This is a genomic window from Pelagimonas sp., assembly GCF_050633425.1.
Taxonomy (GTDB): Bacteria; Pseudomonadota; Alphaproteobacteria; order Rhodobacterales; family Rhodobacteraceae; genus Pelagimonas.
Map to the genome: position 1 here is coordinate 113892 of NZ_JBOEGM010000016.1, position 115343 is coordinate 229234.

Annotated in this window: 98 protein-coding genes, 1 tRNA gene and 1 pseudogene (2 of these 100 cut by a window edge); 59 read left to right on the forward strand and 41 right to left on the reverse strand. The window is 55.2% G+C overall.

The genetic code is table 11. The features are described 5' to 3' along the window. The 3 genes in view from ACRBB0_RS13735 to ACRBB0_RS13745 are tightly spaced (each overlapping or abutting the next) and all read left to right on the forward strand, a layout consistent with a single transcriptional unit that may run on beyond the window. Nucleotides 1-433, forward strand: the 3' portion of a protein-coding gene (locus ACRBB0_RS13735) for a hypothetical protein (protein ID WP_431375006.1). It extends 62 nt beyond the left edge of the window; only the last 433 of its 495 coding nucleotides appear in the window; its start codon lies off the left edge, out of view; its stop codon occupies nucleotides 431-433. Continuing rightward, nucleotides 433-1659: an MFS transporter gene (locus tag ACRBB0_RS13740; protein ID WP_431375007.1), complete on the forward strand. Its 1227-nt coding sequence runs from the start codon at nucleotides 433-435 to the stop codon at nucleotides 1657-1659. The genes ACRBB0_RS13735 and ACRBB0_RS13740 overlap by 1 nt, the downstream gene beginning before the upstream one ends. Further along, nucleotides 1656-2207 (forward strand): DUF3833 family protein, encoded by a 552-nt coding sequence (locus ACRBB0_RS13745; RefSeq protein WP_431375008.1) that lies wholly within the window; start codon nucleotides 1656-1658, stop codon nucleotides 2205-2207. Before ACRBB0_RS13740 ends, ACRBB0_RS13745 begins: the two co-directional genes overlap by 4 nt. A 74-nt stretch (nucleotides 2208-2281) precedes the next feature. On the opposite strand, the gene ACRBB0_RS13750 is transcribed toward ACRBB0_RS13745, so the two are convergent. After that, the gene (locus ACRBB0_RS13750; RefSeq protein WP_431375009.1) at nucleotides 2282-3463 is read right to left on the reverse strand and encodes a phytanoyl-CoA dioxygenase family protein; all 1182 of its coding nucleotides are present in this window, start codon (nucleotides 3461-3463) and stop codon (nucleotides 2282-2284) included. A gap of 81 nt (nucleotides 3464-3544) precedes the next feature. On the opposite strand from ACRBB0_RS13750, the gene ACRBB0_RS13755 reads away from it, so the two are divergent. Further along, nucleotides 3545-4579: a LacI family DNA-binding transcriptional regulator gene (locus tag ACRBB0_RS13755; RefSeq protein WP_431375010.1), complete on the forward strand. Its 1035-nt coding sequence runs from the start codon at nucleotides 3545-3547 to the stop codon at nucleotides 4577-4579. Between the two features lie 227 nt (nucleotides 4580-4806). On the opposite strand, the gene rhaI is transcribed toward ACRBB0_RS13755, so the two are convergent. Together rhaI and ACRBB0_RS13765 are read right to left on the reverse strand one after the other, a co-directional pair. After that, a complete protein-coding gene (gene rhaI, locus ACRBB0_RS13760) occupies nucleotides 4807-6081 on the reverse strand; it encodes an L-rhamnose catabolism isomerase (protein ID WP_431375011.1) in 1275 nt (424 codons plus the stop codon). Between the two features lie 11 nt (nucleotides 6082-6092). Further along, a complete protein-coding gene (locus ACRBB0_RS13765) occupies nucleotides 6093-8195 on the reverse strand; it encodes a bifunctional rhamnulose-1-phosphate aldolase/short-chain dehydrogenase (protein WP_431375012.1) in 2103 nt (700 codons plus the stop codon). A gap of 186 nt (nucleotides 8196-8381) precedes the next feature. On the opposite strand from ACRBB0_RS13765, the gene ACRBB0_RS13770 reads away from it, so the two are divergent. From ACRBB0_RS13770 to ACRBB0_RS13805, 8 genes are all read left to right on the forward strand, one after another. After that, nucleotides 8382-9194, forward strand: coding sequence for a DeoR/GlpR family DNA-binding transcription regulator (locus ACRBB0_RS13770; RefSeq protein ID WP_431375013.1), 813 nt, complete (start codon nucleotides 8382-8384; stop codon nucleotides 9192-9194). Between the two features lie 25 nt (nucleotides 9195-9219). Beyond that, a complete protein-coding gene (gene rhaS, locus ACRBB0_RS13775) occupies nucleotides 9220-10215 on the forward strand; it encodes a rhamnose ABC transporter substrate-binding protein (RefSeq protein WP_431375014.1) in 996 nt (331 codons plus the stop codon). Between the two features lie 76 nt (nucleotides 10216-10291). Continuing rightward, nucleotides 10292-11833 carry a sugar ABC transporter ATP-binding protein gene (locus ACRBB0_RS13780; RefSeq protein WP_431375015.1) on the forward strand — a complete coding sequence of 514 codons (1542 nt, stop codon included), beginning with the start codon at nucleotides 10292-10294 and terminating at the stop codon, nucleotides 11831-11833. After that, nucleotides 11830-12810, forward strand: a complete 981-nt coding sequence (locus ACRBB0_RS13785) for an ABC transporter permease (RefSeq protein ID WP_431375016.1) — start codon at nucleotides 11830-11832, stop codon at nucleotides 12808-12810. The genes ACRBB0_RS13780 and ACRBB0_RS13785 overlap by 4 nt, the downstream gene beginning before the upstream one ends. Beyond that, nucleotides 12807-13808: an ABC transporter permease gene (locus tag ACRBB0_RS13790; RefSeq protein WP_431375017.1), complete on the forward strand. Its 1002-nt coding sequence runs from the start codon at nucleotides 12807-12809 to the stop codon at nucleotides 13806-13808. Before ACRBB0_RS13785 ends, ACRBB0_RS13790 begins: the two co-directional genes overlap by 4 nt. Continuing rightward, complete coding sequence (locus ACRBB0_RS13795; protein WP_431375018.1) at nucleotides 13805-14122, forward strand: L-rhamnose mutarotase; 318 nt, start codon at nucleotides 13805-13807, stop codon at nucleotides 14120-14122. The genes ACRBB0_RS13790 and ACRBB0_RS13795 overlap by 4 nt, the downstream gene beginning before the upstream one ends. Continuing rightward, nucleotides 14119-15498 carry an FGGY-family carbohydrate kinase gene (locus ACRBB0_RS13800; RefSeq protein WP_431375019.1) on the forward strand — a complete coding sequence of 460 codons (1380 nt, stop codon included), beginning with the start codon at nucleotides 14119-14121 and terminating at the stop codon, nucleotides 15496-15498. Before ACRBB0_RS13795 ends, ACRBB0_RS13800 begins: the two co-directional genes overlap by 4 nt. Nucleotides 15499-15828: 330 nt before the next feature. Beyond that, nucleotides 15829-16779, forward strand: a complete 951-nt coding sequence (locus ACRBB0_RS13805; RefSeq protein ID WP_431375020.1) for an NAD(P)H-dependent flavin oxidoreductase — start codon at nucleotides 15829-15831, stop codon at nucleotides 16777-16779. Nucleotides 16780-16888: 109 nt separating this feature from the next. Here the strand turns inward: ACRBB0_RS13805 and ACRBB0_RS13810 are convergent, their stop codons facing one another. Together ACRBB0_RS13810 and ACRBB0_RS13815 are read right to left on the reverse strand one after the other, a co-directional pair. Then, nucleotides 16889-18430 carry an alanine/glycine:cation symporter family protein gene (locus ACRBB0_RS13810; RefSeq protein ID WP_431375021.1) on the reverse strand — a complete coding sequence of 514 codons (1542 nt, stop codon included), beginning with the start codon at nucleotides 18428-18430 and terminating at the stop codon, nucleotides 16889-16891. Between the two features lie 9 nt (nucleotides 18431-18439). Further along, nucleotides 18440-18877, reverse strand: coding sequence for a universal stress protein (locus ACRBB0_RS13815; RefSeq protein ID WP_431375022.1), 438 nt, complete (start codon nucleotides 18875-18877; stop codon nucleotides 18440-18442). Between the two features lie 172 nt (nucleotides 18878-19049). Between ACRBB0_RS13815 and ACRBB0_RS13820 the strand changes: the two genes are divergently transcribed. Then, entirely contained in the window at nucleotides 19050-19499 is a 450-nt protein-coding gene (locus tag ACRBB0_RS13820) for an Lrp/AsnC family transcriptional regulator (RefSeq protein ID WP_431375023.1), read from the forward strand. Nucleotides 19500-19900: 401 nt separating this feature from the next. Here the strand turns inward: ACRBB0_RS13820 and ACRBB0_RS13825 are convergent, their stop codons facing one another. The 6 genes from ACRBB0_RS13825 to ACRBB0_RS13850 all read right to left on the reverse strand — a co-directional run bounded on the left by ACRBB0_RS13825 (nucleotide 19901) and on the right by ACRBB0_RS13850 (nucleotide 25807). Beyond that, entirely contained in the window at nucleotides 19901-20317 is a 417-nt protein-coding gene (locus ACRBB0_RS13825) for a VOC family protein (protein WP_431375024.1), read from the reverse strand. 182 nt (nucleotides 20318-20499) lie between these two features. Then, the gene (locus tag ACRBB0_RS13830; RefSeq protein WP_431375025.1) at nucleotides 20500-21444 is read right to left on the reverse strand and encodes a hypothetical protein; all 945 of its coding nucleotides are present in this window, start codon (nucleotides 21442-21444) and stop codon (nucleotides 20500-20502) included. Between the two features lie 6 nt (nucleotides 21445-21450). Continuing rightward, nucleotides 21451-22764, reverse strand: coding sequence for a TRAP transporter large permease (locus ACRBB0_RS13835; protein WP_431375026.1), 1314 nt, complete (start codon nucleotides 22762-22764; stop codon nucleotides 21451-21453). Next, nucleotides 22761-23474, reverse strand: coding sequence for a TRAP transporter small permease (locus ACRBB0_RS13840; protein ID WP_431375027.1), 714 nt, complete (start codon nucleotides 23472-23474; stop codon nucleotides 22761-22763). The genes ACRBB0_RS13835 and ACRBB0_RS13840 overlap by 4 nt, the downstream gene beginning before the upstream one ends. A 64-nt stretch (nucleotides 23475-23538) precedes the next feature. After that, entirely contained in the window at nucleotides 23539-24522 is a 984-nt protein-coding gene (locus ACRBB0_RS13845; RefSeq protein ID WP_431375028.1) for a TRAP transporter substrate-binding protein, read from the reverse strand. 34 nt (nucleotides 24523-24556) lie between these two features. Further along, nucleotides 24557-25807: an NAD(P)/FAD-dependent oxidoreductase gene (locus tag ACRBB0_RS13850; RefSeq protein ID WP_431375029.1), complete on the reverse strand. Its 1251-nt coding sequence runs from the start codon at nucleotides 25805-25807 to the stop codon at nucleotides 24557-24559. A gap of 104 nt (nucleotides 25808-25911) precedes the next feature. On the opposite strand from ACRBB0_RS13850, the gene ACRBB0_RS13855 reads away from it, so the two are divergent. Then, nucleotides 25912-26832 carry a LysR family transcriptional regulator gene (locus tag ACRBB0_RS13855; RefSeq protein WP_431375030.1) on the forward strand — a complete coding sequence of 307 codons (921 nt, stop codon included), beginning with the start codon at nucleotides 25912-25914 and terminating at the stop codon, nucleotides 26830-26832. Between the two features lie 8 nt (nucleotides 26833-26840). Next, nucleotides 26841-27527, forward strand: a complete 687-nt coding sequence (locus ACRBB0_RS13860; RefSeq protein WP_431375031.1) for an aspartate/glutamate racemase family protein — start codon at nucleotides 26841-26843, stop codon at nucleotides 27525-27527. A gap of 432 nt (nucleotides 27528-27959) precedes the next feature. Here the strand turns inward: ACRBB0_RS13860 and ACRBB0_RS13865 are convergent, their stop codons facing one another. From ACRBB0_RS13865 to ACRBB0_RS13880, 4 genes are all read right to left on the reverse strand, one after another. After that, nucleotides 27960-28142 (reverse strand): hypothetical protein, encoded by a 183-nt coding sequence (locus ACRBB0_RS13865; RefSeq protein ID WP_431375032.1) that lies wholly within the window; start codon nucleotides 28140-28142, stop codon nucleotides 27960-27962. Nucleotides 28143-28318: 176 nt separating this feature from the next. Continuing rightward, nucleotides 28319-29530 carry a helix-turn-helix domain-containing protein gene (locus tag ACRBB0_RS13870; protein WP_431375033.1) on the reverse strand — a complete coding sequence of 404 codons (1212 nt, stop codon included), beginning with the start codon at nucleotides 29528-29530 and terminating at the stop codon, nucleotides 28319-28321. A gap of 80 nt (nucleotides 29531-29610) precedes the next feature. After that, nucleotides 29611-30621: a serine hydrolase domain-containing protein gene (locus ACRBB0_RS13875; RefSeq protein ID WP_431375034.1), complete on the reverse strand. Its 1011-nt coding sequence runs from the start codon at nucleotides 30619-30621 to the stop codon at nucleotides 29611-29613. A 206-nt stretch (nucleotides 30622-30827) separates the two neighbouring features. Continuing rightward, complete coding sequence (locus ACRBB0_RS13880) at nucleotides 30828-32714, reverse strand: serine hydrolase (protein WP_431375035.1); 1887 nt, start codon at nucleotides 32712-32714, stop codon at nucleotides 30828-30830. A 1670-nt stretch (nucleotides 32715-34384) separates the two neighbouring features. Here ACRBB0_RS13880 and ACRBB0_RS13885 point away from each other — a divergent pair. Then, nucleotides 34385-43063: a hypothetical protein gene (locus ACRBB0_RS13885; RefSeq protein ID WP_431375036.1), complete on the forward strand. Its 8679-nt coding sequence runs from the start codon at nucleotides 34385-34387 to the stop codon at nucleotides 43061-43063. Nucleotides 43064-43624: 561 nt separating this feature from the next. On the opposite strand, the gene ACRBB0_RS13890 is transcribed toward ACRBB0_RS13885, so the two are convergent. Next, nucleotides 43625-44173, reverse strand: a complete 549-nt coding sequence (locus tag ACRBB0_RS13890; RefSeq protein ID WP_431375037.1) for a winged helix-turn-helix transcriptional regulator — start codon at nucleotides 44171-44173, stop codon at nucleotides 43625-43627. Between the two features lie 39 nt (nucleotides 44174-44212). Here ACRBB0_RS13890 and ACRBB0_RS13895 point away from each other — a divergent pair, with 39 nt between their 5' ends. After that, nucleotides 44213-44590 carry a VOC family protein gene (locus ACRBB0_RS13895; RefSeq protein ID WP_431375038.1) on the forward strand — a complete coding sequence of 126 codons (378 nt, stop codon included), beginning with the start codon at nucleotides 44213-44215 and terminating at the stop codon, nucleotides 44588-44590. A 566-nt stretch (nucleotides 44591-45156) separates the two neighbouring features. On the opposite strand, the gene ACRBB0_RS13900 is transcribed toward ACRBB0_RS13895, so the two are convergent. After that, entirely contained in the window at nucleotides 45157-46449 is a 1293-nt protein-coding gene (locus tag ACRBB0_RS13900) for an MFS transporter (RefSeq protein ID WP_431375039.1), read from the reverse strand. A 695-nt stretch (nucleotides 46450-47144) separates the two neighbouring features. Here ACRBB0_RS13900 and ACRBB0_RS13905 point away from each other — a divergent pair. From ACRBB0_RS13905 to ACRBB0_RS13935, 7 genes and pseudogenes are all read left to right on the forward strand, one after another. Next, entirely contained in the window at nucleotides 47145-47282 is a 138-nt protein-coding gene (locus ACRBB0_RS13905; protein WP_431375040.1) for a hypothetical protein, read from the forward strand. A gap of 275 nt (nucleotides 47283-47557) precedes the next feature. Next, nucleotides 47558-47917 (forward strand): hypothetical protein, encoded by a 360-nt coding sequence (locus tag ACRBB0_RS13910; protein ID WP_431375041.1) that lies wholly within the window; start codon nucleotides 47558-47560, stop codon nucleotides 47915-47917. A 55-nt stretch (nucleotides 47918-47972) separates the two neighbouring features. Next, nucleotides 47973-48125, forward strand: a complete 153-nt coding sequence (locus ACRBB0_RS13915) for a hypothetical protein (RefSeq protein ID WP_431375042.1) — start codon at nucleotides 47973-47975, stop codon at nucleotides 48123-48125. Between the two features lie 205 nt (nucleotides 48126-48330). Continuing rightward, nucleotides 48331-49500 (forward strand): calcium-binding protein, encoded by a 1170-nt coding sequence (locus ACRBB0_RS13920; RefSeq protein WP_431375043.1) that lies wholly within the window; start codon nucleotides 48331-48333, stop codon nucleotides 49498-49500. A 129-nt stretch (nucleotides 49501-49629) separates the two neighbouring features. Continuing rightward, nucleotides 49630-53517, forward strand: a complete 3888-nt coding sequence (locus ACRBB0_RS13925; protein WP_431375044.1) for a PAS-domain containing protein — start codon at nucleotides 49630-49632, stop codon at nucleotides 53515-53517. After that, nucleotides 53514-54026, forward strand: a complete 513-nt coding sequence (locus ACRBB0_RS13930; protein WP_431375045.1) for a response regulator transcription factor — start codon at nucleotides 53514-53516, stop codon at nucleotides 54024-54026. The genes ACRBB0_RS13925 and ACRBB0_RS13930 overlap by 4 nt, the downstream gene beginning before the upstream one ends. A gap of 15 nt (nucleotides 54027-54041) precedes the next feature. Then, nucleotides 54042-54218, forward strand: a pseudogene (locus tag ACRBB0_RS13935) (winged helix-turn-helix domain-containing protein); the annotation flags it as partial. Between the two features lie 181 nt (nucleotides 54219-54399). On the opposite strand, the gene ACRBB0_RS13940 reads toward ACRBB0_RS13935, so the two are convergent. The 3 genes from ACRBB0_RS13940 to ACRBB0_RS13950 all read right to left on the reverse strand — a co-directional run bounded on the left by ACRBB0_RS13940 (nucleotide 54400) and on the right by ACRBB0_RS13950 (nucleotide 59414). Next, entirely contained in the window at nucleotides 54400-54681 is a 282-nt protein-coding gene (locus ACRBB0_RS13940) for a hypothetical protein (RefSeq protein WP_431375046.1), read from the reverse strand. A gap of 721 nt (nucleotides 54682-55402) precedes the next feature. Further along, on the reverse strand, nucleotides 55403-58090 hold the full coding sequence (locus tag ACRBB0_RS13945) for a DUF6493 family protein (protein ID WP_431375047.1): 2688 nt from the start codon (nucleotides 58088-58090) through the stop codon (nucleotides 55403-55405). After that, nucleotides 58083-59414, reverse strand: coding sequence for an SWIM zinc finger family protein (locus ACRBB0_RS13950; RefSeq protein WP_431375048.1), 1332 nt, complete (start codon nucleotides 59412-59414; stop codon nucleotides 58083-58085). Before ACRBB0_RS13950 ends, ACRBB0_RS13945 begins: the two co-directional genes overlap by 8 nt. A gap of 256 nt (nucleotides 59415-59670) precedes the next feature. On the opposite strand from ACRBB0_RS13950, the gene ACRBB0_RS13955 reads away from it, so the two are divergent. Next, nucleotides 59671-59820, forward strand: a complete 150-nt coding sequence (locus tag ACRBB0_RS13955) for a hypothetical protein (protein ID WP_431375049.1) — start codon at nucleotides 59671-59673, stop codon at nucleotides 59818-59820. Between the two features lie 470 nt (nucleotides 59821-60290). On the opposite strand, the gene ACRBB0_RS13960 is transcribed toward ACRBB0_RS13955, so the two are convergent. Next, nucleotides 60291-60380: transfer RNA gene (locus ACRBB0_RS13960), tRNA-Ser, on the reverse strand. A 148-nt stretch (nucleotides 60381-60528) separates the two neighbouring features. Between ACRBB0_RS13960 and ACRBB0_RS13965 the strand changes: the two genes are divergently transcribed. From ACRBB0_RS13965 to ACRBB0_RS14000, 8 genes are all read left to right on the forward strand, one after another. Then, a complete protein-coding gene (locus tag ACRBB0_RS13965; RefSeq protein WP_431375050.1) occupies nucleotides 60529-61329 on the forward strand; it encodes a DUF2059 domain-containing protein in 801 nt (266 codons plus the stop codon). Between the two features lie 254 nt (nucleotides 61330-61583). Then, on the forward strand, nucleotides 61584-62183 hold the full coding sequence (locus tag ACRBB0_RS13970; RefSeq protein WP_431375051.1) for a 50S ribosomal protein L21: 600 nt from the start codon (nucleotides 61584-61586) through the stop codon (nucleotides 62181-62183). 18 nt (nucleotides 62184-62201) lie between these two features. After that, complete coding sequence (gene rpmA, locus ACRBB0_RS13975; RefSeq protein WP_431375052.1) at nucleotides 62202-62471, forward strand: 50S ribosomal protein L27; 270 nt, start codon at nucleotides 62202-62204, stop codon at nucleotides 62469-62471. Between the two features lie 167 nt (nucleotides 62472-62638). Next, nucleotides 62639-63178, forward strand: coding sequence for a GNAT family N-acetyltransferase (locus tag ACRBB0_RS13980; protein WP_431375053.1), 540 nt, complete (start codon nucleotides 62639-62641; stop codon nucleotides 63176-63178). 1 nt (nucleotide 63179) lies between these two features. Continuing rightward, entirely contained in the window at nucleotides 63180-63725 is a 546-nt protein-coding gene (locus ACRBB0_RS13985) for a GNAT family N-acetyltransferase (RefSeq protein ID WP_431375054.1), read from the forward strand. A gap of 55 nt (nucleotides 63726-63780) precedes the next feature. Continuing rightward, nucleotides 63781-64827, forward strand: coding sequence for a GTPase ObgE (gene obgE / locus ACRBB0_RS13990; protein WP_431375055.1), 1047 nt, complete (start codon nucleotides 63781-63783; stop codon nucleotides 64825-64827). After that, on the forward strand, nucleotides 64815-65921 hold the full coding sequence (gene proB, locus ACRBB0_RS13995; RefSeq protein WP_431375056.1) for a glutamate 5-kinase: 1107 nt from the start codon (nucleotides 64815-64817) through the stop codon (nucleotides 65919-65921). The genes obgE and proB overlap by 13 nt, the downstream gene beginning before the upstream one ends. A 71-nt stretch (nucleotides 65922-65992) precedes the next feature. Next, nucleotides 65993-67258, forward strand: coding sequence for a glutamate-5-semialdehyde dehydrogenase (locus tag ACRBB0_RS14000; RefSeq protein ID WP_431375057.1), 1266 nt, complete (start codon nucleotides 65993-65995; stop codon nucleotides 67256-67258). Between the two features lie 16 nt (nucleotides 67259-67274). Here the strand turns inward: ACRBB0_RS14000 and ACRBB0_RS14005 are convergent, their stop codons facing one another. Beyond that, nucleotides 67275-67880 (reverse strand): histidine phosphotransferase family protein, encoded by a 606-nt coding sequence (locus ACRBB0_RS14005; RefSeq protein WP_431375058.1) that lies wholly within the window; start codon nucleotides 67878-67880, stop codon nucleotides 67275-67277. Between the two features lie 48 nt (nucleotides 67881-67928). Here ACRBB0_RS14005 and ACRBB0_RS14010 point away from each other — a divergent pair, with 48 nt between their 5' ends. The 3 genes from ACRBB0_RS14010 (at nucleotide 67929) to ACRBB0_RS14020 (ending at nucleotide 69807) form a co-directional block, all read left to right on the forward strand. After that, nucleotides 67929-68111, forward strand: a complete 183-nt coding sequence (locus ACRBB0_RS14010; protein WP_431375059.1) for a DUF3553 domain-containing protein — start codon at nucleotides 67929-67931, stop codon at nucleotides 68109-68111. Nucleotides 68112-68215: 104 nt separating this feature from the next. Next, complete coding sequence (locus tag ACRBB0_RS14015) at nucleotides 68216-68977, forward strand: GNAT family N-acetyltransferase (protein WP_431375060.1); 762 nt, start codon at nucleotides 68216-68218, stop codon at nucleotides 68975-68977. Next, on the forward strand, nucleotides 68974-69807 hold the full coding sequence (locus tag ACRBB0_RS14020) for a lysophospholipid acyltransferase family protein (RefSeq protein WP_431375061.1): 834 nt from the start codon (nucleotides 68974-68976) through the stop codon (nucleotides 69805-69807). The genes ACRBB0_RS14015 and ACRBB0_RS14020 overlap by 4 nt, the downstream gene beginning before the upstream one ends. A gap of 10 nt (nucleotides 69808-69817) precedes the next feature. On the opposite strand, the gene ACRBB0_RS14025 is transcribed toward ACRBB0_RS14020, so the two are convergent. Together ACRBB0_RS14025 and ACRBB0_RS14030 are read right to left on the reverse strand one after the other, a co-directional pair. Continuing rightward, on the reverse strand, nucleotides 69818-70435 hold the full coding sequence (locus ACRBB0_RS14025) for a thiamine phosphate synthase (protein ID WP_431375062.1): 618 nt from the start codon (nucleotides 70433-70435) through the stop codon (nucleotides 69818-69820). 75 nt (nucleotides 70436-70510) lie between these two features. Continuing rightward, the gene (locus ACRBB0_RS14030; protein ID WP_431375063.1) at nucleotides 70511-70915 is read right to left on the reverse strand and encodes a TfoX/Sxy family protein; all 405 of its coding nucleotides are present in this window, start codon (nucleotides 70913-70915) and stop codon (nucleotides 70511-70513) included. 158 nt (nucleotides 70916-71073) lie between these two features. Here ACRBB0_RS14030 and ACRBB0_RS14035 point away from each other — a divergent pair, with 158 nt between their 5' ends. Beyond that, nucleotides 71074-71823, forward strand: a complete 750-nt coding sequence (locus ACRBB0_RS14035; RefSeq protein ID WP_431375064.1) for an RNA methyltransferase — start codon at nucleotides 71074-71076, stop codon at nucleotides 71821-71823. 83 nt (nucleotides 71824-71906) lie between these two features. Here the strand turns inward: ACRBB0_RS14035 and ACRBB0_RS14040 are convergent, their stop codons facing one another. After that, nucleotides 71907-72215, reverse strand: coding sequence for an SH3 domain-containing protein (locus ACRBB0_RS14040; RefSeq protein WP_431375065.1), 309 nt, complete (start codon nucleotides 72213-72215; stop codon nucleotides 71907-71909). Between the two features lie 189 nt (nucleotides 72216-72404). Between ACRBB0_RS14040 and ctaA the strand changes: the two genes are divergently transcribed. Both ctaA and ACRBB0_RS14050 read left to right on the forward strand, forming a co-directional pair. After that, nucleotides 72405-73550, forward strand: coding sequence for a heme A synthase (gene ctaA / locus ACRBB0_RS14045; protein ID WP_431375066.1), 1146 nt, complete (start codon nucleotides 72405-72407; stop codon nucleotides 73548-73550). Then, a complete protein-coding gene (locus tag ACRBB0_RS14050) occupies nucleotides 73551-75026 on the forward strand; it encodes a carboxypeptidase M32 (RefSeq protein ID WP_431375067.1) in 1476 nt (491 codons plus the stop codon). It abuts the gene before it with no gap. 32 nt (nucleotides 75027-75058) lie between these two features. Here ACRBB0_RS14050 and ACRBB0_RS14055 read toward each other — a convergent pair whose 3' ends face one another. Both ACRBB0_RS14055 and gyrA read right to left on the reverse strand, forming a co-directional pair. Further along, the gene (locus ACRBB0_RS14055) at nucleotides 75059-75409 is read right to left on the reverse strand and encodes a DUF6614 family protein (RefSeq protein ID WP_431375068.1); all 351 of its coding nucleotides are present in this window, start codon (nucleotides 75407-75409) and stop codon (nucleotides 75059-75061) included. Between the two features lie 117 nt (nucleotides 75410-75526). Then, complete coding sequence (gene gyrA, locus ACRBB0_RS14060; RefSeq protein ID WP_431375069.1) at nucleotides 75527-78298, reverse strand: DNA gyrase subunit A; 2772 nt, start codon at nucleotides 78296-78298, stop codon at nucleotides 75527-75529. A 192-nt stretch (nucleotides 78299-78490) separates the two neighbouring features. On the opposite strand from gyrA, the gene ACRBB0_RS14065 reads away from it, so the two are divergent. Continuing rightward, nucleotides 78491-78760 carry an usg protein gene (locus tag ACRBB0_RS14065; protein ID WP_431375070.1) on the forward strand — a complete coding sequence of 90 codons (270 nt, stop codon included), beginning with the start codon at nucleotides 78491-78493 and terminating at the stop codon, nucleotides 78758-78760. Nucleotides 78761-78833: 73 nt separating this feature from the next. On the opposite strand, the gene ACRBB0_RS14070 is transcribed toward ACRBB0_RS14065, so the two are convergent. Beyond that, entirely contained in the window at nucleotides 78834-79388 is a 555-nt protein-coding gene (locus tag ACRBB0_RS14070; protein ID WP_431375071.1) for a YSC84-related protein, read from the reverse strand. A 123-nt stretch (nucleotides 79389-79511) separates the two neighbouring features. Beyond that, nucleotides 79512-80510, reverse strand: coding sequence for a porphobilinogen synthase (hemB, locus tag ACRBB0_RS14075; protein WP_431375072.1), 999 nt, complete (start codon nucleotides 80508-80510; stop codon nucleotides 79512-79514). Between the two features lie 169 nt (nucleotides 80511-80679). Between hemB and ACRBB0_RS14080 the strand changes: the two genes are divergently transcribed. Together ACRBB0_RS14080 and mfd are read left to right on the forward strand one after the other, a co-directional pair. Beyond that, complete coding sequence (locus tag ACRBB0_RS14080) at nucleotides 80680-81201, forward strand: component of SufBCD complex (protein WP_431375073.1); 522 nt, start codon at nucleotides 80680-80682, stop codon at nucleotides 81199-81201. Nucleotides 81202-81308: 107 nt separating this feature from the next. Continuing rightward, nucleotides 81309-84770 (forward strand): transcription-repair coupling factor, encoded by a 3462-nt coding sequence (gene mfd, locus ACRBB0_RS14085; protein WP_431375074.1) that lies wholly within the window; start codon nucleotides 81309-81311, stop codon nucleotides 84768-84770. 6 nt (nucleotides 84771-84776) lie between these two features. Here the strand turns inward: mfd and ACRBB0_RS14090 are convergent, their stop codons facing one another. After that, a complete protein-coding gene (locus ACRBB0_RS14090) occupies nucleotides 84777-85559 on the reverse strand; it encodes a helix-turn-helix domain-containing protein (RefSeq protein ID WP_431375075.1) in 783 nt (260 codons plus the stop codon). Nucleotides 85560-85672: 113 nt separating this feature from the next. Between ACRBB0_RS14090 and ACRBB0_RS14095 the strand changes: the two genes are divergently transcribed. Next, nucleotides 85673-86104, forward strand: a complete 432-nt coding sequence (locus ACRBB0_RS14095; protein WP_431375076.1) for a hypothetical protein — start codon at nucleotides 85673-85675, stop codon at nucleotides 86102-86104. 49 nt (nucleotides 86105-86153) lie between these two features. On the opposite strand, the gene ACRBB0_RS14100 is transcribed toward ACRBB0_RS14095, so the two are convergent. The 3 genes from ACRBB0_RS14100 to ACRBB0_RS14110 are packed head-to-tail and all read right to left on the reverse strand — an operon-like array spanning nucleotide 86154 to nucleotide 88488. After that, complete coding sequence (locus ACRBB0_RS14100; RefSeq protein WP_431375077.1) at nucleotides 86154-87221, reverse strand: dihydropteroate synthase; 1068 nt, start codon at nucleotides 87219-87221, stop codon at nucleotides 86154-86156. 8 nt (nucleotides 87222-87229) lie between these two features. Next, nucleotides 87230-88162, reverse strand: coding sequence for a methylenetetrahydrofolate reductase (locus tag ACRBB0_RS14105; protein WP_431375078.1), 933 nt, complete (start codon nucleotides 88160-88162; stop codon nucleotides 87230-87232). Between the two features lie 29 nt (nucleotides 88163-88191). After that, a complete protein-coding gene (locus ACRBB0_RS14110) occupies nucleotides 88192-88488 on the reverse strand; it encodes a virulence factor (RefSeq protein WP_431375079.1) in 297 nt (98 codons plus the stop codon). A gap of 239 nt (nucleotides 88489-88727) precedes the next feature. Here ACRBB0_RS14110 and ACRBB0_RS14115 point away from each other — a divergent pair, with 239 nt between their 5' ends. From ACRBB0_RS14115 to ACRBB0_RS14135, 5 genes are all read left to right on the forward strand, one after another. Then, on the forward strand, nucleotides 88728-89435 hold the full coding sequence (locus ACRBB0_RS14115) for a sulfotransferase family 2 domain-containing protein (protein ID WP_431375080.1): 708 nt from the start codon (nucleotides 88728-88730) through the stop codon (nucleotides 89433-89435). A 28-nt stretch (nucleotides 89436-89463) separates the two neighbouring features. Continuing rightward, a complete protein-coding gene (locus ACRBB0_RS14120) occupies nucleotides 89464-90576 on the forward strand; it encodes a Ppx/GppA phosphatase family protein (protein WP_431375081.1) in 1113 nt (370 codons plus the stop codon). Between the two features lie 58 nt (nucleotides 90577-90634). Beyond that, nucleotides 90635-91345, forward strand: a complete 711-nt coding sequence (locus ACRBB0_RS14125; RefSeq protein WP_431375082.1) for an RlmE family RNA methyltransferase — start codon at nucleotides 90635-90637, stop codon at nucleotides 91343-91345. A 441-nt stretch (nucleotides 91346-91786) separates the two neighbouring features. Then, a complete protein-coding gene (locus ACRBB0_RS14130) occupies nucleotides 91787-92182 on the forward strand; it encodes a lipocalin (protein ID WP_431375083.1) in 396 nt (131 codons plus the stop codon). A gap of 30 nt (nucleotides 92183-92212) precedes the next feature. Further along, nucleotides 92213-93634 carry a carnitine 3-dehydrogenase gene (locus ACRBB0_RS14135; RefSeq protein WP_431375084.1) on the forward strand — a complete coding sequence of 474 codons (1422 nt, stop codon included), beginning with the start codon at nucleotides 92213-92215 and terminating at the stop codon, nucleotides 93632-93634. Here ACRBB0_RS14135 and ACRBB0_RS14140 read toward each other — a convergent pair. Next, complete coding sequence (locus tag ACRBB0_RS14140) at nucleotides 93631-94275, reverse strand: hypothetical protein (RefSeq protein WP_431375085.1); 645 nt, start codon at nucleotides 94273-94275, stop codon at nucleotides 93631-93633. The two genes, ACRBB0_RS14135 and ACRBB0_RS14140, sit on opposite strands and share 4 nt — an antisense overlap. A 227-nt stretch (nucleotides 94276-94502) precedes the next feature. On the opposite strand from ACRBB0_RS14140, the gene ACRBB0_RS14145 reads away from it, so the two are divergent. Beyond that, a complete protein-coding gene (locus ACRBB0_RS14145) occupies nucleotides 94503-95378 on the forward strand; it encodes a glycosyltransferase family 2 protein (protein ID WP_431375086.1) in 876 nt (291 codons plus the stop codon). 15 nt (nucleotides 95379-95393) lie between these two features. On the opposite strand, the gene ACRBB0_RS14150 is transcribed toward ACRBB0_RS14145, so the two are convergent. Both ACRBB0_RS14150 and ACRBB0_RS14155 read right to left on the reverse strand, forming a co-directional pair. Further along, entirely contained in the window at nucleotides 95394-95870 is a 477-nt protein-coding gene (locus ACRBB0_RS14150; protein ID WP_431375087.1) for a hypothetical protein, read from the reverse strand. A 302-nt stretch (nucleotides 95871-96172) separates the two neighbouring features. After that, complete coding sequence (locus tag ACRBB0_RS14155) at nucleotides 96173-97555, reverse strand: M20/M25/M40 family metallo-hydrolase (RefSeq protein WP_431375088.1); 1383 nt, start codon at nucleotides 97553-97555, stop codon at nucleotides 96173-96175. A 290-nt stretch (nucleotides 97556-97845) separates the two neighbouring features. Between ACRBB0_RS14155 and hemA the strand changes: the two genes are divergently transcribed. The 3 genes from hemA (at nucleotide 97846) to ispG (ending at nucleotide 102083) form a co-directional block, all read left to right on the forward strand. Continuing rightward, the gene (gene hemA / locus ACRBB0_RS14160) at nucleotides 97846-99069 is read left to right on the forward strand and encodes a 5-aminolevulinate synthase (RefSeq protein ID WP_431375089.1); all 1224 of its coding nucleotides are present in this window, start codon (nucleotides 97846-97848) and stop codon (nucleotides 99067-99069) included. Nucleotides 99070-99192: 123 nt separating this feature from the next. Further along, the gene (locus ACRBB0_RS14165; protein ID WP_431375090.1) at nucleotides 99193-100851 is read left to right on the forward strand and encodes a helix-turn-helix domain-containing protein; all 1659 of its coding nucleotides are present in this window, start codon (nucleotides 99193-99195) and stop codon (nucleotides 100849-100851) included. A 104-nt stretch (nucleotides 100852-100955) separates the two neighbouring features. Beyond that, nucleotides 100956-102083 carry a flavodoxin-dependent (E)-4-hydroxy-3-methylbut-2-enyl-diphosphate synthase gene (ispG, locus tag ACRBB0_RS14170; protein WP_431375091.1) on the forward strand — a complete coding sequence of 376 codons (1128 nt, stop codon included), beginning with the start codon at nucleotides 100956-100958 and terminating at the stop codon, nucleotides 102081-102083. An 81-nt stretch (nucleotides 102084-102164) separates the two neighbouring features. Here the strand turns inward: ispG and ACRBB0_RS14175 are convergent, their stop codons facing one another. Together ACRBB0_RS14175 and ACRBB0_RS14180 are read right to left on the reverse strand one after the other, a co-directional pair. Beyond that, entirely contained in the window at nucleotides 102165-102938 is a 774-nt protein-coding gene (locus ACRBB0_RS14175; RefSeq protein ID WP_431375092.1) for a DsbA family protein, read from the reverse strand. Nucleotides 102939-102957: 19 nt separating this feature from the next. Beyond that, complete coding sequence (locus ACRBB0_RS14180; protein WP_431375093.1) at nucleotides 102958-104283, reverse strand: M48 family metalloprotease; 1326 nt, start codon at nucleotides 104281-104283, stop codon at nucleotides 102958-102960. A 57-nt stretch (nucleotides 104284-104340) separates the two neighbouring features. On the opposite strand from ACRBB0_RS14180, the gene ACRBB0_RS14185 reads away from it, so the two are divergent. The 3 genes from ACRBB0_RS14185 to ACRBB0_RS14195 all read left to right on the forward strand — a co-directional run bounded on the left by ACRBB0_RS14185 (nucleotide 104341) and on the right by ACRBB0_RS14195 (nucleotide 109486). Beyond that, nucleotides 104341-105498, forward strand: coding sequence for a pyridoxal phosphate-dependent aminotransferase (locus tag ACRBB0_RS14185; protein WP_431375094.1), 1158 nt, complete (start codon nucleotides 104341-104343; stop codon nucleotides 105496-105498). Nucleotides 105499-105607: 109 nt separating this feature from the next. Then, nucleotides 105608-106819 (forward strand): N-acetylmuramoyl-L-alanine amidase, encoded by a 1212-nt coding sequence (locus ACRBB0_RS14190; protein WP_431375095.1) that lies wholly within the window; start codon nucleotides 105608-105610, stop codon nucleotides 106817-106819. A gap of 117 nt (nucleotides 106820-106936) precedes the next feature. Continuing rightward, the gene (locus tag ACRBB0_RS14195; protein WP_431375096.1) at nucleotides 106937-109486 is read left to right on the forward strand and encodes a penicillin-binding protein 1A; all 2550 of its coding nucleotides are present in this window, start codon (nucleotides 106937-106939) and stop codon (nucleotides 109484-109486) included. On the opposite strand, the gene ACRBB0_RS14200 is transcribed toward ACRBB0_RS14195, so the two are convergent. Continuing rightward, nucleotides 109483-110331 carry an aminoglycoside phosphotransferase family protein gene (locus tag ACRBB0_RS14200; protein ID WP_431375097.1) on the reverse strand — a complete coding sequence of 283 codons (849 nt, stop codon included), beginning with the start codon at nucleotides 110329-110331 and terminating at the stop codon, nucleotides 109483-109485. The two genes, ACRBB0_RS14195 and ACRBB0_RS14200, sit on opposite strands and share 4 nt — an antisense overlap. 91 nt (nucleotides 110332-110422) lie before the next feature. Between ACRBB0_RS14200 and prfB the strand changes: the two genes are divergently transcribed. Together prfB and ACRBB0_RS14210 are read left to right on the forward strand one after the other, a co-directional pair. Beyond that, nucleotides 110423-111550 (forward strand): peptide chain release factor 2, encoded by a 1128-nt coding sequence (gene prfB / locus ACRBB0_RS14205; RefSeq protein WP_431375098.1) that lies wholly within the window; start codon nucleotides 110423-110425, stop codon nucleotides 111548-111550. A gap of 201 nt (nucleotides 111551-111751) precedes the next feature. Further along, a complete protein-coding gene (locus tag ACRBB0_RS14210) occupies nucleotides 111752-112549 on the forward strand; it encodes a DUF2189 domain-containing protein (RefSeq protein ID WP_431375099.1) in 798 nt (265 codons plus the stop codon). 78 nt (nucleotides 112550-112627) lie between these two features. On the opposite strand, the gene ACRBB0_RS14215 is transcribed toward ACRBB0_RS14210, so the two are convergent. Continuing rightward, complete coding sequence (locus tag ACRBB0_RS14215; RefSeq protein WP_431375100.1) at nucleotides 112628-113449, reverse strand: helix-turn-helix domain-containing protein; 822 nt, start codon at nucleotides 113447-113449, stop codon at nucleotides 112628-112630. A 101-nt stretch (nucleotides 113450-113550) separates the two neighbouring features. Between ACRBB0_RS14215 and ACRBB0_RS14220 the strand changes: the two genes are divergently transcribed. Continuing rightward, nucleotides 113551-113979, forward strand: coding sequence for a hypothetical protein (locus ACRBB0_RS14220; protein ID WP_431375101.1), 429 nt, complete (start codon nucleotides 113551-113553; stop codon nucleotides 113977-113979). 59 nt (nucleotides 113980-114038) lie between these two features. Here ACRBB0_RS14220 and ilvN read toward each other — a convergent pair whose 3' ends face one another. Continuing rightward, nucleotides 114039-114599 carry an acetolactate synthase small subunit gene (ilvN, locus tag ACRBB0_RS14225; RefSeq protein WP_431375102.1) on the reverse strand — a complete coding sequence of 187 codons (561 nt, stop codon included), beginning with the start codon at nucleotides 114597-114599 and terminating at the stop codon, nucleotides 114039-114041. 112 nt (nucleotides 114600-114711) lie between these two features. Here ilvN and ACRBB0_RS14230 point away from each other — a divergent pair, with 112 nt between their 5' ends. Beyond that, on the forward strand, nucleotides 114712-115343 hold the 5' end (the start) of the coding sequence (locus tag ACRBB0_RS14230; protein WP_431375103.1) for an ATP-binding protein. Its footprint extends 1429 nt past the window's final position; the window shows 632 of its 2061 coding nt (coding positions 1-632); its start codon is at nucleotides 114712-114714; the stop codon falls past the right edge of the window.

Below are 115343 nucleotides of genomic sequence, written 5' to 3' on the forward strand. Positions count from 1 at the left end.
GCTTTCAAAGGTTTTGCCAGGGGCCGAACTGCGCGGTGAAGCGACTTTTCGTTACGTGGGGTTCAACATATACGACGCGCGGCTCTTTACGATAGGGGCCGCGCCTTTGAATTGGTCCCAGGATTTTGCACTTGAGCTGACCTATCGACGCAAATTGAGCCAATACGACCTGGTCGAAGCAACCTTGCGGGAAATGAACCGTATGGGAAAGGCCCTACCAATCCGCGCCAAGCTTGAGAGCTGCTACCAAGCGGTTGGGCGGGGGGATACCTATTTGGCGGTGACGCAGGGGCCCGATGTCATCACCTTTTGGCGCAATGATCGTCCAGCCTGCACACTTCGCTTTGCAGGTATAAAGGCCCGTTTCATGTCGGTATTCTTGGGTGACAACACCCAGTCTCCCCGGTTTACACGCGACCTGCGAGGCAAGTGATGCTTTATCCTCGTGTCAGCCTATACGCTCTGATGCTCGCGGCGGCGGGGATCCCGTTGTACATCCATTTACCACAATTTGCGTCGGTCAATCTCGGGATTGGGCTTGGGGCTTTGGGTGGCATACTTTTGGCGATCCGGATGTTTGATTTGATCCAAGATCCTGTGATCGGCTGGATCGTTGGCAAGTGGCCCCGTGCGCAAGCTGCATTTGCCGTGCTTGCCTGTGGCGGGCTGGCGATCGGGTTTCCGCTTCTTTTCAACCTCCAAGACGGCCCTGCAGCGACCACCAACCTTATTCTTATCTTGCTGCTGCTGTTTTCGGCCTACAGTCTTGGCATGATCCTTTTGTATGGGCGCAGCGCCACTTTGGCCAAGCGAACTGCACCCTCGGAATTGCTCACACTCGCGGCATTTCGAGAGTTGGGGATGTTATGTGGTGTTATTCTGGCCGCCATCGCGCCCTCGGTTTTTGTGGCGTTCGGAGCTGCGAATCAAGGCTACCCTGTCTTTGGTCTGACATTGGGCGCTGTTGCGATTTGCGTTGCAATCGCGACCTATGGGATGTGGACGCGGCCCGTGGTTGCCAGCCGGGCATTGACTATCGCTGGCTTGACTGACTCTGGCGCGCTGAGGCTATTGGGCCTCGCGGTGCTCAACAGTTTGCCCGTCGCGCTCACCTCAACGCTCTTTTTGTTTTTTGTTCAAGACTACTTGGACCTCCCGACTTTGGCAGGCCCGTTGCTTGTCTTATTCTTCCTCTGCGCGGCGCTGAGCGTCCCGCTTTGGACCCGTGTAAGCCAGCGGATCGGACCAAAACAAACCTTATTGATTGCCATGCCCTTGGCGATTGCCAGCTTTGCAGGGACGTTCTTTCTTGGTCCCGGCGATGTCTTGGCGTTTGCCTTGATCTGTGTCGCATCGGGGGCTGCGCTTGGGGCGGATATGACGTTGTTGCCCGCAATGTTCAGTATTTCCCTGACCAATGCCGGTCTCGATGCATCGACGGCATTCGGCATTTGGTCGTTCTCTGGAAAACTGGCGCTTGCTCTGGCTGCGGCATTTGCTTTGCCGGTGCTGGATTACAGCGGTTTTCGTCCCGGCGGTGACAACACGAACACTGCGTCAATGACCTTGCTCTACGCCTATGCGGTGCTTCCCTGCTTTTTAAAAATCACAGCCTTTGGCTTTGCCACGACGCTGCCATCAGAAAGAACCACACCATGAAAATCATAACAGCCTGTCTCGTGATCGTGCTGATTGTCATGATCGCCAAAACCTATATCTTTAGTTTTCGCACGCAATCCCCGGCTGACTACACAAACACTGGTCCGCAATTCGATTTGACCAAGCATTTGTCCGGCGAAATCCTATCCGAAGGATTGATCTTTGGCCCTAACGGCAAGATGACCAATAGTTTTGTCGCAAAAATGGTGGGCGAATGGGATGGGGATACGGGCACTTTGACGGAAGAGTTCACCTATTCCAATGGCAAGACGCAAAACCGAAAGTGGTTTCTTACCTTGGGGCCTGGCAATACGTTTTTCGCCACGGCGGACGATTTGGTCGGTAGGGCAGAGGGGGTTGTCTCGGGATCGACGGTGCAGCTCACCTATAATATCATCCTGCCCGAGGAAGCCGGTGGACATGTTTTGCAAGCCACGGATTGGATGTATTTGACCGCGGACGGGGCCATCATGAACAAGTCCGAAATGCGAAAATTTGGTGTGAAGGTCGCCGAGTTGATTGCAACAATGCGGCCCGTTCAACCCTAGACTTTGGTCCCTGCAAACATGCAATCCGCCCGCATAAACGGGGCGAATTGCAGCGTTTTGCTAGGGGCAGGCCCCTAAGCCAGTCGGACCGCTTTCATATCGTCCAAGTGCTGACAGAAGTCGTCTTGGCTTAGTCCTTCTGACAAGGCGCGCTCAAAGAAGGCCAATTGTGTCTCTGGTGCCAGGCCGTTTTTGGGAGGGTCACGATCAAGGTTCGTTGGAAATGAATAACCTTCCGCTGTCGCCTTGATGGCGGCGGCAAGCTCGGCCTTGGTGACCCTGTTTTCGGCCTGGGCGCGCATCGCATGGGGAAATAGCAACTTGCATAATTTGTCACGATCAATGGTTTCCATTGCGCGCCCAAAGGCCGATGACACCTGTAGCAGGTTGGCAAAACGATGGATGTCATCGCTGGTATTTGCCCCAGCGGCATGAAACAACGCGGGATTAAAGAAGAGCGTATCACCCTTTGACAGCGGCAATTGCACGTGCCGTTCTTCGAACAAGGCGCGGAAGTCATCCCTTCGCCAGGCTGCATAGCCGGGAAGATAGGCTTGCGAATAGGGCAACAGCTTGGTTGGACCGCTCTCCAATGGCATATCGCAATGCGCGACCGCCCCTTGCAGCGTCAGCACCGGCGAAACATCGTGGACATGGGCGGGGTAGGACGCGCTGACATCGGCGGTTTGAAACCCAAGATGATAGTCCCGATGGGCCTGTTGGGCAGCGCCGCCCGGATGGACCAGGTTCACCTGGGCGGTCATCTGATAGTTCGGGCCCAGCCATGCCTCGCATATTGCTGAGATCGCGGTATTGGCAAAGTAGTTCAAATAGACGTCGGGCGAGGCTTCGCAGAGCTTTTGCAGTGAGTTCCAAATTCGATCATTTGCGCCAGACGCCGCGAAGTGATCGCCACCGCCGCCAGAGCTCTGTTTCTCGGCCTCAATGATCTGCTCGTAAATGCGGGTCGCTTCATCCAATACGCTGGTATCGTCATAGGTGTTTTTGAGCGCCAAGACACCAGCCCCAAACCGTAGAACACGCGCCCATTCGGCCATAAGTTGTCGGCGGGAGTGATTGTCTTCCAAAGCAGGCCGCAACGCGCCCATGTCGTAGATCGGTATGTTTTTTACGATCGTCGCAGCATGAGGCACGTCCTCGGCGAGGGTGGTTTGGCCGATCAGCGCTTTGAAGTCCTGCAAGTCACAGGCGTCAGGGTCGTAATAGCCGGGGGCGGCTTGGTGTGTGTGTGTCATGGCTGTTTCTCCCTTGTCTTACATCATTCTTAACGCCACGGGCCTTGTGGTGATCGCCAAAACACATCAATAATACATCAAATGACCCATCGCTTCCCGATCAAAGAGCTTGCCCGCCAATCGGGGTTGAGCACTGCCACCATCGACAGAGTTCTCAATAATCGTGGCAATGTGAGCCCCCAGACGCGGTTGCGTGTAACAACCGCCATGGACGAACTGAAAGCGCAAGAGGGCCAGCTTGCCGCCCGTGGTCGGCGCTTGTTTTTTGACTTTGTGGTTGAGGCCCCGGCGCGCTTTGGACGTGAAGTGAAGGCGGCGGCCGAAACCGTTCTTCCCCATATTGGTACAGCCGTTTGCCGCCCTAGGTTTCTCCAACAAGAGATTATGGACGAGGGTGAGGTTGTCGCGGCCCTCATGCGCATTCTCAAACGTGGAAGCCATGGCGTATGTCTCAAGGCGCGGGACACTGCCAAGATCAGGGATGCGGTCAATACGCTGGCTGGTGCGAAAATACCGGTCGTCACGCTTGTTACGGATATCGCGCATTCTGATCGGCTGACTTATGTGGGGCTGGACAACGCTGGTGCGGGGCGCACAGCGGCCTATCTCATTGCCAAGATTCTGGGAGATGGCCCCGGTACGGTGTTGGCCATGCGAAGTCATGACCGTTTCCTAGGCGAAGAAGCCCGTGAACTTGCCTTTGTGTCGGTCTTGGCAAAGCTATGCCCGAATTTGCGCGTGATAAAGCTGCAAGGTGGCAGTGGGCTCGGCTATGAGACGTCCAAGATTTTATCGCAGGCCATCGACAGCATGTCCGATTTGAGAGCTGTCTATTCGATGGGCGGCGGCAATCGGTCAATCTTGGACACGCTTGCGCATCATGGGCTCAGCCCGGCGGTTTTTGTGGCCCATGATCTGGACCAAGAGAACCACGCGCTCATTTTAGATGGGCGGCTGGATATTATCCTCCACCACGATTTGCAGACGGATATAAAGAATGCGTTTGGCGCGTTCCTCACCTTTCATCGGCTTCCTGTTGAGCCGGCTGCTCAGGCCATTTCGACTGTTCAGGTGCTGACACCAGAAAATATTCCGCCCCAACGGACAACAGCCTAAAACAGCAAGACCCAAAACAGGGGCAGTCTAGACCTTCCTGTTGGCGTGTCCGGCGCTTTCGATCTGTTGCTCCGGCGCTGTCCAAACGCTGCACTCTGTATGCCATCGCAACTGAGTTTGGGCGCTTGGCCAAAGATGGCTTTGCGGCCACCTAGTTCTTAGGCGGTTGCGCAGAGGTTCAAATCGAAAGCCAAGCAGGCCAGAGCCTAAACACTCACGCGTATTGGTCAGACAATTCCACCGCCTGCACCACTGACTGCTGGCCGTTCAGACGCGACTTTGGCGCGGTAACATGAGGTGCGATAGGTCGAAACCGGGTCTATTGCGCCGCCTTGTTCAAGCCGGGCCATGGCCAAGATCGGTTCCACATCCGTGCGAAACCCGTGCTTGAGTGTCGTTGTCGCCATTAGAGCGTCATTTTCCTCTTGAAAACCCGCCAAGGCCGCTCGATCAACAATCAATGCCTGCGCATATGCCCGCTGCACTTCGGTGGCGGACACCATCAGACTTTCGATTGGATCCGTGACGTTGTGGCTCTGATCGAGCATATGCATCGGGTTGAAATCCGGGTTGGCTTCGGCCTCAACCAACTCGTTGAAGACCAAGAACAAACGGTAGGGATCAATACTTCCGGTGTCCAAGTCATCATCACCGTATTTGCTGTCGTTGAAGTGAAAGCCACCAAGTTTACCGAACTGATTCAGACGGGCGACAATCATCTCGACATTTACGTTTGGTGCGTGATGGCCCAGATCAACAAGGCATTTTGCCTTGTCGCCCATCTGCTGTGCGATCAACAGGTTGGTGCCCCAGTCCTGCACGACGGTGGAATAGAAGGCGGGTTCGTACATCTTGTGTTCGGTCAAGAGCGTCCAGTCGTCAGGCAAGGCACCATAGACTTGTTTGGTTGCGTCCAAATAGCGGTCGAATTGGCGGGTGAAATTTGTCTGACCGGGAAAGTTTGACCCATCGCCAACCCAAATTGTCAGCGCCTTTGATCCGATCTCAACCCCAAGCTCGATGCAGGCAATATTGTGCTCGACCGCCTGTTGGCGCGTGGCGGCATTGGTATGAGAGAGGGAGCCAAATTTGTAGCTATGATCCTGATCAGGTTGGTCCTGAAAGGTGTTGGAATTCATGGCGTCGAAGCTCACTCCGACTTCCTCGGCCTTGCTTTTCAGGTCGGCCGCAGGCTGCGCGTCCCATGGGATATGCAACGACACTGATGGCGTCGCGCGTGTCAGTTGGTGGATCAGGCCGCAATCGTCCAGCTTGTCGAAAATATCGCGTGGCTCACCGGTGCCGGGGAAGCGCGCGAACCGCGTTCCGCCGGTTCCAACACCCCAGCTTGGGACGGCAACTCCATATGTCGCGACCTTCGATTTGATCGCTTCGATGTCTATATCACGCCGGTCGAGATGTTCGCCAAGCGCATCATAATCGGCCCGAAGTGTCGCAGCCGCACGGTCATTTGACTGGGCAATGATGTCAGAATTGATCATGATACGTGTCCTTAACGTGTGAACGCTTGGACGTTGCCAGCATCCACATTGATGATATTTCCTGTCGATTTGGCCGAGAGATCGGACGCAAGAAAATACGCGGCTTCGGCGATGTCTTCGGGAAGGACTGAACGTTTGAGCATCGAGCGGTCGCGATACATGGCCTCCAATCCGTCTTTGTCGGTGCCATAGGTGCCTGCACGTTGGTCAAGCCATTCGCCTTGCCAAATCTTGCTTCCCTTCAAAACCGCATCGGGGTTCACCACATTGACGCGCACAGCCATTGGCGCGCCTTCCAGCGCGAGGCAACGGGCAAGGTGGATTTCGCTGGCTTTTGCGGTGCAATAGGCCGAGGCGTTGGGAGACGCGGCAAGGCCGTTCTTTGAGGCGACAAATACCACGGCTCCGCCCATGTCCTGAGCCCTGAACAGCTTGAAGGCCTCTCGGCTGACAAGAAAATAGCCGGTCGACAGGATCGACATGTTCTTGTTCCACAAATCCAGCGATGTCTCTTCGATCGGTGCCGAGCTGGCGATGCCTGCGTTTGACACCAATATATCGACACCGCCAAATTCGACGGCGATATCCGCATAGCCTGCTGCGATGGCCTCTTCGCTTGTGACATTCATGTTGACGGTGCGCACAACATCGCTTGAGTAACGGGCGGTCAAACCGGCTGCGGTTTCTGCCAAGGCGGCGTCGTCAATATCGGCCAACATCACACAGGCCCCTTCATGAAGGTAGCGTTCCGCCGTCGCGGCCCCAATGCCACCAGCGCCCCCAGTGATCAAAGCAACGCGCCCAGCCATGGATTTTGGCGCAGGCATGCGTTGCAACTTAGCCTCTTCGAGCAGCCAGTATTCGATGTCAAAGGCCTCTTGCTCAGGCAGGCCTTGGTATTCGGAGACCGCATCTGCGCCGCGCATTACATTGATCGCGTTGACGTAGAATTCACCCGAAATCCGCGCTGTGGCCTTGTCCTTGGCAAAGGTGATCATGCCGACGCCGGGGATCAGATAAACCACAGCGTTCGGATCGCGGATGGCCGGGCTGTTGTCTTTCTTGCAGCGATCGTAATAGGCTTGGTAGCCCTTACGATAGTCTGAAACCGCAGCCTCAAGACCGGCAAGAGTTGCGTCAACATCTGGCTTGGCAGGATCAAAATCGACCACAAGCGGGCAGATCTTGGTGCGCAAAAAGTGATCGGGGCAGGAGGTTCCAAGCGCCGCAAGGCGCGGCATGTCCTTTGAGTTCACGAATTCCAGAACGGCGTCATTGTCCGTAAAGTGCCCAACCATATGTTGCGCGCCGGAAACAAAACCGCGAATGGCGGGCATCAAGCGTGTGGCTGTTGCGCGGCGTTCCTGGGCTGACATCGGCGTGTGTGCGGCACCGCCAAAAGCCTCTGTGTCAGCGGTTTGTGCCGAAAACCAATCCATCGCTTTTTGAATTATGTCGATCGTCAATTCATAACAGTCACGCGCATCGTCCGCCCAGGTGAACAATCCGTGGCTTTCAAGGACGACCCCCTTTGCTTCTGGGTTTTTTGCGCAGAACTCAGACAACCACAGGCCCAATTCATAGCCCGGCTTTTTCCACGGCAACCAGCCAATGCTGTCGCCAAATATCTGTTGTGTCATGGCTTTGCTGTCTTTTGACGCCGCAATCGCGATGATCGCATCAGGGTGCATGTGATCGACGTGCAAGGCAGGTACATAGGCGTGCAAGGGCGTATCAATCGACGCCGCGCGCGGGTTTAGGTTGAATGTGCAATGGGGCAGGTACCCCACCATCTCATCCTCAAACGCGACCCCGCGATACAGATCGCGCAGCGCGTTCAGCTTATCCATGTAAAGGGTTGAAAACCCGTCCATTTTGATCGAACCGACATCCCCGCCTGAGCCCTTGACCCAAAGGACTTCAACCATGTCGCCTGTCAGAGGATCCTTTTGCATGACCTTCGCTGATGTATTGCCGCCGCCATAGTTTGTGATTCTTTTGTCCGAGCCCAAAAGGTTTGAGCGGTAGAGAAGCTTTTCAGGCTCACTCATCCCGTCAGCAAGGGCTGCATCCCATTTGTTTTCAAGACGTTGGCTTTTTTGGGAAGAGGTCATGTGTGTCTCCGGGCTGAGCGGGTTAATACAATTCTGTTGAGTGCAGGCTGACGGGGCACGGGCCTTTAGTCAATCAAAAACAATCAAAAGCAATCATGCTGCGGTGCAGAATGATGGTTTGTGACAAAAAATGATTGACACAATGCCGCGACTCGATCCACGTTAAGCCAATTGAAAGGGCACCCAATGCACGAGAAAGACCGTCATCGCGTCATCCTATCTGCCGTCCAAGACCGCTCGCTGGTCACAGTCGTTGACCTGTGTTCGCTGACCGGTGCGTCTGAGGCGACGGTGCGCCGGGACATCAACACACTTGATGAGCAGAAACGTTTGCGCCGGGTGCGCGGTGGTGCAGAAGCCTTATCCACCAAGCCGTTTGTTGGCCTTGCAGGCCGTCCCTTTTCCGTCAATGAAACGATGCATATCGCAGAAAAACAGGCGATTGCCGCAGCCGCTGTTGATCTTTGTGAGGACGGTGAGCCGATCATTATCAATGGCGGGACGACCACGTTTCAAATGGTGCACCCGCTGGCATCGCGCCGTATGCAGGTCTTTACCAACTCGTTCCCGATTGCGGAGCATTTGCTAAAGAACACAAGCAACACAGTCATGCTCTCTGGCGGCATTATCTACCGCGAACAAAACATTATCCTGTCGCCTTTCGACAATGATGTGACCCGTAATTTCTATGCCAAACGGATGTTTATGGGCGCGCAGGGCATTGGTCCGCTGGGCCTGATGGAAGGCGACCCGCTGTTGATCCAAGCCGAGCAAAAACTGATCGGGCAGGCCGAAGAACTCATCGTTTTGGTCGATAGTTCGAAATTCGCAAACCGTTCGAGTCTGGTGCTTTGTTCGCTGGAAAGGATCGACACAATGATCACAGATGACGGCATTGATGATCGGACGGCGGCCATGCTGGAAAGCGCAGATGTGACACTGATCGTTGTGCCTATTGGTGCCGCTCAGAAAGAGGGGGTGGCGCAATTGCCAGCCTGATTGAAACCACTCCAGGGAGGAAACCATGAGTGTATTTAAGAAACTAGCGACATCCGTTGCCCTAGCCGGCGCAATGTTTGGTGCGCCTGCTTTCGCAGATGATGATGTGCGGATCGCGATTGTTGTCAAAGCCCTTGGCATCGGCTTTTTTGAAGCCGCTGCTGAAGGAGCCGAAGAAGCCGCAGCCGAGCTTGGCAATGTTGAGATCATTTACACTGGCCCAACCGATACAACCGCAGAGGGTCAGATCGAAGTCATCAACGCTCTGATCGCCCAACAAGTCGATGCGATCGCCATTTCAGCCAACGATACCGACGCTTTGGTTCCGGCTTTGAAACGCGCCATGCAACGTGGCATCACCGTCATCAGCTGGGATTCGGGCGTGGCACCTGAAGGTCGCCAACTGCACCTCAACCCATCATCTAACCCTTTGATCGGTAACATGATCATCAAGCTGGCGGCAGATCATCTTCCCGATGGTGGCGAAGTTGCGCTCTTGTCTGCTACCACAACATCCACGAACCAGAACATCTGGATCGACGAGATGATGGCCGTAATGGGCGACTATTCCGGCATTGATGTTGTCGCGACCGTTTATGGTGATGACCTTGCTGATAAATCCTACCGGGAAGCGACGGGGCTGATGCAGTCTTATCCAGATCTCGACGCGATCATTGCGCCGACATCGGTGGGGATCGTTGCCGCCGCACAGGCTGTTGTCGACGCTGGCAAAGTGGGCAAAGTCAACGTAACGGGCCTCGGTCTGCCTTCCGAAATGGCGGGTGCCATTGAATCTGGGGCCTCGCAATCCTTTGCGATCTGGAACCCAATTGATTTGGGTTATTCCGCGACCATGTTGGCGTATGAGCTAAGCCAAAATGGCGTTGAACCGATGGCTGGCGCGGAAATCCCAATGGGTCGCATGGGCGCGTTGACACTGGACGAAAACAACGAAGGCGCGATGGCTGATCCGTTTGTGTACGACGCCAGCAATATCGAGCAGTTCAAGTCGATCTTCTAAGTCTCCCGACTGGTCTGGCCCCAGCATTACGCAGGGCCGGGCCTCCTTATTACACTGTCCAACGAGGTCTAAATATATGACGCGTCCCGCGCCAAATTCTCCTGATGTGACCCCGGTCGTTTCGATGGACATGATCACCAAGACCTTCCCAGGGGTCAAAGCCCTAGATAACGTCAAGCTCGACTTGTACCCCGGCCAAGTTACTGCTTTGGTTGGTGAAAATGGAGCAGGTAAGTCGACGACTGTTAAGATTTTGACGGGAATTTATCAAACCGATGGCGGCACTATTCGCATTGATGGACAACCGGTGTCCTTCGCGAGCCCCAACGATGCGTCGAAGGCTGGCATCACCGCAATCCATCAGGAAACGGTTTTGTTCGACGAATTATCCGTCGCTGAAAATATCTTTATCGGCCATGTGCCCAAAACACGGTTTGGCCTGATCGACAAATCCGAAATGCACCGCGCAGCCGCGAAGCTTTTGGTCGACATCGGTGCTCCGTTTAGTTCGCACACCCAGCTGCGCGATCTTGGCATCGCCAACAAGCACCTTGTGGCTATTGCCCGCGCGCTGTCGGTGGACGCCCGCGTTGTCATCATGGACGAACCTACGGCCGCGCTCTCTCATAAAGAGATCGAAGAGCTGTTCGAGCTGGTCGAGACTCTGAAATCCCAAGGCAAAGCAATCCTCTTTATCAGCCACAAATTCGACGAGATTTTCCGCATCGCCGATCGCTATACCGTGTTTCGAGACGGGACATTTGCTGGCGATGGCTTGATTGCTGATATTGTTGAGGATGAGCTTGTGACCATGATGGTTGGACGCTCTGTTGATCAGATTTTCCCGCCGCGCGACCACGATGTGGGAGACGAGGTTTTAAAGGTGGTGGGATATGCCCATCCAACCGAATTTTCTGACATTACTTTCACCCTGAAACGTGGTGAAATCCTTGGGTTTTACGGTCTTGTCGGTGCTGGTCGGTCTGAGTTTATGCAGGCGCTTTTTGGCATTACCAAACCGTCCAAGGGTGTGTGCCGGATTAACGGTCACATTACGATTATTCGCTCGCCTGCCGACGCGGTGAGCAATGGGATCGTCTATGTGCCCGAAGATCGAGGCAAACAGGGGGCTGTTATTGGCCTGCCGATTTTTCAAAACATCACGCTTCCCTCGTTGGAACGCACCTCGAGGCGCGGTTTTTTGCAATTGGCCGAAGAATTCAAACTTGCGCGCGAGTATTCCGAAAGGCTGGATCTGCGGGCGGCGTCTTTGGATCAGGATGTCGGCAACCTGTCTGGGGGAAACCAGCAAAAGGTCGTTATAGCCAAGTGGTTGGCGACGCGGCCGCAGGTGATCATTTTGGATGAGCCGACCAAGGGCATCGACATCGGTTCCAAGGCGGCGGTGCATGAGTTTATGGCCGAACTGGCCGCGCAGGGGCTTTCGGTCATTATGGTTAGCTCTGAAATTCCCGAAATCGTCGGCATGTCGGATCGTGTGATCGTCATGCGCGACGGGCGTATAGCGGCGGAACTCAACAGTGATGAGGTGACGCCCGAAACACTTGTCCGCCACGCTGCTGGCATCACGTCCTCTCCCGAAGGAAAAGTAGCATGATGCGACTAATCCCCGTGCGCGAGACCATTCTTGCGACCGCAATTCTTGTCTTGCTCATGCTTGTGGCTTCTCGCTTTTCAGGCTTTGTGGCCCCCGGAAATCTTGCCAATGTGTTTAACGATACGGCCCCATTGATCATACTGGCATTGGGGCAAATGGTTGTGATCCTGACACGCTGCATTGATTTGTCTGTCGCCGCCAATCTGGCCCTGACAGGCATGGCCGTTGCCATGATCAATGTCGCCATGCCAGGTTTGCCCATTCCGGTCATCATCGTCATCGCACTTGCGCTCGGAGCGATTATGGGGGCGGTGAATGGTATCCTGGTTTGGAAACTATCCATTCCGCCCATCGTTGTGACCTTGGGGACGATGACAATTTTTCGCGGTATTATCTTTCTGATTTCAGACGGAAAATGGGTGAACAGCCACGAAATGTCACCAGCCTTTACCGAGGTGCCGCGGATGGTTCTGTTGGGACTTCCGGTTTTGTCTTGGGTCGCAATCATCACGATCCTTTTGTTTGGGGTGATGATGGCGCGAACCTCATTCGGCCGCTCGATTTTCGCAGTCGGCGGCAACCCTCATGCAGCAGTCTACACAGGTATTGATGTTGGCAAAACGCAGTTCTGGACCTTTGTCGTGTCGGGGGCGCTGGCCGGTCTCACAGGGTATCTATGGGTGTCTCGTTTTGCCGTGGCCTATGTGGACATCGCCGGCGGGTTTGAGCTTGAGGTGGTCGCGGCCTGTGTGATTGGCGGGATTTCAATCGCAGGTGGAATTGGCTCCGTTGGTGGGGCTGTGCTTGGGGCTTTGTTCCTGGGTGTTGTCAAAAACGCATTGCCCGTGGTGAATATCTCACCCTTCTGGCAGCTTGCGATTTCTGGCAGTGCGATCTTGGTCGCAGTGGCGTTCAACGCACGCGCCGGCCGCACCAAAGGGCGCATCATTTTGAAAAAAGCGGACAGTGCATCATGAGCGACGTCACCCAAACCCGTCACGTTCCTGACCGCCTCAACAGCCGTGCCGCGCGGCTCTTGAAGAGCTGGGAAGCCTTGCTCTTGGCCGTCGCCATTGCGATTTTTGTGATCAACAGTTTCGCATCACCATATTTTCTCAGCGCATGGAACCTGAGCGACGCGACATTTAACTTTACCGAAAAGGCGATGATCGCCTTTGCGATGGCCTTGCTGATCATCTCGGGTGAGATCGACCTCTCGGTTGCCTCAATCATTGCGCTTGCCAGCACGGCAATGGGATTAGCGGTGCAATACGGGGCAGGGACGCCGGAACTTGTGGTGATCGGGTTGGCAGTTGGCCTGCTCTGTGGGGGCTTTAACGGATTTTTTGTGACGGTCCTTGGCTTGCCTTCGATTGTTGTCACGATTGGCACCATGAGCCTCTTTCGTGGGATTAGCTTTATCATTCTGGGGGATGATGCGTTTCGCGGGTACCCAGCCAGTTTTGCGTGGTTTGGACAGGGCTATATCTATTGGGTGTTCACGGTCGAGATGCTGCTTTTCGTCGTGATCGCAATCATCTACGGCGTTTTGCTTCATAAAACCAACTTTGGACGCGCCGTCTATGCCATCGGCAACAATCCAACCGGTGCCTTGTTCAGTGGTATTCGCGTCCAACGGGTCAAGTTTATCCTGTTTCTGCTCACCGGTCTGATGTCGGGGGTGGCCGCCATTTGCCTGACGTCGCGCCTTGGCTCGACACGCCCGAGCATTGCAACAGGCATGGAGCTTGAGGTGGTGACGATGGTTGTCCTTGGTGGTGTCAATATCCTGGGCGGATCAGGCACCATTCCAGGCGTCGTGATCGCGGCCTTTGTGATGGGCTTGGTGACTTTTGGGCTGGGGCTTTTGAATGTTCCCGGCATCGTGATGTCTATCTTTATTGGTCTGCTTCTCATCGGGGTCATTGCGCTGCCCCGTCTTTGGGCAATGGCAGCAGCGAGGCGCAAAGCATGAGCGAACGTTTTGTTTTTCGGATGAAGCTGAATGACGGGATGGCACAGGAATATGAACGCCGCCACAATGCCATTTGGCCAGAGTTGGTGGATCTTTTGCACACCGCGGGTATCAGCGATTATTCCATTCACCTTGATCCCGAAACCGGCCACCTTATCGGGGTTCTCACGCGGACAAGCGATCATGGGATGGATGATCTTCCCAATCATCCGATTATGCAGAAATGGTGGGCGCATATGGCCGACATCATGCAGACTGCGCCCGATAATGCGCCCGTTGCTGTTGCGCTGACGCCCTTGTTTCACCTGCCATGAGCGGCCCCAAACACATCGCGGTCATAGATATTGGCAAGACGAACGTTAAATTGGCGTTGGTTGATTTGCCGACGCTGACCGAAATCGCTGTTGTCACGCGCCCAAATACTGTCCGACCGGGACCACCCTGGCCGCATTATGATGTCGATGGGCATTGGCGGTTTTTGCTTGATGCTTTGGGTCAATTTCAAGCTCAGCACGGGGTTGAGGCGATTTCTATCACAACCCATGGGGCTTGTGCTGCCTTGCTTGCGGCTGACGGGTCCCTCGCTGCGCCAATTCTTGACTATGAACATGAATACCCCGCACAGATTGTCGCCGACTACGATGCGATCCGGCCGGATTTTGCCCAAACAGGATCGCCCAAACTGGCGGGTGGGCTCAATATTGGCGCGCAGTTACACTACCAATTCGCGACGGATCAAACGTTGCGGGATAGAACGGCGCAGATCGTCACTTATCCGCAATATTGGGGGCACCGGCTGACCGGGCTGGCCGCCATGGATGTGACGTCGCTTGGATGCCATACGGATCTTTGGCATCCTTATGAGGGGGTGTTTTCGAATTTGCCGCGTCGGTTAGGTATCGAAAACAAGCTCGCCAAGGTCAAGAAATCAAACGATGTCCTGGGCACAATCCTGCCGGATGTCGCGCAGGCCACCGGATTGCTGCCTGATACCCCCGTTTATGTCGGCATCCATGATTCAAACGCGTCTCTTTATCCGCATATACTGACCCAAGACGGGCCATTCTCTGTCGTGTCCACTGGGACATGGGTCATTGCGATGACCATGGGGGGCGTCGACATCGTACTTGATCCCGCGCGCGACACTCTGGTGAATGTGAACGCCCTTGGGCAGGCCGTTCCGAGCGCTCGGTTTATGGGCGGGCGGGAATACGAAGTGATCCAGGACGGTCATCCGATGTCGGCCCCCTCAAAGAGTGAAACAGCCGACGTTTTGGATGGTCATTTGATGATCCTGCCATCGGTTGAACCCCGAAGCGGCCCTTTTCAGGGACGACAGGCACGATGGAACCACGAACAGGTGCCTTCTGGGGCTCCGACGAGATCGGCGGCCTTATCTTTCTACCTCGCCATGATGACAGACACCTGCCTACAGCTCACGGGGGCGCAGGGCCCAACCATTGTCGAAGGGCCGTTTGCGCGAAACACCGAGTTCTTAACAATGCTTGGCGCATCGACGGGTAGGCCGGTCTTGGTCAGCGAGGCAGAAACCGGGACAAGCATCGGAGCGGCTTTGCTGACAGGGGCAAGCGACGCCGTGGCCAAGCCCCGCGCCTTCAAGGCCGTAGATGATACGCATTCACTCGCAACCTACGCCGCCCATTGGCGCGCAAGTGTTGCAACAGCTTAGACCGCTTTTCGCATGGGGGCGGCCGAGCTTCGGCCCTCTCCCTGAACTCTGCGAAGACGCACGCTGGTGCAGCGCCCCCAAAGGCCCGCATAATTCGCATGTGAAAGGATTGACCGATGCCTTATCTTAACATCAAAGTTACGCAAGACAGCGGTCCAAACGGGACTGGCCCAGGTGACAGCAAAAACCGACCTGATTTTGGTATGAGCAAGCGACTGTCAGTTGGCCTTAGAAAAGACCCAGCTGCCATTTTTTGATCATTGAAGAGGTGAAACTGGCGCGTTGGGGGATCGGTGATCTTCTGGTTCCAGAGTAAAGAAGGCGAATGCAATGAAAACACGGCTGACCGATCTATTGGGCCTCGCCCATCCCGTCATTCAAGCCCCCATGGCTTTGGCGGCAGGCGGCGCACTGGCGCAGGCTGTCACCCAAGCGGGCGGTTTGGGCATGATTGGCGGCGGCTATTGCAACTCGGATTGGATTATGGAGCAATTCGATCTTGCTGACGGGGCGCGGGTTGGATGTGGCTTTATAACATGGGCGCTGGCTGAAAACCCGTCGGTGCTCGAGGCTGTGTTGGATCGCGATCCTGCTGCACTCTTTTTGTCCTTTGGTGACCCTGAACCCTTTTCCGGTTCGATCAAGCGGGCAGGGGTCCCGTTGATGTGTCAGGTCCAAACCCTGCGCGACGCCAAACGCGCTTTGGCGTCGGGCGCTGACGTGATCGTCGCCCAAGGATCCGAAGCCGGAGGCCATGGCCAAGCCCGCGGGACCATGTCGCTTGTTCCAGAAATTGCTGACGAGATATCACGCAGTGGGCACTCAGCTTTGCTATGTGCGGCGGGGGGCATATCTGATGGGCGTGGTCTCGCGGCGGCACGTATGCTGGGCGCCGATGGGGTTGTCATCGGAACCCGGTTTTGGGCAACGCAAGAGGCATTGGTGCAGCCGCGTCTAATGGAACGGGCATTGGCCTCATCAGGGGATGAAACCCTGCGAACGTCCGTCATTGATATCATTCGGAAAATGGATTGGCCGAGCCGCTATTCGTGCCGGGTTCTCAACAACGAGCTCACGGCGCGGTGGCATGGAGATGAGGCGGATTTGGCGCAGCATGTCGAGGATGTATCGCAGGCTTGGAGTAACGCGATGGCACAGGGCGACCCCAATATCGCAACCCCAATTGTTGGCGAGGCGATTGGTCTCATCACTGATAAGCCGCCAGCTGCGGAAGTCTTGCACCAGATCATGTCGCAGGCGCACAGGTTGATGCCCCTATAGTGTGGGAGAGCCGACGCATACTTGTTACGTGTTTTTCCGACCGGGTTTACATGCCGACCTCAGCAAAACGTTCCCCGACGCACAGAACATGCATCGGGGATTTTTTTGGTTAGTGACTAAATTTCTTGATTTCGCCTTTTGCCAAACGTTCGGAGTAGCTTTGAAGCTCTACCCGAACCAGCTTCATCAGGAAGTAAAGCGCCAGAATGTTTACAACGGCCATGGCAAAGATCGCAGCATCAGAGAAATCAATGACAGGACCAAGCGAGGCCGAGGCACCAATGACGATGAAGATGCAGAAGATCACCTTGAACACCAGCTCAACGGTTTTGCCCTCACCAAAGAGGTAGGTCCATGCTTTGAGGCCATAGTAGCTCCAGGAGATCATGGTCGAGAAGGCAAAGAGGATCACCGCGATTGCCAACACAAATGGGAACCAGCTGATTGTCGACCCAAAGGCCGCCGATGTCAGAGCAACACCCGTGTTGCCGTCAATCGTGGCAATGGCTGATCCTGCTTCGTTAAGCATATAAACGCCGGTCGCTTCATCAATGATCAATTGCTGCGAGATCACGATAACCAAGGCGGTCATAGTACAGATCACAACCGTGTCGATCAGCGGCTCAAGCAAAGACACGAACCCTTCTGTGATGGGTTCTTTGGTTTTCACCGCAGAGTGTGCAATCGCTGCGGAGCCAACACCCGCTTCGTTCGAGAACGCAGCCCGTTTGAAACCTTGGATCAAGGCCCCAACCATGCCACCAGCAACACCCAAACCGGTAAACGCACCGGCAAAAATCTGACCAAAGGCCCAGCCGATCATGTTGTAGTTCGCGATCAGAATGATAAGCGCTGCGCCCACATACAAGATACCCATGAGCGGCACGACTTTTTCAGTCACATTTGCAATGGATTTGATCCCGCCAACGATCACAGCAAAGACCACAGCTGCAAAAATCAGGCCAGTGATCCAACCCGGATAGTCGCCGACAATCCCAGAAATCTGAGCGTGGGCTTGGTTGGCCTGGAACATATTGCCGCCACCAAGCGCCCCCAGAATACAGAAGATCGAGAATAGGACAGCAAGGATTTTACCACCGGGCAAGCCAAGCTCATCAAAGCCTTTAGAGATGTAATACATCGGGCCACCGGACACGGTGCCGTCTTCGTATTCATTGCGATATTTAACACCGAGCGTACATTCGGTGAATTTTGACGCCATGCCCAACAACCCCGCAAGGATCATCCAAAAGGTCGCGCCGGGTCCGCCAATGCCAACCGCAACCGCGACACCCGCGATATTCCCAAGGCCAACTGTCCCAGACAGGGCTGTTGCAAGGGCTTGGAAGTGGCTGACTTCGCCTGCGTCATTGGGGTCAGAGTAATCGCCTTTGACCAGACCGATCGCGTGCCCGAAAAAGCGGAATTGCACAGCCCCGAAATAAATGGTGAAAACCGTGGCCGCGATGACCAGCCACATGACGATCCAAGGGAAGCCAGTTCCCGGAATAGGGGCGAAAATGAAGCTAACAAATGGTCCGGTTGCTGTTGCGAAGGCCTGATTGACCTTTTCGTCGATCCCTTGGGCAAATGCAGCCGGGGCTGCGATGCTGGCGATAGACGCTGTGGTAAGTGTTTTAAAAATGTTCATGATTGACCTCTATCCAACAACCGTGACAGGCACGTCTGCGTGCATGACCAGGTTCTGTGTTGAGCTGCCGAAAATACGCTTGGTGAATCCGTCATTTGAGACGCGGCCGACGATGATCTGAGAGGCACCATGTTCGGTGGCGATCCGGTTCAGCGTCTCGGCGACATCGCCGTGCTGCACCACACCGGTCGCTTTGATTCCGGCGTCTTGCAGGGTTTTGACAGCAGGGGTTACAACCCGTGTTGTCGCAATTTCGATCTCTTCTTCACGCCGTTTGTGGCGCTTTTCGTTCTCTTCCGCGGTCTGGAATGTGAACGGGGACCATTCGACGACATAGGTCACGATCAACTCGCAATTTTCGATACGAGACGCGAGGTCCCGAGCGAAAGTAAGCGCGCGTTCACCGGTATCTGTGCCATCCAGTCCAACTGTTATTTTAACGGTCATTGGTCAGGCTCCGTGTTGGTTTATCTTTTTGTGTCGCCACCGTTTCAAAGGGGCTGAAAGGCGATGGTAACAATTTTAAGAGTAAGTGATTTTCACTAGAAAATGGGGATGAAAGCAGGATATATGCTGAAATAATCCCCATATACTGGCTGAAATTTAGGAAAAATTACTAATGAATAGGGAAATAGACAGTATCGACTCAAAGATTCTGGCAGAGCTCGAATCAGATGGAAGGCTGTCCATTGTTGAGCTTGCTCAGAGGGTGAATTTGACCAACACGCCCTGTTCGGAGCGGGTCAAAAGGTTGGAACGCTCGGGCTATATCAAAGGGTATCGGGCGACCTTGGACTTGGACAAGCTCGGCCTCGGTCATTTAACGGTGGTTCAGGTTTCACTTGCCGCGACCGGTGGCGATAATTCACTGGATTCCTTCAACAAGGCGGTTCTCGCCATCCCCGAAATCGAAGGCTGCCTCATGCTCGCCGGGGCGTTCGACTATCTTTTGACTGTTCGGACCAGAGACATGCGGCATTTTCGCGAAGTTCTTGGGGACAGCATCAATAAACTGCCCGGTATCCTTCAGACGAATTCCTTTGCCGTCATGGAAGTTGTCAAAAACTGAACCCTGCCTTTGGCAGGAAAGGCGGGGTGGAAAATGTGCTGTCCTTCTGAGTGCGGCACAGACTTGGCCAACGTAACGGTCTGAGCTGACCTCATCGTCGCCCTCAATCAGCCTCGTAAAAATGCGGGCAGGGGCAATGTTTGCCAGTCTGACGCTCTGCGGCCCAGTCCTGCCAAAGATTAGAGTTTCTGCGGGTGTGGAAACGCGCGGCACTGCCTTGCTTCCGAGCGTCGTTGACGGCCGGTCTGTTCTTGGTTTTGTCGCTCGGCCGAATTGGTCTGCTACGAGAGGTCAACTATCGCTTTGGTTTCAATCAAATGCCCGCCCCGCAACTTGTGCGAAACCAAGCCAAGACCGCGATTTCCCATTTGGACAGGAATTTACCAAGGACGATCAAAGCTTCACTCCGCGTCCACAATTTGATGAACTTCGATAACGTTTCCATCAGGGTCATAGAAAAACACTTGATGCCAGCCTTTTACAGCGTTGCTGCCCCAGTCTGAATAGGGCACAGCCTGAGCGTCCAAATGGGCCATAAATGCCTCGATGTCGTCGGTGCGATACGCGATATGCCCGCGTTCAAGCGGGTTTACAACCTGTCCGGAACGAAACGAATTCAAAATGTCACGTGGTGTCAGGTGCATCTGAATATTGCCATCGGTCACAAAAGAGACGTCACCCACCAAACCTTTTTCTTGATTCAGCGGAGGCAATTCCGAAGGGTTTTCATCCCCAAGCGTCAATACATCGCGATAAAAGCGGTCCATCTCGGCCACGTTGGTCGAGCATAGATTAATATGGTGCAATTCAAGTTTCATGAAACAAGTTTGGCCCAGAGAAATAGCGCAGGCAAGTGGCCATCTTTGGTGGCGACACGTCTCTCGTTGCAATCGGACCAGAGGCAGCCAAAATCAATTCCTACTGTGCGGCGTTGCTGACGCCGCTAAGCGGGTGTTGGCAACCTTGCGGCGCATCTCGGGTTTTCCATGGTCGACTTTCTTCAACCTGCTTTCTTTGCGCCAGTTTTGTGGCCCATAAGCGGGCGCATGAGGATTGGGGTCAGGTACATTGGAAACTGGTAGCATCCTAGGAACAAGAGGAATTCATCCGTTTGGGTTGCTGACGACGCGACAAGGAAAAGCGCCACATTGCGGTTTCCGGCGACCAAAGCCATGGGGGCTGCGCTGTCTTCGTTTCCAAATCGGCGCAAGCCTACATATGCCACAACTTGCAAGCCGAGATTGGCGACCATTGCGACAAGAAACCATTTTGCAAGCGACCAAGGCGCAGTTGACAACGCGGGGGCGACCGCGCTCATGAGGCCGATGACAATGACGACCAAGGCAAGCGATGTTAGCCCATCAAGCGCTTGGAGTTCATGCGGCCCCATGTCCGGCCTAAACAGGGCGCGCAGCGTAAAAGCCACGGCAATGGTTGCGCTGATCGTCAGACCAAGACGCAAGGCCGCGTAGACCGCTTCTGATAAGTTCCCAAGGGCCGGTGAGACCCAAAAGATCGGTATGATTGTCAGTGGTAGGATCAACGTGCTCAGGATGAGGAGCCGAAAGGCCGGCTCGGGCGCTTGGCCAAGGAGCACCGACATGTTCGGGCTCGCCGTTACAGACGGAGCCGACAGCATGAGTGTCAAGGCAATGGCAACTGGGCTATGGGCAAGGCCAAAGAGCGCAAACATTGCGATGCATATCAGCGGCATTGCCAATTGATAGACCAGCACAACCCCAAGCGTGTTGCGGAATTGGGAGAGCCCGTCCAATGCAGACGGCAGACCCACACGAAAGGCCGTCAGAAACAGCAACAGCAGCACCAGTTCGCTGAGCCATGGCCTTAGGGCCGACGCGACGCTGGGCAAGACAAGCCCAGCGACAAGCCCCACGACAAGGACAAAGCGCCCATAGCGCGCAATGCCCCCAAGAACGCCAAGCATGCTGATTTATCCTCCTGGCCCTTGGCGAATGTTATCGGGCAGCCAAGTTGCCAGTTCGGGCCAGATCACCAGAATGACCACCATGAGCAACATCAGGCCCACCATCGGTATCGCCGTTTTGGCGATGTATCCGATGTCGTGGCGGGTCATCCCTTGAAGGACAAAAAGGTTGAACCCGATGGGCGGCGTGACCTGCGCGGTTTCGATCACGACCACAAGGAAGATCCCAAACCAGATGACATCAATACCTGCGGCGCGGATCATAGGTTCGACAATTGCCATGGTCAAAACCACCGATGACAGCCCGTCCATGAACATCCCGAGGATCAGGTAGAACACCGTCAACACAGCGATCAAGGCCACTGGCGATAGGTTATAGCTTTCGATCAGTTCCGCGAGCGCCCGCGGCAGGCCGGTAAAGCCCATGGACAGCGACAAAAACGCCGCGCCCATAAGAATGAAGGCGATCATCGCCGAGGTTTTGGTCGCGCCCATCAGGCTGTCTTGGAAGGTTTTCCAATCAAGCGAACCTTGCATAAACGAGAGCAAAAGCGCCCCGACAACGCCAACCGCAGCGGCCTCGGTGGCTGTGGCATAGCCAAGGTACATTGACCCGATCACCACAAAGACCAACCCAAACAGAGGCAGCAAAAACCGGCTTTCGGCGAGGCGTTTTGCCATTGGCATTGGGGGTTCCGGCTCTGGTCTCTGATCTTTGTAAACAAAGTGCCAGGCCATGATGTAGAGCATGAAAAGCCCCGCCAAAACGAGACCGGGAAAGACACCCGCCATGAAAAGCTTGGTGATGCTTTCGTTGATGGTTACGCCGTAGACGATCAGTGTTAGCGAGGGTGGGATCATCAGGCCGAGCGTTGCGGCCCCTGCCAATGTGCCGATGATCATATACTCGGGATAGCCACGTTTGCGCAGCTCAGGGATCGACATTTTGCCGACCATATTAAGGGTTGCAGCGGATGAACCGGACACCGCCGCGAAGATGGTGCAGCCTGCGATATTGGTGTGTAACAATCCACCGGGCAGAAAACGCATCCATGGCGCAAGGCCGCGGAACATATCTTGGGATAATCGGGTTCGATACAAGATTTCGCCCATCCAGATGAAAAGCGGCAAGGCGGTGAGGGTCCAGCTTGATGCGCCTGTCCAGATTGTGGTGATCATCGCATCCCCGGCGGGGCGCGATGTGAACAGCTCCATGCCAACCCATGCCACCCCCATCAGAGCAAGCCCGATCCAAACGGAGCCGCCTAAAAGCGCGAAAAGGACAAAGAGAAAAATCGCTGTGGCGTAAAGTTCGCTCATTCCAGAACCTCCCCGTGAATTTGACTTTCACGATGCGCAAGAAGCCGTGTGAGATAATCCCAGATTGCGATTGCCAAAAGCACGGTGCCAATCGACATCGGCAACTGAGGCAACCAGACGGGGGTATAGACCCAGTCCGAGCCTGTCTTGGCCCACATCTCTCCCCATTTTGAGGGCGAATTTGCGAACATGGCGAAGAAGGTCAGCAGCCATTCGGGGGTGAAATCCTGACCTTGGGTGCGATCATTCAACATTTCTGACATGATGTTGGTCTTGATTGCGTAACGCGCAAAATAGGTGGCGGTGGTGGCCGCAATGAACATCGCCACCGCATCAAGCCAAAACTCGGTGTGCCTATTGAGATTGAGCAACACGGATACGCGGATATGCCCCCCTTGCGTCAAAGTGTATGCCAGCGCGAAAAAGGATGTCGCGGCCATGGCATAACCGGCATATTCGGTCGATCCGGGGAAGGTGAGGTTGGACCAACGGGCAATCATTTGCCCAATAATCAACAGCAAGATCAGCACCATAAAGCACGCAGCCAGCACGCCGGCCGCCTTGTAGATTTTATCGAGAAACCTCCAGACAGGTGACAGAAGCGCAACGGCTTTTGGACCCTGCCAAAGACAAAAAAGCGCTAACAGCGCCGGAAACACAAAAAGCCACACCCATAAGGGCAGCCCCAGAAATGGTTGCCAATCTCGCATAGAAATTCCTCTGAAATCAGGTCGGTAGCGGCCCCAAATCTGAGTGAGGCCGCCGCCATTGGCCTTAGTTGGCTTTGTAGGCGTCAAGGATAGCCTGGCCATCCTCTCCCACATCTGCCAGCCAGTCAGCCGTCATTTTCGCGCCAATGGCTTCAAGCTCAGCAAGGAAGTCGGCGCCCGCGTCTTCGACCTTCATGCCGTTGGCTTCCAGCTGTTCAAAATACCAGTTGGCAAGCTCTGCTGACTTGGCCGCGCAGGCCGCGCCGGTTTCATCGGCAGCTTTCTGGACGTTGGCCTGCATGTCTGCGCTCAGGCCTTCCCAGATGCCTTTGTTGACCATGACATAGTTGCGTGGCAGCCAGGCGTTGACCTTGTAATAGTGGGTCAGCGTTTCCCAAACCTTGCGGTCATAGCCTGTTGAACCTGACGAAATGAACGCCTCTGCGACACCTGTGGCCAAGGCTTGGCTCAGCTCAGCGGCTTCGACCTGAACGGGGATCATTCCAAGCTCTTCGGCAAAAGTAGCTGTCGCCGTGTTGTAGGAGCGGAACTTCACACCTTGAGTGTCCTCAGATGAAGTGACTTCCTTTTTGAAATAGAAGCCCTGACCAGGCCATGGGCAGGTATAGAGCGCCACGAGGTTGAGATCGGACAACTGTGCGTTCACCTTGTCTTTGGCCGCAGCCCAAAGCTTGTCGTTGTCTTCATAGGTGGTCGCAATAAAGGGCAGGTTGTCCCATCCCAAGAGCGGGGCTTCGTTGGCATGAGCCGACATGAAACGTTCACCAATTGGTGCCTGACCGGTCTGAACCGCGCGCTTGATTTCGCCGCCCTTAAAGAGCGAGCCTCCGGGATGCACCGTGATATCAATCTCGCCGCCGGTGTATTCGCGGACTTTGTCGGCAAAAACGACACCCAGCTCAGAATGAAAGTTGGTTGCGGCGTATGCCATGGGCATGTCCCATTTCTCGGCAGAGGCGGTGGCTCCCGCGATCGCCAGCGCAACAGTCATAGCGGTCGTACTCAATGTTTTGTGACTTGGTTTCATTGTTTTTTCCCTGAGTTATTGTTGTTGGTCTTGGTTATTTGCCCACCGCAAAGCGCATCGGCTCAAAGGGGCGAATGTCATTGTTTGTGTGGTTGCCAGCAATCATATCTGCAACGAGCCGACCAGTTTTAGGCCCCCCCGTCAAGCCGATGTGGTGATGGCCAAAAGCCGTGAAAACACCGGTGTCGTGTAGCTCACCAATCAAGGGGAGGCTGTCGGACGGTGCCGGGCGATACCCGAGCCATTCTTCGTCACTCTCGAATGCCAAATCGGGAAACATCTCTTGCGCTTTGCGGCGCAAAAGCTTCAGAGGGGCTTTCGAGCGCGTCTCACTTAACCCGCCAAACTCAACCACACCAGCACAGCGTACGCCGTGGTCCATCGGCGTGGCGACAAAGTTCCCAGCCGTCAGCATCATTGGATTGTTGGGCTTAAGGTTGGGTTTTTTGAACACGATGTGATAGCCGCGCTCCGCCTCAAGGGGAACCGTCAACCCAAGTTTTTGCATCAGCGGTTTGGACCAAACCCCGGATGACACGACGGCTTTGTCGCAGTGGATGCGACCAATGTGGGTATCCACGGCGCTGACCTGACCGCCGCTCAGTTCGAAATCTTTGACGTCGGCCTGAATGAACTTGCCGCCGATTTCTTGGAGCAGAGTGACAAGGTCACCAACATAAGAACCGGGATTTAGAATAAAGCCGTGGTTTTTGAGCACAGCCAAAAGCTGGGTCGCGGGGCCTAGGATCGGCTCGGCCTCCTGAACAGCCCGTCCTTCAATGAACGTGGGCTCAAACCCGGCTTCCTTGCGCAGCTGCCACGCGAAGGCATCGGCGTCAAAGGCGCGACGGTCGGGGTAGGCGAAACTATAGTCGCTTTCTTGCACCCACTTTGCGGCCTTGGTGCCAGACGTCAGAGCTTGATGTTGTTCAAGGCTGTCCCCCACAATCGTGGTCAGCCCTTGGCTGATCCGGCGGGTGTCGCCTTCGTTCGCATGTGACATGTATTTGATCAGCCAGGGGATGAGTTTGGGCACATAGCCCCAGCGCATGAAAAGTGGGAAGTTGGGGTTGGCCAAATACGCTGGGCTTTTTTTGAGAAGGCCCGGACCGGTGACCGGCACGACAGAACAGCTCGCCAGAATGCCACCGTTTCCATAAGAGGCCCCCATGCCCGGCGCGCCTTTATCTAAAAGAGTGACATCATACCCGGCACGACGCAGCCAAATGGCAGAAGACGCACCGACAATCCCGGCACCGATGACAACAATATGCTCTGAAGGCATTAAGCGACTTTCTGTTAAGGTTAAGATTGAGTTTGGCAGTCAGATAGCATCATTTCCAATACTAAATTCTGGTAATCACATAATAAGAAGTGATATGTGCCGGTATGCGACTAAGATTTCGACAGCTTCAGGCCTTCCATGCCATCATCGAGACGGGCACCGTCACCGGCGCTGCCGAGTCCTTGGGCATTTCTCAGCCCGGAATTTCAAACCTGCTTGCCCAACTCGAGCGTCAAACGGGGCTTACGCTTTTTGAACGCTTGCACGGTCGGCTTGTTCCGACACCGGAGGCAGAGTTGATGCACAGAGAGATCGACACCGTGGTGCGCGGACTTGATCACGTCACACAGACCGTCGTCGATTTACAAAACAAGCAAGCCGGGCAACTTCAAATCGCCTCGCAGCACTCGGTGTCATTCGGTTTTGCACCCAAGCTTATCGCCAAGTTTGCCAAGACCAGACCAGACATGAATATCTCGTTTCAGTCGCAGTACAGTTCGAAAATTCAGGAGTGGGTTTTGTCGGGTCTTTTTGAGATCGGCATATGCGAAATGCCGATGCTCTATGACACGCTCAAATACTACCCGCTACATGTGGAAACGCGCATTGCGTTGCACAAGGACAATCCGCTTGGGCAACACGACGTGCTGACGCCTGAACGTCTTAAAGACGAGCCGCTGCTCGTGATGGGGCCAGATCACATCACACAGCGACGATTTCGTGAGGCGTTTGAGAAATCCAACATCCCAATGAAATCACGGGTGCACTCGCATCTGTTCAAAAACCTCCTGGCCTTCGTAAAAGAAGGCATGGGTGTGGCGCTGCTTGATCGCTTTGGGTTGGAGTTCGACTACGATGACCGCTTTATCGCCCGTCGGTTTGAACCACCCATTATGATGGACATGGCTGTGATCACCTCTGCTACACGCCCACTCTCTCAACTCGGCAAAGAATTTTTGGAATTTCTGTTGGCTGAATTGCAGCCCTATAACGCCGACGGCAAGCCCATAGTGCGGGCGAAATAGGAGACGATATGGAACCCGCCGCCGTTGGCATCCTGATGCTAGAGACCCATTTTCTACGCCCTATTGGCGATATCGGTCATGAAAAAACATGGAATTTTCCTGTCCATATGCGTGCAGTTGGTGGGGCCAGTGCTCAAAAAGTTGTGCATGAAGACCCCCGCGCGCTTTTGGATGCGTTTATTCAAGTCGGACGCGACTTGGTGGCCGAGGGGTGCAGGGGGCTGACAACGTCCTGTGGATTTCTGTCGCTTATGCAAGATGAGCTGAAAGACGCCCTAGGTGTTCCTTTTGCCAGTTCGTCTTTGATGCAGATCCCGATGATCGAAGCGACACTGCCCGCCACTCAAAACGTTGGCGTTTTGACAATCTCAAAAGAAAGCCTGAGCGTCGCGCATTTACATGCGGCCGGTGCCCGAGGCGACATTCCAATAGAAGGGTTGCCCCGCGATGGGGCCTTTGCCACCGCGATATTCGACGACCTGCCGGATATGGACTTTTTTGCCTGCCGGGCCGAAATGAAGGCGATGGCCCAGCAGCTTGTCTCAGAACACCAATCTGTCGGGGCAATCGTGCTCGAATGCACCAACATGGCCCCCTATGCCGCTGAGATCGCTCAGATTACCGGGCGTCCCGTTTATTCAATCGTTAGCTTTTTGAACTGGTTTCAAGCAGGTTTAGCGCCCAATCGTTTCTAGATCATTCGCATAAGTTCGCGCCCAGATTGTTCATTTTGGAGAGCCTGTTGGTGAGCCTGAAAAATATATAGTTTCTTGCTTCCGGTATCTTCCAATTCAATTCAAGGCGCGGCTTGCCAGACGCCGCCAATTGATGGGCAAATGATAGTCGTCGCGGCGTGAGGCGCGCAGTCACGATGAGGTTGAGTGGACGCCGAAGGCCGTGTCAGGCCACATGAAGCTTGGGATTCATGCGGCTTTTGGATCGGCCATTCAGACGTCCACTCCCCGCGTGTTTTGTAATTTGTCCTCCTTACTTAATGCTAAGATAGAAGACCATGCGATGTGGCTTCAGAAATGTTGCATCCGCTGCCCGACAGCGAATTGTCCGTAGTCGGCGTGTGCCGAGCGAGACGTTAATCTGTCCGAGGTTCAGGGGAGCGGGCCCATTTTTTAGAAGCCTGCGGTTGTGGTCGCCAGGGTTTGGTTCCGCGCGTTCACTCTTTGCTGAACGGCTGCACAGGCTTGGATGTTCCCATCCAGACAAGCGTCATCGAGTTTTTGGCTGGCTGCGAGTTCTGCGGGTGAATCACAGGCGCTTAGCCCAAGTATTGCAAGAATAATGTATCGCTTCATTGATGGTCTTTCTCTTCTTTTTGGTTTTGTGCCTGTTTCCAAGACACGGGATATCGGCATTGCTCTTGGCATCGCAAAATCGATGCGAAGCCATGTCCGTGATGTGATGTCGTGTGGTGTATTGGGCTTTTATGAGTGATGAGTCTGCGTGGTTGATCCCGATCCGTTTTGACGGGTCAGGTGTCGCCTTGCGGCACTTTTATGTCGTCCATCCCCTCAGGCTGAGACATCTTTTTGCGATACGCCGTAGGCGTTTGGCCCGTCTCGCGCTTGAAAGCGTTGTAAAAGGAAGATCGGGCGTTAAAGCCCACATCATATGTGATGTTCAAAACGGATTCGTTGGTCGTTGACAGTAAGGTTTTTGCCTCGGCGATCCGATAGCCGTTCACAAAATCAAAGAAACTTTTGCCAATCATCTCATTCAATGTTTGCGAGATGTAATTGGCCGAAGCGCCGGTGTGTGTGGCCAAGGCCCAAAGGGAAAGGTTGGGATCCCTGTGCAAGTGGTCCACCTCCATCGCAAGGCGAAGTTTGCGGCTCAGCCGTTCAGAGGCTTCTGTGCTCAAGGCGGATTTTTCGTATTTGCCAGTCGGCTGCCCTTTTCCGGGTTTGGGATTGTCGCCACCGTCCGGTTCCAAAGGAGGGCGCTGGCGTAAACCCCAAAGGGTCACGGCACCGACAAGGGCGAAACCGGCCAAACTGGCGATCACGAGAAAAGCTGTTGTTGAGCGGCTCTCTCCAGACCCAAACGCAAAAATCAGAAGAAGGGCCTGCGTAATCCAAAACAGGATCGCGAGGCCTCCGATCACGTAAATCCAACGCAATTCGTGCTGTTCCGTGCTGGCATACACGTCTCGTAATTTGAGCCGAAAGTTCATTAATCGGCGCAAGATTAGGTAAAGATATATGGCGATCTGGGGGTAAACCGCGAGTTGCAACACAGTAAAGAGAGCCGCGAGTGTGAGTGTCCATGCAGCGGTGAATTCAGGCTCGCTGGACGACAATGCCTCCCGAACGGTTTGCGGCGAGGCCAGTGTCAAAATCGTCACCACAAGGGCTGAGACTGGTAAAAAGGCGTGGCGTTTCAATTTGGTAGGCCATTGCTGTCCCTGCGAGGTCAGAACAAAAACATAGAGCCAAAAGAGCGGAGCAAGAAGAAACGAACTTGGCCATGTGGCCATATCGGCGGCAAATGCATAGGCCTGTGGCAAGGTTCCGATCAGTTGCGAAAAGGCGTCGGGCAAATTGTTCACGGCGATTGCAGCAAGGAAGGCCGCAAAGCTCTGGCTCACGCGGGAGTATTGTGTTTGCAGAAGACAAAAAGCGACGCCGAACACCGTGATTGCGAGTGTTGCGATGCTTATCATTTCCAATAAAATTTTGTCCATAAAGGCAGAGTGTCCTAAATGTTCTAGAGAGGCTAGAAGGTTCAAACCAAGGATATCGTGCTGTGTAAAACCGCAGCATTCTATCGTGGAACAAGACTTTGTGCGACGTCTTCTATCGCGCCGTTGCGATTGGTGACAGCGGCACGGACCCGCCCGGTTGAGAGTTCGGCCGCGACAATGGCGTCGAACCCGATGTTTCGACCTTCATGCCAAATTGCCTGCCCCGGCGAGACGAACACGCCCAACCCAGCCTGCTGTTTTACGGGCGTGATCATACGATCTGCCAATTCAAAGGGCAGGAGGGCATGGCGCCTGCGGTTCAGTGAATCGAGCACAGCTTGAAACAGCCTTGCCAGATCAGCAGCCGTTGCCCAAAGCCCCGCTGCTGCGCTTTCCGGGTGACGTCGAAACCCGCCTTTGACGGGGTGCCCGTTTTCAAAAAAACCATAGGCGAAAGCACGCGTTGGTGTGATGGCGAAGGTCGCAAGGGGTGCGCCAATCGGCTTGAGTACGCTTTTGGACACATAGGCCGCGAACGCCTCTCCGGTGACGTCTTCGATCATCGCCTGCAAGACCATTGTGCCACCTCCACTATATCTGAATTGTTTAAAAAGCCGACGTCGGGTTCGAATTGCCGCCGAATTTGCGCGTCCGTGCCCATCCAGAATTTCAAGACTGTCGGGCAGGTCTTGGTCTGAGGTGTAGCCCCCAAAGCCGTGAACGCTCGTGCCAGCCGTATGAGACATCAGGTCTGCAATTGTTGCCGTCGCGCTGCGCGGGCCGGGCAATTGCCAGCGCGACAGATATCGGTTCACAGGCATGTCGAGGTCAATTCGGCCATCGCGGACCAACGTCAAAACAGCGAAGGCCGTCACCGGTTTGGAGCAGGAGGCCACCTGAAAAAGCGTATCATGGCCGACCGCGATATTGGGGCGTGCATCGCCTTTATGTCTGACCGTCAGCAGCCCCTCATTCACCGCGGCAAACTGATAGCCGGTCGCGTTGCGAGGGGTTTGTTGGGCTATCGACGGCCTTGTTACATGTGCAAAAGCAGCTGCCAGGCTCATTGTGTTAAAAGTGCGTCGGTTCATGGTGTGATCTTCTCTTCTCCTGCTCAACGGTGACTGGGTTCTGGCCCTTGCGGTCTGAAATGGCCCGTGATCAGTGCGATGTCGCCTGTGCCTATAGGTTTGGACAGTAAACGATGTCGCAATAGGCCGTCTTGCCGGTGCCGGTTATGAGGGAGCGGCAAGACAGTCGGGATGCCCCGCAAGGGCCAGAACACCCCGAGCAAATGTCAAAATATGAAATCGGTTTCCGTCAGTTCACCGTTCGGCGAGGCGATCACCAGAGTGTCTTCGCCAAACGTGATGTCATAGCCCCGACCGCCACTTCGTTCAGACATCTGCAAGTCTTGGAAAGTCAGATTCAGCGCCGAGAGGTCGATTTGATCTTTGCCTGTCTCAAAACTTTTGATGGTGTCGTTTCCGCTGTTCTCGTTGAACACAAAGATGTCTGACCCATGTCCCCCTTTAAGAAAGTCGTCACCTTCGCCGCCGTTCAGGGTGTCATTCCCGCGGCCGCCGCGCAGGATATCGTCACCTGAGCTTCCTGACAGGTCGTCATTGCCACGCCCGCCGCGCAAAATGTCATCTCCGCTGTCGCCGTCCAATCTATCGTCGCCGCGCCCGCCCGAGATTTTATCCTCTCCGCGTCCGCCAAAGAGGTGATCGTTTCCGCGCTTCCCGGCAATTTTGTCGTTTCCGGCGTCTCCTGAGATGCTGTCGTCACCGTTGCGTCCGTTCAAGCTGTCATTGCCTGCGCCCCCGGAAATTTTGTCGTCTCCTCGGCCGCCGACCAGACGATCCTTGCCTGACAACCCTACGAGCTGATTGCCCGCGGTGGCCGTGTCTGAGCCATCATTTTCGACGCGGAAATTGGAGCCTGTTTCGTCGGCAACGAACAAAAGCGATCCGTCTTTGAAGGTGAGCCGATCTGTTTCCAGCTCAGAGAGACGAGTGTCGATGGATAAGGTGACGCCATCAACGGTCAAAAGTGTCTGAGCGGTGCCATCGGTTCCGATCGTCTCGCTCAGCTCGAGGTCAGCGGCGGTGGTCGTGAACTCTAGGTCGCCGCCATCTCCATAATTTTGGCCCCAAGCCGGGGTGTTTATAAGGCTCGCAAGGGCTTGGAAAACTTCATCGCTGGGCCGATCAAACCCATATCTCATCGTTTCGGCGGCTGAAAAGATGGTCCCGGTGGCCGGGTGGAACAGCGTGATCGACCCTGTGCCATAGGTGCCTCCGCCATGACCAATGAACGGGCTGCCTTCTGGTCCGTCTTCTGCCGTAAAGTATTGTTCCAATGCGCCCATTTGGTTTTCCGGCACGAGCGTGCCATCGATAAACAGAGCCTTCATAAAGCGGATCATGTCGCCGGTGTTGGATACGACGCCGCCATCGCCCAAATCTGCAACCGGCAAGTTCGTTACTTCGATGATCTCACCCTCAACGACGGCATAAGAGCGCAAAATTCCCTCAGGCCGGTCGAACCCCGGCAGCCCGGACGACGTCATTCCGACCGGGTCGAAAATACGCGTTTGGTATTCCTCTGCCAGTGTGTTGCCGGTCGCGTTTTCGATCAGGAGGCCCAACAACAAAAAGCCCGTGTTGCTATAGTTGAACGCCTCACCTGGGGCGAACAAAGCAGAGGGATCAATGGCCTCAAGAAGCTCCAAGTATTGTTCGGGGCCAACGGGCTTCGGCGGATCCTGACTAAGCATTTCAATGACTGCATCATAAAGTTCAGGAACGTCGTTAAAGAAGTCCGGGATTCCTGAGCTATGGGTCATCAGCTGCCGGAGCGTAACGTCATGGATGTTGGGCATCCAGGACAGCGGTGTGATGTCCATTGCGTCGGCCAAGCGGTCGTCCAATGAAAATTTCCCTTCTTCCACCAATTGAAGGAGGACAGTTGTGGTCAACATCTTGGTTTGCGACCCGATTTCGAATGTGTCTGCTGCGGTCGCCAAAGTCGGGTCGCCAAGGCCGACAGTTCCATTGACGACATTGACGGACACGCCGTTTCGATACGCTTCGAACACAAGTGCGGGTGCCGGTCCTTCATAGCTGTTGATCGTTTCGGTCGGGCCATCGCTGATTGCGGTAGGGTCAAATTGGGTCACTTGTTTCTCCGTTTTCCCGGGCGCCTCGGTGCGCCGTTCGATCCCACCTACCGCAGCGAAGGTTTTCGGCTCGTCTCTCCCGGCTGACACAGACAAGGCAATTGTTTCCCCGTGAAGGGGCGGACAAACGGGCGGGGAGGGGCTTGGTTGCACAACTCACTCCGCGAGGATTCACCACATGAAGCGATAACGGCTTCTGGCACTTCTGAACTGCGGGCCTGCTAGGGCGTAAAGGGCCAAGCATTGGTCACTCTGAAACCAAGACTTTAAAGCCGCTTGGGCCTCTTTTGATCTGCTTTGACGCGGAGAAGGTGGAGATGGCGGTGGGCAATGCCGTCAGGCCATAGTGGTTGTCAGCAAGCCTAACGCGATGCCGCAACTGACCTTGCAGGTGTCATGTGGTTTGCCTGTCAGGCAGTCCCTTGGTCTTGTCGCAAGTCTTCGGGGATTGATCGGGCTTGATTGGTCCCGAGTGAGACTTTGGCCCTTATGCCGGTGGCAAAAGACCTTCGAGAACGGCAATCCCTGTCGGGCAACTTCGGGGGCATTGCGTCTGTTTCGCGCCAATAACGGCCATAAATCTGAACGCGGTGGGGCGTGGAACGCGCGCAAGAATGGCGGCCCCAAGCTCCGACTTTGGCGCAAGAATTTCATAGGTGTTGATAAACAGATGCGGGTGAGACATGCACTCGAGGTCACGAGCGGGAGCATCGGTGACGCCCCTATGTTCCCAGAGTTTCGAAAATAAATATCGCCCGATCGGGGGAAAGACACTGTGACGGAGGCGGGGGCTGGGGATAACCGCACAAGGCCATGATGCGATCGCTGCCCGCACTGCACATACTGTCATTTTGGGGCTTAAAAACGCTAAGCTGTGAAACCCGGACACATCAAAAGCCATCGAACGAAACGAAGCGGTGTGATCTTCGGACTATCTGGGTGGTGCGGTGTGCTGACAGTTAACCGGAGCTCTCCGTCCCAGCCGGGGCGGGACGAAAATGCACTGCGTTAAGCTGCTTGGTCAGCGCCTCTCAGCGCGCGACTTAGACCACCAAGTTGCGAGGACCCAGACCGCTCCTCGATCCCGTAGCGCTCAATAGCTCTCGGCACCTCACGTACTGTGACCACAGGTTCAGCCGGCCCCGGAAAGGGAAAGCACGTGCCCGAGCTTATGTCGGCCAATACCGACGTCGGACGCAAAAATGAAAGCGGGATAGCGTTTAAACATGCGCGTTTCTTGGAATGGTAGGGGGCACGTAGGGGCTGTGTTTACACAATTGAGCTTGTGTTTTTCACGTAAGTAGTTGGGATATGAGTGGCTCTGATTGCGCGAAATTCCTTTCAAGCTACTCTAGCTTGCGTACATTGCGGGCTAAACCTAAATTTTCTTGCCATGTAGAAATGCGGTGTCTACGCTCGGTTAACGTGTGGTTAGTTGGGGGTTTGTCCATTGATGCCGCACAGCCGTTGTTCCAGTTTTTTCTCGACCAAGCTGTACAAATAAACAGGCCGAGCCTGGCTCATTTTTACGCTCTGGAATTTCAATACCAAACCCGTTTGCGGGCTTTTTTAGGATGCTTTGAATATGACTGCTGCTGCCGCACTAATTGCTTCTCTAACAAATTCGTCCCGTTGCGCTGCGTTTACAGCACTCGACGGAGGGAATTGATATGCCTGTTTTTAATGGTGATGGCGGCAACAATACTCTGACTGGCGGACCTGGAGACGATACGCTGAATGGCTTGGGTGGTCATGATGTTTTGTTTGGCGGCGCGGGCAATGACAGTCTGGTTGGCGGTGATGGCAATGATACCCTAGATGGCAGTGATGGCGCGGGTGGTTTCATCAACCCAAACCGCGATACGCTAGAGGGCGGGGCGGGTGATGACTTGCTGGTATTTTCCCAGCCGCTTGGGTTTTCTGGGGCCTTCGCGAGCTTTGACGGTGGTGCGGATACCGACACGGTTAGCTTTACCAACGCCAATCTTGGCGCGACTTATGTCGTCAATCTTGCAACGGGTCAGTTTACATCCAGTGGCACAATTGTCGGGTTCTTGGCTCGGGTCGAAAACGTCTCTGTTGCCAATGGCATGGGGGTCGTGGGCGATGTCAATGCCAATGTCATCACCGGGACGGGGTTCGCACATAACACCTTTGACGGCGGTGGCGGCAATGACACCATCGACGGCGGCGATGGCAATGACACGATTGATGGTGGCCTAGACAACGACTCCATCCTTGGCGGTCTTAGCAATGACAGTCTGATCGGCGGCGCTGGCAATGACACGCTTGACGGTAGCGACGGCGTCACAAGCTATGCCACAAACTTGGATACTTTGCGCGGCGGAGCAGGTGACGATCTGCTGATCTATTCGATGGTTATCGCCGATTCCTTGACGGCCAACACCTTCGATGGTGGGGCGGATACGGACACGCTGAGCTTTACCAGTGCCAGTCTTGGCGCAACTTATGTCGCGAATTTGGCCACTGGTTTGTTCACATTCAACGGGGCAACCGTTGGGACGATCACAGCGATTGAAAACGTCACGGTTGCCGGAGGTATGGGCGTTGTCGGTGATGGCGCGGCCAATGTGATCACTGGCACGGGGACCGTCAGTGCAAACACGTTTGATGGCGGCGGCGGCAATGACACCATCGACGGCGGCGGCGGCAGCGACTCAATCTCTGGCGGTGCGGGTGACGATTCACTGCAGGGTGGTGATGGCAATGACACCGTTGATGGCGGCACCGATAACGACGAGCTTTTCGGTGGCGATGGGAATGACAGTCTTCTTGGCGGCACTGGTAATGACACGCTGGAGGGCACTGATGGTGCCACGTTGCTGGGCGGCGGACTTGATACATTGGATGGCGGCGCGGGTGATGATCTGTTGATCTATTCGCAGGCGCTTGGGTCCACTTCGGGCCTGAAAACCATGATCGGGGGGGCTGACAACGATACGGCTCTCTTCACGCATGCCAATCTTAATGCCACCTATGTCGCGAATTTGGCCACGGGATTGTTTACCTCATCTGGCACCACTTTTGCGACGATGACCGGGATTGAAAACGTCACGGTCCAAAACCGGATGGGTGTTGTCGGTGACAGCAATGCCAATGTGATCACCGCTGTCGGATCGCATGCCAATGCCTTGGAGGGCGGCGGCGGCAACGACACAATTGATGGCGGTGCCGGGACTGACACGATTGATGGCGGATCGGGCGATGATTCACTCCTTGGTGGTCAGAACAATGACACCATCGACGGTGGCGCAGATGACGACACAATTGATGGCGGGACAGACCATGATGTGATGCTTGGTGGCTCTGGTGATGACAGCCTCATTGGCGGAGACGGCAACGACACGCTGGATGGCAGCGACGGCAGTGGCACGAGAGTCGCGCCAAACAATGATACCCTGCGTGGCGGCGCGGGTGATGATGTGCTGGTCTATTCAATGGACGGTGTTCACGGCAACGCCGTTCAGGTCTTTGATGGCGGTGATGACACTGACACGCTGAGTTTTACGCATGCCAACCACGGCGGCAATCGAGAGATCAATTTGGCCACGGGGCTGTTCACCTCAAGCGGGAACACACGCGGCACGATTACTGATATCGAAAACGTCGTTGTTGCTGGCGGTATGTCGGTTGTTGGAGATGCCGGAGCCAATGCCATCACTGGAACTGGGACAGCTGGCAATGCTTTTTCAGGTGGTGCGGGCGACGATACACTTGATGGCGGTGATGGCGCAGATACGGTTGATGGCGGCGAGCACGACGATTCAATTCTTGGCGGTAGCGGTGATGACAGTTTGGTTGGTGGCCAAAACAACGACACGATCGACGGTGGCGCGGATAATGACACGATTGACGGCGGCACCGACGATGATTTGATCCTTGGCGGCAGCGGCAATGATAGCCTGATCGGCGGTGACGGCGAAGACACGCTGGATGGTTCGGACGGCACCGGCTCCACAGTATCGCCAAACAATGATACCTTGCTGGGCGGTGCCGGGGATGATCTGCTGATCTATTCGATGGACGGCGTTCATGGAGGGGCCATTCAAGTCTTTGATGGTGGCGCTGACACCGACACGCTGAGCTTTACCAACGCCAGCCATGGGGCGAACCGGGTGATCAATCTGTCATCTGGTTTGTTTACCACTAGCGGCACCACGCGCGGGACAATTGCCGGAATTGAAAACGTCACTGTTGCCAACGGCATGGGGGTGATCGGGGATGGGAACGACAACCTAATCACCGGGACAGGTGTGTTTGACAACACCTTCGATGGCGGTGGCGGGAATGACACTGTTGATGGCGGCGACGGGAACGACACGCTGACCGGCGGTGCCGATGAAGATACGGTGACAGGCGGTCTTGGCAATGATGCCCTGTTTGGCGGTACGGGTGATGATAGCCTGATCGGTGGTGACGGCGACGACACGTTGGATGGCACGGATGGCAGCGGCAATAGAATAACGCCTAACAACGACACCTTGTTGGGCGGCGACGGGGACGACCTGTTGATCTATTCTATGAATGGCGTACATGGCAGCGCCATTCAGACCTTTGACGGTGGCGCAGATACTGACACGCTGAGCTTTACCCACGCCGCGCACGGAGCGAACCGGGTGGTCAACCTATCCACTGGTTTGTTTACAACCAGCGGCACCACCCGCGCGACCATCAGTGATGTTGAAAACGTCACGGTTGGCAATCGCATGGGCGTTATCGGCGACAGTGAAGATAATGTGATCACCGGGACGGGCGACTTTGACAACAGTTTTGATGGCGGCGAAGGGAATGACACCCTTGATGGCGGCGGCGGCAATGACAGCCTGATTGGCGGCACTGGCAATGACAGCCTGATTGGCGGCACTGGCAACGATACGTTGGATGGCAGCGATGGCACCCAGAACCTTGAATACCCGAACGCCGATACGCTTGAAGGCGGCGCGGGCGATGACCTGCTGATCTATTCGATGAACGGCGCCGGAAGTCTCGCTGTGACTTCTTTTGATGGCGGCGCGGACACCGATACGCTGAGCTTTACCGGTATCTTGGCAGCCACAGTGACGGCAGATCTGAACACGGGTCTCTTCACCTCTGGCTCGGATACCGTTGGTAGCATTGCAGGTATTGAAAATGTCATTGTTGACAATGATATGCGTGTCATTGGCGACGCCGGCGACAACGTGATTACTGGCACTCATGTGCTTGGAACCAACCGCTTTGAAGGCGGCGCGGGCAATGACACGCTGGACGGCGGCGGCGGCAGCGATACGGTCTTCGGCGAGGCTGGGAACGACTCAGTTCTTGGCGGCGACGGCGATGACACCGTTGAAGGTGGGGCCGACAACGACACCGTGAGAGGTGGTCGTGGCACTGACCGGCTTCATGGTGGCGAGGACGATGATTTGCTCTTTGGCGGGCAGGGGCACGACAGTGTCATTGGTGGCGCTGGCGATGACACGCTGGATGGCAGCGATGGCAGCGGCACCTTTGATTTCGTCAATAATGATACCATCTACGCCGGCGCGGGGGATGACCTTTTGGTCTTCTCGATGGGCGACACCAACAGCATGTCTGGTTTGGTTTTTGATGGCGAAGCGGACAACGATACGATCAGCTTTACCCATGCGGATTTGGACAATCGTTGGTCCGTCACCCTGGGGGGGAGTTTTACGTTCGACAACGGCACAGGCCTGGACTTTATTGGTGTCACAGATGTCGAAAACGCGATCGTTGCCAATGCGATGACTGTGATTGGCGATGCGGGGGCGAATGCGATCACCGGCACAGGCGTCTTTGACAACAGTTTCGAAGGCCGGGGCGGCGATGACACAATTGATGGCGGTGCCGGGAACGATTCATTACTGGGTGGATTGGGCGACGACAGCCTGATCGGCGGGCTGGGCAATGACACGCTAGACGGCAGCGATGGCTCGGGCTCGCTTTTGACACCGAATAACGACACGTTGCGCGGCGGTGCGGGTGATGACCTGCTGATCCATTCAATGCTGGGCACAGACGCCAACACGATCACGATCTTTGATGGCGGGGATGATAACGATACGCTGAGCTTTAGCGCTGCTATTTCCAGTGGGCACTCGGTCGATTTGACAACCGGCTTGCTGACCGATGGGGGCGTTACGCGTGGCACCGTTATTGGCATTGAAAATGTCTCAACTGCCGGGGCTTTGAACGTTGTTGGGGACGGAAACGCCAATGCGATCACCGCAACCGGGAACTTCGAGAACACGTTTCATGGCGGAGCCGGCCAAGACACGATTGACGGCGGCGGTGGCAATGATTCCCTTCAGGGGGACGCGGGGAGTGACAGCTTAACTGGCGGGGATGGCAACGATACGCTGGTGGCGTATGAAGGTGACCAAAACCTTTTCACCAACCCCAATGACTTTGATACATTGCGCGGTGGTGCTGGTGACGACCTGCTCGTCATTTCGCGGGGCGGCAATAACGGGGTTGATGTTTCGGTCATTGATGGTGGGGCTGACAATGACACGCTGAGCATTGTCACGCTAAACTACGGCACGCCCTATGTTGTCAACCTTGAGACCGGTCTCTTTACCCTGTTCGGAACGCAAACGATCGCCACGATTGTCGACGTCGAAAATGTATTGATTCACAGTGCTTTAACCGTCGTTGGTAATGCCGACGATAACATGATCACGGCGCAAAGCAACTATACCAATACCTTTGACGGTCGGGGCGGCGATGACACCCTTGATGGTGACGGTGGCAACGACCATATCACCGGCGGTTCGGGGGATGACAGCCTGATTGGTGGCGCGGGCAACGATACCCTTGATGGCAGCGATGGCACCGGAACGGTTGCTGTAAACAACGACACCCTACTAGGCGGGAGCGGCAACGACCTGTTGATTTATTCGATGAACGGCACCTTTGCGAGTGCCATTCAAACCTTTGACGGGGGTTCGGATAATGACACGCTCAGCTTTACCGGCAGCGGTTTGGGGTCTCAGCAGGTTGTCAATTTGACCTTTGGTGAGTTTACCTCAAACGGGGATGTGCGTGGATCGATTGCAGGGATCGAAAACGTCTCCGTCGTGGGTGGTATGGAGGTTATCGGGGACACCAACGATAACATGATTGTCGGAACCGGTGACTTCAACAACGTTTTCAGCTCATTGGACGGGCATGATACGCTTGATGGTGGCGGCGGCGATGATGATCTGTATGGCGGCGCTGGGGATGATAGTATTCTTGGCGGGACCGGCAACGACAGCCTTATCGGCCACTTGGGTGATGACACGCTGGATGGCAGTGACGGCACCGGGACTGTTGGAGGTCCAAGCCTTGATGTCTTGCGTGGCGGCGCAGGAGACGATCTGCTGATCTATTCCATGAATGGCAGCAATATCGCCCCGGACACGGGCACAAACACCAATCGTGCGCATGTCTTTGATGGCGGATCTGATGCCGATACGCTGAGCTTTACCAGCGGCGCGCTGACCAATGCGTGGTCTGTTGACATCGATCGCGGCGTGTTCACCAGTAACGGTGATGTTCATGGTCGGCTTGTCGGAATTGAAAACGTCAGCGTTGCCAATGGGATGGAGGTCTTGGGCGATGAAAATGCCAATGTGATCACCGGCACCGGTGATTTTGACAATACTTTCGATGGTCGCTCTGGCGATGATACGATTGACGCTGGCGGCGGAAATGATTCAGTCCTAGGTGGTGTCGGTGACGACAGTCTAGTTGGCGGTGCGGGTAACGACACCTTGGATGGAGGCGACGGTACTGGCGCAAGAATTGCCCCAAACAACGACACTTTGCGCGGCGGGGCAGGGGATGATCTGCTGCTCTTTTCAATGAATGGCATACATGGAAATGCCATCAACGTCTTTGACGGCGGGGCGGACACCGACACGCTTAGCATTACCTCGCCGATCCACGGCGCCACCCGGCAGGTCAACCTGCAAACGGGCTTGTTTACAAACAACGGTACAACACGTGGGACGATCATTAATGTTGAGAACGTCACGGTTGGCAACGCAATAGGTGTAGTGGGCGACGAAAATGGTAACGTGATTACCGGCACCGGTGATTTTGACAATACTTTTGTAGGCGGCATTGGCGACGACACCTTGGTCGGCGGCGGCGGCAATGACAGTCTGTCCGGCGGCTCTAATAATGACAGCCTGATTGGTGGTGAGGGTAACGATACGCTTGATGGTGGTGCTGGTGCGGTCAATCTCGAGACGCTGGGGGACGATACACTCAGGGGCGGCGCGGGCGATGATGTTCTGTTATTTACTCAGAACGATCCGAGCGGAAGCTCTGCGAATGTTTTGGACGGTGGCGACGATACAGATACACTGAATTTCCTCTCTTCCGATCCTGAGTCCGGGCAGGTGGCCAACTTGGCGACCGGATTATACACAATTGATCTCCTCACACACGCCACCATTATCGGCATTGAAAACGTGCGTGTTTTGAATGCGATGAGTGTGTTTGGTGATGGTGGAGCCAATAGTCTCACGGCGACGGGAGAGTTTGATAACCACTTGGATGGCGGCGGCGGCAATGACACCCTGAGCGGCGGCGGTGGCGCGGATACCCTCATCGGTGGCCTTGGCAACGATCTTGTTGATGGTGGAAGTGGCAACGATACTTTGTCTGGCAATTCCGGCAATGACACTCTGAATGGCGGCGAAGGTGATGACACGCTGACCGGCGGGCAAGACGATGATGTGCTTTTGGGTGGTCTTGGCGATGACAATCTGATCGGTGGATCTGGCAATGATACGCTGGATGGAACGGATGGCAGCGGCAGCAGAGACGTACCGAACAATGATACGTTGCGTGGTGCGGCCGGAGACGACCTGCTGATCTATTCCATGGGTGGTGTTCATGCAAATGCCGTTCAGGTCTTGGATGGTGGGGCAGACACAGACACACTGAGCTTTACCTATGTTGGTCACGGGGCCAGCCGAGAGGTCAATCTCACCACCGGTTTGTTCACCACAAACGGATCCACACGCGCGACAGTTGTCGATATTGAAAACGTGACGGTTAACAGCGCCATGACGGTTGTTGGGGACAGCAACGCCAATGCAATCAAAGGTACCGGAGATTTTGCTAACAGTTTCTCGGGCGGCGCTGGCAACGACACGATAGACGGCGGTGGCGGCAATGATGTTCTTAATGGCGGTTCGGGCAATGACATGATCATCGGCGGCAGCGGCGATGACAGGCTGGTTGGCGGTACGGGCGATGACACGCTGGACGGCAGCGATGGATCGGGTGACCGAATTGTTCCCAACAACGACACGTTGGAAGGCGGGGCCGGTAACGATGTGCTGATTTACTCCATGGACGGCGTCCACGGCAGCGCTGTCCAAAGCTTTGATGGCGGCGCAGATACGGACACACTGGTCATTAACCATGCAAACCAACACTCCTTTAGAGAGGTGAATCTGGAGACTGGTTTGTTTACGTCATACGGAACAACACGCGGCACCATAGTCAACATTGAGAATGTTTCAGTCTCCAATAGCATGAGCGTTGTGGGCGATAGTGGTGACAACGTGATCACAGGCACCGGGACATTCGGCAATATCTTTACCGGCGGTGCTGGCAGCGACACGATTGATGCAGGTGGCGGCAATGACACGGTCTTTGCCGGTGGCAATGCAGACGTTGTGTTGGGCGGCCAAGGGCACGATCTGGTTTATGGCGACAATGCCAGTGACTCGATCACGGGCGGAACAGGCAACGATACACTGCGCGGCGACACTGGGAATGACACTCTGGAAGGGGATGGTGGGCGTGACCTGTTAGAAGGCGGCGCAGGTGCAGACCAGCTGTTTGGTGGGTTAAACAACGATACAATTCTCGGCGGCACCGGGCATGACCGGCTCGATGGTTCGGGTGGCAGCGACAGTTTGGATGGCGGAACGGGCAATGACACCCTTGATGGCGGCTCTGGCAACGATACGCTTTTGGGCGGCGATGGCGCGGACTTCATTGAAGGATCGTCCGGGAGAAACCGTATCGACGGCGGTGCAGGCAGCGATGAGTTGTTGAGCGGAACCGGGGCCGATGTGTTTGTCTTTTCTGCGGGGAATGATCACGACGATATCATTGGCTTTAGCGAGGCACAGGGGGATCGGCTTGAACTTGATGATGCGATTTGGACATCAACCGCCGGGACGCTAAGCGCGGCGCAGGTGTTGGCACAATTTGGGTCAGTGAATGCAGCCGGCAACCTTGAGCTGGATTTCGGCGGTGGTGATGTCATCGAGTTGCGTGGTGTTACCACGATCTCAGACAGCAGTATCGACATCGTTTAAATCCGAGAAGGGTCGCCTCGTTTGGCGACCTTTTCCATCATCGTAGGTGCGGTGCAAGCTCGCATCATGACACAGTCGCCAAAGTTGGAACCTCACATTTCTGCTGTTGGCCGGAACATCCTGAAGCGTGACCAGCGCGGAACGCTTCAGGACATGGGCACGACTATCAAAGGCCTCTTAGGTGTGGTTGAGGGGGGAGGGCTCCGAAATCAAACAATAAAACTCAAAACACATGCACCGAAATACATGCTCCGAGATACGGGCAGTCCCACGTTGAGCTGATGCGCAAGTTGCCCTTTGCAACGCACCCGATGTCCTGCCTGACCCCAATCACGCATAAAATCCAACGCTTTAAGCCGACGTCTGGCGTTCCCTTGCCGCGACACAAACAAGCAAGCGCCAGCTAAATCGCAGGATGTGCCGCATTTAAGCAAGCCGGGCCAGAATGTCGGCTGATCCGTATGCCGTCATAAAGCATTTTGCCGACCCCAAGGGACCGACTGTGGGTTGGTCCAGACTTGCACCGCGACGGCGCGAATGACTGCTTTGTTAAGATGCCGATCATTGTTGTGAAAAGCTGATTTCCGACCCGGTTATCCTGCTTATCATTTCACCTGTGTTTACCGAACTATAAAGCGATCGAGGTGGACGAGCTGTTTCGTCAACGCTGCGATGTATCCACTCTTTACCTTCCATTGACTTCAAAGACTGAGATAATGCGCGGTCAGAGATGGTCCGTAAGTTTCGTTTGATTTCATTGAAATGACAGGGTCTGTGTAGGGACGTTAACACCGGTAAGGTCCATGACTTGCGAAGCAGCTTTTGATCGTCTTCTGTCGATACCCGTTGAACTTTGTCTGCAATAGCCGCGGCTTCAATTCCTAGCGGTGTCAGTCGAAATTCTGGTCGCAGCGGATGGCCGTAACCAGGATTTCTTTCCAGCAGTCCGATCTTGATGAGATGGTCCATACTCTGTGCAAAGGCCGTTCTGCTTGCTCCGGTCGATGCCAGCAGGGGAGCCTGCCGTCCCGCAACACCCGCGTGTAAGCGCGCCAATATGGGCACCGCCCAAGCTTTTGATGTGATGTTGACAAACGTCTCAATGTACATAAAGTATAGTTACTTCATTTTTTATCACGAGGAAAGCCCATGGCCCTGATTTCAGTGGATGAAACGATCACAATCGCGATGTCGGTCAAAGATCGTCACAAAAGTGCGAAGTGGTTTGAAGACATGCTGGGGTTTGAAACGATTTATCATGCGGATGAAGCCGGTTGGTCGGAACTGCAAACAAAAACCACTGGTGTTACGATTGGACTTGGGGAGCACACCAAGCCGACCCCAGGCAACTGTGTCCCGGTGTTTGGAACCGCCGATTTGGACACAGCCCGGCAAAAACTGGAACAAGCCAATGTGTCGTTCGATGGTGACACCGACGTTGTCGAAGGAATGGTCAAAACCGCAACCTTTTACGACCCTGACGGCAACGCGCTTATGCTTGCCCAAGATCTGACCGACGGATCGTGACAATGCGGTTTGTAAGCCCTGTCTCGATGGCAATATTGCCATAACAATTTCGACCTCAGCCGACCCATTTCAACACGGTGCCGTCGGCGTCCCAGTGGCTTCAATTGCCGATGGGGAGGTGTGGAAACTCAATTTTCTGGACGCTGGTACTGACGTTATGAAGCCGTGTCTCACAAGCGTAAAATTTACTGTCGAACCTAACTTGTGGTCGCAGATTTTTGAGGGTGTCTGGCAGACAGCATCAGGTCCAGTTGTTTTGGTTATTGGTGTTCGACATGGGGGCAACTCATACTCAAAGTGCCGAATGTGGGATCAATACCGGCAAAGCGATCGACACCCCGACTGTCGTCGCCACTTCCGAATTTTTCGATCCAGATGGCAACACGCTGCGAATGTACAACCGACCTTTGTCACAATCGGATCCGTGTCGTTCAAGCGACGACTTGAACACTTAGGGGGTTGTGCCAATTGGATCTCGAGGCAGAAAGTTTTCAGCCTGAACCTCGATCACGCGGTCACGGGCAGCTAAGCGTCCACACCAACCAATGCTGCTCAGCAAGCGACTGTCAGCTATCTGTTTCTACAGCCAATCTTTTGCTCAACACAAAGGTTAGCATCACTGCAATGCACAAAAGCACAGCACCGGCACTCCATGCAATTGGCGTTGAGTAAATCTCGGCGACAGTTCCGGCCATAACCAGCCCCAATGCGGCCCCTAGTTGTTGGATCAAAGATCGCAGCGACAGTATCGTTGAGCGCTGATGGTCCTCGACACAGCGATGCAGAATGCTGCTGGCAGGCGTTTCGGTGACACCAAGGACCACAGAATACAGGACGAAGACGGCCACAAAACCAATGATACTGCCTTGCAAAGCCAATGCGATCTGAACGCCTGCCAGACAGGCAAAACTTGCAGCCAGCGTCATGGCGTGACGCCGCTTGAAGATCCGGCTGAGGGGCGCAGACAGAGATGCGCCGAACGCGATGGAGAAGAAATAACTCGCCGTAACGACACCGATGACGGTGTTTGCATAGCGCTCGTCCAACATGGGTTTTGCATGGGTCGGCCAGATCACTTCGACCGGGTTGGTTGCCATCAGAAAGAATGCCAAAGCTGCCAGCAGGATCGAAAGTGTGGGATGTTTTAGGGCGAGCAGGCTTGAGTCTTTGATCACCGTTGGAACGTTTGCAAACCCCTGACTGAGTGCGGTGAAATCCCTCGGACGCGGTGTTTCGACAATGGCAAGCATCGTGAAACCAAACACGCCCAACATCACCATGAGGCTTGCAAAGTAGGACACATCATAGATGCTGAACCCGAGGCCCTGCGCGATCGTGCCGAAAACATCGGGCAGAAGCCCTCCCAGAACGGCGCCAATGGCCAACCCCACGGCATTGGCCCATTGCGCTTTGGCCAGTGCGGGCTGGACATCCACATTGGGCGCGCTGGTTTTGAACGTTTCGACAAACCACGCATCAAGCGTGCCTGACCTGAGCGCGCGTCCCAAACCGATGAAGGCAAAAGAGAGCGCGAGTACGTAGAAGTTGCTCGTCGAGAGAAAGACAACGACCGACAACAGGCTGGCGACGACCGCTGTCAAAAAGACCGGCTTGCGGCCAATGCTGTCGGCAAGGCCCCCAAACGGTAGCTCCATCGCCATCGTCGTGACCGAATAAACCCCGAAAAGCAGCGAGATTTGAACAAGGTCCATGCCACGGTCAGTCAAGGCCAGAGCAACAACGGCAACCGTTAGCCCCATCGCGAAACGATCCAGGAACTGGTGTATCTGAAACACGCGAATATGCCGTTGCGCGGGCTCATTCAGTGCTGCAATTGAGAACTCAATTTCGGTGGCCATCTTTGTAACATCTGTGTTGGTGCCGATATGTACAATACCTCAAGTGAGCTGGAGCCTACGACAAGCGGCAAAACAGCCATACGAACACGCGTTGCAAATAGTGGTTTAGTCCCGCGCGGTCGCCATCGGACGTGAGAAATCTAGGCAATGCCGCGTCAATCTTGTCACGGAACTGACCATGCCTGTTCTTGGAAAACGTCGATTGCCCGCAAAACATGATCCGCAACAACAAAATCTCCGATGGAGATGTTCAAAATTAAAGCGCCTTGCACGTCTGGTCTTGGACCCAACATGGCAACAATCTCCCATTTCAATGAGGGCGTTGAATCGGTGAGACGAGGCTAAATCAACAAGAGTATTTTAAAAAAATCAGCCCAATGTGTGATTTTAAGATTTCCATTGCCTGTGCTCGCAGGTCACAAACCGCTGCATCTCCTTGGGTCATGGCACTGGGTCTTTTGGAAAAGCTGGTCGTTCGGGCTTTGCTGGCGCTACAACGACTTGCGGAGCAAGTGTTCGCGGGTTCAGCGAGATTTGAATTCATTCTCAGAAGTTACCAAGCGCCGGGTATTGCCGGGTTTTCCTAACCGTAGGGGCGAAAGTTTACCCGCTTGATACAATTGGTACATTGCGCGGTGCGAATTTGCGACATGCCCCCGGTTAAGTCATCTGGGCCAAGCAAAGCAGGTGACGACATGACAGAATATATCTTCTCCGAGCGCGCGACGCATGAAGCGGGGTTCCATGAGGTCTATAACACAGAAATCGCCCCGTTTTCCGGGGGATGGAGACAAAGCGCCAAATGGCAATGGGCAAAACCTGCAAAACGCTGACGCTGATTGGAGCAGTGACCCTGCTGCTTGCGATACTGGGCGTGATCAAGGTCCAACCCGTCCTTCGCGATCTTTCCGTTGTTCTTCGGCGGGTGTTCTGCCTTGTTGATCTACCTAGAGGGTGGCCGCCGAGTCAGCCAAGAGGTCTCGACCTTCCTGCGCCCGCTTTTGTGTCGCTTCTTGGGGCAAATTCTTGGGGCAAATGTGGCTCCACACGGAAACGCCAGCGGAGTTCATGCCCCTTGATCGTCTGCGCCAGCTGACTGTTCTGCCGGATGCAGACCGCACCCGTCTTGAACCTGGCCATTGAGGGCGATTGGAAGGGCATAGACTACCGCATGGAGAACGCGCGGCTGTCAGAGACCTACAATGATCACAACAACAAACGCCGTTGCAGGAGCGTCTTTCGGGGTTTCGTGCTTGAGATCAACTGTCCCGTCGACATGCCCCTGGTCGTGTTCAACCGCGACATGGGTGGGATGCTGAATAGGATCAATCTCTGGGCGGCGCTCAAGCATCTGCCGCCGCACAAGCTTGACCTTGAGGACGAAGACCTCGAAGCCATTTTCCAGGTTCACACAGACGACCCGGCTCGCGCGGCTCAGACGCTGGATGCGCTTTTGCCCGAATTTTGACCGAGCTAGCAGCGGCGTATCAGGGCGGCAAGAGCTATGTTGCGCAGCCTTTGAGGTGCGCAAGTTCTACATAGCCCTGAGCCTGCCTCATGACTTCCTGAACCTTGTTGTCGCAAAATGCCCGCTTGCTGAAAGCAACGCTAAGTTGCATGCAACTTTGGCCGATCTGGTGATCCCCCGCAATGTTATCGATGCCCTGATAGACTAAAGCCCTTTCAGATCTTGTAAGAAAGGCCACGCATCCCGCGCGGCCTTTCTGCGTTAAGACCAATCGCCAAACGTATCTGCTTTGTATCTGGCCGATACACTTGAGACCTTGGCACCTTGGCCGCGACATTGGGCAGATACCAGACCTCTCTAAAAAGGTGGCATCTACGCGGCGGAAACGTCGCTCGCAAAACCGGAGAGAGACGATGATAAAACTTCCCTTTGAATTTCCCACCTTGCTGAAGTTTGGCCGCGGAGCTTCCCCGTTGGGCATCAAAGAGAGCCAGCCAGAGCCACGTGAAGTACGTGGCGAGAACGATCTGCCCAACGTCGAACTTGGCAAGTTTTTGGGCGATCCGATCGAGTTGATTTCGACGCTGCCCCTACGCCTGCCGCTGGCACAGATCGCCAAGCTGGCCTTGGGCAAGGATGATGGTCGAGGCAGCGGTCCAACCGACATCCTGATTGGCGATGGTGCCAATGACACCATCCAGGGCACGGAAGGGAATGACACGATCTATGGCGGCTCTGGCGATGACGCGATCTATGGCGACGATGGTCTGGACGTCCTCTATGGCAACTCTGGTGATGACTATTTCTCGGGCGGTGCAGGAGACGACATGCTCCATGGCGGCGCGGGGAATGACCTGGCCTATGGTGGCTCAGGCAACGACTTGGTGTCTGGCGGTTCTGGCAATGACACGCTCTGGGGCGAGTTCGGCGATGACCAGATCTATGGCGACCAGGGCAATGACCTGATGGGAGGAGGCTGGGGTGACGACCTGATGGGAGGCGGCCAAGGCGATGACGTTATGTTTGGCCATGACGGCGACGACTATATGTCCGGCGGCACGGGCCATGATACGATGGATGGCGGCACTGGAAACGACGACATTCGCGGCCTTGGCGGGCGGGACATCATCCGCGGCGGTGCTGGCAATGACACGATCGACGGCGGGCTGGACAAAGACATCATCTGGGGCGAGTCCGGCGACGACGTCATCTATGGAGGCAACAACGTTTCGCTTGAGAAAGGCGACGTGATGAGCGGCGGCGCGGGCAATGATACCTTCGCCTTCAAATTCGGCGACAGCGGTGGCGGGCGCTCCCTGGACAAGATCCTCGATTTTACGAAAGGTGAAGATGAAATCGCCATCGAAATGCAGTTTGAGGACGCGGCCTATATCAACTTCACCGGAGAGGGCAGCGAGCTTTACGGTGTCGAGGGCGCGCAGATCGCTTGGACGCATACGATGGAAGGCGACCATGAGGTCACCATCCTACAGGTCCGCGACGACTATGGTCTAGAGAGCGACTATGACATCATGGTCTTTGGCCATGTGGACTTTTCCGTCGACGATTTCGCTTTGCTCTAGGAGTGAGCCTGCAACCAGGCACCGGCCCCTGACTTGGGGTCGGCTGATACAATTGATACAAAGCGCGATACAAAAGAGATGAACTTCCGTAGTCTTATAGCACCGCAACTGGACCGAGGGCCCAAGGGAATGGACGACACTCAAGCGCAAGCGGGTGTGCCGCAGACGCTGACCGCCCTGCTGCGCGGCCCCGACGCGGCGCAGACTTTAGCGCTTTTGCAGGACACGCTCGACGCGATGAAGGACGCAGTGGCGTTGTGGGATGAGGACATGAAGCTGGTCCTGCACAACCGGCAGTTCACCCAGATGGTCCTGCCCGAGGGCTTTCGCCCGCTAGAGGTTGGAGAGGACGGGATCGCCTTTGCGCGCGAGCTGTTTCATTCTGGTGCCTATGTCATGTTAGAGGGCATGAGCCCCGACCAGTTGGCAGAGCGCATGGGCGAGATCATCCGTGACTTCACCGCCGATATGGAGATCGAGCGCACCAATGGCCGCGTCCTGGGGGCCGTGTCAAAGCGCACCGCACTTGGCGGCTACTTGCTGAACGTCTTTGACAAGACCGACACCAAACGCGCCGAGGCTGCAGAGGCCAAGAAGCTAGAGGCCGTCAACGATGCGGTTGAGGCGCTGGAAGAAGGCTTCTCGCTTTGGGACGCCGATATGAAATTCCTTTTCTGCAATGACCGCTACATGGAGATCGTCTTTCCCCCCGATTACCCCCGGATCGAGCCGGGGGCCAACGCCACAGAGGTGGTGCCGAAGTTCTTCGAAGGGGACCGCCTGATCGTGCCCGAGGGTGTGCCGACCGAGGCGCTGGTGCAGGACGTGATCGACTGGATCACCAGCTTTGGCGGGGCGCGAGAGTTCTACTTTAGGGACGGGCGCGTCATGCGCGCCGCGCCGCACCGCACCAAGCTGGGCGGCTTTCTGATTACTGTCACCGACGTCACGGAGGTGCGCAACGCGGAAGCCAAGCGCCTAGAGGCGGTGAATGACGCGGTCGGCGGGCTGGAGGAGGGGTTCGTGCTGATGGATCACGATCTTAACTTCATGCTCTGCAACCCCCGTTTCATGGAACTTACCTACCCGCAGGGGCATCCGCAGCTTGAACCGGGCACCTCCGCCCGGGACGCGATGCGCGTGTTATATGATACGGGCGAGTTGATGCTGGGTCGTATTGACCGCGAGGACTTCGCAGAACAGACGGTGCAATGGATTAAGGAGCTGCGCGCGCCCCGTGAGTATCACTTTAAGAACGGGCGGGTCACCCGTACTCGGGTCACCAAGACCGCGCTGGGGGGCTATCTGGCGCTGATCCGCGACGTCACCGAAGAGCGCAATACGCAAGCCAAGGCCCGCGACATGCTCTTTGACGCCATCGAAAGCCTTGAAGAGGGCTTTGCGCTTTACGACGAGGATCTGCGCTTTGTCACCTGCAACCAGAACTATGTCGATATGGCGCTGTTCTACCGAGGCAGCCCCTACACGCTCGGATCGTCTCTGGAAGAGCACGCACGCGAAAGCTTCCGGTCCGGCGCCGTGGATCTGCCGCCCGGCGTGACAGAGGACATAATGGCCGCTGATGTGGTGGCTTGGATCAGCGGTGCCGGAGAGCCGCGCGAGTTCACCTTTAAGACAGGCCGGATCATCCGTATGACCGCCAAGCGCACTGCATTGGGGGGATTCATGGTCACGGTGATGGACCTGACCCAAGAGCGTAACTCAGAGGCCAAGGCCCGCGAGCTTGTCTTTGACGCGATGGAATCGCTCGAAGAGGGGTTCGCGCTTTGGGACAGTGAGTGGCGCTTTGTGATGTGTAATCAAAAGCATATCAACATCGTGATCCCCTACCGCGACACGCCCTATGACGTGGGTGCCCATGCCACAGATACGATCCGCGAAGCCGTGGAATCAGGAATCTACGTAATCCCCGACGGTGTCACGCCAGATGAGTTCATGGCGGGGTTCGAGGAGTGGACGCAGCAATACGGCAACTCGATTGACGTCCGGTTCACCGATGGGCGCACGGTTGTCATGACCCCACATAAGACCGATCTGGGCGGCTTCCTTCTGACTTCGATCGATGTCACCGAAGAGCGCAACTCCGAGGCTCGCGCCCGCGACATGCTGCTCGACGCCTTCCAATCGCTGGACGATGGGCTGGTCCTTTGCGACGCGGATATGAACTATGTCTTCGGCAACGACTCTTGGAAGCGGATGATGTTCGACGGGTTGGAGCAGAACATCCCCCAGCCCGGCGACAGCGTGATCGACAACCTGATCGGGCATGTGCGCAGCGGCTACTATGCCATTCCCGAGGGCCAAAGTCAGGACGATTACATCGCTTGGATGATGGGCGAGATGGCGCAGCATGGCAAACAGATCCACTATTCCGCCGCCGATGGGCGGCATTTTGTGGGCTCGTCGCACCAAACCTCCTTTGGCGGGGCGCTTTTGTTTATCCGCGATGTCACCGAGGTGGAGCGCGCGGAAGAAAGACGGCTTGAGGCGGTGACCGACGCGCTGAATGCCGCCGACTATCCGATGGTGCTATTTTCTGGGGATCGCAGCTTTGTTCTCGCCAACGACGCCTGGTATCGGATGATCGCCCCCACCGGTCTCGTGCCCACGACTGGGGACGATGGCGAAGCTTTCTTTAAGGCAATGATCGACAGCGGTTATTTCATTATCCCCGATGGCTTGACCCCTGCCGAACTGTACCAGGTCGGTTTAGCATCCATCTACGGCTATAACCGCGAGTTCCCTCTCACCACCTCTGATGGTCGCCTCTTCCTGGGTTCCTCTAGCAAAACCGCCCTGGGCGGCTTCCTCATTTCCTACCGCGACATCACCGAGCAAACCCGGACCCAGCAAGAACTTGAACAGCAACGCGAGACGGTCCACCAGAACGAAAAGCTCTCAGCGCTGGGTGAATTGCTGGCAGGCGTCGCGCATGAGCTGAACAACCCGCTCTCGGTCGTCTTTGGTTATAGCCAGATGCTGCAAGGCAAAGTCTCTGACCCGGTGACGGCAGAGCGGATCGACCTGATCTGCCAATCCGCCGAGCGCGCTGCCAAAATCGTGAAAACGTTCCTCGCTATGGCGCGCCAGCGACCCACCAAGATCGAGACATGCTCCATCAACGATATCGCCACCACCGCGCTTGAGGTCTCAAGCTACAGCCTAAAGTCCAACGGTACAGAGGTACTGACCCATTTTGACCCGGACGCGCCACCGATCCAGGGCGACTTCGACCAATTGGCACAGGTCTTCTCTAACCTGATCATTAACGCAGGGCATGCCGTCGAGGCGCAGCGCGGGGCGGGGCAGATCGTCGTGAAAAGCTTCTATGATGCAGTGCGCGACGAGACCGTGGTTGAGATACGCGATAACGGCCGCGGCATCCCCAAAGACATCCAGACGCGCATATTCGAACCCTTCTTCACCACCAAAGAGGTGGGCGAAGGCACAGGCGTGGGGCTTGCCTTTAGCCACCGGATCATCAGCAGCCATGAGGGCGCGCTTGATCTTCAATCCGCCCCTGGCAAGGGCACCAGTTTCTTTGTGCGCTTGAAGGCGGCAGACGAGGCAGAAATTGACGCAACGAACCAAAACACAGTTGCCGGTGCTTTGGGGCCGAAACGCGTGCTTGTCCTCGATGACGAAGAGGGCGTTGCGCAGCTTGTTGCGGACCTGCTTACCGATGAGGGGCTTCACGTGACCAAGATGACCAATCCGCGCAAAGCCCTCCGCCTTGTGGCCTCCCAGACGTTCGACGCGGTGGTGAGCGACTTCAAGATGCCGGACATGGACGGCCGGTCGTTCTTTGAGGCCGCGCGCGCACTGGTGCCAGAGATCGCAACAAGGGTCGGCTTCATGACCGGCGACGCCATGAGCGCCCATGTCGCCGCGTTTCTGGTGCAATCTGGTTGCCCGCATATCGAAAAACCCATTGTAAAGGAAGAGCTTATGGCGCTCTTGGCGCAAATCTCAGCCCCCTCGGAGACCGCAACATGAGTGAGCAAACCATTATCCTTTGCGACGACGAGGCACCCCTGCGCCGGATGCTGAAGGACCACCTGACGGAGTGTGGTTACCGTGTCATTGAGGCCGCAAATGGCAATGAGTTGCTGACGCTTGTGGAAGACACCGCGCCCGACCTGATCATCTTGGATGTGCGGATGCCGCAAAAGGATGGGCTCTCTGCGTTGCGCGATCTGCGCCTATCTAGCCAAGTGCCGGTGATGATGCTGACGGCAGCCGGCGAGGTGGTTGACAAGGTCTTGGGGCTGGAGTTTGGGGCCGACGATTATCTTGTAAAACCGGTGGACTTGCGTGAACTAGAGGCACGCGTCAAAGCTGCGATCCGCCGCAGTGCGGTGCAGGTGGCGCAGCACAAAGAGGCAGAACGGATCAGCGGAACAGTGCCCTTTGGCCCTTGCAGGCTGGATTTGGATGCAGCGCGGCTCTTTGGGCCGGACGGGGAGGAAATCGCCGTCACTTCTATGGAGTTCAGCCTACTGTAGGTCTTTGCGACAAATCCTGGCCGGACGTTGAACCGCGACCAGCTGCTAGAGCAGGCCCATGACCGCGGCTGGGAGCCCTTTGACCGCTCCATTGATTTGCGTATCTCGCGCATTCGCCGCAAGGTAGAGCCGAACCCAACCAAGCCAGAGGTGATCCGCACGGTGCGCGGGATCGGGTATATTTTCGGCTGACCCTGTGCGTGGGCAAATCCTCGCTGAGTGTATCGCGTGCAAAATATCTGCGATATTTCCAGACACCGCCTGTGTATAGATAGCGCGAAAACTTCTCAGTCAGCCGTTTTTAATCGCGAAAAGCGCCCTCCAAATCAGAGGGCGCTTCGTCTGTCGTGAGATAAAGACCTGAAGGGCAGCATCACCCGCCGCGTGTCGGCGCAAATGTTGCAACACCCTTGCCCGGCTTCGAGCGGTCAGGCACCGATGGGTGCGGGGTATTGGTTTGCACCGTGTTCGCGCCGGGTTTTTGCGTCGGCGACAGGCCGCCGTGCTTGGCGCAGGCCACCTCAGAGGTGATCTCGTCGCCAGTCAGATTGTAGATCGTGCCGTCGGCACAGACCACATGTCCGGCCTGGGCGGTCGAGGCAAAGGCAAGAGTAGCAATGGTCAGGGGCAAGGCGGCCAGGAATGTGAGTTTCATCGGTTTTTTCCTTTATCACGTTTGATACAAATGGTTGACGGCTTTCAGTGCCGATGAAGCTGTTTTGACGGATGCTCGGATCAGTTTGACGTTGCCAAATGTGTCAATTGTAAATCAGGGAAAGAGGGGCCTGCTTGGAGCTATAGAGGCGACCATAACAGCCATACATATTGTCTTCGGCTCAACACCAGATACGCAGTTCCTGCACTTTGTATGCACTTTCGGCAGGGTCGTCGAAAAATGAAAAGCTGATCGGCAGGGGTTGGGCTCGAAAGCTCCCGCGCGCTTGGTGAGGTCAGGACACATAGCTGGAATATGACGGTTTTTACGATGCAAATGGCTGACGCGAAACTCAGGCATATAGGTTGTATCGCATCGCAATCCGTCGCCGATCCTTCAGTCGATCGTATTTCTGTTCGATTTTGCCCAATACTTCCAACCGGGCAAGCCGCAACTGAACGCATGTATTGAACGCAACAACCGGACCGTTCGCGGTGCAGGGCAGGGGCAATACATCTTTGGAACCAGCGAGGCGGCACAAGAGCAGGCAACCAAACGCTTCAATGGGCATCGGTAGCATCACACACGCCGCAAAACTGGACGCAGCGGCGTGGATTCTAAGGCTGGGCCGCATTTAAAATGTGTGGGTGACCGTCTCACTTACAAATTTAAGAAATAGGCTTACCAGCCTCCCGCTGGTATTTGACACGCCAATTGAGTGTTAATTTGAACCTTGCGCCGTCAGAGATAAAAGCTTTTTCGAGAACCGCGCCGTTTTTCCACCGCCTGGAAGAGAGCGCAGACACGCAAGCGCGCGCTCATTGGTAAGTTGGGCCTTTTGCGCGACGTGAAGTTCGTAACAAAGCTCCAACATGGCACCGATATCCCTTGGGGTTTCATCTGGTTCGAAATCCAAAAGGCTCACGATAGTATCCAGAGCAAAACAGGGAGATCCCATGTCGGCAACGTCTTTCAGAGCTTTTGTCCAACGGTTGGTCGGCAACGAATGCGACATCAAAACCTTTTTAAGCTCGTTTGCAAAGGTCCGAACCGTTAATCGCCCTTCGGCTGAAAGCCCTGCGGTGGCCTCGATTGCAAGCGAGGAAACGGATTTATCTTCGCAGGCCATAAAGCATGCCAGCATAGCCGCCCCGATTTGCCCCACCGGCGGGCCGGGTCGAAAAAACGGCTCCAGATACGCCCGAATAGGATTGTCGGCGAGCTTTCGTGATGTGTCCAAACCAAGCAACGCGACCCGAAAAAACAGTTCTGGATTCGCCGGTCGGGTGATCGAGGCCCAAGCGATATCGGCAAATGTCTGTCCACAGTTTGTCGGGTCTTGCGAACCTTGGTCTGGAAAACAAAAGAGAGCGGGCAGGGCGCGGGACCACATTGTATTTGCGGGCGTAACCGGAACCTCAAGCTTGAGCCAATGCCAAGTCCCATCTTTCGATTCCTGACGGTCGATCTGTAGTTCGATAGCGACTGAAGCCCCGCAGTCTGGCACAGGGTGTTGCTTGAAACTGAATGGCCCTTTGAACAGTTTGGTGATTGCTTTGTCGGCCTGTTCAGGCAGGCGCGCGCGCCAAGCAGCCCCCCAGAGTTCGGGCGTGGGGCCAACCTTGACGTCTTGTCCCAAGGCATAGGCAATGGCCCGATCAGCCTCGGTCGCTAGGGGGAGCTTCCCGACGTCGCGCCCTTCCGGCGCCAGCCTCATCAATGCCATCGCCATGTCATGTGGTTCGGGTTCGACACTCTGTTTACGATAACATTCCATTCGCGCCAACAGATCGGCAACGTGAACCAGGCCTGAGGTTTCGCTGGGCAGGGCCAGTAATGGCAAGGAAGCCCCATCACCGACCCGTTCGATCACACCGGCATTTCGGGCAAGATGATGTTCTTGCAGGCTAAGCTCTGTGACATACCTGAAGTGGTTTTGCCTATCGCGTTCTTCTGCAAGTATCTCCGCAAGCGGCACGTTTTCGGCCAGCGCCCGTCCAGTCATAGCAAGAACGTAGCGAATTTCACAGTCGCCCAATGATTGACACACCTGCTTTGCGCGCTTGCGCAGCGGTGACAATGTTTTGACATCCTGTCCAAGCTCAGCGCCGAAACGTGAAATACCATCAATGGCGCGTTCGACATCAAACGGATCGCGTGGAGATTCCAGTACCGTCAGAAACAATGCAAGAGCCTCATCAGGGGAGGCCACTGCCTCTATCGGCCGAGCTTGGTTCGGAGCAATGTTGCGTTCGGCATCGGGCGCGGCTCCTGGTGCAGTGCCCGTCATTTCCGCAATCCGCAGTCGGATTGAAGGGGCAACAACATCGACATAGTCGGCCAGCTCATCTGAAACACTTTCAGCCCCCAGAGCCTCAATTGCGTCGAGCGCTTTTGCCTGCACCCCCGCATCCTCCAAGATCAGCGCCAAAACCGCTTTCGCTGCGGCTTCGTGCTTCAATTCAGGTTTGCGTTTCGCAGCGCTCAGCAACAATCGGAGTGCTGCCGTCACGGTGCCCTTGGCACGTGCTTGCAGGGCAGGTTCCAACGCCGCCAGCAGGTCTTCGGGGGCAATAGCCTCCGATTTTTCCAGCTTTTGGACATGCTTTAGAGCAAACGAGACCGTCGGCGGGACGGAGGAGGACAGCAACCGCAAATACCGGTCAGATCGCTTCGCCATTTCGTCGACATCCGGCGCCATCAGCATGTGAAACCGCGAATACCATCCAGCGCGGTATTGGGCAAAATCGCGGTCCAGTGCGTCCAGCGACGCATCCAACAATCGCTGACGATCCAGCAAACCTTCGTCGGAGTATCTTTTGATCCGATCCGCCCAACTTTCCTGACCGTGTTCTAGGTACTTGTCATGGTTGGCAAGGCTGTTTTCTCCGCCGCCCTCGACGTCGAAAAACCGCCAGACATCCCCGTCCAACAATTCCGCCTTGCTGTCCTCTGTTCGCGTGCCGGACCAATGAGAGTAGTAGCCAAGAATGATGGCGTCACTGACCGGGCGCTGGCACAGGCCAGCCTGCCAAAGCTTTTGCAAGCCATTTATAGAGAAAGTGCTTTCGTTGACGAAATGGTCGACGACACCTTGTGTCCAGTCCGGGTCAAGCTTGCGCAGGATGTCCTCGATCGGGATTTTCGCCGGCATAGGGAAGAACGGCAGCTTGGTCAGTTCGGATTGCGATGCGGTCGCAAGGACGGCGATTGAAACGGCTTCTCCGTCCGAAACCTTGGACTGGGGTTTTTCGGAACCAAAATTCCAATAGGTGTCCAATTTCTTGAACAAGGCCATCGCCGGTTTGGCAAAGGCCCGACGTTCCTTGGCGGGCGTCTTGGCCAACCGCTCCAACACATTTGGGGCGCTGTTCGAGGAAATGAATTCCAGAAATTCCTGCTCAGTCATTTTGCCGGTTCATCTCCATCTCGGCTGCAAGGATGTGTTTGCATGGCCCGCGTTGATTGCCGTTTTTTGCAAACCAAGGGCACGTGCATCGCCAATCGTTTTCGACTAGCTCGACCTTGTGGATCACATCATCCGACGACACGTCGGCCACGTCATCTGACCACCGCACGGCTCCTGCATCGACCAATTTCTTTGCCGACTTCAGGCGCGGGTTCAGACCTTCGGTTTTGCTCATGTCAAACGGAAGGTTTCGGTGGAAATAGGCCCGTTGCGCCAGGTCGAACCCCAACCGGCCTCCGGCGGCGAGCTTGGCCAAAGCCACGTCAACGACCTCAATCGAAAGATCAGTCGTCTTGGAAATCGCCTCCGCATCGATACTGTCTTGCCAGCTCAGCTGAGCCGTGACCGCCGCCAAGCCTGTGTCGTCCGAGTTTGCCATGCGGCTGAGCAATCCGCCGTCGCCCGAAAAACCACGCCAGGGCTCTGCGTTCAAGACAAGCCACACCCTTTGGGTCCCGAAATTCAATGCCCAGCTTGTCGCGCCAGTTGCCGGATTGAACTGCACGTCAAGGCTGTCGGCCAACGCAGCCAAGGGCTCAAATACACGCAAACGGTGGCACCCTCGCAGAGGAACGGCTCCGGGTGCCTCGCGGGCCGTGACACGCGCCATGGGCCCATTCGCGCCAACCCAGATTCGTTGGTCATTTTTCCCTCGGGGCAGCCCGCGTAAGAACCGTTGCGCTGCGATCTTGGGCAGGCTGAACGCCGGACACATCCCGGCCATCGCCACCTGTACCTCGGCAAATCCTTTGACCCACCGCAAAGGCAGCGGCACTTTCTTTTCGAAGTAGGCCTTGCCATCGGTGACAACTTCGACCGAGTTTGAGCCGATGCTGATCTCCATTTCGGTATCGCGAGCGACGGACGATAGCGCACCTCTTAATTCCGGGCCGAAATCAACATTGGTTGTCCCTTTGCTGCGCGCTTGAGCTTCCAAGGCGCTGTTGTCCAGATCCAACCGGATATAGGCGCTGCAACAGGCCGAGAACCCCTCGAACCGAACTGCGTCTGCGCCAACTGTCGCGACGGGATCTGCTTCACGAAGGATCTTGGCGAGCATTGAGGGGGGGACATAGAACCGTGATCCCACGATCTCGGAAACCGCACGGAGCGATTTTGCAGTGATGTTTGGATATAGCGCACGAGCTTTTAAGAATACCGGCGTTGTCGGGACATTCTGATCGCTGGCAAGCGCCAATGCCTGTCCCTGTAAGGTGGGGCGCAATTCCGAGGCGTGATCATATTTGTAAATTTGTTCAATCACTAACGAACTCAAAAGCAGTAGGTGTCTTATAAGAATGCGAGAGCATTTATAACACTGTTCAGGGTCTCTGTCTGCCATTCTCACGCGCGTATGCAACATATTCGTGCGCCCTGCGGGAGTATAGTGCGTTTATCTGTGAATTGCCCGGAGGTTTGCGGTCGTTGTCGCCGTCCTACGATACATAGCCGTCCTACGATACATAGCCGTCCTACGATACATAGCCGTCCTACGATACATAGATGACGCCCCGCAGCTTATGAACGTTTTCACCAATTTGGATCATTGCAGCTCTGCAAACTCGGACAGTGGCAAGGCCTTTGTCGCCGCTGCAACGCAGGGCGAAGCGACCCTCCACAAGGGGTATGTGAGCGATACCGAAGCCAAGCTCCGTGCAAAGAAACTGTAGCCAGCATCGCGAAGCAAGCTTTTGACATCGAAGGCGAATAGATGGCCTAAATGTTGAAGATCGAAGCCGCGCAACCTGATCGCCGTGGCCTTACCAATCCTCACAGACCTCTGGAAAGCCCGCAGCGGCGCGTTTGAAATTCGTCGAAAGGAACCGATGATCTCGTTTGGCCGAACCAACACAAACATCCGCAAAGCCGCCGATCCACCGTTCGATACCGAAAGCGCCGCCAAAGCCTGCGCACAGAAATCCCGAGTGGCCCTCACTTCCGAAACCCTCGCTAAAATCCAGCCAAAGCAGAACGCTTTCGACACAAGTTTTGGAACCGCTCTGAATTTTATGAAATGCTTGAAAACGTGAAAAAAGAGCGCGAGGATCGCCGTCCAAGCCTTCCGAAACTGATGTTCAGGCCCCCAAAACAACCTGACCCATCAGGGTCTTTGGTCGTCTGGATCGCGATGAAAGTAAAATGGCGGAGAGACAGGGATTCGAACCCTGGGTAGGCTTGCACCCACAACGGTTTTCGAGACCGCCCCGTTCGACCACTCCGGCACCTCTCCGCGGGGGTCTTGGTGAAGGGGCGTTTAGACCGCCAGGCTAGGGCATGCAACAAGAAATTTACACAATCCGCTCATGAAGGCGTAGCCCCCTTGGAATTCCCGGCAGGGCGGCCTACCGTTATAGAGATTACGATATAAGGATACCGTCATGTTGCGCCGCTTTTTCGCAGGTCTGTTGGCCATCAGCCTTGCTTTGCCGGTACAGGCTGCACCGTCGGATGATGTGCTTGATGCGCTACAGCTGGACCAGCTGCTGACCATCATGCGCCAAGAAGGTGTGACCTATGGCCAGGAAATGGCGGCGGATATGTTTGCTGGCGGTGAGAATGCCCAATGGCAAGGATTGCTCGACCAGATCTATGACATTTCCAAAATGGAAGAGCTGGTGCGCACCCAATTCGGTCAGGCTTTGGGGGATGCCGACACCGATGCTTTGCTGGCGTTTTTCCAATCCGATCTCGGGAAACAGGTTGTCGGGCTCGAACTGAGTGCGCGACGGGCGATGATTGATGACGCAATCGAACAGGTGGCGCGCCAATCCTATTACGAGGCGGACGAAGACGAGATCAAAGGGATCACAGATTTTATTGAGGCCAATGATTTGATCGAGGCCAATGTCACTGGTGCGCTGAACGCCTCCTTTCAATTCTATCGGGGGCTCGTTGATGGGGGCGGGATTGAGTTGAGTGAAGGTGAAATCCTCTCCGACGTTTGGGCCCAAGAGGATGAGACCAGGATTGACACGCGTGAATGGATTTATGGGTTTTTGATGATGGCCTATGGCCCACTGGATGAGGCCGAACTCGATACATATGTCGCCTTTTCATCCAGCCCAGAGGGCAGGGCGCTCAACCAGGCGCTTTTTGCAGGCTTTAACCAAATGTATGACGACATTTCCTATGCATTGGGCTTGGCGGCAGCCCAGCAAATGCAAGGGCAAGACCTCTAGCCGGGGCCATTCAGAGCAAGGGCAATAATACAGGCATGTGTCCTGACTCACGCCTTGACAAACAGGCCGCGACGCGTGCATAAGCGCGCCACAAAGGACGGGGCTACGGCTCCGCCTTTTGTTTTTGTTGAAACGAACGTCTCAAACGAGACGCGCGGTTCGAGGCGGCAAAAGGGTTTGACCACTGTGTTTGACCCAAGCCCTAAACGCCCAGAAATGGGGGCCGTAGAACGCGATATGAAAGGAAACACGCGATGTTCGCGGTACTCAAGACCGGCGGCAAGCAATATAAAGTCCAGGCGGGTGATATCCTCCGTGTGGAAAAGCTGGCTGCTGATGCGGGCGAAACCGTCCAGTTCAACGATATTCTGATGATTGGTGGCGAAAGCACGGCCATTGGCGCGCCTTTTGTGGCTGGTGCCGGTGTTCAGGCCGAAGTCGTCGACCAGATCAAAGGCGAAAAGACCATCAACTTCGTTATGCGCCGTCGTAAGCACGGTTCGCAGCGGACCAAAGGTCATCGTCAGCAGCTCACACTGCTTAAGATCACTGACATTCTGGCCACTGGCGCAGATGCATCCGGCGTTAAAGCTGCTGTTGGCGCGGGTTCCGCTCCTAAGGCTGCTGCGCCTGCCGCTGCAAAACCAGCCAAGAAAGCTGCTGCTCCTAAGGCAGAAGCCGCCACTGGTGCAGATGATCTGACAGAAATCAACGGTGTCGGCCCTGCCGCTGCCAAAAAGCTGGTGGAAGCCGGCATCACAACGTTTGCACAGCTCGCAGCCGTTGACGCGGACACCTTTGAAGGTGCCAAAGTCAAGGCTGATTGGGTCGAGCAAGCCAAAACGCTCGCCTAAGGCTAAGGAGAAACACGAATGGCACATAAAAAAGCTGGCGGTTCCTCCCGCAACGGTCGCGACTCAGCTGGTCGTCGTCTTGGTGTAAAATTGTACGGTGGCCAAGCGGCCAACCCAGGCAATATCGTCGTGCGTCAGCGCGGCACCAAGTTTTGGCCAGGTGAAGGCGTAGGCATGGGCAAAGATCACACAATCTTTGCAACTGTCGAAGGCGCAGTCACCTTCCGCAAAGGCCTCAAGGGCCGAACCTTTATTTCGGTTCTTCCGGTGGCGGAGGCCGCTGAATAAGCCGACCTAAGGTCTGAATGACATTGAGGGGATCGGCAATCGCCGGTCCCCTTTCTCGTTTTTGTATCGAGTGTGGGGGCGGTGCAGGTCACAATATCGACAATCTGTCGGTTTAACTGTTCACCAATGCCTATGTAGTAGAGGCAATGCACATGAGGAGAGTGCAGATGAGCCTGGATGATTTGCCGCAACAGCCCTTGGTTGAGACCGAGCGGTTTGATTTGCGCCCAGTGCAGCAATCCGATGTTGGTTTGCTTGAGCATTACGCCGGCGACGAACGTGTCGCACAGATGACCCCAACAATTCCACACCCTTTGCCGCCCGGCGCGGTTCAGGCAATGGTTGATCGTGTCACGACGACCGAACGCGAAGAAGATGCCTGGGTCATGGACGCCACCAAAGTGGGCGGTGCCGAAGTGATGGGTGCGATTACGCTCAAACGTATGGACCGCAACCAATCCGAGATCGGCTATTGGGTCGCACCATTGTTTTGGAACACGGGCCTCGCCTCGGATGCCGTCCAAGCATTGGTGGCGGCCAACCCAATGCAAAACGACGCTATCTTCGCATCGGTTTTCCAAGACAACCCGGCCTCGGCCCGCGTTCTGGTCAATTGCGGATTTGAATATATTGGCGACGCGGAATCTTTCTGTGTCTCACGTAATGCCAAGGTTCCGACATGGACCTACATTAAAAAGCTGACCTAACATGCTGAATTTGCACACAGGTCGCTTTGTATTGCGGCCCATGTGCGCCGCAGATGCCATCTGGATCGCGCGAGAGATCGCCAATCCTCTGGTTCATTGTTGGCTGTCCACTGTTCCAAATCCCTACGATGTGACGGATTCTGCGTGGTTCATTGAGCGTTTTGCCGAAAACCCAGGGTTCAAGGTTGTCCAAGATGCGGGCAATCCGCTTGGGATAATCTCAATCGAACGCGCCAGCAGCTTTGATGCCGCTCGGAGCCACACACCCGAGCTTGGGTATTGGTTGGCTAAACACGCATGGGGGCGCGGCGTTATGAGCGAAGCGGCACAGGCGATGGTTGATTGGTTCTTTGAAACCGGCCGGGGGGATGTCATCGCCTCAGGCTGGATTGCCGGAAACACACGTTCGGCGCATGTCTTGGCCAAGCTTGGATTTCGCCGAACTGGCGAAACAGTGATGCGTTACGCTCATTTTCATGGCAAAGAGGTGCCGATTGAACGGGTCACCTTGACAAAAGATCACTGGCAATGCGCCAAGCCCGGTTGAGAAAACCCAACTTCCCCGCTAAACCGCCCGAACCCTATAGTGAAAGCCCTGTCAGATGAAATTCCTCGATCTTTGCAAAGTCTATATCCGCTCCGGCGCGGGCGGTAACGGCTGCATCAGCTTCCGTCGCGAGAAATTCATCGAATATGGTGGACCAGATGGTGGCGACGGTGGGCGGGGCGGTTCTGTCTGGGCCGAGGCCGTGGATGGGCTCAACACCCTGATCGACTTTCGGTATCAACAACACTGGTTTGCCGATAACGGCAAAAGCGGCATGGGACAGGGGCGCACCGGCAAGGATGGCGGCGACATAATCCTCAAAGTGCCGGTCGGCACCGAAGTTCTGGACGAAGACGAAGAGACCGTCATCGCCGATCTTACCGAACTCGGCCAGCGCGTTTTGCTGGCCAAAGGGGGAAATGGCGGCTGGGGCAACCTGCATTTCAAGACCTCGACCAACCAAGCGCCACGCCGTGCCAATCCTGGCCAAGACGAGATCAACCGCACCCTTTGGCTGCGTCTGAAACTGATCGCCGATGTCGGTTTGGTAGGCCTTCCCAATGCCGGAAAATCGACTTTTCTGGCCGCGACGTCCAATGCGCGTCCGAAAATCGCCGATTATCCGTTTACCACGCTGCACCCCAACCTTGGCGTCGTGCTGGTTGATGGCAAGGAATTTGTTGTTGCCGACATTCCCGGCTTGATCGAAGGCGCACATGAAGGGCGCGGCTTGGGCGATCTTTTCCTAGGCCACGTCGAACGTTGCGCGGTGTTGTTACACCTGATTGATGGCAGTTCGGGCAGCTTGCTTGAGGATTATAAAACCATCTGTTCGGAGCTCGAAGCCTATGGCGAAGGGCTTGCCGACAAACCACGCGTAACTGTTTTGAACAAGATCGACACGCTCGACGACGAAGAACGCGTGTTCCTCAAGGATGAGCTCGAAGCGATTGGCGCGGAAAACGTCATGCTAATGTCGGGTGCATCCAGCGAAGGTGTGACGGATGTTTTGCGCGCCCTGCGACCGCATGTTGAAGCGCGTCGGGAGGCCGAAAAACCCGTTGATCCCGAAGAAGAAGGGGATGGGACGTGGCGACCCTAAAAGACGCAAAGCGCGTTGTCGTCAAAATCGGGTCGGCCTTGTTGGTGGATCGCGAGACCGGTGATTTGCGCGCTGATTGGCTCCGTGCCATTGCAGACGATATTGCAAGCCTGCGCGCGCGCGGGGCCGATGTGGTTTTGGTTTCTTCTGGCTCCATTGCATTGGGGCGCGGAATTTTAGGCCTGCCAATGACGGAACTGCCGCTTGAGCAATCTCAGGCCGCAGCAGCAGTCGGTCAAATTCGGTTGGCCCGCGCCTGGCAAGAGGCATTGGCCCCGCATGATCTCACCACGGCGCAGGTTTTGGTCACGCTCGAAGATAGCGCAGATCGTCGCCGATACCTGAATTCGCGCGCGACCCTCTCGACTTTGCTCGGTTTTGGCACCGTGCCGATCGTCAATGAAAACGACACCGTTGCCACAGATGAAATTCGATATGGTGACAATGACCGGCTGGCTGCGCAGGTTGCCGCCACGGTTGGGGCCGATTTGCTGGTTTTGTTGTCGGATGTGGACGGCCTCTATACCGGCAACCCGCAACATGATCCCTCGGCGCAGCGCCTTGATATCATTGATCATATTACCCCTGAAATCGAAGGAATGGCGGGTGATGCCGGCTCTGGTCTGTCCAAGGGCGGGATGAAAACCAAGGTGTTGGCCGCCAAAACCGCCACCGCTTCGGGCTGTGCGATGATCATCATGCATGGCGCTGATCCGCACCCTCTGCAGCGTTTGCAGGACGGTGCGCCAAACACGCTGTTTACACCTCAGCTTGACCCGCACGCAGCCCGCAAACGTTGGATTTCAGCGATGAAACCACAAGGTGTGCTCTGTGTGGATGCAGGCGCGGCCAAGGCATTGTCTTCGGGCAAGTCGCTCTTGCCTGCCGGGTTGCGCGGTGTCGAGGGGCGTTTTGGGCGCGGCGATCCGGTCGAAATTAGACTGCAATCCGGCGAATCTCTGGGGCAGGGGTTATCCCGCTACACAGCAACCGAAGCGCGCGCGATTGCAGGCCGTCATAGCTCGGAAATCGAAGCCGTCTTGGGCTATCCGGGGCGCGCGGTGTTGATCCACCGCGACGACATGGCGCTATAGGGCGCACTTTGACGCCCGGCAAAACAAGCATTAACACTACGTTCAAATCAACCCACGCAAAGGAAGCCGTCATGAAAGACCTGACAGACATTCCCGGCCTCATGGCCGACATCGGAACGCGCGCCAAAGCCGCCGCAGCCCAGCTTGCCTTTGCCCCGGCCCCGGTAAAACAGCGCGCTCTCGAAGCCGCCGCCGACGCGGTTTGGGCCACGCGGGCGGATATCATCGCCGCAAATGCCAAGGATCTCGACTATGGTCGTGACAAAGGGCTGTCGGATGCCATGATGGATCGCCTGATGCTGGATGAAAGCCGCATCCAAGGCATTGTCGATGGGCTTCGCGCCGTGGCAGCACAGGATGATCCCGTTGGTCAAGTGACCGAGGAATGGGACCAGCCCTCGGGCCTCAATATCCGCCGGGTGCGCACGCCTTTGGGCGTGATTGGTGTGATCTATGAATCGCGTCCCAATGTAACCGCCGATGCCGGTGCGCTGTGTTTGAAATCGGGCAATGCGGTGATTTTGCGCGGCGGCTCAGAGAGCTTTCATTCTTCAAGCGCGATCCATGCTTGTCTGGTCGCCGGGTTGCGCCAAGCGGATCTGCCCGAAGATGCGATCCAGCTTATTCCGACCCGTGATCGCGCCGCCGTGCGCGAACTGCTGACCATGACCGACACCGTCGACGTGATCGTTCCTCGGGGGGGCAAGGGCTTGGTCGGCCTGGTTCAGCGCGAAGCGCGGGTGCCTGTTTTTGCCCATCTCGAGGGTATCGTGCATATTTATGTCGATAAATCCGCCGACCCGGTCAAAGCCTTGTCCGTTGTCATGAACGCCAAAACCCGGCGCACCGGGATTTGTGGCGCGGCTGAATGCCTTTTGATCCACCGCGATGTGGTCGACACAATTGGTCAGGGATTGGTGAAATCCTTGCTTGATGCTGGGGTCGAAGTCCGCGCGGGTGCGGTTTTGAAGGCTATTGAGGGCACTCAGGAAGCCACCGATGAAGATTGGGGCAAGGAATATCTCGACAAAATCATCGCCGCAAAAGTGGTGGATGACATCGACGATGCCATTGCTCATATCCGACAGTTCGGCTCAAACCACACCGATTGCATTTTGGCCGAAGATGATGCGGCGGCAGAGCGCTTCTTTGAGCGGTTGGATAGTGCGATTTTGATGCGGAACGCTTCGACGCAATTCGCGGATGGCGGCGAATTTGGCATGGGGGCCGAGATTGGCATTGCCACGGGCAAAATGCACGCACGCGGCCCGGTTGGGGCCGCGCAGTTGACCAGCTTTAAATATCTGGTTGTTGGTGACGGTACAACACGCGCCTAAGCTTTGGGCCTGTTGATCAGGTGATCGACAGGCTCAATCGGCTTTCGCTCGCCGAGGCATGAAGCTTGTGACCGCGATCTGCGGCCAGGATCGGAAGCAAGGCAAACTGCACTCGGTTCGCGGCGAGTTCGGCCATTTCAGCAGTCCCATTTAGGTGATCCCACAGGTTTGTGGTGATCGACAAACGCGGAGCGCTGGCTGAAATCGTCCAACCGGCTGCGCTTTGTTCAAAGGTCACGGTTCCACCGGTCGGCATTGCGGATTCACAACACAGATGTGCAAGATAGGCGAGCTGGACTTCGGTGCGCAACATGTCATCGACCGGGCGCCAATCGGCCTGCATACGGGTGCCTTTGCACAAACCATCAAGCGTTGCGGTGGTTTCCTTTCGGCTCATTTTTTGGGTGCTGCCTGCGCTGCCAAAGGCGACGCGAAAGAAGCGAATACGTGCCGCTGCGCTGGCGCAACTGTCTTGGATCAGCTCCATCTCGGCGCTGGTGTCGGCGGAACCGGCCATTGACATCAGTTCCAATCCGTTTTGGATGGCACCGATAGGGCTGATGAGATCGTGACACAAGCGGGACCCAACAAGGGTGGCTAGTGTTTCGCTGTGCTGGGGCATAAAGCGCTCCGAAGGTCTTGGAGGATAGATAGGATAGAGTGGACAAAGATGGGTGATCTTAACTCGTTATTGGAACCGGGGATGCTGGTATCGCACCCTGATCAACCGGATTGGGGCACGGGACAAGTGCAATCCAATGTCGGCGGGCGGATTACGGTCAATTTCCGCGAACAGGGCAAAGTCGTCATTGATGGTGCTCGTGTGGTGTTAATCCCAGTTTACGAAGGTTAACAATAGAGGCAAACTGTTTCTGAATAGTTAACTATGTTGCAGAACTTGCCAATCTTTTTCTGCCTGCCTAGAAGCATTTAGGTTCCAAGAGGCAGGACGCGCATATGACTGCAACAGCAGAGGGCTTTACCGTTCGTCTCGCTCGGGATGATGCGGAATTGGAAGCGGCGCAACGCTTGCGATATGACGTGTTTGTCACCGAATTGGGCGGGGACGGCGCGCTTGTTGATCACGAGCAACGGCTTGAGAAAGACCGCTTTGATCCGTTTTTTGATCATCTTCTGTTGATGGATGATACCAAAGGCGGTGTGGTTGTCGGTGTTTACCGCCTGTTACGTCAGGATCAAGCCGAAGCTGTCGGGCAATTCTATTCCGAAGACGAATACGATCTTTCACCATTGCGCGATAGCGGACGTAAGTTATTGGAATTAGGCAGGTCTTGTGTCGCACCCGACTATCGAGGGGGAACAGGGCTTTTCCATCTTTGGCAGGGATTGGCCGCCTACGTTCTGGAACACGAGATAGAAATCTTGTTCGGAACCGCCAGTTTTCACGGCACTGACATTGATGCTTTGGCACAAAGCTTGTCTTTGCTTCACCATCGTCACTTGGTTCCGCAGCCGTTGCGTGTCAGGGCGCGGGCCTTCCAAAATATGGACTTGGTCGCCGAAGATCACATTGATCGCCGTGCCGCAATGTTGCAAATTCCGCCCTTGATAAAGGCCTATCTGCGCCTTGGCGGATGCGTTGGAGAAGGGGCGTTTATCGACCATGACTTCAACACGACGGATGTGTGTTTGGTCATGGACACAGCCAAAATGACTGAACGTCAAAAGGGTATCTACGTTAAGGATCGTAAAGAATGACACCGACATGGGATGCAGGTGATCCGCCAAAACACCCGCCGATATCAGGGGTGGGATGGCTGTTGGTCGCCCTTCGTGTGCCGATTCTTGTTGTGGTGATCTTTGGTGGGTTGCTGTTTTTGTTGGTGCTGCGACTTGTAGAGAAACCCTTGTTTGGCATGGATCGCCCGATAACGCCTTGGATCACGCAAACGGTATGTCGGGTCACTTTGCGGGTGATGGGATTGCCTCTTTATATCAAGGGGCCACGTATGACTGGGCCGGGGGCGATTGTCGCAAACCATGCGAGTTGGCTGGACATATTTGTACTAAACAGCCGCAAAAACGTATACTTTGTGTCTAAGGCAGAGGTGGCGACTTGGCCGGGGATCGGCTGGTTGGCTCGGGCGACCGGGACGGTTTTTATCAATCGTGACCGGCGAGAAGCCAAAGCCCATGCTCAAATCGTGGAAGACCGATTGCTGCACGGTCACAGGTTGCTGTTTTTCCCCGAAGGCACGTCAACCGATAGCCGCCGTGTTTTGCCGTTCAAGACCACTTTGTTCGCCGCGTTCTATAGCCCGCGTTTGCAACATGCGCTGCAGGTTCAGCCTGTTAGCGTTGTTTACAAAGCCCCCGATGGCGTTGATCCGCGGTTTTACGGATGGTGGGGGGACATGGATTTTGGGTCGTCCCTGATCCGACTTTTGGCACTACCGAGACAGGGATCGGTGACATTGGTTTATCACACACCATTGCGTGTCGATGCCTATGCAAATCGCAAAAGCCTTGCTGCGGCGCTTGAAACTCACGTGCGGCAGGGCTTTGAGGATCAAAGCCTTTTTGGATGAGGTTTGTTCGCTAACTCATTGCCTTGACAAGGGAGTTTAGCGTTGCAAGCGGGTCTTCTGTTGCCCAGATCTCTTCGCCAATGGCAAAGAAATCAGTCATTGGGCTAAGCTCTGCGACACGCTTAACGGTGATACCACCCTCGGCCACCACCGGGACTTCGATCACTTTTGACCACCAATCGAACAGGTTATCTTCCGCCAATTCTCCATCGCCCAATGACCCCGACACAGGCCCAAAGGAAACATAATCAGCCCCGCCTTCGCCCGCATTCATGCCGTCATGACGCGACTGGCCACAATAGGCCCCAACAATGGCATCCGGCCCGAGTTCTTTGCGCGCGTGGCGCACAGTGCGCGCGCCATCAAGCAAATGAACACCGTCCAACCCCAGACGTTTGGCCAAAACTACATGAGTGTCGATCACCAGCGCCACATCGGCGCGATGCGCAACATCCCGAATGGCATCGGCGGCGCGGGTCAGGCGATCTTCGTCGTGGGTTGCCAGGGATAAACGCAAACAGGCGATCTCGGCCCCTTGCAAAACGGTTTCGAGTTGGGCAGGGAAGCTGCTCAGATCAAAGTCCGGTGGGGTCACGAGATAGATCTGAGGGTGGTCCTGATCAGCCATGGAGCGCTCTTTTTACTTTGGATTGACGGATGTTTTATCCTGCCTTGGCGGTTTTGGCCATCCGGTTTTCGCCCGTTAGGCTTTTGAGACACCAGTTTTCTTCGACGGTTTTCGCGGGGCCTTTTTCGAAGGCTTTTTAGGGGGTTTAGGTGGGAGAGACGCCGCGAATGCCATGGCCATCGTGGTCAATTTTCGCCGCGTGTCATCATCGCCCAAGACATCATCGTCGACTTCGACCAAACCTTTCATCGGGCGCCCGGTAAAGCTGAGTTCTTCGACACCAGGAAGGGCGAGCGCGTCTTTGTATCGGTCAGGTCCGACGCGATACATTCCACCGCCTTTGTGCACACCGCACACCATGTTTCCAAAGCTCAGAAAACACAGGCCGCCAAACATGCGTTTCTCTTCAATGCCCGGCAGTTCTCCGGCGGCATAGAGGTCGTCGCGCATCACTGTGGCATGGCCTTCGTCATAGGGCATCGCTGGTCTCCTTGATCTGACGCGAGTTTAGATCACCATAAGAAAATAGGGGAGCTTTTTTGCCCAGATCCTGCCCCAGATCGCCCCCCATTCCGTACTGGGGGCTTGCGCATTTTTCGCCCACATCCTAGGCCCAAGGGTGAATTCAGGAGAAGACAATGGGATCGGGACAAGCGCAGCCGGCTTTCGTATTGGTGCGGCCACAGATGGGCGAAAACATCGGTGCAGCGGCACGGGCGATGTGGAATTTCGGGTTGGATCATATGCGAGTCGTGGCTCCGCGCGATGGTTGGCCGAGCGAAAAAGCCGTGGCGATGGCATCTGGGGCGGGGCGGTTGCTTGACGAAGCCTTGTTGACCGATGATTTGCCCGATGCGCTTGCGGATTGTAACTTTGTTATGGCGACCACGGCGCGGTCGCGTGACTTGACCAAAACGGTGTTTACACCCGAACAGGCGATGATCGAGGCGCAGAAACGGATTGCGCGGGGGGAAAAGGTCGCGGTGATGTTTGGGCCAGAGCGGGCCGGCTTGGAAAATGCCGATATCGCGCAGGCCAACGCGATTATTTCTGTGCCGGTCAATCCCTTATACGCCTCTCTTAACCTTGCACAATGTGTGTTGCTCTGCGGGTATGAGTGGCAACGTGCCAATTCCAATGCGGAGCCAATGACCGAAGTCTTGGCTGGCACCGAAGTGGCCAGTGGTCAAGAAGTTGAGTTTCTCGCCCGTCACTACGAAGAGCGTATGGAGGAGGCCGGTTTCTTTTATCCCGACCACAAGGCAGACAGCATGAAGGTCAATCTGCGCAATATGTGGAGCCGGATGCCGTTGACCCGGGCTGATGTGCAGATGTTGCACGGTATGATGCGCCAGATGGTGCGTTGGAAAGACAAAAAACAGGACTGAGAACAGAAAAACGGACCGGCATAACCGGTCCGTAAGTCATGGTCAGGACGGGAGGGAGACCCTGACCAATGGTGATCTGATGATCAGTAGCTATTGCCATAGCTGTTGTGCTTTTTCTTTGGGGCGTAATGTGTGCAGGCGTGGTTTTGCAGGTATTTGCCAGACACCCAGTAATAGTGGTGGTTGTAGGAAACCTTGGCCCAGCCGTGCTGCCATCCTACGACGTGGACATTTGTGCAGGCATGGAAGGTGCCGATAACTTTGTAATGTGTGCCAGGGCCGGAGCGTGCATTCAGTTTAATACCTTGCTCGATCCAGGCCGAGCTGGCGGTGGCGGCGGTGGCACCCAGAGCGGAGGCTGCGATAATGGCGGAGATCAGAAGCTTTTTCATGGTCTAGGTCCTTTGTCAGAATGTTGTGTGGCACTGTCTTAAATTCTGCATTCAACCTACATGATTGCGCTGGCGGCGCTAAGTCAGGAAAGTCTGACCAAGGTATTCCTTACCCTGTCGGCCCATGTGCGCAGGTGGTTGAAGCCCGGCGGCGTGGGCACTAGTGTCGCGCGCAAATGGAGATAAGACATGGCTGAAAAGCGCAAGCTGTTCGAAGATGTGAGCGAGGCTCAGACCACCGTGGCCGAACCGGCGGGCGGTATGATTGATGCTGGAAAACGTGGTGCGCGGCGCGCGATCCGTGGCTGGCTTATGCTGCTGTTTGCGCTGGTTGTGGTGATGATAGCCGTGGGCGGGTTGACACGTTTGACGGATAGCGGATTGTCGATCACAGAATGGAAGCCGGTGACAGGGGCTATCCCGCCCATGAACACCGAGGCCTGGCAGGCTGAGTTCGCCAAATACCAGGAAATCCCGGAATACCAGTTGGAAAACAAGGGAATGAGCCTGTCTGAATTCCAATTCATCTATTGGTGGGAATGGGGCCATCGCCAGTTGGGCCGTGTCATTGGGCTGGTCTGGGCGATCGGTTTCTTTGGATTTTTGGCAGCAAAACGGATTCCAACGGGCTGGACCGGACGGTTGTTCGGACTTGGTGTACTGGGCGGATTGCAGGGCGCTGTGGGCTGGTGGATGGTTTCATCGGGGTTGAGCGGTCAAATGACCGACGTGGCATCTTACCGATTGGCAACACATCTTGGGCTGGCTTTTGTCATCTTGGGCTTCATCGCGTGGTACGTCTATGGGTTGGGCCGCGAAGAGCGTGATCTGATGCAAGCCCGTCGTTTGGCCGAGCCTAAACTGTTTTCAATGTCGACCGGGCTGATGCATTTTGCCTTTCTGCAAATTTTGTTTGGTGCCTTGGTTGCTGGGATTGATGCGGGACGCACATTCAATGATTGGCCGTTGATGGCGGGTGGCATCTTTCCGCCGGAAGCGTTTGACATTCAACCGATATGGCGCAACCTATTCGAGAACGCGGGTCTGGTCCAATTCCTTCACCGTGTGTTTGGCTATGTGTTGTTTGTCTTTGGCATTCTTGTTTGGCGTCGCGGACGGAAATCGCCCAATGCGGATACGCAATTCCGGTTTAACGCGGTTTTTGCGGCGCTGTGCGTGCAGGTTCTGCTGGGCATTGTAACGGTGCTCTATATCGCGCCGTGGCATTTGGCATTGTTGCATCAGCTGGGCGCGGTGATCTTGTGGGCCTTAATCTTGCGGGCGCGCTTTGCGGCGCGCTATCCAACTGAACAAACTATCCGAGGAACCGCATAAATGACCGCTTTCAACGATCTCATGGCCTTCCAACGCGACACAGAGGCTCTTGGGCAAATCTCATGGAGATTGGGCTGGGACCAAGAAACCATGATGCCTCATGGGGCCAGTGATCAACGGGCCGATGAATGCGCTGCGATCGAAGGCGTGATTCACCAGCGTAAAATTGACCCGCGTGTGGGCGATTGGCTTGCCAAGATTGATGACGCCGACTTGGACGAGACGGGAAGGGCGCAAATCCGTCTGATCCGACGCGCCTATGAGCGGAGCTCTCGGGTTCCTGAACGGTTGGTCGCGGAATTGGCAAGGATATCCAGCCGGGCACATAAGATTTGGGCGCAAGCGCGTTCAAATGATAATTTCTCCGAGTTTTCACCGGTGTTGAAAGAGATTGTCGCCCTGCGTCAAGAAGAGGCGCAGGCCTTGGCGGAGGATGGCGATCTTTATGATGGGCTGTTGAATGAATACGAGCCGGGCACCAAAGCCAGTGATCTTGAAGCGATGTTTGGGGCTTTGCGCCCGCGTCTTGTGGCCTTGCGTGAGGCGGTTTTGGACAAGCCCGATCTGATGGGGTTGAATAACACCTTTGATCCTGAAGGCCAGATGCGGGTCACTGAAAAACTGGCGGCGCAGTTTGGATATGACTTTAACCGCGGCCGTGTTGACAAGGCCGTGCATCCGTTCAGCTCTGGGAGTGGCAATGACGTGCGCATCACCACCCGGACCGAGCCTTTGGACCCGTTTAATTGTTTTTATTCGACAATTCATGAGGTTGGCCACGGCTGTTACGAACAAAACATCGATCAAGCCTATCGGCTTACGCCGCTTGGGCGCGGCGTGTCGATGGGTGTTCACGAAAGCCAAAGCCGGATTTACGAAAACCAGTTGGGACGTTCGCGTGCCTTTACTGGCTGGCTTTATGGGCAGATGCGCGATGAGTTTGGCGATTTCGGTGTTGCCGATGAGGATGCGTTTTATGGCGCGGTGAACCGGATCAAAAACGGCTATATCCGCACCGAAGCGGATGAGGTGCAATACAACTTGCATGTGCTTCTGCGCTTTGATCTCGAGCGCGCGATTATTTCAGGTGACTTGATTGTCGATGACCTTGAAGCTGCCTGGAACGACCGATTTGAGGCCGATTTTGGCTATGCGGTCGACAAAGCATCCAACGGCGTTTTGCAAGACGTGCATTGGTCTGCTGGCTTTTTCGGATATTTCCCCACCTATTCGCTTGGTAATGTTTATGCCGGGTGTCTTTACGAAGCGCTACGTGGTGCGGTCCCTGATCTGGACAGTGAATTGGCACGAGGCGACACGTCGACTGCAACCGGTTGGCTGCGCGACAATCTGCAGCAATTTGGCGGTTTGCGTGAGGCGCGGGCCACGATTGAGCATGCCACCGGAAAAGCCCCTAGCGAAGGACCTTTGCTGGATTACCTAGAAGCTAAGTTCAAAGGCATCTACAGGCTATAAACCGGAGTGGGCGGAGATTTCTCCGCCCTTTTCTATATCAAGGCCATCCGCTCAGCGCGTTCAGGGTCAGGAAATGGGCGATAGAGCCCAAAGTCTGCCGTCATGATCTGTTCGTGCACGGCGCGGTATAGTCTCTCAATGTCATCATCGTGGCTGCCATTCATTCGAAAGGCTTGATCGAGTTGAGTAAGATCTTTGACTTCGATCTGCAAAAGGAAGTCGCGGTAACAATCCGATGCCAGATTCAATTTGCGGCGATATAAATGCCACCTTTGAATAACCCCAGCCGTCATCAAACGATCAAGCCAAACTTCGATAGCATAGGCAAAAGCCAATGCTTTGGAATCGTTTTTGACGTCAATCATACAGGTATAGAGGTTCATCGCGGCTCTCCTTTATAGGCGAGTTTGCCCGAGAGAAGTTGATGTGGTCTTAAAACCCAAAAACCGGCCCTGGCCAAAAGCCAGAACCGGTCATTTTAGTAGGTTTGCCTCGCCGACTTATGTGTCGTCAGCGTCGGGTCCGGTTTCGCTGATCACTTCGGCGTCTTCGATTTCGTCGTCACCCTGATCGGCAATCCGTGCGACCGACACGACGATCTCTTTTTTGCCCGTGCGGAAGACATTGACACCGCCAGCCCCGCGAGAGCGGAACGAGATGCCATCAACCGGAACACGGATCGATTGGCCTGTCGACGTGGCCAGCATGATCTGATCGCCAAGCTCGACCGGGAAGCTTGCCACAAGGGGCCCGCCGCGCATGGCCTTGTCAAAGGCTTGAACGCCCATTCCGCCGCGCCCACGAACAGGATAATCGTGGCTGGAGCTAAGCTTACCGGCCCCTTTTGATGTGATTGTCAGCAACAGATTTTCCGCCGCGGACATCTCAGCATAGCGTTCTTGGCTCAACTGAGTATTGGCGTTGCCATCCTCTTCGGTCGGCAATTCAGCATCATCGGCAAGCCCAGCCATGGCACGACGCATCTTGAGATAGGCCGCGCGCTCATCCGGTGTTGCCTCAAACTGACGAATGATAGCCATCGACACGACGCGATCATCCCCCAACAGTTTGATGCCACGCACCCCAACCGACGCGCGGCTGTTGAACACGCGAACATCCGTTGCAGGGAAGCGAATTGCACGACCCGAATCCGTGACCAGCATCACGTGATCATCGTTTTCAGCAATGCGCACATCAATCAGTTTCGTCTCAGCGTGATCGTCTTCGAACTTCATCGCGATCTTGCCGTTTGATTTCACATTTGTGAAGTCTGACAGCTTGTTACGGCGCACAGTTCCTGCGGATGTCGCAAAGACAACCTGCAAATCGTCCCAGTCATCCTCGTCCCGATCCACCGGCATAATCGCAGCGATCGACACGCCTGATGGGATCGGTAAAAGATTCACAATCGCCTTGCCCTTGGAGGTCCGAGACCCTTGCGGCAGGCGCCAGGTTTTGAGCTTGTAGGCCATGCCATCGGTGGTGAAGAACAAGAGCTGTGTATGCGTGTTGGCCACAAACAGCGTGGTCACCACGTCGTCGTCTTTCATCGCACCACCGGACACGCCCTTGCCGCCGCGTTTTTGCGCCCGGAAATCGACCAGAGGGGTCCGTTTGATATAGCCCTCGGCGGTGACTGTGACGACCATGTCCGACCGTTCAATCAGGTCTTCGTCGTCCATATCTCCGGCCCAGTCGACAATCTGTGTACGGCGCGGCACAGCGAAGTCTTCACGGACTTTGCGCATTTCATCCGAAATAATCGTCATGATGCGATCACGGCTTCCAAGAATTTCAAGGTATTCCTTGATCTTAGCGGCCAGTTCTTCAAGTTCATCGGTGACTTCTTTGACACCCAGCTGGGTCAGACGTTGGAGACGCAGTTCCAAAATCGCACGCACCTGCGTTTCCGACAGGTTGTAGGTGCCATCGTCATTGGCCTTGTGGGTCGGATCATCAATGAGCGCGATATAGGGCAAGATTTCATGGGCAGGCCACCGTCGCTCCATCAGTTTGGCGCGCGCTTCTGGTGCATCAGCTGAGGCGCGAATGGTCGCAACCACTTCGTCAACATTGGAAACGGCGACGGCCAGGCCGCACAAGATATGGCTCCGCTCACGGGCCTTGCGCAGCAAATACGCCGTGCGGCGTAAAATCACATCTTCACGGAAGTCCAGAAAGGCGGTCAAGAAACCGCGCAGAGTAAGCTGTTCCGGCCGACCGCCGTTTAAAGCCAACATGTTACAGGCAAAACTTGTCTGCATCGGGGTAAAGCGGAACAGTTGATTTAGAACCACTTCGGCGGTCGCATCGCGTTTCAGTTCAACCACAACCCGCACACCGTTGCGATCAGATTCGTCTTGAACGTGGGCGATCCCCTCGATCTTTTTGTCGCGCGCCGCTTCGGCGATCCGCTCGATCATGGTGGCTTTGTTCACCTGATAGGGGATTTCGTCGATGACGATGGCAAAGCGATCCTTGCGGATTTCCTCGACCCGAGTTTTCGAGCGAATAATGACGCTTCCGCGCCCCTCTGTATAAGCTTTGTAGGCACCGGAGCGGCCCAAAATTACACCGCCCGTCGGGAAATCCGGGGCAGGGACGTATTCAATCAACTGCTCGCTGCTCAGGTCAGGGTTGTCGATCAGGGCAAGCGCAGCATCAATGACTTCGCCAAGGTTATGGGGCGGAATACGTGTCGCCATACCAACGGCGATCCCTTCGGCCCCATTGACCAAGACATTTGGATATCGCGCCGGAAGTACCGTGGGTTCACGTTCCTTACCATCATAATTGTCCTGAAAATCAACGGTGTCCTTGTCGATATCGAGCAAAAGATTGAGCGCAGATTTCTCAAGCCGCGATTCCGTATAGCGCATCGCCGCAGCGCTATCGCCGTCCATGGATCCAAAGTTGCCCTGACCGTCAATCAACGGCAGAGACATGGAAAAATCCTGCGCCATACGAACCAACGCGTCATAGATCGCACTATCGCCATGCGGGTGGTAGTTCCCCATAACCTCGCCAACGGGCTTGGCGCATTTGCGGTAGGATTTGTCGGGCGTATAGCCGCCATCATACATGTGATACAAAATGCGGCGGTGGACCGGTTTCAAACCGTCGCGAACATCAGGAATCGCCCGGCTTACAATCACGCTCATGGCGTAATCGAGGTAGCTGGTTTTCATCTCACGTTCGATGGAGATCGAAGGACCGCTGTATTCAGGCGGCATTTCGTCAGTGTTATCAGGTGTTTCTGGCGTGTCGTTCACGTAGGGTGCCTACTCGGTTATCTGCCATATATTGTTGAAGGTTTTATAACAGATGCAGGATGTAGGGTGCAATGGCAGCGTCACGGTGCATTTCTGGCAGCCACCCGTGATGTCTGCTAACAGGTTGTTTTTATTGAAAAGTAAAGATTTTTGCCGCAGCCTTCTTTTACAACAAAAAGAAAGAGGCGCAGGATGCAACGATCAGAAACCGAACTTATGCTCAAGGGATATGGGCTTACCACGGCCGAATTGTTCTATCACATGCCGGATTATCCGCATGTTTTGAACAGTTTTATCTGGCAAGATTATGATTTGGCACCGGACCATGACCGGCTATTTGATTTTATCGCCTTTTGGCATGATGAAATCGAAGGTCCGTTGCATTCGGTTCGCTTTACCCATCGCAAGATGGTGTCGGCGGGTGAATGGCGTCATGTTGTGGGCGAATTCACATATCATTAGCCCCGACTCATTTGCCGCGACAATGCGGCCGAAGCGACCAAGAGGGGCTGATCCCCTCTTAGCGCAAATCGCGTTACGGGATAATCCGGGTGTATTTCACCCCTTCGAGGGTCGCCCCGAGGCGCAGGCCAGCCTGACCAAAGACAACCGCGATCACAGGGGCAAGCGCCGTGGTGGTCTCAGCACCAAGCTTCTCACCTTTTTCAGGCGTCGCGTATTCAATATTGGCACCGGCCGCATAGCCCGGAGAGCGGCGGAACGTGGTCAGCGCCTCTTGGGTCATAAAGAACAAAACATGGGCGTATTGCGACGCACCAATTTGCAAGCCACCGGAGGCTTTGGCCAATGAATAATAGTCAACGGTCGCACCGCCAACCCGCAGAGCACCTTCGCCATAGGCCCCGCCAAATCCAAAACCGGCCTCGGTGATCAAAGGCATCACCAGTATACCAACCGATTTCGCAGCCAGATCGCGGGTTGCGGGATAATCGGAATACAGTTGTGTCAGCGTACTATCCACGCGGGCGTCGATGGTCATCGATCCGCGGCTGCCCACACCATTGCCACAGCCCGCCACAAGCGCAGCAGCCCCTAGGCCAAAAGTCAGTTTTCGTCTTGAGAGGATCATCGCTCTTTCCTTAACACTGCCTCAGGTCCGGCTTTTTGCGCCGGTTAACACGTCTTATACGCAGCAAATCAAGGCTTGTCACCTCACCTTGCCGCGCGGATTCGTGTCTTGGGCGAAAGGCCGCTATCCGTTTAGGATTTTTGCAGCCGCCGGGGCAAAATAGGTCAGAATTCCGTCACATCCTGCACGTTTGAAGGCAATCAGGCTCTCTAGCATGACTTTTTCACCATCAACCCAGCCACGTTCGCCTGCACCCGCCAGCATCGCGTATTCGCCCGATACTTGATAGGCAAAGGTTGGCGCGCCGAACATGTCTTTGGCACGGCGGCATATATCAAGGTAGGGCATGCCCGGTTTGACCATGACCATATCGGCACCTTCCAGCAGATCGCGCTCGATCAACCGCATCGCTTCGTCAGAGTTTCCGGCCTCCATTTGGTAGGTCTTTTTGTCGCCTTTAAGCGCACCGGACGCCCCAACCGCATCGCGAAATGGCCCGTAAAACGCCGAAGCGAACTTGGCCGCATAGCTCAACAGCAGCACATCTTGATGCCCGCCAGCCTCTAACCCGTCACGCAAAGCGCCAATGCGCCCGTCCATCATATCCGACGGCCCAATGATATCGGCCCCCGCGTTTGCTTGGCTGAGGGCTTGCTTGACCAAAGCCTCAACTGTCCGGTCATTGACGATCACACCGTCTTCAACAAAGCCGTCATGGCCGTTGATGTTATAAGGATCAAGCGCGACATCGGTCATCACCGCGATATCGGGCACCGCGTCTTTGATCGCGCGTGTGGCCTTATTTGACAGGTTTTCAGGGTTCCAGGCTTCGGCACAATCTTCGGTTTTCAGGCTTGGATCAGTGTAGGGAAACAAACAGATCGACGGAATTCCAAGCGCATGCGCCTCGCGCGCGGCTTCGACCACCTTGTCCACGGATAAACGGTTAACACCGGGCATGGAGGCGATTGGTTCCACCTCGCCTTCACCATCCCGCACAAAAACCGGCCAGATGAAATCACCCGGAGTGAGTGACGTTTCCTGGACCAGGGCCCGAATCGCAGGTGTGCGGCGTAAACGGCGCAACCGGGTGGCGGGAAAGGGGGCAACAGTCGGTTTCATAATGAGGTCCTTGGGCGAAGTCCTTGTAAACGTCGCATTTGGGTGGCATGGAATGATCATTGTCTCAAGTCCCATTTGGCCTGTCGCGCCATTGGGCCGCGAAACGACCGCACATCGCCGTTAAATTGCCAAGGCCGGAATAGGCGGGCACGAAAGAAAGAGCAGCACATTGGACTGGTATTCCACCGTCTTTGAAGTCATCGACACACGGTCTTTTTCGAACCTGTGGTATTGGATCATCTTGGCCGTGACATGGTCGTCGATCAGCCATTGGGTGCTGGGGGTGCCGTTTGACATGGTGACACGGGCGCGCCGCAACGGCGGGCAAGCGGAAAAGGATCTCGAGGATCTGGTGCGTATCAATGCCAACCGGTTTTTGTTCATCGTCGAAGAAGCCGGTTTATGGATCACGGCCATGGTTTCGGCGGTCTTGTCGGGGCTGGTTGTCTTGGGGTTCTTTTATGGAATCGAGATTGCCCAAGCTATCTTTTTGCTGCTGTTTCCGCTGACATTTGTTGGCCTGCTGAGTATCTATTCTGCAAACAAGGTCAAAGAGGGTGAAGACAGCGGCGATGCGCTTTGGCGGCGGCTGCGGATTCACCGGATGAGCACGCAAATGGTTGGCATGGTGTCGATTTTTGTGATCGCCATGTGGGGTATGTATCACAACCTGTCGTCTTACATCTTGTAATTCGGTCTGCGTGACAACGCGGGCCACCAAGAGGCGCGGGTTGCTCAATTCGGTACAAAAACAAACTCTAGGTTGACCTCGCTTTGGCGCAAAGGCATTCGGTCCCTATGGTAGACACACATGTTTTGATGGGCGGGGCCCCTGAGGGGTTTGACGCCAAATTGGTTTTGGATGAAATGGCGCGGGCTGCTGGCCCGGTCATTCATATTGCACGCGATGACAAGCGGCTCGCGGCGATGCGGGATGCGCTGGCGTTCCTTGCCCCGGATGTCCCTGTGATTAGCTTTCCGGGCTGGGATTGCCTGCCTTATGATCGTGTGTCGCCCAATGCCGATATTTCAGCGGCGCGCATGGCCGCGTTGGCCGGTTTTTTGCATGGGATGCCGTCGCAATATATTCTGCTGACCACCTTGTCGGCGGCGATGCAGCGGGTTCCGGCCCGCAATGTCTTGCGACAAGCGGCGTTTGTTGCCCAGGTTGGCAGCCGCGTCGACGAAGAGGCGCTGCGCGGGTTTTTGGTGCGCATGGGCTTTAGCCAAGCGCCGACTGTGACCGAGCCGGGCGATTACGCCATTCGCGGTGGCATAGTTGATATTTTCCCACCCGGAGAAGGCGGTCCGGTCCGGCTCGACTTCTTTGGGGATGTCTTGGATGGTGCGCGCCGCTTTGACCCGGCGACGCAACGCACCACCGAGAAACTGGACATGGTGGAATTGGCTCCCGTGTCTGAGGTGATCCTTGACGAGGCGGCCATCACCCGGTTCCGCCAGAATTACCGGATCGAATTTGGTGCCTCGGTCAAAGATGATCCGCTGTATGAGGCCGTGAGCGCCGGGCGCAAACATCAAGGCATCGAACACTGGCTGCCGTTCTTCCACGACACGCTGGAAACGCTGTTTGACTATCTGCCCAAAGTGCCGGTCATTTTGGACGATCAGATGACTCCTTCGCGGCTGTCGCGGTGGGACAGCATTGCCGACCAATATGAGACCCGCGCCCATGCCTTGACGCAGAAAAAGACGATGGGCAGCGTCTACAAACCGGTTCCGCCTGGCTTGCTCTATCTTGACGATACGGCGTGGGACGTCGCCGTTTCGGGGCGGCGCGTGGTGCAATTCCATCCCTTGCCCCAAGCCACTGGCCCCGGTGTCGTCGACGCAGGTGGGCGGATTGGGCGGAATTTCGCTCCCGAGCGCCAGCAAGAAAATATAAGCCTTTTCGGGTCTTTGGCGGATCATGTTAAAGCACGAATGGCCAATGGTCCGGTTCTTATCGCGTCTTACTCCGAAGGCGCGCGCGAACGTCTGACCGGTTTGATTGAAGACGAAGGCTTGGCCGAAGCGATCCCCCTTGGACATGGCACTCGGATCGGCAAACGTGGTTTGCATCTGGCGGTTTGGTCACTTGAGGCTGGGTTTGTGGCACCGTGGGAAAACGGTGAAATCACCGTTATTTCCGAACAAGATGTGCTGGGCGATCGCCTGATCCGCGCCCCAAGAAAACGCCGCAAGGCCGAAAATTTTCTAACCGAAACCCAAAGTCTGAGCCCGGGTAACTTGGTCGTGCATGTCGATCACGGGATTGGCCGTTATTTAGGGCTGGAAGTGATCACTGCCGTTGGTGCGGCGCATGAGTGCATTTGTATCGAATATGCCGAAGACGCAAAACTGTATTTGCCGGTCGAAAACATCGAGCTGTTGTCGCGATATGGCCATGACGAAGGTCTGCTAGATCGGCTGGATGGCGGGGCATGGCAGGCGAAAAAGGCCAAGCTCAAAGAGCGCATCCGAGAGATGGCCGACAAGCTGATCCGCATTGCCGCCGAACGCGCGCTGCGCAAGGCACCGGTGATGGATCCACCAGTCGGAGCAAACGAAAGCTTTGCTGCGCGTTTCCCGTACCAAGAAACCGATGATCAGTTGAACGCCATTACGGACGTGATGGAAGACATGCATTCGGGTCAGCCGATGGATCGTTTGATCTGTGGCGATGTGGGATTTGGTAAAACTGAAGTTGCGATGCGTGCGGCGTTTATCGCGGCCATGTCGGGGGTTCAGGTTGCGGTTATCGCGCCAACAACGCTTTTGGCGCGCCAACATTACAAGTCATTTGCTGAACGATTTAGGGGCTTTCCTCTACAGGTCGCGCCATTATCGCGCTTTGTCGGCACGAAAGAGGCCAGTTTGACGCGCGAAGGCATTGCGCGGGGAACCGTTGATATCGCTGTCGGGACACATGCGCTTTTGGCCAAAGGGGTGCGCTTTGATCGGCTCGGATTGTTGATTATTGACGAAGAACAACATTTTGGCGTCCAGCACAAAGAGCGGCTCAAGCAGCTGCGCTCAGATATCCACGTCCTGACCTTGACGGCCACACCGATCCCACGGACATTGCAACTGTCGCTGACCGGCGTGCGCGATTTGTCGATTATCGGAACTCCTCCAGTCGATCGTTTGGCGATCCGAACCTATGTCTCCGAATTCGACGCTGTGACGATCCGAGAAGCCTTGTTGCGAGAACACTATCGTGGCGGTCAGTCTTTCTACGTTGTGCCGCGCATTGCCGATCTGCCGGAAATCGAAGACTTCCTCAAAGAGCAAATGCCGGAAATTTCCTATGTTGTGGCCCATGGCCAGATGGCAGCGGGCGAGCTTGATGAGCGTATGAACGCGTTTTACGATGGCAAATATGACGTGCTTCTGGCAACGACAATCGTGGAATCCGGCCTTGATATTCCCACGGCCAACACGATGGTCGTGCACCGGGCCGACATGTTTGGCCTGAGCCAGCTGTATCAAATTCGCGGTCGAGTTGGGCGGTCGAAAACCCGCGCGTATTGTTATCTCACCACCAAACCACGGGCAAAATTAACGGCCACGGCAGAAAAACGACTGCGGGTTTTGGGGTCGATTGATACGCTTGGCGCTGGGTTTAGCCTCGCCTCGCAAGACCTTGATATCAGGGGGGCGGGCAACCTTTTGGGCGAGGAACAATCCGGCCAGATGCGCGATGTCGGGTATGAGCTATACCAATCCATGCTCGAAGAGGCCATTGCCAAGATCAAATCCGGTAAAATGGAAGGGCTGACGGATGATGACGGGCAATGGGCACCGCAGATCAACCTGGGTGTTCCTGTTCTCATTCCGGATGATTACGTGCCCGATCTCGACGTTCGTTTGGGTCTATATCGCCGCTTGTCGTTGCTGACGACAAAGGTTGAGCTTGAAGGGTTTGCCGCAGAACTCATTGATCGTTTTGGAAAATTGCCGCGCGAAGTGAACACGTTGATGTTGGTCGTTCGGATCAAAGCCATGTGTAAACGGGCTGGGATTGCCAAGCTTGACGGCGGGCCCAAGGGGGCGACCGTCCAATTCCACAATGATAAATTTGCCAAGCCTGAAGGGTTGGTAACCTTTATGAGGGCACAGGGGGATCTGGCGAAGATCAAAGATAACAAGATTATTGTCAGAAGAGATTGGCGCAGCGAGGCGGACAAAATTAAGGGGGCCTTTGCCATCGCCCGTGATCTGGCCGAAGCAGCAGGTACATTTAAAAGACGCTCTAAGTGATTGGAATTATTGCTCAGCTTGCGAAGGGTCCGCAAGGCTTTCCAAAAACAGGCGGGTTTCATCGTTGGACGGGAACATCAGTTCGATCTTAAGATCGGAAAGGGTGACGTCTTCCGCGCTGCCAAATTGCGCGAATGTACTAAAGAGCGACAGCCGCATGGGGCCGGCTTTGATGATTGTGGCGGTCACTGGTGGCAAAGGAATGCTGGGTTCAAACTTTGCAACATCAGGATCACGCGTAAGCCTGTCTGCGGCGTCTTCAAGCTCAGGAATTCCGCCCGCAGCAGCGCTTTCAGCCCGCAAACGCGTCAATGCGTGATGACCAACTTCCCCCCAGTTTTCAACGATTTGCGGGCCGATGTTTTGATCCAACATCACTTCGATCAAGCTTTGACCGCTTCGTAGGCCCAAGTCTGAAAACAACATTTCTGCGGGCGCATTCATCTCTAGAATACGCCACATTCGGTCCATGACCACGGCCGGAAATGGCGCATGGTTTTGGAGCATCCGGGTGATGGCGGCTTCAAACGGGGCCATCACATCTTGGTCGCGATGGATGTCTGGAAAGACCGGCGCAAATCCTGCGGCGATCAGCATTCGGTTGCGGGCCGAGCGCGGCATCGACAGGCTTTCACTCAGCCGCAGGATCATGCCGCGACTTGGTCGCGCGCGTCCGGTTTCCAGAAACGACAAATGACGGGCCGAAATCCCGCATTCTGTTGCCAAAGCCAGCTGGGATAATCGACGGGTGCTGCGCCAGGTTTTCAGGTCTTGTCCAAATTGGGTCATGCGGACAGATTAGCAGCTTTGCGGAGGTAAAACACTTACCTCTCAGGTAATTGTCATGCATATTTTGTAGAGACTAAACCAGCGCATGACTTTGTTCGAAAAGGAAATGTGCAATGACAACAGAACAAAAACGCCTGCGGTTTGGCGCGGTGATCATAATCGGTTTTGGTCTACTGACGTGGCTTTTGTTGGCGGTGGGGGCCACGACGCCACTGAGTCTTTTGCTTGATCTCGTGGCTTTCGGCGGAACCGGGACAGAAGTTTTGACGCTGACTTCTGGCAAGATGTTGGGGGCAATAATGGCCGGTTTATGCGTCGGGGTTGGTTTGGTTGTCTGGGGGTTGTCTGGGGTACACTTGAGGCAACTGCCCGGTGAAACCCGGAGAGTGCTGTTGGTTATGATCTGGGGATGGTATTTGGTGGACAGCAGTGGCTCGATCCTCGTTGGAGCACCGGTAAACGCCATCGCAAACCTAAGTTTTCTTGTGCTGGTGGTCTGGCCCATTTGGGCTGCACGACGTGAAGAACGTCTTGTAACCGCATGAAAATAAAACGCCCACCTGCGTAGGGTGGGCGTTTCAAAATCATTGTTGGTTACCCGCGGCGGCGGCGGCCACCGCGACCGCCTCGGCCACCGGCATCACCAGGCACTTTGTTGAACTTGATCCACTCTCCGCCGGAATCATCGTTGTTGGTCAGAAAGTTGGCAGCGCGAATGGCTTCCATTTCCTTGCCGGGCTTGGCTTTGGTCGAACCCAGACCGAACATCACGCAGAAGGCTTCGTCGTCCATATCATCGGGTAGGGTAATGCCCGCCGCCGCGACTTGCGTTTTCTTCTCGGCCAGCTTCTTCGGACCGACGGGCAGGGCAATTGGGTTCATGATGGCAGAGGTCATGCCCGCGCCCATTGCCATCGGCAGGAAGGCGTTGTTGATACCGTGCCTGTTGGGCAATCCAAAGGAAATGTTGGAGGCGCCGCAAGTGGTGTTCACACCCAGCTCTTCGCGCAAACGCCGCACAAGGGTGAAGACCTGAAGCCCGGCTGTTCCCATCGCGCCGATTGGCATAACCAACGGATCTACAACAATATCATGCGCTGGAATGCCGAAATCCGCGGCCCGTTCGACAATCTTTTTGGCGACGGCAAAACGAACCTCAGGGTCTTCGGAAATGCCGGTGTCATCGTTGGAAATGGCCACCACTGGGACGTTGTATTTCTTGACCAGCGGCAGCACCAATTCCAGGCGTTCCTCTTCTCCGGTTACGGAGTTCAGAAGAGGGCGGCCTTCAGCAGCGGCAAGACCAGCTTCCAAAGCGCCGGGCACAGAGCTGTCGATACACAGCGGACAGTCGGTGACGGCCTGAACTTTTTCGATCAAGGCCTTCATCAGATCCGGTTCTACGAAATTGTTGTCCGCATACCGAGGATCTTCGGCCATTTTGTTGGAAAATACTGCGCCAGAGTTAATATCCAGTACCGTTGCCCCGGCAGCAACCTGCGCAAGAGCATCGGCTTCAACACGGGAAAAATCGCCGGCTTCCAGTTCCGCGTTTAGGATTTTACGCCCAGTCGGGTTGATCCGTTCGCCGATCACACAGAAGGGCTGATCAAAACCGATGATCGCGGTTTTGCTTTTGGATTCAATAATAGTACGGGTCATTCTTTATCCTATGTCGCAGAGACGGGTGCGGCAGCATCGCCGCCGTTTGTGATGGCCCAGTTGGCATTGGTTTTGATGCCACCAAGGGGAAAAAAGTGTACGCGTTCGATGTTGAAATCGGGATTGGCAGCCTTGTGCGCCGCCAGTTTGGTTAACACCTCGGTCGGCTCATAAGGCAGCAGGAGTTTGGACACATCCATCGCGCGCTTTTGTAAAACTTTGAGCGAAGGACCAACACCACAGGCGATGGCAAACTTGATCAAAGTTTGTAATTTTGCAGGGCCCGCTATTCCAATATGGATCGGAATATCAATACCTTCCGAGGCGAGACGATCGGCCCAGGCGATGATGGGATCGGCGTCAAACGCAAACTGTGTTGCCAAGGCCATCTCTGCATCCGTGCGCTCATTAAAGGATGTTTTCCAGCGCAACGCCTCCATGACCAGATCATCGCCGCCGTTGGGATCAATATCCTTGTTGCCTTCGGGGTGACCGGCAACATGCAGGCGTTTGAAACCAGCCTTGTCAAACAGGCCTGTTTCCATCAATTGCATAGAGCTGTGAAACTCTCCATGCGGCTGGGCAACGCCACCCGCCAACAGCAAAGCTTGCTCAACCCCGGCCTCACCTTGATACATGGCGATCCAATTTTCCAACGTGGCGGCGTCTTTGATGATGCGCGACGGGAAATGCGGCATCACGTCAAAGCCTTCATCGGCGATGCGCTTGGCAGTGGCGACCATTTCTTCGATTGGGGTGCCTTCGATATGCGCGATGTAAACGCGCGTGCCCTTGGGCAATAGGGCGCGAAAATCATCAACCTTTGAGGCAGTGCGCGGCATAACCTCGATTGAATAGCCTTGCAAAAAGGCTTCAAGGTTTTCGTTGCGCGGGCCATCAACAGGTTTGTCGTCGCGCTTGCGGAAATTCAGCAGAGCCATGATGGCCTCCCTCAGCTTCATGGTCGGCCTTACGCCCAACCATCATTTGCAATGAGCGTTTTGAGACGCTCTTGGTCATATTCTGTGTCCAAGCGAGTGGCCGTTGTCGCGGCCAATTCAGCTTGATCACCCTCAACAGAACCAGAAGGCGTTTTGCGCCATTCTGCCAGATACGCGTCGGTATCGATCTGACCACCCTTCATGGCGGCCCGGTCAATTGCCTGTTCGAAGCGCTCAGGGAGCTGAACCTTAGCGGCACGGCGCCCTTTGCCAACGATCACCTGAGCGGGAATGTCGCGCCAATAGACGATCGTGATATCTGGCATTGTGGTGATTCCTCTTGTTCCTGACTGAACCCTAGCTGTGGGAATGGACGGCGCGTCGTCGGTTTTCGACTTGTGCCATTCCATCCGCGACAGGGTATGCTCTCTGTGATGATTGTTAAACCGGCCCTGATCGTCTAAGTTTTCACTATAAACATGAGGCACATTAACCTTGCCGCCAAACTCTCGCCCCAAAATGGCAGTAAATAGAGAGGGGCGCAGGGAAAGAGGGGCAGCGACCAATGGTCATTGCAGTTGAGGCACATAAACTGGCCTATATGGCTTTGCCCAAGGCGGGGTGTTCCTCCGTCAAGGAAGCCTTGGCGCATCTGGACCCGTCGGTTGAAAAACCGCGCAAAGAAGATGTGACCGTCTATACATGGCACGACGTCTATCCGACCAAGCGGTTTCGACCGCACCGTTTTCAAGACTATGCCGACTATTGGCGGTTTTGCGTGGTCCGTGACCCAATAAAAAGGTTGCTGTCTGTCTATACCAATCGGGTGGTGCAGTTTGGCGATCTGCGCAACAGCACCAAATTACGAGAAGGGCGCGATTGGCTCTCGGATGTGTCGCGTGAGCCAAGCCCGGATGAGTTCTTTCAAAACCTTGACGTCTATAAACGGGCATCCTCAAGCATCAAGCATCATGCGATTGAAGCCTGGCTGTTTGTCGGTCGTGATCTTGGCGCTTATAATAAGGTTTATAAAACAGAGGATCTGGGCCAGTTGGGCTATGATCTAAGCTTGCTTACGCGCCAGCCTGTCGACATGCCGCGACGCAATAATTCCGAAATGACGTTAGATATCGCGGATTTACAAGACAAGACAATCGATGCCATTCGCCCGTTTTTGGACGGGGAATATGCGTTCTTGTCAGAGTTCTACAAAAATCCTTTGGGTCCGCGCCGTCATGCGTCTTGCGCGATGCCGATCCGGCGCGTATCGTAAACTCAAGTTGAAATCGGAGGGCGCAAAGATGGCGCCCAAGCGTCCCAAGGCTGCGGGCGCTTTCCCGAAACCGGTCGAGAGCACCGCGCCATTACGGCCAGACCCCAATGCGCTTTATGCTGCCTTGGATCTGGGCACGAACAGTTGTCGCATGTTGGTTGCCCAACCAAAGGGGAGCCAGTTTCATGTGATTGATAGTTTTTCAAAGTCTGTCCAGTTGGGGCAGGGGCTTGAAAAATATGGACGGCTGAGCCGCGCCTCGATGGGGCGAACGGTGTCAGCACTAAAAGTGTGTCGTCAAAAGATTGAACGACACGGTGTTACCCGTATGCGTTTGGTTGCGACCGAAGCCTGTCGACGTGCCGGCAATGGCAGTGAGTTCATGAATCAAGTGCGCCGTGAAACCGGTTTGCCGCTTGATATTATCGAACCCGAAGAAGAAGCCCGTTTGGCGGTTATCTCTTGCGCGCCCTTGGTGTCGACCAAGACCGAACAGTTGCTGGTGGTTGATATCGGCGGCGGTTCAACGGAATTGGTGTGGATTGACCTTAGTTCAGTGCCTGCGCGGGATCGTCCGCGCGCGATTATGCGGCTGCACGCTGGCTTCCACCCGCCAGATAGCCCGTTTCCGACCGCGAAAGTCGTCGATTGGATCAGCGTTCCCTTGGGTGTTGCCACCTTGCGGGATCAGTTTTCAGACGTCTCCGACGACGCGGCACGTTATGCCTTGATGAGCTGGTTCTTCGAAGAACAGCTGGCCGATTTTGCGCCTTACGCGGATGAACAAACCCGCGAAGGTTTTCAAATCGTCGGCACCTCAGGGACCGTAACAACTGTTGCGGCGTCGCACCTGGGGTTGCGGCGCTATGATCGCACAAAGGTTGATGGGTTGCGGATGAGCTCGGACCAAATCGAAGCCGTGATCCGACGTTACCTTGATCTTGGTCCAACGGGGCGGCGCCGTGATCCACGGATTGGGCCTGATCGTCAGGCGTTGATCATGTCAGGGTCCGCCATTTTGCAAGCGCTCTTGCGGGTTTGGCCGACGGATCGGCTTAGCGTGGCGGATCGTGGTCTTCGCGAAGGGCTTCTTTACGCGCAGATGTCGGCAGATGGGGTTTTGGAAGACGGACCTTTGTGATAGACGCGATTTTTCGGCGAAAAATCTACCAGCGCAAGACCGCAAGAGGCAAAAAAATATGGCCAAGTCACCTAAGAATGCATCCGGGCGCGGCCAGCGCGACCTTAAGGTCAAGGTAAAGACCGCCCGCGGGCGCAAGCTGTCTTCGACGCTTTGGTTGCAACGCCAGTTGAATGATCCTTATGTCAAACGGGCTCAATCGGATGGATACCGGGGGCGGGCGGCCTATAAGATATTGGAGCTAGACGATAAATACCGTTTCTTGGTTCCAGGCGCACGTGTTGTCGACCTTGGCTGTGCGCCAGGTGGATGGTGTCAGGTTGCAGCACGTCGCGTGAATGCACTGGGCGAGAAGCAAGGCAAGGCAGTTGGCAGCATCCTGGGGATTGACCTACAAGAGGTTGATCCGGTCGCAGGATGTGAAATCCATGTGCTCGATTTTATGGAAGATGATGCTGACGAAAAGGTCAAAGGGTGGCTCGGGGGCAAGGCCGATGTCGTCATGTCTGACATGGCGGCCTCGGCGTCTGGCCACAAACAAACCGATCACTTGCGGATTATGGCCTTGTGCGAAGCTGCGGCCTACCTTGCCTTTGATGTGCTTGAAGAAGGCGGAACCTTTGTGGCCAAAGTTCTGGCAGGTGGGGCCGAAGGATCTCTTCAGCAGGTTTTAAAGCAACGGTTCACCAAGGTCGCCCATGTCAAACCCCCCGCCAGCCGCTCGGATTCGTCGGAAAAATTCGTCGTCGCGACAGGGTTTCGTGGCTGACCGACCAACAGCCGGTCGATTGTCTAAAGAATGACGTGCAAGGTCCAGTAAATGCTTGGATTTTTGCGCACAAAGCACTTCCGGTTCGGCCGCAGGGGCCTGCGGCAATCCTTGTTCAAACAGATCAAACAGACGTGAGAAACGGCTGTCGGTTTTTGACGCCGACAGCAGCGATTTATCGTGAAGCATTGGCAGAGGCTCCGATGGGCGTGATGTAGCAGATTTGCTTCACCTTGATGGCCAAATAAGGCAGGTTTTGGACAAGAGGACGCCTTGCGCATGACGGGAGTCGTGTAGAGCATGGATCAGCGGATGTTTTCACAGATACTCTTGTCAAAACCGTAGGGGAATATGATGAAAGGCTTGTGTTTGTCGCGTGTTATCAGGTTCTTAGCTGTGGTGCCCGTATTGGCGACTATAGCTTGCACTCCGGTAACCACGTTGTCAGAAATTCAAATTCCGGTCCGCAATCCAACGGCTCAAGTGGCGTCTCAGGCCGATGTCACGATTGATCGACTGGTCGGGACTTGGAAAATTGTTCAAGGCGCTGGAATCGCACCGCACAGCCAAGTGATCGTTGGCCCTGAGCTGGCCGAAATCGGCGGCGAAACTCTGCCATTCATCGCCATTGGCCCCGGTCGTTTCTTGCTGGGTGGGGATGAAATTTGGGTTCACTGGTTGGACATAAACAACCGCACCGCTGCGATGGGTGAGCCCGGCGGCAAGCGTGTCTGGATCATGGACAAGAGCGGGACACCAGGAGAACGCCTGAATGCAGCTCGGAGAATCCTCGATTGGTATGGCTACGATCTTAGCCGGATGACTGGAAAACCATAAACAAGCGAACAAGTTACAGGGAGAGGCGACATGGGGAAAGTTGCAGCGATTATTGGCGGCGGTGTCATTGGCGGTGGCTGGGCTGCGCGGTTTGCCTTGATGGGGTGGAAGGTCCAAGTCTTCGATCCTGATCCAGAGGCGGAACGCAAAATGAGCGAAGTCATGGCCAACGCCGAACGGGCCTTGCCGATGCTCTACGAAGCCCCCTTACCCAATCGCGGTGACATCCAGTTTTGCACCACAATCCAAGCCGCGGTGTCCGGCGCGTCCTATATTCAGGAAAGTGTTCCAGAACGGTTGGACCTCAAAAAGAAGGTCTATGCAGACCTCCAAAACCATTGTGCCCATGATGCTGTTTTGGCGTCGTCGACGAGCGGGTTCAAACCGTCGGAATTGCAGGACGGGGCCGCGCGCCCTGAACAAATCGTTGTCGCTCATCCCTTTAACCCGGTTTATCTTTTACCGTTGGCTGAGCTGGTTCCCGGAGCGGAAACATCACCGCAGGTTATTGAAAAAGCGTCGAAAATCTTGAAAGAGATCGGGATGTTTCCCTTGCATGTCAGGGCCGAAATCGACGCCCATATCGCGGATCGTTTCCTTGAAGCGGTATGGCGAGAGGCGCTTTGGCTGGTCAAAGATGGCATCGCGACGACCGAAGAAATTGACGATGCCATTCGGTACGGCTTTGGGCTTCGCTGGGCGCAAATGGGTTTGTTTGAAACCTACCGCGTTGCGGGCGGAGAAGCGGGAATGAAACATTTCATGGCCCAGTTTGGTCCTGCTTTGAAATGGCCTTGGACCAAATTGATGGATGTGCCTGAGTTCAATGACGACCTGGTTGATTTGATCGCAGGCCAATCGGAGTCGCAATCGGGGCATATGTCGATCCGAGAGTTAGAGCGGCTGCGTGATGACAATCTTGTCGCCATGATGCGTGCACTCAAGGGGCAGAACGCGGCGGCTGGTAAGTTGATCTTGGATCACGATGCCACGTTGCGTGCGCCTTTGGGGGAGGAGGTTCCCCTCGTGACGGTTCGCCGCCTTGTGCCTGTCGATTGGACCGATGTGAATGGCCACATGAACGAGGGGCGGTATGGGCAGATTTTCAGTGATGCCTCCGAAGAGCTGATGTGTCATGTGGGGGCTGACCGCGATTATATCGCCGCTGGAAATAGCTATTTCACTGCCGAAACCAACATTAAGTACATCATGGAAACCCATGCCGCAGAAGATGTTTTTGTCGAAACGCGTGTGGCCCAGGGTGAAGGCAAAAAGCTTCGGCTGCTACATGAAATGAAGCGCACCCGAGATCGAGAGCTTTTGGCGACTTGCGATCAGTTTCTGTTGCATGTCTCGTTGGAAACGCGTCGGTCTTGTCCGCCCTTGCCGGATGTTTTGAAGGCCGTGGAAGCTTTGGCCGTAAAACACGCGGTTTCAGAACAGGGAGCCTAGTTGTAGTCAAAGCCTAAAATGGCTTCTTGCTTTTGGTCAATTTGGCTACGCAAAAAGGTCAGATCATGGTCAGGCATAACCTTGGGGGTTTCCGGTCTAGCCTCAATTGAGGCTAGAAAACGGGAGCCTAACCGTTTGATAACTGGTCGATATTCCATCTCCCATTGCGGTATTTCAAGCTGGGTTTGCAGGTCGAGAACAAAGTTTTCCGGGGCTGCCTGCACTGCTTCGAGACGGCAAAACACCAGAGTGCAACCGCGCTCAAAAAACGACAACAGCCCCTGAAGCTTGGCTTGGCGAAGGGCAAATAGGTTTTCAAAGGGCAGGCCGGTCAAAGGATGGCGATCAAACTGAAGCGGCTGGCCTTCGCCGCCCAGCTCTTTGACCTGAGGGAAATAGCGTTTGCGGTCGGCAATGGTGTGCCACTTTGAGCGAATAAAATGTGAAAAAGGCAGGGCCTGCATCGGCGGCGGACAATGCCAAGGCTTTGAATGCATTGACAAAGCCCAGGCACGGGCATCACGAACCACACAGACAATCGCAACATTGGCCGGGATCGCTGTCATATGAGGAAACCCATGTTTCCAACCCAAATCTTCGATTGGTTTGAGGTGGGAGTTGCGTCCAATCAAACGTTTCACAAAATTAGTTCCTGACGACCTTTCGCCAAAAACCTGAATGTTACTCGGCACTTGTGATCCAGCTTTGATCTGCCAACCGGTTGTTCGAAACTGCTCAGAAATCATTGGGTGGATCCCGATTGATGTTTTGAGAGCCACGTTAGTTGGTCTTGGCGATAATTGCGATTCTCACTGTGCAGGAGTTCGGCTATTGTTGCGTGAAAACAAAAGACAAAGAGACCCAGCATATGCAATCAGTGGCAGCAGCCTTGACCATGGTGCGCGACGACGCGTTTTTCCTCAAAGCTTGGCTGCGCCATTACGGAGACACGTTGGGCCGCGAAAATTGTTACATCGTCAATCACGGACGCGGCGATGCTGTTCGCCAGCTTGCCGAGGGATGCAATATCATCGGAATCCCCGGCGATCCGCACCCAAATTTTGATATGAAACGCTGGCGGATGCTGAACAATTTTGTTCAGGGGCTGCGCAGTTATTACACACATGTTGTTGTCGGCGATGTCGACGAATTGGTGGTCGTTGATCCCCAAGATGGTCGCAACTTATTGGAATTCCTAAAAGATCAACCAAAGCAACAGGTGCTAACGCCGCTCGGGCTCGAGGTTATTCACCGGATTGATATCGAACCCGAGCCGATTGCAGACACAATTTTGGGGCCACGTCGTCATGTTCGTTTGGCTCCGCATTACTCGAAACCCTGCATTGTCAGTCGCGGGTCCAAACTGTCACGCGGCGGTCATTTTGCCCAATATGACCGCCTGATCACCCCGGACGATCTCTATGTGTTCCACCTAAAATTTTGCGATTTTGCCGAATATGTTTCCGTGATGGATTCGCGAAATCAGGTGACCCGCGATGTTGGCGTCGGGGTGAAGGACGCGGCCATTGGTGGCCATTGGTTCGAAGAGGCTCGGGGGGAGGATCGTGCTGTTTTCGACAGTTTCGCTCAACTGAAACTTCAGGATCGTTTTGATGTCAGCTGGGTACGCAAGCGGATGCATCGCAGTTGGGCCCCGCGGGGCGAGACCGGATTTTTTCAGTTTAAACGCCCAAGTTATGACGCCCAGTTTGTCGTGCCAGAGCGGTTTATCGGTGTGATCTAAGCGACTGAATTGCCGTTAGTTTCCTTGCGAAGAAACAAGCGTGATCTGAGATAGGTCGACCTCGGGCATGTCGATTTCCATCGATGCGCTGGCGCTTTGGATAAAGGCGATCGAATTTTGGTCGAGCATCTTCAAGCCTGCTTTCCAGACCTCGGGTGGGGTATATACCATGAGCAAGGCCGCGCATGTTCCCGCCAATAGCCCGCCTGAATTTTGCCGCCGTGATCCGCTTTGGAACAAAAAGCGGAAAAGATGGGCCCCAAGCATGATGAAGGACGAGGCGATAAAGATCGTCAGCCCGCCCATGATCCAGCTGTGGTAATCGGATGCAACCGCGCCTTTGTTCAAAGACGCCTCAAGAACGGAACGGTTCGTCGCCAAAGAAATGATGAGATAGGCCCAGCCAAACCCAAGCAGCGTTGCCCCGATAGGGCGCGATTTGCGCGCATCGACATTGACGCAATTCCCAGTGCGGTAAAAATGAGAATCCACCCGGCGAATTCGTTGGCGGAAATCCCGATGGGAGAGTTTACTGGTTGTGCGTAACATGGCTCTTTTTGTAATTCAGAAATTGGGCAAAGCTGCGAAAGATTGCGGCGAAAGGGCCATATTTGGCCGAGGAAATACTTTGAATTGGATAAGACACAGGAAAACTTGTCGTTTTTCGGGAACATCCACTGCTTTGGGTCCGCAATGGGAGAGTATTTTAATCCCCGATTTACCAAGGCCATTCTTGCACCAAGCGCAGAGCGAATCGAACAGGCTTGGGTAAATCGGGGGATCGGTCGTTCGGTTTAGGTGATCGCGTCTAATATCCGCGCCCAGGATCGGATTCCTTTGTGAAAGCTCTCCACATCATATTTTTCATTGGGCGAATGCAACTGATCGTCGTCCTTGCCCCAGCCAACCAGCATCGAATCCATCCCCAAAATGGTTTCAAAGAACCCGGCGACAGGGATTGACCCGCCACAGCCAGCAAACGCGGCCTCAAATCCCCATTCCGCGCCCAATGCCGCGCGTGACGCTTCAAAGGCGGGGTGTACCGTCGACATTTGTCCGGCGGCTGATGCGCCATGGCCATGGAAGGTGACCGAAACATCATCCGGCAATTGCGCCTCGACCCAGGCCCGAAACTCTTTGCGGATTGCATGGGGGTCTTGGGTGCCGACAAGGCGGAAACTGACTTTTGCATGGGCTTGGGCGGGCAAAACGGTTTTGAATCCATCGCCCGTATAGCCGCCCCAAATGCCGTTCACATCAGCGGTTGGGCGCGACCAGATCATTTCGATCGGGCTGCGATCTTGTTCCCCTGCGGGATCAGACAGGCCAACATCGCCGAGAAATTCAGAGTGGTTGAACTCAAGCGCCTTCCATTGTTCCGAAATCTCAGGCGACAGCTCTGGCACGCCGTCATAGAAATTGGGCACCTGAATCCGCCCCTGATCGTCGTGAAGGTTGGCCAAGACGCCCGACAACACCCGAATCGGATTCATGGCCAAGCCACCAAACATCCCGGAATGCAGGTCTTTGTTCGCCGCCGTTATGGTCATTTCCTCGCCCAATAGCCCGCGCAACTGGGTGATGATCGCCGGAACCCGACTTTCAAACAGGCCGGTGTCGCAAATAAACGCCAGGTCAGCTTTGAGATCGTTTTTATTCTGCTCAAGAAATGGAACAAGTGAGGGCGAGCCGCTTTCTTCTTCACCTTCAAAGAAAAACGTGATTCGACAGGGCATCTTTCCAAATTCGGCTTTCCAAGCCCGACAGGCTTCGACGAAAGTCATAAGTTGGCCCTTGTCGTCGGAAGAACCGCGCCCGCGAATGACTTTTCCTTTGGCGGTATCTTCGATTTGGGGATCAAAGGGATCGTTGTCCCAAAGCTCCAACGGGTCGACCGGCTGGACATCATAATGGCCATAGAAAAGCACATGTGGCCCCGTGCCATCTTCGGGGCCTTCGACATGGCCAACAACCATTGGATGACCCGGTGTTTCACGGGTTTCGGCTTGAACTCCCAGCGATTTCAGATCGGCCACCAACCAGTCCGCAGCCTTGCTACATTGGGCTTTGAAGGCCGGATCCGTCGAAATCGACTGAATACGCAGCAGCTCCATCAGACGGTCGATTGCATTTGGCAGATCATCGTCGATCCGCGCCAAAACAGCGTCGAGAGACATGGCGGTTTACTCCTATGAAAACGTTTGACGCGACCCTATCAGAGGGCGGCATGCTGTCCAGCAGAAGGGCCGCCGACATCGGTCAAGTTTCCTATAGGAGACAAAGGGTGGGGTATGCCGGACTAGGGTCTGTGATAAGCTTGACGTAAATCAAGGATGCGACCACAGGTCCCCGCGTAGACCATAGACATAAAGATGCGCGGACGATATTCATTCATGAAATTGAATGCTGAACCAAGCTGTTTCGGGTCGTTGCCGTGCTAAGGCCCATGACAAGAAGGAGGTCACCGGTGAACTACACCGCGAAACTCGACGAAGCCCTTAACCGTCTTCACGAAGAAGGCCGGTACCGTACCTTCATTGATATTGAGCGTAAGAAAGGCAACTTTCCGCACGCGACCTGGACCAAGCCAGATGGCAGCGAACAACCGATCACTGTTTGGTGTGGCAATGACTATTTGGGCATGGGGCAACATCCGGTTGTTCTGAATGCGATGCACGAAGCTCTGGATGCCACCGGTGCAGGCTCGGGTGGGACACGCAACATTTCAGGCACCACAGTTTATCACAAAGCGCTCGAAGCAGAGGTCGCCGATCTTCACGGCAAAGAGGCGGCTTTGTTATTCAACAGCGCCTATGTCGCCAATGACGCGACATTGTCCACGCTTCCGAAACTCTTTCCCGGTTTGATCATTTATTCGGATGAGTTGAACCACGCCTCGATGATCGAGGGGATTCGCCGCAATGGTGGGGCCAAACGGGTGTTCCGTCACAATGATGTTGAACATCTGCGTGAACTGATGATGGCGGATGATCCCAAAGCTCCCAAACTGATCGCCTTTGAATCGGTTTACTCAATGGATGGTGACTTTGGTCCTATCGAAGCTCTGTGTGATTTGGCCGACGAATTCGGCGCGCTGACCTATATCGACGAAGTACATGCTGTTGGCATGTATGGTCCGCGTGGGGCAGGTGTCGCCGAGCGTGATCGCTTGATGCACCGTCTTGATATTATCAACGCGACCTTGGCCAAGGCCTATGGCGTTGTGGGTGGATACATCGCGGCAAGCGCAAAATTGTGTGACGCCGTAAGGTCTTATGCGCCGGGCTTCATCTTCTCAAGCTCCATGCCACCGGCGGTTGCTGCTGGGGCGGCGGCCTCTGTGCGCCACCTCAAACATGACCGCGCTTTGCGTGAAAAGCATCAGACCCAAGCCAAGATTCTCAAGACACGTCTCAAAGGTCTGGGCATGCCGATCATTGATCACGGCTCGCATATTGTGCCTGTGATTGTTGGCAATCCGGTCCACACCAAGAAGCTGTCGGACATGCTTTTGGACGGATACGGCATCTATGTTCAGCCGATCAATTTCCCGACTGTTCCACGCGGTACCGAACGTTTGCGCTTTACCCCATCACCGGTGCATGGCCCCGATGAAATGGATAAACTCGTACACGCTATGGACGAGCTTTGGAGCCATTGTGCGCTGAATCGCGCCGAATTAGCCGGGTAACCTGTGGAAATCCTGTCATAACAGTTGCGATATGGTAATGTGATCGCAATAAGTGGGCGACTCGAATCGAGCTGCCCACATCGGGCAGGCATGAAACGGAACTAGGGTAATGGGGCAGTCTGGATGATCGGGCGCAAATCCCAAGATACGCCGGAGTTGGCTGAAGAGGCTCCGCAGAGCTTTGATGATTTTGCCTTGCAACTGGGCGATGTCATGCGGGGCGAACGGGCGACTCTGGGCAAATCTTTGCTCGATGTTCAACGTGAGTTGCGCATCAAAGCCAGCTATATTGCCGCCATCGAAAATTGTGATCCAACAGCCTTTGACACGCCCGGTTTTATTGCCGGGTATGTGCGCTCTTACGCGCGCTACCTTGGAATGGATCCCGACGAAGCGTTTGACACCTTCTGCCAAGAAAGCGGATTTTCCGTTGCGCATGGCATGTCTGACAAAGCGTCGGTCGTCAAAAAATCCGAAGACAGCGCCTTGCGTCCACGCACCCGCGATCCGCTCGCGGAACCAACCATGGCCTATGCGCCGGTTGGCGATTCCGTTTTGTCACGCATCGAACCGGGGGCGATTGGGTCGTCCTTGGTGCTGATCGCGCTGATTGCCGGCATTGGTTATGGCGGCTGGACTGTGTTGCAAGAGGTGCAGCGCGTTCAAGTCACGCCGGTTGATCAAACTCCGGTGGTCCTGAGCGAGCTTGATCCGATTGATGCGGCGGGCACGGCGCGTGCTGTGCCTACGCCAACATCGGATGGGCCAACGATTGTTGCGGCTGCGCCGGATGGTGCAGGGGTGTTCACCCCGCCATCTTCAGAAGCATTTGACCGCCTGTATCGTCCGCAAGCCCTTGATGTTCCTGTGCTTGTTGCGCGCGACGCCCCGATTTCGACCCTCGACCCTGAAACTGTCGGTGTGTTTTCTGAAATGGCACGCTCCGATCTGCCCCAGGTTCAGGACAGCAGCTTGGCCGCCGCCGCGTTGGCCCAGGGTTTGGCTGCGCATCCGGGGCAGACCGCTGTTGGCACGGCGCACAATCCGGCCGTTTCTGGCCAAGGCGTGACGGTTGTTGCTGCGCGTCCTGCTTGGGTTCAGGTCAAGGATGAGGCCGGTGCGGTGCTGTATTCCGGTATTCTAAACGCCGGTGACACCTATGTTGTGCCGCGTGACGCCGCGACGCCGCGTATGCAAATTGGCGAATCCGGTGCGGTCTATTTTGCAGTCAACGGTACCAGCTTCGGCCCCGCGGGCCCAAATGGCACGGTCACCGAAAACGTATCGCTGCAAGCTCAGGACTTGATGGCGCGTTACACGCCTGTCAAAGCTGGCGCAGACGCCGATCTTGAAACAGTTTTGGTTGAGCTGGACGTGAAATCGCGCTCTGCCGCTCCTGTTTTTGCGGCTGCCGCGACACCGACAATCCCCAAGGTTCTCGCCGATCCGCTTCCTGGGATCACCATTGTTGCCACGCGTGAAGCGTGGATTTTGGTGAAATCACCGTCGGGCACACGCATCCATGAGACGATTTTGAAACCCGGTCAATCGTACCGTGTTCCGCAGACAGAACAGCCGCCGACAATTCGGACTGGCGATGCCGGGGCGATCTATTTTGCTGTGAATGGTCAGACGTTTGGCCCATATGGTGGCAATGGCGCGATTGCCGATAATCTTGCGTTGTCTGCCAGCAATGTGTCCTCCAAAATGGCGGTTGCAGACCTCACGCAAAACCCAACTTTGGCCAAAGTTGTGGCTGAGTTGAGCCTGTCTCAAAACTGATTTTCGCCAAAGCTCGATTGATGCAGACGCAGCGCTGGTAACAGCCGGTTGCGCGCTCTATGTAGTTTATTACAACATGCTTTGTTCCAAACAGGACCGGACTCATGAGCCTCAATCACATCCGCCCGTGGCGCAATATTTACCGCCGCACGTCCCGCCAAATTATGGTTGGCAATGTGCCTGTCGGGGGGGATGCACCGATTTCTGTGCAAACCATGACCAACACGGTCACCACTGATATTGCAGGAACAATTGCGCAAGTTCAGGCCGCCGCCGATGCTGGGGCCGATATCGTTCGCGTCTCGGTGCCCGATGAAGACAGTGCAACGGCGCTCAAAGAGATTGTGCGCGAAAGCCCGGTACCGATCGTCGCCGATATCCATTTTCATTATCGCCGTGGTATCGAAGCGGCCGAAGCCGGTGCCGCCTGTTTACGGATCAATCCGGGCAATATCGGCTCTGAAGCGAGAATCAAGGAAGTGATCCAAGCGGCGCGGGATCACAATTGTTCGATCCGAATTGGCGTGAACGCAGGCAGCTTGGAAAAACATCTGCTGGAAAAATACGGTGAGCCATGCCCGGACGCGATGGTCGAAAGTGGGATGGATCACATCAAGATCCTGCAAGACCATGATTTCCATGAGTTTAAGATCAGCGTCAAAGCCTCTGATGTCTTTATGGCGGCAGCGGCTTATCAGCAATTGGCCGAACAAACCGACGCCCCGATCCACCTCGGTATCACCGAGGCAGGGGGGCTGACCTCGGGCACGATCAAATCGGCGATTGGCATGGGCAATCTGCTTTGGATGGGGATCGGCGATACGATCCGCGTGAGCCTGTCAGCGGATCCGGTTGAAGAGGTCAAAGTCGGCTATGAAATCCTCAAATCCTTGGGGCTGCGCCATCGCGGTGTGAATATTATTTCTTGTCCCAGTTGCGCTCGGCAGGGGTTCGATGTGATCAAAACCGTCGAGACGTTAGAAAAACGCCTAGAGCATATCAAAACCCCGATGAGTCTGAGCATCATTGGCTGTGTTGTGAATGGTCCGGGAGAAGCGTTGATGACAGATGTCGGGTTTACCGGCGGCGGAGCCGGGAGCGGCATGGTCTATCTTGCGGGCAAAGCCAGCCACAAGATGAGCAACGACCAAATGGTCGAGCATATCATCGAAGAAGTAGAAAAACGTGCGGCACAGATTGATGCCCAAGCGGAGCTTGATGCGGCTGAATAGTTAGCGCTTAACGCGAAAGACAGTCGGTAATCTACGAAAGGCGCTCGGAAAAATCTCCAAGCGCCTTTTGCGTTGTTAACGTTATTTACGCAGCTCGGCCACGATTTCTTTCATTGCAGGAAGCGGCGCGTAACCACGTACCATTTGGTCACCAAAGGCAAAACTTGGCGTGCCGTTAATGCCCATTTTTTGGCCCAAAGCACGGGTCTCAGCAATCCGACGCGTCACTTCTTCGCTTTCGGTTTCGGCCCAGATCGCATCGCCATCCAAACCCAAGGTTCCCGCCAAGCGCACCAATGGGCTTTTGCCTGGGTTGCCCTTCATCGCAATCAGCGCTTCGTGGACGGCTTTATAAGCTTCATCGCCGCCGACAATTTGGGTGGCGATTGCGAAACGGGCTGAGATCATAGAGGCCTCACCAAGGATCGGGAACTCTTTGACGATCAAACGGATATTCCCGTCTTTTTCAATCAATTCAGCTACTTCCGGATGGGCTTTGCGGCAATAACCACAGCGGTAATCCAAAAACTCAACAATGGTCACATCGCCATCTGGATTGCCGTCAACAAAGCTATAGCCGTCATTATACAGGGCCTCAGCATTATCCGCGACAAGCGTTTCGTCGGCGCGTTCCTGTTGGGCAGCCTGCTGTTCTTCATACAACGCCGCGGCCTCAAAAATGACACCCGGGTTTTCAAGCAAATAGCCGCGCACAGCATCACCAAAGGCGGCGCGCTCAGCCTCTGACATGTTTTTTAGATCGAACCCCTCGGCCTGAGCGGAGCCTCCGATTGTCAGCATCAACGCGGCAGCACTGCTTAGCAACACCGATGATAGGGGGCGGGATTTGAACATGGTCACTCCAATCTTGATCTTAACGCCGACGCTTGGCCTGTTTTGATGCATGTAGCACATCTTGGGCACGCTGCCACGGGCTTGACCCACGCGGAAGGCGATCTACGGCGCGTTTTGCATGTAATTCGGCATCTTTGAACCGACCTTGAAGCGCATAGCGCTCTGCCGTCGCCAAAGAGGCCATCGCCGGTTGGTTGGTTTTCGCATAGGCGACGCTGAGGTCACGCAGGATGCGCGCGTCAGAAAAATCACGCCCCCGCGCTGCTTCCAACGCTTTTAACGCGTCTTTTGGATGTCCTGCCGCCAACAATGATCGCCCAAGCCCGCCCAAGATCAATGGCTCACGCGGGGCGCGGTTGGCGGCTTTGCGATAAACAGCAACCGCCTGATCAAATTTGCGTGATTCCAGCAATATCTGTCCCTTGAGCTCCATCAGATACGGATCCGTTGGGCGCAGGGCCAATGCCCCGTCGATCGCAGCAATCGCCTTTTTGAGATTAGAATCGCGGTGGTGGGCCACCGCTTGACGCATCAGTGCAATGTCTTTGCTTGCGCTGGATTTTGCTCGGCGCAGGGTCCAGCTTGGCGCACGTTTAAAGGCCGTCAGTTTACCGCGCATACGCTCAAACCAATATTGCGCATTGGGGTCGCGTTTGCCGCCCGGATTTGCGGCAACCAAGCCTTTAAGCGCTCTCAGACGGTCGCGGGTGAGCGGATGCGTGCGCATGTAAGGGTCTTGGCGCGATTGAGCGAGCGATTCCTGCCCACGAAACAAATCCTGCACTTCAACCGCACCGCTTGGGTCAATCCCGGCGCGTTTCATATAGCGAACCGAGGAAATATCTGCCGCGGATTCTTCGGCGCGGGTATGGGCAAAAAGCAACCGTTGCGCCGATCCTTGTGTGCCAAGCGCAATGGCCGCCGCCGCTTTGCCGTTCCCCGTGGCCGCGCCCGCCGCCGCAGCGAGCGCCATGCCCAAACCCGCAGCCGTCCGCGCAATCTGGGCGTTGCCCAAACGCCGGGTGATATGGCCGTTGGCGATATGGGCGGCTTCATGGGCGATCACAGCTTGCAAAGCAGGGGCGGTGTCCAATTTCATGATCAGACCGTAATTGATAAAAATGTGCCGGGTATCGGCAACAAACGCGTTCAGCGCGCTGTCATTCACAACCAAAATCTGAATTTGCGACGCATTCAGACCGGCGGCTTGCAGGATCGGTGCGGCGATTTTTTTCAACGAATATTCAATATCCGCATCTCTGAGCAACGAAATGCGCGCCTGTAGCGGGGTGGCGATTATCAGGGAAAGCGCGAAAAGGACGCTCATCAATCTAGGAAGGATCATTGCGTTCTGCCTCTGCCACTCATAAGCCTCATTGAACGGCACAGTAGAGAGGGCGACATGCAAAATTCAAGACGCGGATTGGTTGATCCTTTTATTGTGATGGATGTGATGGAAGCCGCTCGCCAAGCCGAAGCCGACGGGCGCCACATCATTCACATGGAGGTGGGCCAGCCCAGCACCCCAGCCCCCGCCGCCGCGCGCGATGCGCTCAGCCGAGCCATGCAAGAGGACGCGCTGGGGTATACCGTTGCTCTGGGGATACCGGCCCTTCGACAACGCATCGCAAGCCTCTATAATGATTGGTATAATATCGACCTTGACCCAGAACGTGTTGTGGTCACTCCGGGGTCATCCGGTGGGTTTGTGCTGGCCTTTACGGCGCTGTTTGATGCCGGTGACCGGGTGGCCTTGGGCGCGCCGGGCTATCCGTCATATCGTCAGATTCTCAAGGCTCAGGATTTGGTCCCGGTTGAAATTCAGACCTCGGCAAAGAACCGCTTGCAACTGGTGCCCGATGATCTGGAAGGTGTGGATTACCAAGGCATCATGATCGCATCGCCAGCGAATCCCAGCGGCACGATGCTTGGCCGATCTGAACTGGCCGCGCTGATTGGGACGGCGCAGGATCGCGGGGCGACCTTCCTGTCGGATGAAATCTATCATGGCATTGAATATGAAAAGAAAGCGGTCAGTGCGCTTGAGATTTCAGATGATGTGTGTGTGATCAACTCCTTCTCGAAATACTTCTCAATGACCGGCTGGCGCCTTGGGTGGTTGGTTTTGCCGGAACCACAGGTGAGACAGGTCGAACGCTTGGCGCAAAACATGTTCATATGTGCGCCCCATGCGGCCCAGGTTGCCGCGCTTGGTGCCTTGGATGCCAAGGACGAACTTGAGGCGAATATGGATGTGTACCGCACCAATCGCGCCCTGATGCTAAGCGGGTTGCCTGCGGCCGGGTTTGATCGCATCGCGCCGCCCGATGGCGCGTTTTACGTCTATGCCGACATCAGTCACATCACTGAGGACAGCCGCGCCTTTGCCCGTGCGATTCTGGATGAGGTTGGGGTTGCGGTAACGCCGGGGATGGATTTTGACCAACAGCGCGGGGCAGGGACTTTGCGCTTTTCCTATGCCCGTGCCACCGCAGATATCACCGAAGGCTTGGAGCGGTTGCGCCGTTTTATGGTCCGCCATGGGCATGTTTCGGCTTGATCGGTTCTCGGCTCTGGTCTGAACCGATCTGAGGCTGTTAAGATATCGCCAAGAGCGCCCGGCAAACGGGCCGTTGAGCAAACATAGGGTGTGAGGCCGGGTAAGCAGTATGCTGAAATGGATAATAGCAGCGGCGCTGATGGGCGCGGGGAGTTTTGCGGCTGCCCAAGACAGCAGCGGCCTTGCCCGATATGAAAGTGGTGGTTTTAGCGATCCCTATTGGGGGGGCAGTACCGAGCTTGAACTGCAGCTCAGCCAGGGCGTGCCGTGGCGGGTCTTTACCCTAAGCGATCCTGCCCGTTTGATTTTGGACTTCCGCGAAGTTGATTGGTCTGACGCAAATGCAGCCACTGTCGATCAGAGTGAGAAAATCACATCGGTGCGCATGGGGGCGTTTCGCCCCGGTTGGTCGCGGCTTGTGGCCGAGCTGGCGCAACCGATGAAGATCAAGGCGGCAGCGCTTGCGGTTGATCAAGACAGCGGCCGCGCCGCGCTAAATCTGACGCTGGAAGACGTCGACGCCGCCACGTTTCAAGACCTGTCCGGCATGCCCTTTGATCAGGTTTGGGACGTGCCGCAAACAGTGATCCGCCGCGCCAAACCGGCGGATGCCGACGCGCCGCTTACCATTGTGCTTGATCCCGGCCATGGAGGGATTGATCCCGGTGCCGAACGGGGGGGCAAAAACGAAGCGGGTCTGATGCTTTTGTTTGCCCAAGAGCTGCGCGACGTGTTGCTGCGTACCGGGGACTACGAAGTTGTTCTGACCCGGCAATCCGATACCTTTGTGTCGCTGGAGGGGCGCGTGGCCATCGCCCATGATGTCGGCGCGGACCTGTTTATTTCATTGCATGCGGATGCCTTGGCGCAGGGGGTGGCGCATGGGGCGTCGGTCTATACTCTGGCGGCTGAGGCCTCTGACGCGGCCTCGGCGGCCTTGGCAGAACGCCATGATCGGGATGATTTGCTCTCTGGGATTGATCTCTCGGGCACCGACGATCGGGTTGCCCGCGTTTTGTTGGATCTGTCCCGGCTCGATAACACCCCACGTTCCGGTGCTTTGGCCCGCCATTTGGTCTCTGGCATTCGCAGCGCATTGGGGCAGGTTCATAAACGCCCGCAACGCGAAGCCAGCTTTTCGGTCCTCAAGTCAGCAGATATCCCATCGGTTTTGATTGAACTTGGGTTTCTTTCGACACAGCGCGACCTTGAAAACCTACAAGACCCAGCATGGCGCGCCGGTATGGCCGCAGGCATCCGCGACGGGATCAACGCGTGGTCGCTGGAAGACGAGGCCTTGTCGCGGTTGCGCCGACAATGAGCCGACAATGACTGGGCCAATTTTGAAACGCCGCGTCGGCAATTCCCCGCGCGGATGTGTTTTGACCACGGCCAACATGCCGTATAATGAAACCAAGAGCAGATTTGGGGGTCAGACGTGACCAGGTTCATCTTTTCGTTCTTTGGGGCGATCTTTTCTATTGTGACAATGGGCACCATGATGGTCGCTCTGACAATTGGTGCGATTTTTTGGATGTATGGCAGGGACTTACCAAGCCATGAACATCTGGCACAATATACACCGCCGACCATCAGCCGAATCTATTCGACCCAGGGTCAGGTGATTGATGAATTTGCCCAAGAACGCCGCCTGTTCACCCCGGCCGAAGAAATTCCTGAGCTGATCAAACATGCCTTTGTCTCGGCCGAAGATAAAAACTTCTATTCCCATCAGGGGTATGACCTGCGCGGTATCGCCTCTGCCGGGGTCGAAGCCATCCGATCGCGCGGTGGAAGTGTGCGCGGTGCCTCGACCATCACACAGCAGGTGATGAAGAACTTCCTTTTGTCGGGTGACCGCAAAATGGAGCGCAAAATCAAAGAGATCATCCTTGCGACCCGCGTCGAAGAGGCGCTGAGCAAGGAAAAGATCCTTGAACTTTACCTGAACGAAATTTTCCTGGGCCAAAACGCCTATGGTGTCACCGCCGCCGCGCAGGTGTATTTTAACAAAACCCTAAGCGAATTGGTGCCGCATGAGGCGGCTTTCTTGGCCTCTTTGCCCAAAGCGCCTTCGGATTTTCACCCGGTGCGCCGCAAAGAACGGGTGACAAACCGCCGAAATTTTGTGCTCAAGGAGATGTATGAAAACGGCTACATCACCTATGAGACCTATCAATCGGAACGGCTCTTGCCGCTGTTGTCGGTGCAAAACGGCGATTACACCCCCTATGGCCGGTCGCTGCCGCCGCGTGATTATTTCACCGACGAAATCCGTCGCCAGCTGAGCCGCAACTTCGGTGAAGATCAGTTCTTTTCCGGTGGCTATTCGGTCCGCGCGACACTTGATCCCGAAATGCAGGTTGAAGCGGCGCATTCTTTGCAACGCGCGCTTGAGCAATATGACCGTGGCCTTGGCCGTTGGAATGGCACCGGCAAAACGATCGCCGCGGATAAGCTCACCAGTGAAGAAGCCTGGCGTGAGGCGCTGAGCAATACACGGGTGACCCGCGATGTTGATCTGGTGTCCAAATGGTATCCGGCGGTTGTTCTGGATGTGCGCGAAAACGAATTGCAGGTCGGGATCGAAGGCATTGACCAGAACGATCCGCGTGGCAACATCGTTCCGCGCAAGGATACCAGCTGGTTCAAAGGTAACCTGTTTGACAATTTTGAGCGTGGCGACGTGATCCACCTGCGTGAGATGCGCGATGATGACAACGGCAATTTCATTCGCTGGACCCTGCGCCAAGTGCCCAAAGTGCAGGGCGGGTTTATGGCGATGGACGTCAATACCGGCCGTGTTATCGCGATGCAGGGTGGGTTTAGCTATCAGAACTCGGTCTTTAACCGCGCCACCCAGGCCCAGCGTCAGCCCGGCTCAAGCTTCAAACCCTTTGTCTACGCGGCGGCGTTGGACAGCGGCTATACCCCGGCGACCATCGTGGTCGACGCCCCGATTGAGATCGACACGCCTTATGGTGTGTGGCGGCCCCAAAACGCCAGCCACAAGTTCTATGGCCCGACGCCTCTTCGCACCGGGATTGAACAATCGCGGAACCTGATGACGATCCGGTTGGCCCAAGAGGTCGGGATGGATGTTGTGGCCTCTTATGCCGAAAAATTTGGCATGTATGAGAGCATGGGCCGTGTGTTGGCCAACGCCCTTGGGGCCGATGAAACCACGCTGTATCAGGTGGTTGCGGCCTATGCGATGTTTGCCAACGGGGGGGAGCGTGTACAGCCAACCCTGATTGACCGTGTCCAGGATCGCTATGGCACAACGATCTTTTCGCATGATGCCGCGCCTGGCAACAAACGGGTGTGCGTCAATTGTGATGATCCAAACCTGCGCGAAGGCCGCAGCCCGCGCATTGAAAATGACCGCGAGCGCGTCATGGATCCGGTCACCGCCTATCAGCTGACCTCGATGATGCAGGGGGTGGTTGAACGCGGGACAGCCCGCAAGACCGTCAAACTAAGCGTGCCAACGGCGGGTAAAACCGGGACGACAAACGATGCAAAAGACGTTTGGTTTGTTGGCTTTACGTCCAATATCGTTGCCGGGTGCTACATCGGCTATGACACGCCTCGGTCGATGGGACGCGGGGCTTCGGGCGGCGGTATGTGCGGCCCGGTCTTTACCCGGTTTATGCGCAAAGCGACGGCAAAATACGGTGGCGGCAAATTCCGCGCACCAGAAGATTGTACCTTCATCAAGATTGACCGCTTCTCCGGCGCCCGTGTTGGCTCTGATGCCAGCGGTCCAAATGTGGTGTCCGAATGCTTCCGCGACGATGGGTTTTCCACAATCGTCTTTGGCGGTCAGGGTCTGACAGGCAGCTTTGCAGTGTCTGGCAGCTTTGACCTGATCCGCCCCAATGAAGCGGCCGGTAAGGCGCGCGAAGTCACCACGTCGACCGGTAAGAAAGCCGTTGTCGGGCCCAAGGCGGGCTTTGGGACATTGTCGTCGGGTGGGTTGTTCTAAACCTCATCAGCGAGCTGGAGCAACAATGACAAAAGGTCGGCCTCTTGATTGATTCCAGGGCCGGCCTTTAACGTTCCTTTGGCTCGCAGTCCGATTGACCAGGCGCATTTGGCCGCAGCCCATTGCGCCAGACGTTTTTGATCAACCTCTAATCCCTGCGCAAACCATTCCAACCTCTGACGCTGCAAAGCCCGGTCGCGTAATAATGGATCACAGCCTTTGGGGTTGCGCATGGCGTTGGCCATCTCATAGGCCGGTTCCCCGAGCACGCCCTTGGCATCAATGGCGATCAACCCACGGTCCGAATAAAACACATTGTCATGATGCAAATCGCCATGCAGCGGGCGGATGTCAGTTTGAGTTGCCAGGAGATGCCGGGCAAGACCCGTGGCTTTGCGGAAATCCTGAACAATTCCTTGCGGACAATCGGCGTGAAATTTGAGGTCAAAGAGGTGTTGAAACCAGGCATCCAACGTCGGAAGATGGGGCATTGGGGGCAGGGGCAATCTGTACAAGTCTCGGCCAAAAACAGCCAGATTGGTGTTTTGATCCCACTGTCCCTCGCGCAGGGCCTGACCCAAAGTCTTGCCCGCCAGAAATTCAATCACCAAGGCGTTTTGGCGTACATGATAGATGCGCGGCACATGGCGATCGCTGGCTTGGGCCCATGCCTGCATCAGCCCAACTCCGGCGGTCTCGTTGCCCATATCGCTGCCATGATACAGTTTGAGCACTTGCTCGTGCCCCTCGGCACTTCGAACGCGCCACAGCTCAGCAATGCCGGTTTTGGTCAAAGGACGCGGATCTTTCAGGTGAAATTCGCGAAGAGCGCTTAGCAAATCCATTTGTACGCGTCCCTTGTCTTGCCGAGCCTTGCCGACCTTCGCGCCCCTTGCTATCACGCATCACCTGAATAAGTGAAACTGGATCAGACCCATGCGCGCAGAAGCACAGAACAATGTCGATAAGATCGAGAAATCGCTCGAATTGCTGCGCCAGCGGTTGGATTGGGATACGGCTCCGCATCGGCTTGAGGAATTCAATGCCCGCGTTGAGGACCCTAACCTGTGGGATGATCCTGAGGCGGCTCAAAAGCTGATGCGTGAACGCCAGATGTTGGTCGATGCGATGGAGACCTATAGCTCGATCAAGCAAGAGATGACCGACAATGTCGAGATGATCGAGCTTGGCGAGATGGAAGAAGATGACGAAGTCATCGCTGATGCCGAAGAGGCGCTGTCAGTTCTGACTGATAAGGCCGCCAAGAAAGAGCTTGAAGCCTTGTTGGACGGTGAGGCCGATTCCAACGACACGTTCCTGGAGATCAATTCCGGGGCAGGCGGCACAGAAAGCTGCGACTGGGCCAGTATGCTGGCGCGGATGTATGTCCGCTGGGCCGAAGCGCATGGCTATGATGTTGAACTTCAATCAGAAAGTGCGGGCGAAGAGGCCGGCATCAAATCGGCGGCCTACAAAATTTCAGGGCATAACGCCTATGGGTGGCTCAAATCCGAAAGCGGCGTACACCGGTTGGTGCGGATTTCGCCCTTTGACAGCGCCGCAAAACGGCACACGTCTTTTACCTCGGTCAAAGTGTATCCGGTGGTGGATGACAACATCGAAATCGAAGTGAACCCGGCCGATATTCGCATTGATACCTATCGGTCATCCGGTGCGGGTGGTCAGCACGTGAACACCACCGATTCCGCGGTGCGTATCACCCACCATCCCACAGGGATCGTTGTGACCTCGTCCGAGAAATCCCAACACCAGAACCGCGACATCGCGATGAAAGCGCTTAAGTCGCGCCTGTATCAGATGGAATTGGACAAACGCTCGGCGCTTGTGAACGAAGTGCATGAAAACGCCGGGGACGCGGGCTGGGGCAACCAGATCCGATCCTATGTGTTGCAGCCCTATCAGATGGTTAAAGACCTGCGCACAAGCTACGAGACTTCGGATACCAAGGGTGTTCTTGATGGCGATCTTGATGGGCTGATGGCGGCGACGCTGGCGCTTCAGGTGGCGGGCAAAAGCCGGGCTGACGCACAATCTGACGATTGATCCGATCGAATAGCAGGCATTGGAGCACCTAAAACGCCTCGACGCGTTTTGCAGATTCCTAGCCCGGAATTGATGCGCCAAGATTTGAGGGATGGGTATCTATTGTCGCATGGCGCTGTTGGTGGCCGTGTTATTCTTGCTTGCCAAACACATATCCGCTTTAGTGAATGGAAATAGGACTTGTCTCAGGGAGGAGGGGACATGCCCGATACACCAAAACCCGGCGTTCCCGCGTTGGCGGATGTGACATTCGAACATTTGAAAACTGCGTTAAAGCGCGGCTGGTCCGATGTGACCAAGGCTCCGATGTTTGCCTTGGTTTTTGCAGGAACCTATGTCTTGTGCGGTTGGATCATGACTTGGATCACCTTGCAGACGGGCCAAAGTTACTGGCTGGTCTTCGCGGCCATTGGCTTTCCTCTCATCGCGCCGTTTTTTGCCGTCGGCCTTTATGATGTGAGCCGCCGGATAGAGCAGGGGCGTCCTTTGGATTGGCCGGAAATCCTCTCTGTGATTTTGCGGCAATCCAAGCGGCAGTTACCGTCGATCTGCGCCATCATTATCTTTATGTTTTTGTTCTGGTTCTTTGTGGCCCACATGATTTTTGCCCTGTTCATGGGGCTTGCGACGATGACCAATGTCTCCACATCCTTTGATGTCTATTTGTCGGCTGATGGCATCACGATGCTCACGGTTGGCACCTTGGTTGGCGCGGCGTTTGCTTCGGTGTTATACATGATTACGGTGCTTTCCCTGCCTTTGCTGTTGGATCGGGAGGTGGATTTCGTCACTGCGATGATCACCTCGTTTCAATATGTTCAGGCCCATCCCATTCAGATGTTTGCCTGGGCGGGGTTCATCGCCATCTTTACATTCATTTCGATGTTGCCGGGGTTTGTCGGGTTGTTTTTGTCTTTGCCGCTGCTTGGGCATGCGACATGGCATCTCTATGATATGTTGGCTTATGACACCATGTCAGATCAGGGCAGTGCCGGCTGATACGGGTGCGGCGCAAAGAAAAAGGGTTGGCAAAAACCAACCCTTTTCCCGTGCGAGTGTGACCTGCAATTTGCGGAGTTAGGAAAATCCTTCGCCCACTTTCAGCAGGTTCTTGTGATAGGGCATAAGGCCCTCTTGGTCGCAGAACCCAGACATACGCGCCGCAGCTAATACTTTGGCGGTATTTGTGCCCAAATGTTCATAGACCAGACGTTCAACGCGGCGGCCTGCCACGTTTTCGCGTACGGTGCGGGTCACATATCCGACCCAAAAGTTATTCTCGAACGACGGAATGCGTGCGAGGTAATTGAATGAAGTTGTGGCAGAGCCTTTGCGGCTGACCAGCGCAGCGACCCCGTCTTCCTGAGGGAGAATCGCTCCGCGAAATTCTCGGGTTGCCGGGTTCGTTGGCAGGCCTTGTTGGCTCATCGCATCTTTGGCTTCGAAGCCTTTGAGAAAGGTGTTGTTGCCGTTGCGAAAGACGTAGATCAACCCTTGGACATACATCTGATCTTCCAAAAAGCTCCGGCGTGAAAACCGGTAAAACCCACTTGGAAAGACATCTTCTTCGAGTTTGCGCGAAGCGCCACTGACGAACTGCGCGATCGCGGGATCGGTGAGCAACCCTGAAGACGAGTTTTCGATTTTTTCAACCGGCTCAAGCAAGATCCGGGCATCGACCTGAAAGTAGGAACAAATCCGATGCAACACATCAGGTCTCGGAAAACTCTCGCCCGCCAGATAGCGGTTATATTGTGTTCGGTTGATCCCCAAATCCCGGCACAGGGCAGAGATAGAAGCGGCCTGGTTGGACAGTTGACGCAAGTTAGCACCAAGCATGCTGCGCAACTCGGCTGGGGTTGGGCGTCTTGATACGTTTCGGGTCTGTTCGGAGGGCATACGCCTTCTCTTTCTAGTTGATTTTGCTCCCGCCTCTTTACTTAGGCGGGTTGATTGTCCCAAAATGATACAGCGGGCGTTGCTAACTAGCGTCAGTGGTGATGCTTACTCGCACCAATCGTGCAAATTTACGCCACAAAAATCAAGCACCCGACGCGGGAAAAATCATATTCGATGTAAAAAGTTTGGTTCATTTTAAAGAGGCAATAACCAAAGAGTGCGTCATGGAAGAACGGATGTATGGGGTTGTCCTCTGGGCAGATGAGATAGACAGCAAAGCTGTCATCTGGTGTGAGGATCACGGCAACCTTGCCTATTACTCGGCAGCTGATCATAGCATGCACCGGGGCGTCGCCTTAGATGCAGGGGATTTGATACAATTTGATCTGCAAGAAGAAAGAGATTGCCGTCTCGCGCGCAACCTTCAGCATGTCGATTCCGGGTTTGCACCCGACATAGCGTCGAACTTGCAAGCCAAGAAAACCGGCGGGGATAACATCGTGAGTTTCCCAAACGCCCGCGTTTGTTGACCCAAAAATAAAGGCACCCATGAGGTGCCTTTTTGTTTTACTACTGATTGTTTGGGGCCTTAGGTGCCGCGCGCCAAGGCAGCGACACCTGTTCGCGCAACCTCTTCCAAGCCAAGCGGGCGCATGAGATCGGCAAACGCGTCGATCTTGTCGGGTGTCCCGGTGATTTGGAACACAAAGCTTTCCAACGTCGAATCGACAACATGTGCCCTAAAAATATCCGCCAATCGAAGCGCTTCGACGCGCTTGTCGCCATTGCCGTTGACCTTGATCAGCGCCAATTCGCGCTCGACTGAGCGCCCTTCAACGGTGAGATCGTGGACATCATGCACTTCGACAATGCGGCCAAGCTGGGCTTTGATCTGTTCGATCACTTGCGGCGTGCCCGTTGTGACAACTGTGATCCGTGACAGACCGCCCTCGTGGTCAACTTCGGCGACTGTCAGGCTTTCGATGTTATAGCCGCGACCGGAAAACAACCCGATGACACGTGCCAAAACTCCGGGTTCGTTTTCGACCAATACCGCCAGCGTATGTGTTTCCTGAATATCAGAGAACGTGGGGCGAAGGTTATAGGCCGAGTGCTTGCTCGAACCTTTCTTGATCTTTAGCGGCGACATGTCAGGCCTTTTCGTAAAGTTGCGCGGAAACTGCTTGCGTACTTAAACAATACTTCACGCCGATGCGCCAGTGTCAAAGCCAGTTTGGATTGGGTTCAGCATAGGCTTGGTGATGAAGGATGAGGCCCCAAACCGGCCTCCTATTGGTGGCTTTGGGAGAGTGTTACAAGATATTCCTGCTGCTTTGGCAGGGGTGTTGGACATTTTGCCGTTTTGGTTTTGGGAAACTGATTCCGATTTCAATTTTTGCTATTTGTCGGAAAATTGGGAACGGCTCACTGGCGGGAATATAAAAGCCTATCTTGGTCATTCGCGCCGGGACTATTTTTTGAGGATGTCTGAGCTTAACGAGGCAACGGAACACCATCTAAATGATTTGAAAAATCATCGACCTTTCCGTGACTTTGTGTACCGGCACGAATTTGTTGAAGGCCGGTTGGATTGGGTCACAACCAGCGGTGATCCGATTTTCGACCAGGATGGTCGGTTTGCTGGATACCGTGGGGCCGCATTGATTTCGACAGGCTCGGTGAAAGGGTCACAAAGTGCAGTTGCTGCTGAAAAAGCCCTGTTGCTGCGGACCAGAGATTTGGAAAAGACCATTGCCAAACGTAAGGCCGAGATGGAGGACACCAATCAGTTGATGTCCGAAGTTGTTGAAGCCATGAACGAAGGGTTGATGGTGACGTCTGGGGCTGATGCCCAAGATCCCTGTAATCGGATCATTTTGACGAACAAAGCCTA

What these genes read in the sequence shown, in the direction of transcription:
- ACRBB0_RS13740 (WP_431375007.1), top strand. Translation starts at nt 433, where the DNA reads ATGCTTTATCCTCGTGTCAGCCTATACGCTCTGATGCTCGCGGCGGCG.
- ACRBB0_RS13745 (WP_431375008.1), top strand. Translation starts at nt 1,656, where the DNA reads ATGAAAATCATAACAGCCTGTCTCGTGATCGTGCTGATTGTCATGATC.
- ACRBB0_RS13750 (WP_431375009.1), bottom strand. Translation starts at nt 3,463, where the DNA reads ATGACACACACACACCAAGCCGCCCCCGGCTATTACGACCCTGACGCC.
- ACRBB0_RS13755 (WP_431375010.1), top strand. Translation starts at nt 3,545, where the DNA reads ATGACCCATCGCTTCCCGATCAAAGAGCTTGCCCGCCAATCGGGGTTG.
- rhaI (WP_431375011.1), bottom strand. Translation starts at nt 6,081, where the DNA reads ATGATCAATTCTGACATCATTGCCCAGTCAAATGACCGTGCGGCTGCG.
- ACRBB0_RS13765 (WP_431375012.1), bottom strand. Translation starts at nt 8,195, where the DNA reads ATGACCTCTTCCCAAAAAAGCCAACGTCTTGAAAACAAATGGGATGCA.
- ACRBB0_RS13770 (WP_431375013.1), top strand. Translation starts at nt 8,382, where the DNA reads ATGCACGAGAAAGACCGTCATCGCGTCATCCTATCTGCCGTCCAAGAC.
- rhaS (WP_431375014.1), top strand. Translation starts at nt 9,220, where the DNA reads ATGAGTGTATTTAAGAAACTAGCGACATCCGTTGCCCTAGCCGGCGCA.
- ACRBB0_RS13780 (WP_431375015.1), top strand. Translation starts at nt 10,292, where the DNA reads ATGACGCGTCCCGCGCCAAATTCTCCTGATGTGACCCCGGTCGTTTCG.
- ACRBB0_RS13785 (WP_431375016.1), top strand. Translation starts at nt 11,830, where the DNA reads ATGATGCGACTAATCCCCGTGCGCGAGACCATTCTTGCGACCGCAATT.
- ACRBB0_RS13790 (WP_431375017.1), top strand. Translation starts at nt 12,807, where the DNA reads ATGAGCGACGTCACCCAAACCCGTCACGTTCCTGACCGCCTCAACAGC.
- ACRBB0_RS13795 (WP_431375018.1), top strand. Translation starts at nt 13,805, where the DNA reads ATGAGCGAACGTTTTGTTTTTCGGATGAAGCTGAATGACGGGATGGCA.
- ACRBB0_RS13800 (WP_431375019.1), top strand. Translation starts at nt 14,119, where the DNA reads ATGAGCGGCCCCAAACACATCGCGGTCATAGATATTGGCAAGACGAAC.
- ACRBB0_RS13805 (WP_431375020.1), top strand. Translation starts at nt 15,829, where the DNA reads ATGAAAACACGGCTGACCGATCTATTGGGCCTCGCCCATCCCGTCATT.
- ACRBB0_RS13810 (WP_431375021.1), bottom strand. Translation starts at nt 18,430, where the DNA reads ATGAACATTTTTAAAACACTTACCACAGCGTCTATCGCCAGCATCGCA.
- ACRBB0_RS13815 (WP_431375022.1), bottom strand. Translation starts at nt 18,877, where the DNA reads ATGACCGTTAAAATAACAGTTGGACTGGATGGCACAGATACCGGTGAA.
- ACRBB0_RS13820 (WP_431375023.1), top strand. Translation starts at nt 19,050, where the DNA reads ATGAATAGGGAAATAGACAGTATCGACTCAAAGATTCTGGCAGAGCTC.
- ACRBB0_RS13825 (WP_431375024.1), bottom strand. Translation starts at nt 20,317, where the DNA reads ATGAAACTTGAATTGCACCATATTAATCTATGCTCGACCAACGTGGCC.
- ACRBB0_RS13830 (WP_431375025.1), bottom strand. Translation starts at nt 21,444, where the DNA reads ATGCTTGGCGTTCTTGGGGGCATTGCGCGCTATGGGCGCTTTGTCCTT.
- ACRBB0_RS13835 (WP_431375026.1), bottom strand. Translation starts at nt 22,764, where the DNA reads ATGAGCGAACTTTACGCCACAGCGATTTTTCTCTTTGTCCTTTTCGCG.
- ACRBB0_RS13840 (WP_431375027.1), bottom strand. Translation starts at nt 23,474, where the DNA reads ATGCGAGATTGGCAACCATTTCTGGGGCTGCCCTTATGGGTGTGGCTT.
- ACRBB0_RS13845 (WP_431375028.1), bottom strand. Translation starts at nt 24,522, where the DNA reads ATGAAACCAAGTCACAAAACATTGAGTACGACCGCTATGACTGTTGCG.
- ACRBB0_RS13850 (WP_431375029.1), bottom strand. Translation starts at nt 25,807, where the DNA reads ATGCCTTCAGAGCATATTGTTGTCATCGGTGCCGGGATTGTCGGTGCG.
- ACRBB0_RS13855 (WP_431375030.1), top strand. Translation starts at nt 25,912, where the DNA reads ATGCGACTAAGATTTCGACAGCTTCAGGCCTTCCATGCCATCATCGAG.
- ACRBB0_RS13860 (WP_431375031.1), top strand. Translation starts at nt 26,841, where the DNA reads ATGGAACCCGCCGCCGTTGGCATCCTGATGCTAGAGACCCATTTTCTA.
- ACRBB0_RS13865 (WP_431375032.1), bottom strand. Translation starts at nt 28,142, where the DNA reads ATGAAGCGATACATTATTCTTGCAATACTTGGGCTAAGCGCCTGTGAT.
- ACRBB0_RS13870 (WP_431375033.1), bottom strand. Translation starts at nt 29,530, where the DNA reads ATGGACAAAATTTTATTGGAAATGATAAGCATCGCAACACTCGCAATC.
- ACRBB0_RS13875 (WP_431375034.1), bottom strand. Translation starts at nt 30,621, where the DNA reads ATGAACCGACGCACTTTTAACACAATGAGCCTGGCAGCTGCTTTTGCA.
- ACRBB0_RS13885 (WP_431375036.1), top strand. Translation starts at nt 34,385, where the DNA reads ATGCCTGTTTTTAATGGTGATGGCGGCAACAATACTCTGACTGGCGGA.
- ACRBB0_RS13890 (WP_431375037.1), bottom strand. Translation starts at nt 44,173, where the DNA reads ATGTACATTGAGACGTTTGTCAACATCACATCAAAAGCTTGGGCGGTG.
- ACRBB0_RS13895 (WP_431375038.1), top strand. Translation starts at nt 44,213, where the DNA reads ATGGCCCTGATTTCAGTGGATGAAACGATCACAATCGCGATGTCGGTC.
- ACRBB0_RS13900 (WP_431375039.1), bottom strand. Translation starts at nt 46,449, where the DNA reads ATGGCCACCGAAATTGAGTTCTCAATTGCAGCACTGAATGAGCCCGCG.
- ACRBB0_RS13905 (WP_431375040.1), top strand. Translation starts at nt 47,145, where the DNA reads ATGACAGAATATATCTTCTCCGAGCGCGCGACGCATGAAGCGGGGTTC.
- ACRBB0_RS13910 (WP_431375041.1), top strand. Translation starts at nt 47,558, where the DNA reads ATGCAGACCGCACCCGTCTTGAACCTGGCCATTGAGGGCGATTGGAAG.
- ACRBB0_RS13920 (WP_431375043.1), top strand. Translation starts at nt 48,331, where the DNA reads ATGATAAAACTTCCCTTTGAATTTCCCACCTTGCTGAAGTTTGGCCGC.
- ACRBB0_RS13925 (WP_431375044.1), top strand. Translation starts at nt 49,630, where the DNA reads ATGGACGACACTCAAGCGCAAGCGGGTGTGCCGCAGACGCTGACCGCC.
- ACRBB0_RS13930 (WP_431375045.1), top strand. Translation starts at nt 53,514, where the DNA reads ATGAGTGAGCAAACCATTATCCTTTGCGACGACGAGGCACCCCTGCGC.
- ACRBB0_RS13940 (WP_431375046.1), bottom strand. Translation starts at nt 54,681, where the DNA reads ATGAAACTCACATTCCTGGCCGCCTTGCCCCTGACCATTGCTACTCTT.
- ACRBB0_RS13945 (WP_431375047.1), bottom strand. Translation starts at nt 58,090, where the DNA reads ATGACTGAGCAGGAATTTCTGGAATTCATTTCCTCGAACAGCGCCCCA.
- ACRBB0_RS13955 (WP_431375049.1), top strand. Translation starts at nt 59,671, where the DNA reads ATGAACGTTTTCACCAATTTGGATCATTGCAGCTCTGCAAACTCGGAC.
- ACRBB0_RS13965 (WP_431375050.1), top strand. Translation starts at nt 60,529, where the DNA reads ATGTTGCGCCGCTTTTTCGCAGGTCTGTTGGCCATCAGCCTTGCTTTG.
- ACRBB0_RS13970 (WP_431375051.1), top strand. Translation starts at nt 61,584, where the DNA reads ATGTTCGCGGTACTCAAGACCGGCGGCAAGCAATATAAAGTCCAGGCG.
- rpmA (WP_431375052.1), top strand. Translation starts at nt 62,202, where the DNA reads ATGGCACATAAAAAAGCTGGCGGTTCCTCCCGCAACGGTCGCGACTCA.
- ACRBB0_RS13980 (WP_431375053.1), top strand. Translation starts at nt 62,639, where the DNA reads ATGAGCCTGGATGATTTGCCGCAACAGCCCTTGGTTGAGACCGAGCGG.
- ACRBB0_RS13985 (WP_431375054.1), top strand. Translation starts at nt 63,180, where the DNA reads ATGCTGAATTTGCACACAGGTCGCTTTGTATTGCGGCCCATGTGCGCC.
- obgE (WP_431375055.1), top strand. Translation starts at nt 63,781, where the DNA reads ATGAAATTCCTCGATCTTTGCAAAGTCTATATCCGCTCCGGCGCGGGC.
- ACRBB0_RS14000 (WP_431375057.1), top strand. Translation starts at nt 65,993, where the DNA reads ATGAAAGACCTGACAGACATTCCCGGCCTCATGGCCGACATCGGAACG.
- ACRBB0_RS14005 (WP_431375058.1), bottom strand. Translation starts at nt 67,880, where the DNA reads ATGCCCCAGCACAGCGAAACACTAGCCACCCTTGTTGGGTCCCGCTTG.
- ACRBB0_RS14010 (WP_431375059.1), top strand. Translation starts at nt 67,929, where the DNA reads ATGGGTGATCTTAACTCGTTATTGGAACCGGGGATGCTGGTATCGCAC.
- ACRBB0_RS14015 (WP_431375060.1), top strand. Translation starts at nt 68,216, where the DNA reads ATGACTGCAACAGCAGAGGGCTTTACCGTTCGTCTCGCTCGGGATGAT.
- ACRBB0_RS14020 (WP_431375061.1), top strand. Translation starts at nt 68,974, where the DNA reads ATGACACCGACATGGGATGCAGGTGATCCGCCAAAACACCCGCCGATA.
- ACRBB0_RS14025 (WP_431375062.1), bottom strand. Translation starts at nt 70,435, where the DNA reads ATGGCTGATCAGGACCACCCTCAGATCTATCTCGTGACCCCACCGGAC.
- ACRBB0_RS14030 (WP_431375063.1), bottom strand. Translation starts at nt 70,915, where the DNA reads ATGCCCTATGACGAAGGCCATGCCACAGTGATGCGCGACGACCTCTAT.
- ACRBB0_RS14035 (WP_431375064.1), top strand. Translation starts at nt 71,074, where the DNA reads ATGGGATCGGGACAAGCGCAGCCGGCTTTCGTATTGGTGCGGCCACAG.
- ACRBB0_RS14040 (WP_431375065.1), bottom strand. Translation starts at nt 72,215, where the DNA reads ATGAAAAAGCTTCTGATCTCCGCCATTATCGCAGCCTCCGCTCTGGGT.
- ctaA (WP_431375066.1), top strand. Translation starts at nt 72,405, where the DNA reads ATGGCTGAAAAGCGCAAGCTGTTCGAAGATGTGAGCGAGGCTCAGACC.
- ACRBB0_RS14050 (WP_431375067.1), top strand. Translation starts at nt 73,551, where the DNA reads ATGACCGCTTTCAACGATCTCATGGCCTTCCAACGCGACACAGAGGCT.
- ACRBB0_RS14055 (WP_431375068.1), bottom strand. Translation starts at nt 75,409, where the DNA reads ATGAACCTCTATACCTGTATGATTGACGTCAAAAACGATTCCAAAGCA.
- ACRBB0_RS14065 (WP_431375070.1), top strand. Translation starts at nt 78,491, where the DNA reads ATGCAACGATCAGAAACCGAACTTATGCTCAAGGGATATGGGCTTACC.
- ACRBB0_RS14070 (WP_431375071.1), bottom strand. Translation starts at nt 79,388, where the DNA reads ATGATCCTCTCAAGACGAAAACTGACTTTTGGCCTAGGGGCTGCTGCG.
- hemB (WP_431375072.1), bottom strand. Translation starts at nt 80,510, where the DNA reads ATGAAACCGACTGTTGCCCCCTTTCCCGCCACCCGGTTGCGCCGTTTA.
- mfd (WP_431375074.1), top strand. Translation starts at nt 81,309, where the DNA reads ATGGTAGACACACATGTTTTGATGGGCGGGGCCCCTGAGGGGTTTGAC.
- ACRBB0_RS14090 (WP_431375075.1), bottom strand. Translation starts at nt 85,559, where the DNA reads ATGACCCAATTTGGACAAGACCTGAAAACCTGGCGCAGCACCCGTCGA.
- ACRBB0_RS14095 (WP_431375076.1), top strand. Translation starts at nt 85,673, where the DNA reads ATGACAACAGAACAAAAACGCCTGCGGTTTGGCGCGGTGATCATAATC.
- ACRBB0_RS14100 (WP_431375077.1), bottom strand. Translation starts at nt 87,221, where the DNA reads ATGACCCGTACTATTATTGAATCCAAAAGCAAAACCGCGATCATCGGT.
- ACRBB0_RS14105 (WP_431375078.1), bottom strand. Translation starts at nt 88,162, where the DNA reads ATGGCTCTGCTGAATTTCCGCAAGCGCGACGACAAACCTGTTGATGGC.
- ACRBB0_RS14110 (WP_431375079.1), bottom strand. Translation starts at nt 88,488, where the DNA reads ATGCCAGATATCACGATCGTCTATTGGCGCGACATTCCCGCTCAGGTG.
- ACRBB0_RS14115 (WP_431375080.1), top strand. Translation starts at nt 88,728, where the DNA reads ATGGTCATTGCAGTTGAGGCACATAAACTGGCCTATATGGCTTTGCCC.
- ACRBB0_RS14120 (WP_431375081.1), top strand. Translation starts at nt 89,464, where the DNA reads ATGGCGCCCAAGCGTCCCAAGGCTGCGGGCGCTTTCCCGAAACCGGTC.
- ACRBB0_RS14125 (WP_431375082.1), top strand. Translation starts at nt 90,635, where the DNA reads ATGGCCAAGTCACCTAAGAATGCATCCGGGCGCGGCCAGCGCGACCTT.
- ACRBB0_RS14135 (WP_431375084.1), top strand. Translation starts at nt 92,213, where the DNA reads ATGGGGAAAGTTGCAGCGATTATTGGCGGCGGTGTCATTGGCGGTGGC.
- ACRBB0_RS14145 (WP_431375086.1), top strand. Translation starts at nt 94,503, where the DNA reads ATGCAATCAGTGGCAGCAGCCTTGACCATGGTGCGCGACGACGCGTTT.
- ACRBB0_RS14155 (WP_431375088.1), bottom strand. Translation starts at nt 97,555, where the DNA reads ATGTCTCTCGACGCTGTTTTGGCGCGGATCGACGATGATCTGCCAAAT.
- ACRBB0_RS14165 (WP_431375090.1), top strand. Translation starts at nt 99,193, where the DNA reads ATGATCGGGCGCAAATCCCAAGATACGCCGGAGTTGGCTGAAGAGGCT.
- ispG (WP_431375091.1), top strand. Translation starts at nt 100,956, where the DNA reads ATGAGCCTCAATCACATCCGCCCGTGGCGCAATATTTACCGCCGCACG.
- ACRBB0_RS14175 (WP_431375092.1), bottom strand. Translation starts at nt 102,938, where the DNA reads ATGTTCAAATCCCGCCCCCTATCATCGGTGTTGCTAAGCAGTGCTGCC.
- ACRBB0_RS14180 (WP_431375093.1), bottom strand. Translation starts at nt 104,283, where the DNA reads ATGATCCTTCCTAGATTGATGAGCGTCCTTTTCGCGCTTTCCCTGATA.
- ACRBB0_RS14185 (WP_431375094.1), top strand. Translation starts at nt 104,341, where the DNA reads ATGCAAAATTCAAGACGCGGATTGGTTGATCCTTTTATTGTGATGGAT.
- ACRBB0_RS14190 (WP_431375095.1), top strand. Translation starts at nt 105,608, where the DNA reads ATGCTGAAATGGATAATAGCAGCGGCGCTGATGGGCGCGGGGAGTTTT.
- ACRBB0_RS14200 (WP_431375097.1), bottom strand. Translation starts at nt 110,331, where the DNA reads ATGGATTTGCTAAGCGCTCTTCGCGAATTTCACCTGAAAGATCCGCGT.
- prfB (WP_431375098.1), top strand. Translation starts at nt 110,423, where the DNA reads ATGCGCGCAGAAGCACAGAACAATGTCGATAAGATCGAGAAATCGCTC.
- ACRBB0_RS14210 (WP_431375099.1), top strand. Translation starts at nt 111,752, where the DNA reads ATGCCCGATACACCAAAACCCGGCGTTCCCGCGTTGGCGGATGTGACA.
- ACRBB0_RS14215 (WP_431375100.1), bottom strand. Translation starts at nt 113,449, where the DNA reads ATGCCCTCCGAACAGACCCGAAACGTATCAAGACGCCCAACCCCAGCC.
- ACRBB0_RS14220 (WP_431375101.1), top strand. Translation starts at nt 113,551, where the DNA reads ATGCTTACTCGCACCAATCGTGCAAATTTACGCCACAAAAATCAAGCA.
- ilvN (WP_431375102.1), bottom strand. Translation starts at nt 114,599, where the DNA reads ATGTCGCCGCTAAAGATCAAGAAAGGTTCGAGCAAGCACTCGGCCTAT.